Source organism: Kitasatospora sp. NPDC101157, assembly GCF_044768255.1.
Taxonomy (GTDB): domain Bacteria; phylum Actinomycetota; class Actinomycetes; order Streptomycetales; family Streptomycetaceae; genus Kitasatospora.
This window is the reverse complement of record NZ_JBIWPL010000030.1, coordinates 1-100,280: the sequence shown is the minus strand read 5'-3', so window position 1 is coordinate 100,280 and position 100,280 is coordinate 1. Positions and strand designations below refer to the sequence as shown.

Below are 100,280 nucleotides of genomic sequence, written 5' to 3'. Positions count from 1 at the left end.
GCGCAGGATCCACCAAGCAACCGCCCGCCGCAGCCACTACCGGCGACGCCTCGCCGAGCCCTCAACCGGATAGATCACGAAGTCACACTGGAGTACTAGGGTGGGGCGGGTGAGCTTCCATCTCGTCGTCGGACACGGGCCCGCCGGGGCCGCCACCGCCCGCCTGCTGGCCGGACAGGGCCACCGGGTCCGGGTCGTCACCCGCAGCGGGCGCCCCGCCGGACCGCCCGTCGAAGGCGTCGAGCACCTCGCCCTGGACGCGACCGACCCCGCCCGCCTGGCGCAGGCCGCCCGCGGCGCCGACGCGATCCACGGCTGCGCCGCGCCGCCGCTGCCCCAGTGGGCCGCGCGGTGGCCCGCCCTCACCTCCGCGCTGTGCGCGGCCGCCGAGGACAGCGGCGCCGTGCTGGTCATGCTCGGCAATCTGTACGGATACGGCCCGGTCGAGGGGCCGATGACCGAAAGCCTGCCGCTCGCCGCGACCGGCCCCAAGGGCCGGGTGCGCGCCGCCGGCTGGGAGCAGGCGCGGGCCCTGCACGAGGCCGGGCGGATCCGCGCCGTGGAGGTGCGGGCTTCGGACTTCTTCGGCCCCGGCGTCACCGACGGCGGCCACCTGGCCTCCCGCGCGGTGCCGAACCTGCTCAAGGGCCGTCCGGTCGCCGTCCTCGGCGACCCGGACGCCCCGCACAGCTGGACCTACCTGCCCGACGTGGCCCGCGCGATGGCCGAACTCGCCACCGAGGAACGGGCCTGGGGCCGCCCCTGGCACGTCCCCACCGCCCCCGCCCTGCCCGTGCGCACCATGGTCGAACGCCTCGCCGCCGAGGCCGGCACCGCTCCCGTCCCGGTGCGCCGCCTGTCCCCCGCCGTTCTCGCCGTGGCCGGCCTCTTCTCCCCGCTGCTGCGCGAACTGCGCGAGACCCGCTACCAGTTCGACCGCCCCTTCGTCATGGACTCCTCCGCCTACGAGGCGGCCTTCGCCCTGCGCGCGACCGCGCTGGACGAGCAGATCGCGGCCACCGTCGCCTGGTGGCGCGAGCGGCTGCGGGCGGCCTGAGTGGCGACCCTCGGGGCGGCGGGTGACGGGCTGACGCACGGGGAGCCGGTGCCGCACACGGTGAGCGTCACCCCGGTGCCCGGCCTCGGTGACGAGGCCGTCGACCTGGTGAACACCCCGACGGGCCCGTACGCCACCCAGGAGGTGCTGGCCGTGCGGATCGGCGACAAGGTCCTCTTCCTGGACGGCGACGACGTCGTGGACCGGCTGCCGCACATCAAGGACCTCGCGGCGCCGATCGCCGAGCACATCAAGGACGTTGTTCCCTGACGCCGACGGCTCCCGGGGTCCTGTGTCCCTTGAGGCTGTCCGCGCCCCGGTAGCCGGCCGGCACTCCCTCGATCAGGATGATGTCCGCCACCATGTGCCGGGTGCGCAGCGGCAGGATCTCCTGGTAGGCGGGCGAGTCCCACCAGGCGCGGGCCCGCTCCAGGTCGGGGAACTCGATGACGATCGTGCCGCCCGTGCCCCAGCGGCCCTCCACCGTCTCGTACGGGCCGCCGTGGACGATGAAGCGGCCGCCGAAGGGGTCGAGGGTGGCGTCGATGCGCTCCAGGTACTCGACGATGTCGGGGCCGAACTCGACCGAGTGGACCTGGGCGATCGCGTAGGCGGTCATGGGGTGCTCCTGAGGGGCTCGTCGTGGGTGGTTCCCGCTGGCGTCTCCGACGGTACGGGGCGGCGGGGGCCGGGCGAATCCGTCACGTATCGGTAGGGGTGACGTGCCTGCCGGTCCTGACGCCTCGTGTAGCATCCGCGCAGCTCAAGGGCGTGACCATGCGAACGGATGAGGAACGGTGCAGAAGACAGCCGGCGGCGGCCCCGGGGACGGAGCCGAGAACGACAGGATGACGCGGCGTCGGCGAGCCCTCGCCGTGGCGGCCGGGGTGTGCGTGCTGGGCGTGGCCGGGATCGGCGGGACGCTCCTGTTGGCGGGGTCGCCGGCCCCGGCGGCGCCCGATTCCGCGGCCACCTCGTCCCCCTCCCCGTCCACTTCCGCTTCCCCGTCGGCCGAGGCGCCGGCACCTACCGAGACGCCCGCGGCCGCCCCGACGACGGACGGGCCCGGGGACGGACCGGGGGCCGGGGCCGAAGCCACCGCCACACCCGAGGCCCCGGCCACCACCCAGCCGGCCCGCTCCCACCCCACGGCCGCCTCGGCGCCCGCCGCCCCGGCACCGGCACCGCCCACCCGGAAGCAACCGGCCGCCCCCGCTGCCAAACCCTCGCCCGGCTGGACCGTCCCGCCCAGGCCGGTGCCCACCTTGCCGCCCGTCCCCGCCGCCTGTCCGCCCGGGCAGAGCGCCTCCTGGGACGGTTGCCACCCGCTCGGCCCGGCCATCCCCCTCGGCCCGACCAATCCACCCGCCACACCCCGCTGAACCCGCCGCCCCGACCCTGCGCCCCCGCGCTCGGGCACAGCACCGGCCGCACCGCTCGGTCCGCGCCCCGTTACCCGGCCGGGCACGCCCTGCCCGACGCCGGTGCGGCCGAGGGCGGCCGGGCCCCGGGCCGGGGTCCGGCCGCCTCGTCCCAACCGCCGTGGTGGGAGCCGAAGCCGTACCGCTCGGCGTCGCGACGGTAGAGGTCCTTCCAGGTCAGGAACTCGTGGCCGTCACCGTCGAACCTGCGCTGCAGTTTGCCGGGAAGGCCGGTGGTGCAGGCCCTGGCCAGGAACTCCACGATCCCGTACGACAGGACCGTCGGTTCCCCCTCCCGGTAGACGCACACCGGCCACTCGGCGCTCGACTCCCCGTCGGTGCGCCACAGGTAGGAGACGCCGCCGTCGTCCATGCCCCCGTGGAGGTACGCCTCGCCGTCGCGGACAGCCACGGTCGGAAGTGCGCGGCACGGCGCAGCGGGCTGAGCAGCAGCGGTCACAGCCCGCTGCGCGCGTGCGCCCGGTGCAGCTGTGCCCACTGTCCGGCGGGGGCGGGCCCGTCGCTGATCCACAGCAGCGGCTCCGTCCCCTCCCGCTCCTGGCCGACGACGGCACGGCCGGGCGGCAGCGGAACGGGCGGGTCAGCGTCGAAGGGCCAGGTCATGTCCCGTCCGTAGGGCCGGGCCCTGACAAGGGGGCGGGGGGCGGGGTCCGCGCCTCCTGTACAGGAAGTCGGAGCGGCCGACTTCTCGTGCGGGGGCGGGCGTGGCCGTCGAGGCGGCTGCGAGGAGCACCGGCGCCAGGGCTCGTCGGGGTAGTGCGGGTGATCTTCCGGTGAGTAGGGTGAGCCCTCGGATCGTGGGCGGCCGTTCGTGCGCCGCCCTCGTGGATCCGCGCTTGACCGCTGACGCTTGCCATGCCCGTGGCCCGTCTCTGCGGCGGGACGGTGCGCCGCGAAGCGATGTCCCGTTCCCCGGCCGCGAGGTGTTCGCGGTGCCGGGAGAGTGGGGCGACGCGCATGCCGCCGCCGGTGAGCCGCAGGGGGGCCGGAAAGTGAGTCGTAGACAGATGCAACCGACGTTCGTACTGGTTCACGGAGCTTTCGCGAACTCCTTCTCCTTCGCGCCGCTCCAGGCCGAGCTCGGGCTCCTCGGCCACCGTTCGGTCGCCGTCGACCTGCCGGGACACGGGTTCGCCGCGACGTTCCCGCGGGCCTACCAGGCGCCGCAGGACCTCGCGGAGCTCGCCACCGCGCCCGGGGCCGTCAAGGGTGTCACGCTCGCCGACAACGTCGGGCACCTCATCGGGATTCTGGAGCGGGCCAGGCGCAACGGGCCGGTCGTCCTCGTCTCGCACAGCCGCGGCGGCCTGACGGCCACCGTCGCGGCCAACCGGCGCCCCGACCTGATCGACCGCATCGTCTACGTCTCCTCCTGGTGCCCCGTCGACCTCGACGTCAGCGCCTACTACGCCGAGCCCGAGATGGCCACCGTCGACGCCGCGGGGCTGGCCTCGGCGATGGTCGCCAACCCCGCCGAAGTCGGGCTGCTGCGCTGCAACTTCCGCACGGCCGACGCCGGTGTCCTGGCGTCCTTCAAGGCGGCCTTCCTCGCCGACGGGACGGACGAGGAGTTCATGGTCTTCCTCAACACCTTCCAGCCCGACGAGAACCTCGACGCCGGCACCTGCGAGGACCGGGCGCAGGCCGACACCTGGGGCCGGATCCCCCGGACGTACGTGCGGCTGACCGAGGACACCAGCGTGCCGCTGGCCATGCAGGACCGGATGATCCGCGAGGGCGACGCGCTGACGCCCGACAACCCCTACGACGTACGGACACTGACCAGCAGCCACCTGAAGTGGCTGGTCGACCCGGCCCCGGCGGCCCGGGTGCTGGCGGAGGTCGCCGCGCTGCTGCCGTCCGGGGCGTGACCGCAGCGACCGAACGGCCCGGCCCCGCCGCCCCCGGACACCGGGCGCGGCGGGGCCCTCGCCGCGCGAGGTGGAGGATCGAGGCGGCAGCAGCGATTGGTCGAGCGCCAGATGTACGGGCCGCGCGGGCTTCCGCCTGCTACCCGAGAGGGTCGTCCTCGCCCCTTGATCACGTGTCGGTGACAGATGACATGATCCGCAAGGAGGTGACGTCGTGCGGACCGACGTCCTGCAGTTCGCTGCCCTGGCCGGCCTGGCGGCCGAGCCGGTGGGACCGCCGCTGCCGTGGGAGCGGTCGCGTGAAGCGTGCGGAGTCGGGTTCCCTGCGGACTACCGCGAGTTCATCGACCGGTTCGGGCCCGGAGAGGTCCGCAGCTACCTGGGTGTGAACGCTCCGTGGCCGTGGCGGGGCTCAGCGCCCGACGGGGAGATCTTCCGCGTCTTCGCATCGAGGACCATCGAGGACTTCGGTCCGGTGTTCCGGGAAATGCGCGACAAGGACCCGGCCCTGTGCCCGTACCCGCTCCTGCCGGAGTCGGGGGGACTCCTCCACTGGGGCGGCACCGTCCAGGGCGACCAGTTCTTCTGGCTCACCAGCGACCCGGACCCCATGGAGTGGCCGGTGGTGGTGTGGTTCCGGGGGAAGGATCCGAGGGACGCGTGGCGGCGGTACGACATGCGCTTCGTCGCTTTCCTCGTCCATGCCTTGTCGGGCGAGGACCAGGACATGCGTGACCTGCTCGACTGGCCCGACGAGCCGGTCTGGCGACGGGCCGGCTGAATCCCAGCCGCGGAGAACAGGAACCTGCGGAGAAGTGGGACCGGAACCACAACTGACGTAGGAAGCCGACCCGCAGGCCGCGGTAATCCGGGTGACAGGGGCGGCCCGGTCGGCCATCATCGGCCGGTGGCCGAGACCGTGGACGTTCTGGAACTGCGCATCATCTGCCCGCCGGCTGCCGGGGTCGGTCTGGAGGTCCGCCCGGTCATCGGCGGACGGGACGTGTTCGCCGGCTCCCCCTACCGGAGCGTCGGTCCGCGGCACCTGCTGGGGTCGGCCGGGCCTCTGCGGGCCACCGCCACCCCTCGCGAGGTCCGCATCGCCGGGACCGGATGCGTGGAGGAGTGCTGCGGCGCCGTCCACGTGACGATCAGGCGCGAGAGGGAGCACGTGCTGTGGACGGGCTGGCGCAATCCGATGGACGAGGATTTCGGCCTGGCCGACTGCCGGTTCTCCGCCGCCCAGTACGACGCCGAGGTCGCCCGGGCCGAGGCGGACCGCACGTGGCAGTGGCCCGGCACCGTGGTCGCCGACCTGCTCGAAGCGAGGCTGACGGGCGAGGGCAGCGGGCTGGCCGCGTGGGACTGCGAGCTCGAAGCGATCTGGGACAGTTGGAAGGAACCCGACCGGATCGACGTCGTGCTGCGCCATCCCCGCGGCTGCGACGAGCGCGGGGACCACTGGCTCCAGTTCGGGATCAGGCTGCCGGTCTGCGCGGACGACCCGGCCGTCCAGGCGGAGCGGCTCGAAGCGCGGCTGACCGCCGGGGATCCCCGCGCCGCGGCGCAGGTCTGGGGCGGTTCGCAGGCGGCCGCCGAGAAGCTCGGCTACCCCTGGCCGCCGCAGTACCCCTGGGACTCGTGAGCGGGTGACCGTTCTTCCGGTCCGCGGGATGCCCGCGTCGCTCCGTCACGGTTGATCGCTCCCGCGGGCACGGGCCCGCTCGCCACGGGATCGCGGAACAGAGTCCGGGCCGCGGCAACCACGAGCGCGGCAGCCGGGGGCGATCCCGCGCCGACCGCCCCCTCACGCCCAGGGCAGGCAGGAGCGGGTGCGCCAGTAGTCCTCGGCGGGTTCGGCCATCGCGGCCAGCGGGGCGAGGTCCTCGGGGGTGGGGGCGAGGTCGGCGGCGGCGAGGTTGGAGGTGAGCTGGTCGAGGGTGGCGGCGCCGGACAGGACGACGTCGGCCCAGGGCTGGGCGGCGGCCGCGGCCAGGGCCAGGGCGTCGGGGGCGGCACCGGTGCGGGCGGCGAGGGCGCGCAGCGCGGCGGTGTCGGGGCCGGTGGCGTTGCGGCCGGCCAGGCGGCCGTTGGCCATGCCCTCCTTGACGACGACCAGCCGGCCGGCCCGGTGGGCCTCGGCGAGGGCGGGGGCGGCGGAGGTCTCCAGCAGGTTCCAGGTGGCCTGGACGGCGGTGAACAGCGGGCGGCCGTCCACCGTGACGGCCAGTGCCCGGCGGATGGTGTCGCCCTGGGCGGGGCCGCTGGTGGACAGGCCCACCCGGACGCCTTCGGCGGCGAGGCCGGCCAGGCGCCGGTGCAGGGCGGGGTCGGTGAGGGCGGGGCTGTCGGCGGTGACCGAGTGGACGAGGTAGACGTCCAGGTGGGGGCCGAGCAGGGCGCGGCTCTCGCGGATCTGGCGGTCGTACACCGCCGTGGAGTGTTCCTTGACCTCGTGCGCGGCGACGCCGCTGGTGCGCCAGTCGGCCGTGTAGGTGTAGCCCCACTTGCTGCCGACCGTCACCTCGGCCGCGGCCTCGGGGTGTTCGGCGAGCCACTGGGCGAGGAACTCCTCGGCGCGTCCGTAGGAGCGGGCGGTGTCGAGGTAGCGCACGCCGGCCGCGTACGCGGCGTCGAGCAGGGCGTGGGTGCGTTCGCGCAGGGCCTCGACGGTGCGCTCGGCAGGCAGGTCGTGCGCACGGCCGAGGGTGATGTAGCCGGGACGGCCGACCGCCGCGGTGCCCAGTCCCAGGCGCGCGGCGTGCGGACGCCCCGCGTGCGGACGCCCCGCGTGCGGGCCCGCGGCGTGCGGGCCCGCGGCGTCGGCGGCGGGGGCGGCGGGCGTGGTGGCGGCGGGATCGGTCGGCACGACGGGGTCTCCTCGGGCGGGCGCGGGGGCTCACCTGGGACTTTAGCCGCCGCCCGGTTCCGGGCCGGTGGCCGGCTGGTCCACGCGCAGCACCAAGTCCACGCAGTCGCGCGTGTGCCCGGGCCGGGGCGGTCGTTGCCGGCAAGCAACCGGCTGCGTACGCCGTCGCGTTCGGTGAGTGGCCCGGGGGTGGTGCGCAGCTTGGGCTGCCGGTCGCGGCCGACGGGCGGTGTTCCAGGGCGAGCGTCCAGTGCGGCGCCGGTCCGGCCGGGGGGGCGACATCGGCGCGTGGCCGATCGCGGTGGTCCGCCACGCGCCGTGGAACCCGAGCGCGTCCGTCTGCCGTCCGCGCGGCGCGCCGCTTCTGGGGCGCGCCCTCGGACGGGTCAGCGGATGCGGGGCGGACCGGCGGTGGTGAGGCGGTGCGGCCGCCCGGGCCGTACGGGCGGCCCGGGCGGAGAACGGGGTGCGGGGTGCGGGGTGCGACGTGCGGGGTGCGGCGGCAGGGCGTGGGGCGTCGCTCTCCAAGGGCCTTCGCAGCACATTGACCTGATGGGGCGTCAGATATGTCGGCGGCGCCTGCGGGCTGCCCGTCCAGGATGTCAGCCGCCGCTACGAGGGTCAACTGGAGTTGATTGCGGGTATCTTCGGATCCATGCCAGCTGATGCCGTTCGGCTATCGTGACCTGGCCGGCTCTGTCCGTCCGTCGAGGTCGCGGCGCGAAGGGCCCGGGTGTGAGGAAGGTGGGGAATGACGGAGTCGACGGGGGACGGCGGTCAGGTGGAACCGGAGGACGCTCCACCGGAGCTGAACGGCCACCCGGACGAGCACGGGCACGGGCACGAGCACGGGGAAGGGCCCGGGGGCGAACACGGGCACGGATCCGGGGACGGTCCGGCGAGCGTGGAGGCGAGCGGGCTGGCGGCCCGGATCGAGGCGCTGTTCCACACCGTCCGCCGCCCCGACCGCGAGCAGTACACCAACGAGGAAGTGGCCCGGGCCTGCCGCGAGGCGACCGGCGAGTCCTTCTCCACCACCTACCTGTGGCAGTTGCGCACCGGGCGCCGGGACAACCCGACCAAGCGTCACCTGGAGGCGCTGGCCCAGTTCTTCCAGGTCCCGCCCGCGTACTTCTTCGACGAGCGGCAGGGCGCCGAGATCGCCAAGGAGCTGGCGCTGCTCGGCGCGCTGCGCGACGCGGGCGTGCGCAGCCTGGCGCTGCGGGCGGTGGGGCTGTCTCCGGAGGGTCTGGACACCGTCAGCGAGCTGGTGGACGTGATCGCCCGCCGGGACGCGGCGCGCAAACGCCCCTCGTCCTGATACCCGGGACCTGCGCAGGGGTGGAGCCGGAGGGGAGCTGGAGGGGAGCTCGGCTTGTGGGGTGACTTATGGGGTGGCCGGGGCTACCGGTCCACGCTGCGGCGATGTCGCCGGATGGCCGAACAGCTGGAGCTGCCGCGCCCGTTCGACCCGGTTGCGCTGCTGGAGCAGCTCGCCGTGCGGCGCGGACGGCCGATCGAGCTGCTGCCGGTGCCGGCCCGTCCGCACGCCCCCTGCGGGCTGCTGGTCTCCACCCTGGAGGCGGACTACATCCTGTACGCGGCGGACACCGGGGCGCTGCACCAGCGGCACATCCTGGTGCACGAGATCGCGCACCTGCTGCTCGACCACGCCGGGTCCGCGCCGCTGGCCCCCGCCGCCGCCCTGCTGCCCAACCTCTCCCCCGCGCTGGTGCAGCGGGTGCTGGGGCGCACCAGCTACGACGAGCCGCAGGAGCGGGAGGCGGAGCTGCTGGCCTCGCTGATCCTGAACCGGGCGGACCGGGCGGACGCCGCCGACCGGCCGGGACCGGCGCCGGCACGCGGTTCGCTGGACGCGCTGGGCCTCCTGCTGAGCAGCGGCCGCAGCCCGGAGCCGGGGCCCGCTGACGGCGAACGGGCGGACGCAGAACGGGCGGACGCCGAACGGCCGGACGGCGCGCCGAAGGACGGCACACCGGAGGAGGCCTGCCCGTGAGCGACCTCGCCCTCTATCCCGTCGGCCTGTTCTTCGTCCTCAGCGGCGCCCACTTCGCCCGCAGCCGCATCGACTCCCGCGCCGCCGCCCGCTACACCTGCTACGGCACCGCCCTGCTGGGCGCCGCCCTGCTGGTGCTCGCCCCGCCGACCGTACGGGCGGTGCAGGGCACGGGGGTTCCGGTGCTCGCGGTGCTGGTGATCGTGCTGGGCGACGGGCTGCGCGACGGCGCGGCCGCGGCGATCCGGCTGCTCGTACCGGCGCTGCGGGCGGCCGACGCCGCGCATGCCGCCGCACAGTCGGGGCACGCCGGGACCGCCGGGGCCGCCGCTCCGGCGGTGCGCCGGCCCGAGGTGCGGGGCGGGCTGGCCCTGCTGGGCGCGGTGCTGGGGCTGCGGGTGGCGCTGATCACCGCGGCCGCGCCGGGCCTGGCGGGCGAGGACCTGACCGTCGGCCCCGAGCTGTCCGCGCGCCTGGCGCTGGCCGGGTACACCGCCGTGGGCATGCTCCACACCACCGTGTGCCTGGTCGCGCTGCTGCGCGAGCTTCTCCGGCGTTCCCGGGCGGCCGGCCCCGGGCGGCTGGGCACCGGGCTGCGGCTGCTGACCGGCGGGCTGGTGGCCGGGCTGCTGTGGAACGCCTGGAGCATGGACGACGTGCTGCGCGCGGCCGTCACCGGCAGCCAGGACGGCCCCGAGGACACGCTGTGCGCGGTCCTGGGCGGGCTGTGCGCGGCCCTGATCGCCGCGGGCCTGGGCAGCACGCTGTGGCCCGCCGCGGCCGGGGCCGTACGGGGCTGGCTGCGTGCGCACCGCCACTACCGTGCGCTCACCCCGCTCTGGCGCGACCTGCACACCGTGCTGCCGGAGATCGCCCTCGACCCGGCCCGCCGCCTGCCGCTGCCCCCGCGCGACCCGCGGTTCGCGCTCTACCGGCGGATCATCGAGATCCACGACGCCCGCCTGATCCTGCGCCAGCACCGCGACCCGCGCACCGCCCAGTGGCTCGACCAGGCCACCCGCCGCTTCCCGCCGCCCTCCAGCCACGCGGCCGCGACCGCCGAGGCCGCGGCGCTGGCCGCCGCCCTGGAGCTGGCGGCCTCCGGCGCCGCGCCGCAAGCCGCCGCACCCGAAGGCGCCGAACCGCAAGCCGTCCCGTCCGCCGCCGGGACGACCACCATGGACACCATGGACGGCGAGGCCGAGCACCTCGCCCACCTGGCCCGCGTCTACGCCACCTGCCCCGCCGTCGCCGAGGTCCGAACCCGCGCCCGCGCCCGCGCCCGCGCCCGCGCCCGCGCCGAACGGGCCTCCCGTGCCGAGGAGGCGCTGCGGTGAGCCGCCGTACGTGGCCGGCCCTGCCGGTCGTCCTGCTCGTGCCGATCGTGTCCCGCTGGGAGTGACCGGCCCGGGACGGATTCCCGTCAGGTGTCGAGCAGTTCGGTGACCAGCCGGACGGCCTGCGGCCCCTCGACGTGGTGGTCCGGGGGCGGCGCCGAAGCGGCCGCCGGTCGCGGTCGGCACGGCGGTGTGGCGCGAAGGCCCCGCACGGACGGCCCCGGGTGCCCGGCGGGAACGGGCCGGGCGCCTACCGCACCGCCCTACCGCACCGGCCTACCGCACCGCCCTCCCGGCCGCCCACCGGCCCGCAAGCGGCCACGAACCGGCTCCTCGGCCTCGTCTCGTACCGCCTGCTGGCCGGCCACCAGCCGCTGGAACCCGCCCAGGCCCTCGGGCAGTTGCTGGACGGCCTTCGTCACCGGGTCAGCGGCAGCGCGGCCTTCGTCACCGGGCGCCGCGGTCCGTCAGTCCCACCAGAAGGACCAGCAGCCCTCGTCGACCAGTTCCTCGGCGTAGCCGGCCAGGCCCTGGTCGGACCGGAAGAGGTTGTCCGGGCAGAACGCCGCGTGCTCGGCCGCCACCAGCAGCGCCTCCTCCAGGCGCCTCGGCGGCGCCGCGACGCTCAGGTACAGCGAGTCGGCCCCCGCCTGGACGAGGCGGGCGCCGAAGCGCTCCTGCCAGCTGCGCAGCACGGCGGCGATCGCGCCGCTGTCGCCGTGGCCGTTGGTGCCGTTCCAGCCGCAGGCGGCCAGTGCCTGGGCGCCGCCGTCCGCGCGCACCAGTCCGATCCGCAACCCGGGCCGGCTGCCCAGCAGTTGGCGGGCCAGCGCGTCCGCGCGCTCCTGCGGATCCCCGGCCGGCGTCGCAGCGGGGGCAGGCCCCGGCCAGGCGGCGCCGAAGGGCTGCAGCGTCTCCAGCAGTTCCGCCCGATCCTGCGGATCACCGGTCGGGCACCACAGCACCGCGCGCTCCCACCATCCGCGCAGCAGGGCGCCCGGGTCGTACGCCTCCGACGCGGGGACGCCCTGCTGCTCCGCCCCCAGGCCCAGGTCCGCGCCGTCCAGGTCAGGCCCCTCGCCCCGGGGATCCAGCAGCAGCGGCCACAGCCCCGAGCCCGCCCCGTGCTCCCGGTGCAGCCGCTGCCACGCCCCCTGCGGCGGCGCCGTGTCGCTCACCCACAGGGCGGGCGCGAGCTGACGGCCCGGCAGCTGCGGCGGCGTGCGGGCCTCGGCGCTGCGGTCGGGGAAGCGCCGGCGCAGGCCGCTGAGCAGGCGGGAATCGATCATGCGTCCACGGTAGGGGTGCGCACCGACAACGCCGCTGCCGGCCCGGCCGCGGCTCTGTCGGGGCTCTGTCGGGGCTCTGTCGGGGCCGGGCGCCAGCCTCCCGTCGGTCGACGAAGCCGAACCGAAGAAGAAGGAGAAGGAGAAGGAGACCTGGTGAGGACCGTCGGAGACTTCGCGCCGTTGCTCGGAGCGCCCGTGCGGGACGGCGGGGGGCCGCTGGTGGAGGCGGTGGCCGCGTCCTGGTCGGTGGCGCTGCCCGAGGATTACGTGGAGATCGTCGGCGCCTACGGCGACGCGGCCATCGCGGAGCGCCTCTTCCTCCTCGGGGCCCGCAACCTGCGCTCGTACTCCGCGATGACGGGCGGCCTGCTGGAGCGCTCCGGCGCCGTCCCCCACCGCGTCCGGACCGGCTGCCCCGCTGGAGCACGCTGCCGCACCGGGTCGAGGCGCAGGACTGAGCACCCCCAACCACCGCGTCCCTCACGTTCCCGCAGGCCAGGGCCGGTTCGGCGGGCGGGCGAGCGGGTGGTGGTCCTAGGCTGAAGGAGTGCGGCGGGGTCGCCGTGTCCCCGGGGCCTCCACCGCAGGTGCCGGGAGGTGGAGCATGCGTGGTGCATCCGGTTCGCGCCGGGCGGGGGTCCTGGCAGCGGCCGTGCTGCTGGCCGCGGGCGGCCTGTCGGCGCCCGCGGCGGGGGTGGCGTCGGCCGCCGCGGGCGTGCCCGTGCGGGCCTGTCCGGCGGAGGCGACCGGCCCGGGGCTGCCGGCACTGGGCGCCGTCCCGGCCTCGGTGCCCGTACCAAAGGGGGTGGACGTGCCGGCGGCGGCCGCGGTGTACGGGGCCCGCTACCCGGGCGAGACGCACTTCCTGGTGGCGCCCGGCGGCTGGACCTGCGACGTGGTGTTCTTCGCCGCCGACGGCGGCGAGCAGGCGTTCGTCCACCCCGGCGCGCCGGCCGCCGATCCGGTCGACGCCCGTTTCGACGCGGTGGTGCGGGCCGTGTTCGTCAGCGGCGGCGCGCAGACGAACGTCGACCTGGTGTGCGGCCTGGTGCCCCGGGCCGGCGCCGCGCCCAACACCTGCAACGCACCGGCCCGGCTGCCCGTCGACCAGGTGCACCCCGTGCCCACCAGCGCCCCGGGCCTGCTGCTGACCGCCGTCGGCGTCCCGGCGGGCACCCACGAGCCGAACCTGCCCACCAGCGGCGGCCCGAACCGCACGGTCGCCCTGCTCACCTTCCGGTCCCCCGGCGGCCCGGCCCAGGAGATCAGCTGCACCCTGCCCGCCCCGGCCGACCCCGTCCGCACCTGCCAGGCCGCCCTCGGCCACTTCCTCGCCACCGGCGCCGCCTCGAAGCAGCTCACCCGGACCGGCCTGGCCTCGGCCCTGACCGACCTGGACGCCTTCGTCGCCGCCTACCTCAACGCGCCGCGGTAACGGCGCAGTCGGCGGTGTCCGGGGCGGCCGGCAGCTCCTCCACGGCCGGCCAGATCGGTACACCATCGGTGTACCAGCGGTGTACGATCGCGGTATGGCTGATGCGACGATCAAGGTCTCCCCTGATACGCGTGACCGGCTGGCCGCCCTCGCCGCGGCCCGCGGCACCACGATCGGCGCCCAGGTGGCCCTGCTGGTGGAGCAGCAGCCCACCGCCGAGCAGATCGCCGAGCGCGTTGCCGAGGGCCGCCGACTGCTGCGGGACCACTTCGGGATGACCCTCACCGACACCGAGCTGGACGAGGGCCCGAACCTGCTGCAGCGGGTCTACGACATCGCTGCGGCGGACGCCCGCGCCAAGGTCGCCCCGCGGCGCAGCGCGTGATCATTCTGGATTCGAGCGCCCTGTCCGCGCTGGCCGCCGGCCACCCGCGCCTGCACCGGATCGTGGACTCCGCGCTGCACAGCCCGTTCCAGCACCTGCTGGTTCCGGTGCTGTGCCTGGTCGAGGCCGAGATCAAGGACGAGGGTGCCGCGCACGCGGTCCTGGCGCTGCCCTCTGTGGAGTTCGAGCCGCTGGAGGCGAGTGCCGCCGTGGTGGTGGCGACGATGGTCCGCGACGGGTACGGGGGCCAGGACCTGGCGCACGCGATCGCCACGAGTCTGCCCACCCCGGTGCGTCCGCAGCAGCACCTGATCCTGACGGCCCGCCCGGAGCTCTATCCGCCGGGGATCGTCGCCGTCGACATCGACGACCCCCGCCTGGAGCCGTAGGGCCGCTGCCGGCAGAAACCGGGACGAGCTGCGCGCGGGCGACGGCGCACGCATCCTCGCCGTACCTGCCAGGTGCTCACCCAGCCGTAGCCGTCCCGGCCGCAACGCCCCGGCGGCGGCGCTTCGGCGGCGCCTCGCCTCGGTTGTGACGCCTCGGTTGTGACGCCTCAACCGGCCTGCGCGGTCAGTGCCTTGACCAGCGCGACGGCCTCCTTGAGGCCCAGGTCGGGGCGGGCGACGCGCAGTTCGCGGACGGCCTTGACCTCGGCCGTGCGGGGGTCGATGCCGGCCAGCGCCAGGACGTTGCGCGCCCAGTCCACCCCGGCCGCGCCGCCGCTGGGGACGAAGTCCTCCACGATCCGCACGGCGCGGCGCAGGCCCGGGAGTTCGTTCTCGTCGGCGGCGTCCAGGGCGGCCTGCAGGGCGGCCCGGAGGGCTTCGAGGTTGGCCGGCTTGGCGCGGTTGGTCAGCGGGTTGAACACGGTGCTTCCTCTTGTTCCGATCGGATCCGGTCTGCGCTCCTGGGGGTCGGGGCCGGGCCGTGCGAGACGTCCCGGGCTCTCCTGCGGCCCGGGCGGGTGCGAGCGCGTGCGGGCGCGGCGTTCGCGCGGCGCCATGTCCTCGCCCCTCGTGCGCATGCCCGTCACGCTAGTACTTGCCCGGCGGGAAAGTAAATGCCAGGATCGCGGGTGCACCCAACGACGCCCACGTACTCCGGAGTTGGAGACCTGATGGCCGTTCACCACCCCGATCCCGCGGACGCCCTCTCCTCCCTGCGTGCCGCGCACCGGGCCCGGGCGGCGGCCCGGCCCCGCCCGCTGCCGGGCTGGTACCCGGCCACGGCCGCCGGGCTGTTCACGCTGGGGTTCGTCCTGCTCGGCCTGTCGTTCCTGCTGCCGCAGCGGCTGTGGCTGCCGGCCGCGTGCCTGCAACTGGCCGCGGCCGCGGTCCTGATCGGCCACGTCGTGGTCAGCCACCGGGTCGAGCACCGGCCCGGGATCGTCCCGGCCCTGCCGCGCCCGGCCGCCTGGTTCCCGGCCGCGGCGGCCCACCTGCTGGCGCTGGCCGTGTCCGGGGCGCTGGGCCTGGCGTTCGGCCCGGCCGGGTTCCTGCTCACCCTCGGCCCCACCTGCGGCCTCGCCCACCTGCTGCAGCTGCGCCGCAAGCGGGCACGGGCGGACGCCGAGTGAACGCCGAACCGCCCGCCCCGGCCCCGGTCTTCGACGAGCTGATCCACCAGCCCACCCGGCTCACCGTGGTGGCCTTCCTCTCCGGCTGCGCCGAGGCGGAGTTCCGCACCGTACGGGAGAGCTGCGGGGTCTCGGAGTCGGCGCTGAGCAAGGTGGTCAGCACCCTGGAGGCCGCCTCCTACGTCAAGGTCCGCCGCGGCTACGTCGGCAAACGCCCCCGCACCTGGCTGCGCCTGAGCCCCGAGGGCCGCCGCGCCCTGGCCTGCCACCTGGCCGAACTCCAACGCATCGCCGCCACCGCCACCGCCCTCGCCGCCACCCTCGACCACCAGCCGCCCCCGCCCTGACCCATGCACAGGGAGTCGGCCGCCGACCTCCCGCGCGGCGGGTTCCGGGGCCGTGCCGTCGCCACCCGAACGCCGAACGCCCCGCTCGCCCGCCCGCTCCGGGAAACGCAGCAACGGCGGCCCCGGCCAAGGCCGGCCGGGGCCATCGAGCCCGCTGCCACCACGTCGCCCTGGGCAGGAAGCTCCACTGGAGAGGGCGGGACCGTGGACACCACCACGGCCCCGCCCTCCGGCCTATCGGACTCATGCCTCCCCCACGAGCGGCGCGGGCGCGCACTCGCACCACACCACCTTCCCGACCCCACCCGGGCGCGGGAGATGCCCCCACTCGGCAGCCAGGGCCTCCACGAGGAGCAGCCCGCGCCCGCACCCGGCGGTGGGGCCGGGCTGCTGGGGTACGGGCGGCCGGTCGCCGGCGTCGTGGACCTCGATGCGAAGCCGGGTGGCGTTGACGTCGAAGGACACCCAGATCAGCCGCCCCGGCATGCCCGAGTGCAGCACGGCGTTGCCCACCAGCTCCGTGGCGAGCAACTCGCCGACCTCGGAGTAGCGGTCGCCGTCGGGCACCGTGGCGAGCAGTTCGCGCAGCATCCGCCGCGCGAGCATCGGCGATCGGCGGGAGCGCGGGAACCAGCAGCTGCGGATGGCGGTCGGGCCGACGGGCGCGTCGGTTTCGGGCATGGCGGAGCCACCTCCGGTGGGGATGCGGGAGCGGGCAAGGGGATGCCCGGGCAGTCGATTGCAGAGAGTGTTCACCTCATCGACCGTGAGTAGCATGCGCCCCATGGAAGATCGTTAGCAACATTTCTTGTCGGAACATTTTCCGATCTTGAGGTGCGAGTAATCTGGCATCAGTTTCGGGCTCTTGCATGGGGAGTTGATCTCATGGGCCAACCGCGCCCCTCGGTCCGACGTCGCCGCGTGGCGAGCTTGCTCATCCGCCATCGCGAGGCGGCGAACAAGACGCCGGACGAGGCCGCGGCGCGCATCGACTGCCATCGCTCCAAGATCAGCCGGATGGAGAATGCCTGGCTGCCGATCTCCAGCAGCGAGTTGCGGGACCTGCTCACGTTCTACGGTGTGGACGATCCGGCCTACGTGGAGGAAGTGGTCACGCTCAACCGGCAGGGCTCCGAACGCGGTTGGGCGCAGCAGTTCGACATCACACCGCCGTCGTACGTCGACTACATCGACTACGAGGAGAGCGCCAGCCACATCCGCTCGTTCCAGCCGATGATGGTGGCAGGGCTTTTGCAGACGGCGGACTACGCGCGAGCCGTCTACCGGGCATCGCCGTTCGACATCCCTCCGGAACGAATCGACGAGCTCGTGGCGGTTCGCCTGCAGCGGCAGAAGGTGCTGGATCACGCTGAGCCGCCACGGCTCAGCGTGATCCTGGGAGAAGCCGCGCTTCGAGGGCACGTGGGTGGCGTGGACGTTCTGCGGAAACAGCTGGATCATCTGAGGAAGTTGGGCGACCGCCCGCACATCGACCTCCGGGTCCTGCCCTTCAGTGCGGGAGCCCATGCCGGAATCATGGGCTCGTTCGTGCTCTTCAGTTTCTCCACAGCCGCTTTCTCCGATGTGGCGTGCGTGGAGCACCAGGCAGGCATGCTCTATCTGGAGGAGCCCGAGGAGACTTCTGCCTATACGCTCACGTTCGACTCGTTGTGTTCGAGCGCGTTGAGTGCCCCCGAGAGCCTCGACCTGCTCACCCGGGTCATAAGAGAGCTGTAGCGGTGTCGACCGGAGGTACTGAAGGTGTCCACTCCCGATCTCAGCGGTGCGAACTGGCGGAAGAGCTCGTTCAGTGGAGAGACCGGGGCGTGCGTCGAAGTCGCGGACGGGGTCCCGGGGCTGCTTCCCGTCCGCGACTCCAAGGACCCGCACGGGCCCTGCCTCCTCTTCACCGCCGATGCCTGGACCGCCTTCATCACTGCTGTCCGCGCGGGAGAACTCCCCGCCCGGCCCTGACCCCCGGCAGATCGGCGACCCATCTGCCGGCAGCCGCCGACAGTCCGACCCACGCACCGACGCCCCGGATCGCGCGCAGCCGCCAAAACTGCCCTCGCCGCCACCCTCGACCACCAGCCGCCCCCGCCCTGACCCATGCACAGGAAGTCGGCCCGACCGACTTCCCACACAGAAGACGCCCCAAGACGAACGCGGCCGCCGACACGGGCACGAACCTGGGCCGGGGCCGGGCGGTGCTGCGCGCTTGGCTGGAAGGCATCCGGGCGGGCGGGTGCACCGGTGTCGTGCGGGCCGCGCCGCCGGGAGCGGATCGGGGTGGGATGCGTACGGGGGCGGCGGAAAGGAATATCGTCCGTCTTCGTCCACCGTGTCGATCCGGCGTCGCGCCGTTCGACCTTGGGATGGAGAGGGTCGACGGGCGACCCCGTTGGAGGAGGTAGAGATGGCGAAGTACATGCTGATCATGCGGGGCACGGACGAGTCCATGGCGAAGATGATGGAGACGCCGTTCGAGGAGATGCTGGAGACCGTGGGCCGCTTCAACGAGGAGCTGATCCGGGCGGGCGTGCTGGTGGCCGCCGAGGGCCTGGACGACCCCTCGCAGGGTGCGGTCGTCGACTTCGGCGGCGAGGCCCCGGTGGTCACCGACGGCCCGTACGGGGAGACCAAGGAGCTGTTCGGCGGCTTCTACATCCTCGACGTCGCCTCGAAGGAGGAGGCCGTGGAGTGGGCCAAGCGGATGCCCGCCTTCCCGGGCTCGAAGTGCGAGGTGCGCCGGGTGCCGGGCATCGAGGAGTTCCCGCAGGACAACGAGTGGATCGTCAAGGAGCGGGCCTGGCGCGAGCGGACCGGCCAGCTCTGATGCCCGCAGCAGCAACCGGCGGCCTGCCGGGCGGCGAGTGCGCCCGGCGGGCCGTCGAGGCCGTGTGGCGGATCGAGTCCGCCCGGATCGTCGGCGCGCTCACCCGCTACACCGGGGACTTCGCGCTCGCCGAGGACGTCGCCCAGGAGGCGCTGGCGGAGGCCCTGGTCAGCTGGGAGCGCGACGGCCGGCCGGCCAGCCCCGTGGGCTGGCTGCTGGCCACCGCCCGGCGCCGGGCCATCGACGCCTTCCGCCGCGCCTCGGCCCTCGACGAGCGCTACGCCGCGCTCGCGGGCCCGCTCGCCGAGGGCGAGTTCAGCACGGGCGCGGCGGGCGCCCCGCAGCAGCCGGAGGACCTGCCCTGGGACCCGGACCGGGTCGACGACGACGTCCTCGCCCTGATGTTCACCGCCTGCCACCCCGTGCTCTCCCCCGAGGCCCGGGTCGCGCTGACCCTGCGCGTGGTGGGAGGCCTGTCCAGCGAGGAGATCGCCCGCGCGTTCCTGGTGCCGGTGCCCACCGTCCAGGCCCGGATCACCCGGGCGAAGAAGACCGTCGCCGCCGCGCACGTCCCCTTCGAACTGCCCCCGCGCCAGGAATGGCGCGATCGGCTCGGCGCGGTCCTGAGCGTCCTGTACGTGATCTTCACCGAGGGCTCGACGGCGACCGCCGGCGAGGACCTGCTGCGCCCCGACCTCGCCCGCGAGGCCGTACGGCTGGCCCGGATGCTGGCCGCCCTGCTGCCCACCGAACCGGAGGTGCACGGACAGCTCGCCCTGTTCGAACTCACCGCCGCGCGCTTTCCCGCCCGCACCGGGCCGGACGGGGAGCCGGTGCTCCTGGAGGACCAGGACCGGCGCCGCTGGGACCGCTCCGCGATCCGCCGCGGCCTGGCCGCACTCGGCCGCGCCGCGAGCCTGGGACGCGGCCAGGGCCGGGGCCTTGGCCCCTACGGCCTCCAGGCCTCGATCGCCGCCTGCCACGCGATGGCGCCCTCGGTGGCGCAGACCGACTGGGAACGCATCGTGCTGCTCTACGAGGCGCTCGGCCGCGTCGCCCCGTCCCCGGTGGTCGAACTCAACCGGGCGGTCGCCGTCGCGATGGCCGAGGGACCCCGGCAGGCCCTCGCCCTGGTCGACGACCTGGCCGTCTCCGGCAAGCTGTCCGGCTCGCACCTGCTGCCGGGCGTGCGCGGCGAACTGCTGACCCGCCTCGGCCGCACCACCGAGGCCCGGGCCGAACTGGAACTCGCCGCCCGGCTGTGCCGCAACACCCGCGAGCGCACCGTCCTGCTGCGCAAGGCGGCCGCGCTCGACACCGACGGGTGATCACCTAGCCGCGCACGGGAGTTGAGTACGCGTACGGATTGCGGACGGCGACACGGCCGGGCCAGGGTGTGCTGCGGCGACCAGCGCCTCCAAGCACTCCGGAGAGGAACCACCGGCCGGTGAACAGCTTCACGTACGTCCTCGGCTACCTGCTGAGCCTGCCCGGCCGGGGCCTGGAGGCCTCGCGCCGGATCCGGCCCACCGACCGGCGCCTGCGCGCCCTGGCCGACTCCCTGCCCGCCCGGGCGGCCAGGCAGGCCGAACGGGAGCGGATCGAGCGCACGGTGGCGGCGCTGGCGGCGGTGGAGGGCGTGGAACACCTGCTGACCCGGATCAGCGACCACTGCGACCGGCCCGAGTCCTTCGACATCCACGCCCCCGGCCCCGAGGGACGCCTGGCCCTGGTGTGCCGCATGACCGCCAGCGCCTACTTCGCCACCCGCGAGGACATCACCGACCTGCTGCCCCGGATCGAGGCGGCCGGCCTGGCCGACTGGGGCTCCCCCGGCAACCGCACCGGCACCCCCGCCTACGCGCTGCGCTGGCACGGCGCCGAGGCCGCCGACGACGGCTGGCGGCTCAGCCCCGAGGGCCGGCGGATGCAGGCCCCCGACCTCAGCAGCCCCGGCGCCGTCCTGCACTGGGACCTGCGCGACAGCGCCACCCTGCGCCCGGACCCGTACTGGAAACGCGTCGGCAGCCGCGTGCGCTTCAGCAACGAGCAGACCCCGCCCGACGCCGACCCGGCCGAACTGCTGCGCACCGCCCGGGCGGACGGGCACGCGCTGGTCCTGCAGCTGGACCTGCGGACCAACTGGCGCGAGGCCTGCACCTACTACACGGCCAGGCACGGCGGCCCCGCCGCACGCGCACGCCCCTGACCCCACGGGACGACCGATGGCCCCCGCCGGGGTTCGGCAGGAGACTGGCCGTGGGGGCCACGCACGGCGGGAGCACGACGATGAGCGGTGGGCGCACCCTCGCCGAGGTGATCGCCGCCGACGGGCCGCTGGCACCGCGCGAGGCGGCCCGCATCGGCGCGCAGGTCCTGGACGCCCTGGCCCGGGGGCACCGCTCGGGGCTGGTGCACGGGGGCGTCGAACCCGAGCGGGTGGTGCTGGAAGGGGGACGGGCGCGGCTCGCCGCGTTCGGGGCCGGGCCGTTCGACGGCTCCCCCGGGTTCCGGGCACCCGAGCGGGCCGGGGGCCGTGCGCCCGGTCCCGAGGCGGACCTGTGGTCGCTGGGCGCCACGCTCCACGCGGCCGTGGAGGGGCGGGCACCGGAGGCGGGACAAGCCGGCCAGGCGCCTCGTGCCGGACCGCTCGCACCGGTCATCGCCTCGCTGCTGCGCGCGGACCCGGCGCAGCGGCCGGGCGCGGAGTGGACCGGGCACATGCTGGGCCGGGTCGCGGCGGGCTTCACGGTCGGCCCGGCGACGGCCGCGGCGCTGCCGGCCCGGGAGCCCCCCACAGCCACCGCCACCGCGCCGCCCCCGACCAGCGCACCGCCCCCGACCAGCGCACCGCCCCCGGCAGCGGCGCCCGTGGGCGGGCGGACCGCGGCGGCGCACCGGCCCGGGGTGGTGATCACGGCGGTGGTGATCGCGCTGGCGCTGATCGGCGGGCTGGTCTTCCTGCTGGCCGGCCGCGGCGCGCACCACCACACGGCCGTCACGGCCCCGGTCACCCCGCCGTCGGCCACCGCACCCGCGACACCGGGAACGCCCGGCCCCCAAACCCCCACACCCGCAACCCCGGCGCCCGCAACACCGGCGCCTGAAACCCCGGCGCCCGCAACCCCGGCGCCCGCAACACCGGCGCCCGCAACACCGGCGCCCGCAACCCCGGCGCCCGCAACACCGGCGCCCGCAACACCGGCGCCCGCAACACCGGCTCCCCAGACGCCCACCGCCCCGCAGACCCCCGCCCCTGCCGTGCCCTCCGGCTATGTGCGGACCGACGATCCGGCGGGCTTCAGTTTCGCGCTGCCCATCGGCTGGACGCGCACCGACAACGGCATGGGCGCCGGCGACTACTCACCCGACAACGGCGGCCACGTGCTGCGGTTCACCGTGATCGCCAACCCCTCCGGCCAGGCCCCCGTCGACGGCTTCCGCCAGATCGAGCAGTCGCTCACCCAGCAGGGCGGCTACAGCCGGATCGACCTGCGCACCAACACCTTCCAGGGGAACCCGGGCGCCTACTGGGAGTTCACCTTCGGCTCCTCCCACGTGGGCGCGCAGTCCTTCCTCGCCCCGAACGGCAACGAGTACACCGTCTACCTCTCCACCCCGGACGCCGACTGGGCCTCCTACCAGCCGGTCCTCACCACCGCGCTGAACACCCTGACGATCCGTTAGCGCGCCTCCGCCCGCCCGAGTTCCTCGATCCGCCGCCCGTCCACCCAGGCCGACCAGCCGTTGGAGCAGACGATGTGCGCCCAGTCCCCGGCCCGCTCCAGCACCTCCAGCTCCACCCTCGCGTCGATCCTGGTGGCGGCCGGCAGTGCCGGGTCGGGGGCGGTCCAGGCGGACATGCCGCCGGAGGGGACGCGGTGGGTGGGCCGGAAGACGGGCCCGGCGGGCGCGGTGGCGGGCGGCACGGGCGGCGCGGGCGGGCGGCTGAGCGCTTCGCTCCCCGGCGCCGTCACCACCACCGTTTCAGGCCCCGGCTGCGGCTGCGGCCGGCGCTGCGGGCGGTAGAGCGCCTCGGGCAGGTCCACGTCCGGGATCGGCCGCAGGAATTCGGCGGCCAGGTTGCACGCCTGCACGACGCCGAGCGCCCGCAGCCCGAAGCGCACGCCCGACCAGTCCTCGCGGGCCCGGGTCAGGCCCTGGCTGACCAGGGCCCAGACGGTCGGCTCGGTCACCGCGAACAGGACCATGTCCTCCTGCGCGAGGGGCCGGCCCTCCCGGTGGCCGACCACCTGGACGTCGTGCAGGGCGAGCAGGCTGATCCAGGTGAACAGGGTGCCCGCGAAGGTCGCCAGGGTGATCCCGGGCTCGTACGCCGGCGGATCGCCGGCCCCGGCCCGTTCGAGGTATCCGGCCTGCTCGTAGCGGCGCAGCTCCCGTTCGGCGACGGCGGCGGTGACCGGCGGCAGGGTCGTGCCGGAGCGTGCGCCGGGGTGCAGCTGGGAGGCGAACAGCTCGGCGACGGCGTGGCTGATCCAGCGCCGGTCGGCGACCCGCAGGGCGTCCTGCTGGGCTTCCAGGACGTCCGTGGCGCAGAGGGTGACGGGCCGCGGCTGCGAGCGCCGCCCGGCGAAGGAGCGGAAGAAGACGGTCTTGTAGGCGTCCACCAGCACCAGCAGGAAGGCCAGTTGTTCGGCGGTCAGTTCCTCCTGGGGCAGCGGCATCGGCTGGCCGCTGGAGAACTGCACCTGGAGCTGTACCCACCAGGCGAGGTCCTGCGGTGCGAACGGCGCCATCAGCTCGTACCCGCCGTCCGGCCCGGGCCGCAGGCCGACGAAGACGTCCTCGCAGCGGCGGGAGGCGTACAGCCGGCACTGGGTGGGGGCGCTGTTGAACAGGGCGCTGCGGGCGTCCACCACCCGGTCGGGGACGGCGAGCGGGAGCAGCGCGGTGCGCACCACGGCGGTGGGCAGGCCGGTGAACTCCCGGAGCAGTTCGGCGGTTTCGCGGACCGGTCCGGTCGCAGCCGGGGCCGGGGCGCCGAGGTCGGTCAGCGGTGACAGCACGCCGGGTTCGGGAAGGTCGAGGTGGCGTGCCAGCGGGGCGAATTCGGCCCGGCCGAGGCGGATGGTGCGGGCCAGGCCGCCCGGCGTGGGGAGGTCGCGCAGCTCGGTGGCATCGGTGACGTCGGTGGCGCCGGTGGCATCAGTGGCATCAGTGGCGCCGGTGGCGCCGGTGGCGGCGCCGGTGGCTTCGGTGTCCATGGCTCACCTTCCTCCCGCCGGTTCGTCCCGGGGCGCCTGGCCCGTGGCGACGCCCTTGGCGATGTTCCCGGCCTGCCCGGCGGCCGCCTGCGCGACGTGGCCGCCGAGGTCGCCCGGGCCCGGGCCGGGCAGGGCGCGGAACGCCGGGGCCATCGGGCCGGTCTGCTGGATGACGGCCGTCAGGTTCGAGTCGACCTGCTGGGCCAGGCCGTTGATCGAGGTGCCGAACTTCTGCTGGGAGAGCTGTTCCATCTGCGTCGGGGTGTAGATGCCCTTGCCGCAGTCGCCCAGGAAGCCCTTCATGTCCAGGACCCGCTGGTAGGCGGCGGGGTCCGCGCCCTTGTAGTACATGAGCGGTTCGAGTTTGGTGGAGATGTCCTTGGCCACGCCCCGGGCGGTCTCCTGCAGGGCGCTGCCCGGGCTGAGTTCCAGGGGGTTCATGTAGGACTTGTAGGTGGTCACCGAGCCGGTCTGGGCGGCCCACTTGGGGTCGGGCGGGTAGCCGAGGGCGTCGTTCTTGAGTACCGGCAGATCCTGGTAGGCCTCGGGGTGCTTGCTCTGGGTCACGGCCTGCAGCGCCTTGCCGGCGTCCTTGCCGCCGGTGGCCTCGGCGTAGGCCTTGTTGTACGCCGCCTGGAACGGGTCGTTGGCCGTGGAGGAGCTCACCGGCACGCCGTTGTGCTCCAGTTGGGAGGTGCCGTGGAACTGTTTGAGCTCCTCCAGCAGGTCGTCGGCCCGCAGGGAGGTGGGTGAGACCTTCTCCAGGTCGGCGACGGTCTGGCGGTAGGCCATCTGGTTGAGGGCCAGGTCGCGGTCCATGCCGACGGTTCCCATGCTCTTGGCGTTGCGCAGGTCGATCAGGTCGCCGGTGGTCAGCGGCCGTCCGCCCCTGGTCCAGCCCTGGGCGTTGAGGGCGGCGACGGTGTCCTCCTGGGCCTTCGTCAGGACGGGGTTGAGGATCTTGGCGTACTCGCCCTGGATCTCCTTGGGGACGGTCTTCAGGGTGGCCTTGGCCTGGTAGGTGGAGTTGATGTCGATGACCTTCTGCCGCAGTGCCTGCTGGGCGGCGGCGATCTCCTCCGCGCTCGCGCCCTGGGCCTTGAGGGCGTTCAGGTCGGCGGCCATCTGCTGGAACTCCTGCGCGGCCTGGTGTCCGGCGGCCTGTTCGGCGCGGAAGGCGGCGTCGCCGGCGGCGGTGGCGGTGGGGACGGGGCCGGGCGGCGGCTGGCCGCCGTGCAGGGTGCTGAGCGCGGTGGTCTCCTTGAGCGCCTCGTTCGCCGCGGGGCCGATGTTGTTCAGGCCCAGGGAGTGCAGTCCGACGGCGTTGCCGAGGTCCTGGACCATGGCCAGTGCGATGGAGAGCCGGCCGGCCTGGGGGGCGGGGCTGTTGGGGTCGGTGACCTGGCCGACGGTGGCCTGGTAGGCGGCCTGGAGGGTGTTGATCGGCAGTACCGCGTTGGCCGTGCCGAGCAGGGCCTTGCCGAGTCCGCCCTCCTCGTAGCCGACGCCGAAGCCCTGGACGGCGTTGCGTGCGACCGTGAACGCGCCGAGCTGGGCGGCGCCGGCGGCGGTCAGCGGTACCGCGAAGGGGGCCAGCAGCATCTCCCCGGCGATGGCCACGTGCTGCCAGCCGACGGCGGCGGCCTCGTGTTCCTGGGCCGCGATCGATTCCAGTTCGGCGGCGGCGGCCTCGGCGTCGTTGCGGCCCTGGGCCTGGGTGAACAGGGCGGTGGTCATCTGCCGCAGCGCGCCCGCGGTGTCGGCGCCCGGGGCGCCGTTCTCGATCTGCTGCAGCACCCGGTTGGCCGTTTCGAACTGGCCGGGCGGGAGGTGGTCGATCAGGTTGCTGAGGTAGTTCTCGTGGGCCTCGATGCCGTCGAGCTGGTGCAGGTAGTCGGTGTAGTCCCGGTCGCGCTTGGCGTCGGCGGCCTGGAGCGCGTCCATGCCGGACTGGCGGACCGCCTCCCGCTGGGCGTTGCCGGCGGCGTCGGCGGCGGGGACCATCGCCTCCAGGCTGCGCAGGGTCTGCAGCTGGCCGGGGGTGGGGCCCTGAGCGGGGTCGATGCCCTGTTCGAGGGTCTGCAGCTGCTGCCAGTACGAGGGGTCGTACATGTTGGCGCCGTCGAGCGCGGCGAGCCGGTCGCGGATCGCCTGGGCGGGGTCGGGGGCGGGCAGCGGCGCGGCGGGCGGGGGCGGCGCGGCGGGGGGCTGGTCGGGGGGCTGGTCGGGGGGCTGGTCGGGGGGCTGGTCGGGTGCGGCCCGGGTGTCCCCGGCGGGCCCTTCGTCCAGGGGGCCGGGGCCGGGCGGCAGGTCCGGCAGCAGGGGTGCCGGTTCGTCCGGTGGCGGCAGTGCCGGCAGCGCCGCGGCGTCGGCGGGCAGGCCGGCCCCGGTGCCGGGCAGGGTCAGGGCCGGGTCGGCGATTCCCTGGGCGCGGCGCCAGTTGAGGTACTGGTTGAACTCGGCGTCGGTGGGCGGGCCGGTGGAGCCGGGGTGGGTGGCGCGCCAGCGCTGGAAGGCCGGGTCGTCCAGCAGGCCCTGGATCCAGTTGTTGATCGCCTGCCGGTCCCCGGGCGCCATGGCGGGCTGCGGCTGCCAGGGCGGTTCGCCGCCGCCCTCCGGTGCGCCGTCGTTCGGTGCGCCGCCGTACGGGCCGGTGGTGCCCGGCGGGCCCGCGAGGGTGCCGGCGAGGTTGCCCAGGAAGGCGCCCAGGATCCCGCCGGCGCCGGCCGCGGCCGCCGCGGCCGTGGAGTAGCGCAGCACGGTGGTGCTGCCGCCGCAGCTCAGCCAGGCCTGGCCGGTGCATTCGAGCGTGCCGCCGTCGTCGGCGTGGGCCGTCACGGCGTCGGTGAAGCCGTGCAGCGCCAGCACGGCGCCGACGAGCAGCACCACGCAGGCGGTGGCGGGCGGGCGGGCGCCGGTGGCGGAGAGCAGGACGGCGGCCAGGGCGAGGGCGCCGGCCAGGCACCACTTGACGAGGCCGTCGGTGACGAACGTGGCGACGATCAGCGAGAGCGCGGAGCCGAGCAGGCCCACCGTCATGCCGGTGATGCCGGTGACGCGGTGGTGGCGGGTGGGGGCGATCTGCTTGACCAGCGCGGACCAGATCCGGCGCAGGGACGTCGACACGATGCTGCCGAGCACGGTCGGTGCCCCGGCGAGCACGCCCAGGGCGAGCACCGCCCCGGCGGCGGGCGGGACGATCTGGGCGGCCAGCAGTGCGATGGCCGCGCCCCACAGCAGGTGGACGCCGGCCGCGCGGTCGCCGCGCACCAGGGCGGCCAGGGTGTGCGGCAGCGCGCGCAGGTCGGCCAGGAAGCGGGTGGTGCCCACGGCGTGCCAGTAGCCGAACACGCCGAACAGCACGGTGGTCAGCAGCCCCCAGAACAGGGCGCCCTGGAAGAAGTTGCCGTGGGTGGTGGCCGGTGCCCCGGGCGGCACCTTGCGCCAGCCGCCGTAGCGCACGGCGATCAGGAAGACGTTCAGGGCGTAGCCGCTCACTCCGGCGACCACCGCCGCGGTGACGGCGGACCAGAGGTGTTCGCGCAGCCAGCCGGGCAGTTGCCGCACGACGTCGCCGACGCCCGGTACGGTCTGCGGGGCCGTTGTGGTGGTCATCTCAGCGTGCCGTCCGATCCACGATCACGAAGCCGCCCGCGTAGGGCCGCTGGGAGGTGCGCACCCGCAGCACGGCGTTGTCCGCGGAGGCGAAGCAGGCCGTGGTGGTGCGCCCGGGGTCCAGCCGGGGGGAGGCGACGGCGGCGGGCAGGGTGTACGGCACGGGGTCGCCGTTGTACAGGCTCACGCAGCCGTGCGCGGGTACCCGCAGGTACTGCGGGTGGAAGCGTCCGTCCAGTACCAGGGCGCTGGGGCCGGGGGCGACCCGTTCCCCGGCCCGCAGGAGCGCCGGGGTGGTGAAGGGCCGCTGCCAGAGCACCAGGACCAGCAGGACGGCCAGCAGGGCGCAGGCGGTGGGGCGCGGGCCGATCTCGCGCAGCCGGCTCACGGTGCGCGCGGGGTCGGCGACCAGCAGGCCCAGCGGCGCCCCGTAGGCCAGGTGCCCGGCGTAGGCGATGGTGATCAGGCCCGCGCCGCGCAGCGCGTAGACGCCGGCGACGGGTGAGGCCACCACGAGGGTCTCGATCATCAGGCCCCAGGCCAGGCCCCACTGCCAGCGCCGGCCGGAGGCGATGACGGCGTAGCTGATCCCGAAGCCGATGCCGTTGGAGAAGTGGAACGCCCAGCCGAGCAGCCCGGTGCGCGGGCTGGAGGAGTGCGCTGCCAGGGCGAGCACGCCGTAGGTGTCGATCGGGGCGAACAGGCGCAGGCCCGCCAGCGTGAACGGCACCCGGAACAGGTCGTAGCCCAGGGTGCCGATCAGGCCGCCGAGCGTCCCGGCCACGAGGGCGCGGTGGAGCCGGCCCAGGCGCGGGCGGCGGGCGCTCCACAGGCCGAGGGCGGCGAGCAGCGCGAGGGCGGGCACGGTGACGGCCCAGAAGCAGAGGGCGAAGGGTGCCAGGGTGAACGCCCAGGCCAGGACGGGGGTGACCGGCAGGAGGCCGAGAAGCGCGCACAGGGCCCCGACACCTCGCCCGCCGGGCCCGGCCGGGGCCCGCAGGGCTGGGCTGCCCACGGTCGAGGTGTGGTGCTGTCCCTGTGCCCGTTCAGGCATCTTCGGTTCCGTCCGACCTTCTCCTGCCACGATTCCACCGTCTGGTGACCGAGGGCAACCGGTGACGGGGGGTGGTCCGTGACCGTTGGTCACCGGTGACGGGGGGTGACGGGGGCGGCCGGCTACAGCTGCCACAGCCGCAGGGTGCGGTCCGCGCTCGCCGAGAGCGCGCGCCGGCCGTCCGGGGTGAAGGCCACGGCGTTGACGTTGCCGGTGTGGCCCTCGTAGCGGGCCAGTTCGCGGCCGTCGCCCGGGTCGACCAGCCGGATGCGGTTGTCGGTGCCGAGGGTGGCGAGCAGGTCGGCGTCGTAGTGGTCGGTGCCGCTGCCGGTCAGCAGCCGCCGCCCGTGCGGGGCCACTGCCAGGCACAGCAGGTTGCCCGTTCCGATGTCGAAGCGGCCGGTCTGGGCGCCGGTGACCGGGTCCCACACGTGCAGCAGGCCGTCCATGGTGGTGGCGACGAGGAGGGCGCCGCGTACGGCGAATGCGACGGCGGTGACCGCGAACAGTTCCTCGCCGAAGCGGCGCAGTTCCCGGCCGCTCTCCAGGTCCCACAGCCGCACCTGGTCGGCGCCGACGTCGTACTGGGCCGAGCCGGAGAGCAGTTGGCGCCGGTCCGGGGAGAAGGCGACGGCGGTGACGTCCGCGGTGTGTCCGGGCAGGCGCCGCAGTTCCCGGCCGGTGGCCGGGTCCCAGCAGCGCACGGTGTGGTCGCCGCAGCCGGTGGCGACCAGGCTGCCCTCGGGGGAGAACACCGCGGCCAGGCAGCCCTGCTGCTGCCCGTCGAAGCGGCGCAGCTGGGTGCCGGTGGCGGTGTCCCACAGGACGGCCGGGCCCCAGACGCCGCCGGAGAGCGCGGATCGGCCGTCCGGGGACAGGGCCGCGCACTGCACGCCGTCCTCGTGGGCGGTCCAGTGCCGCACGTGCGCGCCGGTTTGAAGGTCCCAGAGCCTGAGGGTGCGGTCCTGGCTGCCGGACAGGGCCAGGCGGCCGTCGCGGGAGAGGGCCAGGCAGGTCACCGGGGCGGTGTGCCCGGTCAGTACGGACGCCTCGGGCGGCGGGCCCGGGCCCGGGCCGGGCGGGGGGCCGGAAGGGGGGCCCGGGGGCGGGCCGGAAGGCGGGCCCGGGGGCGGGCCGGAAGGGGGGCCCGGGGGCGGGCCGGGTGGCGGGGCGGGGGGTGGTGTCTCGGTACCCGGCATGTCGGCACTCCAGCACGAGGAGGGGACCCGCCCGCGACCACTGTCGACGCTACGCCTGCCCGGGCCCGGGGGGTCAGCCGCTCAGCACTGGGGGCGGCGGCCGTGGTTGGCCCCGCGCCTGGCCCGGGCCTTCTTCTTGCGGCGGCGCTTGGACGACATGGCGACTCCTCTCACAGCCGGGAACCCCTGATGTCCCACCGTTGCACACCCGCCGCCCTGCGGCCCGTCGAGCGCCTCCCCGCCCTGGCACACTGGCCCGATGACGACCGACGACGAGCTGCTGCGCCGCCAGGGCGCCCTGCAGGCCGAGGCCGACGCGGTCCACGCGGACCTGGACCTGGACGAGCGGCTCGGCGCCCTCGGCACGCCGGTGCGGGTGGGCAGTTCGGCGCTGGGGCTGATGGTGCGCCGGGACCTGGACGTCACCGTGGTGTGCCCGCGCCTGGACCGGGCCGCCCGCGAGCGGGTGGCCGCGCTGGGCGCCGGCCTGGCCCTGCACGAGCGGGTGCGGCAGGTGCGCTGGCGCAACGACACCGGCGCCTGGAACGAGGACCCCGGCGCCTACCCGGACGGCCTCTACCTGGGCCTGTCCTACCGCGCCCGGGCCGCGGGAGCCCGCGGGCACTGCCCCGAAGGCCCCCGGGAGTGGACCCTGGACCTGTGGTTCGTCGACGACCCCGCCCGCCAGCCCGACCTCGCCCACCTGCGCGAGCTGCCCCCGCGGCTGACCGCGCAGGCCCGCACCGCGATCCTGCGGATCAAGCACGCCGTGGCCGACAGCCCCGAGACCGGGCGTGCCGTGCGCAGTTGGGAGGTCTACCGCGCCGTCCTGGACGAGGGGGTGCGCACCCCCGAGGAGTTCGCGCGCCGCCGCGCCGGCGCCTGATCCCCTCACCCGCCCGCGCGGGCCATCTCCCGCACCACGGCGCGCAGCAGCCGGTTGAAGGCGGCGGGCTGTTCCTCGTGGGGCATGTGGCCGCTGTCCGGGACGACGTGCAGGCTGGCGTGCGGGGCGAGGCCGGCGAGGGTGCGGGAGACGGCCAGGGGGATCTGGGTCTCCTGCTCGCCGTGGAGGAAGGCCAGGGGCAGGTCCAGGCCGGGCAGCAGGGGGCGCGGGTCGTAGAGGGCGGCGTGGGTGAAGATGCTGTCGACGGCCGGGCTGGAGTGGAGGATCTGCGCGATGGTGGCGGCGTGCAGTTCGGGGCCGGCGGTGCTGCCGTACCAGGTGGGCACCCACTCGTGGACGAAGGCGGTGCGGTCGGCGGCGAGGTTGGCGCTCAGTTCGCGCAGTTCGGCGGCCATGCCGGTGCCGGGCCAGTGGCCGGAGCCGTCGACGGAGACGACGCCGCCGACCAGTTCGGGTGCGGCCGCGGCGGCCGCCAGGGCGTAGGTGGCGCCGATGGAGCTGCCGACGAGGACGGGCGCCCGCAGGTCGAGGGCGTCGATCAGGCACAGCAGGTCGGCGACGTTGCCGGCCAGGGTGTGGCCGTCCTTAGGGCGTCCGGAGCGGCCGCAGCCGCGGCAGTCCACGGCGATCAGCCGGTGGTCGGCGGCGAGGTCGGCGAACTGGGCCTGCCAGACCCGGCCGCTGGTGGCCCAGCCGTGGACGAGCACCAGCGGCCGGCCGGTGCCCAGGTCGCGGTAGAAGAGTCGGGTTCCCTGGACGTCGACGTACGGCACGGCGCTGCTCCCTGGTTCGTTGGCGGGTCCTGCGGTCCTGCTGGCGGGGTCCAGTCCACCGCGTGGGCACCGGGCGTCCAAGGCGCATCCGGCTCGTACACTCATCAGGGATCGTGATCAGTCTGGGGGCGGGTGTGGAGCTGCGGCAGGTCCGGTACTTCCTGGCGGTGGCCGAGGAGTTGCACTTCGGGCGGGCGGCCGAGAAGCTGCGCATCGTCCAGCCGACCGTCAGTCAGCAGGTGCGGCGCCTGGAGCGCGAACTGGGCGTGGAGCTGTTCGACCGCAGCACCCGCAGTGTGGCGCTGACGGCGGCGGGCAGCGCGTTCGTGCCGCTCGCCCGGGCGGTGCTGGCGGCCGAGCGGGCGGCGGTGGAGGCGATGGCCGAGCAGCGTGACGACCGGGAGCGGGTGCTGCGCATCGGCACCAACATCGGGCTGGGCGCGCGGCTGGAGGGCCTGCTGGCGGCCTTGGCCGAACGGGCTCCGGGGCTGACGGTGGAGCTGTGCAGCGAGTCGGCGGCGGTGCGTCTGCAGCGGGTGCGCGACGGGGAGTTGGACGCGGCCTTCGTGCGCGGTCTGGAGCGCAGCCCGGGCCTGGACCTGCTGCCGGTGTGGCGCGATGCGCTGGTCGCGGCGCTGCCGGCGGGCCATCCGCTGGCGGCGGGCGGGCCGGTGGAGCTGGCGCGCCTGGCCGTGCTGCCGCTGCGGATCGCGGCGCGCGAGGCGAACCCGCACCTGGTGGACCTGGTCACCGGCGCGTGCCGGGCGGCGGGCGTCGAGCCGGTGCTGGGGCCGGAGTTCACCACCGATCAGGACACGCTGGCCGCGATCGGCACGGGCCGGCCGAGCTGGACGGTCTTCTACGCCTCGCAGGCCGCGGTGCTGCCGGCCGGCCGTACGGTGTTCCGCCCGTTCGCGAAGCCGCTGGCCCTGCAGACCTGTCTGGCGGTGCGTCCCAGCGCGCCGGCCCGCCGGCTGGCGCCGCTGCTGGAGGCCTGCCGCGGCATCGCCGGGCAGGCCGGCCCCGCTGGGGCGGGGGGAGTTCAGGGGCGGCCGGGGTGAGGGCCGCCCGGCCGGTGTTCGGCGCTGTCCGCAACGGCCCCGCGCCGTGGGCCGGTCGGCGCAGCGCTGCGGTGGGGCGGCGGCCGGCCCGGCGGCGCGGCCTGGCCGGGGTCGGGCGGGCGTTGGGCGAGGTGCCGTTCGCAGGCCTCGCGCAGGCGCGGGTGGCGCGCACCGATCGCGGTGAGCGCCACCCGCATCTTCGCGGCCGTGGGCAGCGGGTACGCCTCGTGGTGCAGGGCCAGGTGCAGGCGCACCGGGTCGTGCGAGTGCCGCACCCAGTCGTCCAGGGTGTGTTGCATCGACGTGCCGTTGTCGGTGCCGGACCACACGGCGACGTTCAGGAAGACGGTGCCCTGCCCGAGCGTGGCCTGCCCGGCGTGCACGGCGCGGGCGACGAGGTCGGCGATGTCGTGCGCGCCGTGGGCGTCGATGAGGTCGTCGACCGCTTCGAACAGCTCGTCCGGCAGGTCGTCCGTCTCCTGCCGCGGCAGCGGCACCGCGCACAGCCGCAGCAGGGCGGTGCCGGCATCCGTCACTACTGGCCCACCCGGCCGTCCACGCACTCGCGCAGCAGGTCGGCGTGGCCGCAGTGGCGGGCGTACTCCTCGATGCGGTGCACCTGCAGCTCCCGTACCGCGACGCCCTGCCTGCCCAGCCGCTCCCCCAGGTCCGGGTGGGCGGCCAACTCGGCGTCGAGTGCGGCCTGTTCGCGCTCCAGGTCGCGCCAGGCGGCCTCGACGGCGGCGGGGTCGGCCACCGCCTGGTCGAAGTCCGCGTCCCGCGCGCCGTACAGCTTGGGCAGCGGCTCACCGTCGGTGATCCAGTTGCGCCAGTCGCGCTCCACCGCCGCGAGGTGGCGCACCAGTCCGAGCAGCGACATCGTCGAGGGCGGCACCGAGCGCCGGGCCAGCTGCTCGGCGTCCAGGCCCTCGCACTTCATCCGCAGGGTGAGGCGGTAGTTGTTCAGGAAGTCGGCGAGGGTGGCGAGTTCGCCGTCCGGGGCGGGGCCTTCGCTGTTGCGCGGGTCCTGGTCGGGGTCGGCCCACATGTCGGGGTAGACGCTCGCCCGGGTCCATCGCTGGGGTCGCTCGGTCATGCTGGGCATGCTCGCCCACCACCTCCCCCTGCCGTCAAAGGGTTTACGGCGGGCGGCGGGCGGTCGCGGTTCGTCGCGGGGGGCGTCGAGCCGCTGCGGTGGTGCCCGGCCCGGGCCACCACCCGGGCACCGGGGGGCGTGGGCCTGGGCTGCGGCAGGCCGGGCTCGGTGGCGTGCCGGGGCGGGCCCGGGGGCGTACGGGCAGGTCGTCGTGCCGGCGAGGGACGTGTGGTCCCGCTCGTGTGGGAGCCGCATCCCGGGGCGCCCGGCCGTTGCCGGGGTGGATCCGGGCGCTGTCGGTGGATCCGGCCGTTGTCGGGGTGGATCCGGGCGCTGTCGGTGGATCCGGGCGCTGTCGGGGTGGATCCGGGCGCTGTCGGGGTGGGCGGTGGCCGGGGCCGTTCGCAGGCGGGTGCGGGCCGGGCCGCGGCGGCACCGGCCGTAGGAGCGCGGGCCCCGGCCCGGGGCGGGGCGGGGCGGGTTCGTCCTCGGCGCGTGCAGGGCCGGGTCCGGGAAGGGCACCGGCGCGGGGTGGGGGTGGGCGGGCGCGATCGTGGAGTGGGGGGCGGCCGGGTCCGGGGCGGCCGGGCGGGCTGGTTTGCCGCCGCCGCCCGCAGGAACCCCGTGAAGGCCGCCACGGCGGGGGCGAGCCGCCGTCCGCGGCGGGTGGCGGTGGACACGTGGCGCACGGGGGTGTCGTCCGGGTGCAGGGGGACCAGGGTGATGTCGGGGCGGGCGGCGCGGGCGGCGAGGGAGGGGATGAGGGTGGGGCCCAGTCCGGCGGCGACCAGGCCGAGTTTGGCGCTCCAGGCGCCGACGGCGTACTCGACGCGGGGCTGGAAGCCGCTGCGCAGGCAGGCCGCCAGCAGGGTGGACTCGGGGTGGCGGCTGGCCGCGATCCAGGGTTCACCGGCGAGTTCGGCCAGCCGCAGGCGGCGCCGGGAGGCGAGGCGGTGCGCGGGGGGCAGGGCGACCAGGACCGGGTCCTTGAGGAGCGGACGCACGTCGAACTGCTCGGTGTCGTAGGCGTCTTCGGCGATCTCGCGGTAGGAGGCGACGACGGCGAGGTCGATCGCCGCGTCGGCGAGCCGCTCCAGCAGGTGGGCGGTGAGCCCTTCGGTCAGGGCGATCTCCACCTGCGGATGGGCGGCACGGAAGGCGGCCAGGGCGCTGGGGACGAGTTCGGCGTTGGCACTGTCGAAGGCGCCCACCCGCAGGCGCCCGGCGCCCAGTTCGGTGAGGGCGACCAGGTCGCGCCGGGTGGTGTCCAGGCGCTCCAGCAGGGCCTCGGCGTGCGGGAGCAGGGTGCGCCCGTGCTCGGTCAGCCGGACGCCGCGGGCCAGGCGGTCGAACAGCGGGACGCCCAACTCCGCTTCCAGAGCGGCGATCTGGCGGGAGACCGCGGACTGGGTGAAGCCCAGGCGCTCCCCGGCGGCGGTGAAGGAGCCCAGGTGGGCGACGGTGCGGAAGGCATCCAGCCAAGCCATGTCCATTGCGCATGGATACCATGCCGGACATTCGCTTGTCGCCTGGCTTCGGGCTGCCTAGCGTTGCGGCCATGGAAAAGATCGCCTTTCTGGGCCTGGGCCGGATGGGGCGGCCGATGGCCCGTCGCCTGGCCGCCGCCGGCTACCCGTTGACCGTGTGGAACCGCTCCCCCGGCCGCGCCGGCGGCCTCACCGAGGCCGCGAGCCCGGCCGAGGCCGTCGCCGGGGCCGGCATCGTCGTCACCATGCTGTCCGACCCGCACGCCGTGGCCGCGGTCGCCGCCCGCTTCACACCCCACCTGGCCCCGGGCACGCTGTGGATCGACATGTCCTCGATCGGCCCGCAGGCCGTCGCCGGCCTGCGCGCCCAACTTCCGGACGGCGTCGCCATGGTGGACGCCCCGGTGATCGGCAGCGTCGGCCCGGCGGCCGACGGAGCCCTGGGCGTCCTCGCGGGCGGCGAGGACGCCGACCTGGAGCGCGCCGAACCCGTCCTGGCCCACCTCGGCCGGGTGCGGCGCTGCGGCGGCCCGGGCACGGGAGCGGCACTGAAGGTGGCGGTGATCGGCGGGATCGTGGCCTCGGTCACCGTGCTGCACGAAGTCCTCGCGGTCGCCGGGGAGTTGGGTGTCTCGCAGGACGTGGCACTGGAGGTGCTGGCGGCCGGGCCGCTCGCGGGGGCCCTGGCCCGGGCGCGCAGCACGGAGTCGGACTTCCCGGTACGCCTGGCCGCCAAGGACCTCGCCCTGGCGGGCGGCGGGCACCCGGTGCTGTCGGCGGCCCGGCAGGTCCTGCTGGCCGACCCGTCGATCGCGGACCTGGACCTGTCGGCGGTGGTGGGGGCGCTGCGCGAGGACTAGGGCATTTCCGGGCGGGCCAGTTGTGCGCGCAGGCGGCTGGCGGCCAGGGTCTCGGGGTGGTCGGCGCCGAGCAGGTGCGCGCATTCGAGGACCAGGGCGTCCAGGAGCCGGACGGCCCGGGCCGCGGAGCCGCAACGCCCGAGGGCGTAGGCCCGGTCCCGGCGGGTGGCCAGGGTCTGCGGGTGGCCGGGCCCCAGCAGACGCCGACGCTCGCGCACCAGGGCGCCGAAGAGCTCCGCGGCACGCTCCCAGTCCCCGGCCCGTCCGATGTTGACGGCGTGGTTGTTGCGGGCGGCCAGGGTTTCCGGGTGGCCGGGGCCCAACTGCCGCTCGCAGTCGTCGATCAGCGCCACGAGCAGCGCGGCGGCATCCACGTGGGCGCCGGCGTTCCCGACGTTGAGGGCATGGCCGTTGCGGGCGACCAGGGTCTCGCGGTGACCGGGCCCCAGGACCCGCGTGAACCGGACGACCAGGTCGTCGTAGATCTCGGCCGCCCAGGCGGGATCGCCCCCGGCGCCGACGGTCCTGGCGTGGTTGCCGCACACGGCCAGGGTCTCGGGGTCGTCGGGGCCGAGCACGCGCACGGCGTCCGCGACGAGCAGCTCCCAGCGCCGCATGGCCCGGCCCGCCGCGGCGGCGCCGGCCTCGGCGGCCCGGGCCCGGATCTGCGCCCGGTCCTGAGCCCGGGTCAGGGCCGGGGCGGCTGCGGCGGCTGCGGCGGTGCGCGCCCGCTGCGCCCGCCCGGCGTCCTGCCCGGTGGCGGGGTTGTCCCGGTTGTCCGCAACAGCCGGGACAACCCGCACAGCCGACTGGGCCTGCTCCCCCAGCTGGGCCTGCTCTCCCAGCTGCGCCAGTTCCTCGCTGACCCGCTCGATCGCCTCCCCGTCCGCGTCGTTGACGGCCGCGGCCCTGGCGAGCGCCTGCTCGATGTCGTCGCCCACCGGGTCGGCGCGGGCCGCGCCCGCCACCCCCTCGGCCACCGGGCGCGCAGCGCCGAGCGGGCTGTCCTGCTCGCCCGCCCGCAGCCGGTCGAGTTCGTCGGTCAGCCGCCGTACCTGCTCCTGGACCCGGGCGGCGAGTTCCTCGGCCCGCCGCTGCTTGTCCTCGGCCCGCCGCAGTTCCTCCCGGGCCCGGCGCTCCTGGTCCAGCGCCCGTGCCAACTGCCGCTGGGCCTGCTCCAGTTCGTGGGACCGGCCGTGGCCGCGCAGTTCGTCGCGCTCGGCACACAGGTGGCAGACCCGCTGCTCCAGCCGGTTGATCATGTAGAGCAGGGCCATCACCAGCTGCGCGGAGTTGTGCGCGGTGCGTTCCAGGACGGCCTGCTGCTCCAGCGACCTGGCCAGCCGGTCGTAGGTGTCGATCTGCTGCCTGCGCGCCTCGGCCAGCTCCACCGCCAGGCCCGCCGGAACCGGAACCGGGGCCGGCTGCGGGGCCGGGGCGCGTACGAACGGGGGCGTGAACGCGGCCACGGGGGCGGGTGCGGGGGCCGGGTGCTCGGCCGCGCGCAGGCGGGCGAGGGCCTCGGCCCGCCGGCGCTCGCGCAGCCGGGGCTCGGGCACGGCGGCGGCCACCAGCGCGAGGACGAAGTCCCGCTCGGGCAGCCGGCTGCCGGCCAGCCGCGCACCGACCTGCGTCTTGGAGCGGTTGAGCGCCGCGGCGATCGCGGTCATCGTCAGGCCGCTCGCGTCCACCAGGGCACGCAGGAACATCGCCAGTTCCCGGCCCTCGGCGCTCTGCGCCCGGATCGGCCCCCACGGCCTGCCCATCGCCTCAACCCCCGCCCGCATCCCCGGAGTTGTCCGGGACGTCCCGGGCCAACCCGGCCGTTGTCCGGACCTTACCTGCAGGAACGCCCCGAACAGGGGCGGATCAACCGGACCGGTGCCACATTCCTCCCCGCCACCTTGCCGTGGCGCCACCGTCGCGAGGAGAACCGCCGTGCACCTGCCCCTCCTGCCGCTGTCCGGCCGCACCGCCCAACGAGTGCTGCTGGTCGCCCTGCTGACGCCCGCGCTGCTGGTCACCGTGCTCGCCGCCGTCCCGGCCCTGGTCGTCCTGCCCTTCCTGCCCGGCGGCACCGACCGCGCCGTACGCCTGCTGCACACCCACACCGCGCAGCTGCGCACCCTGCTGAACGCCTCGCGCGCCGCAACGCGCTGAACGGACGCGCACGAGAAGACGCACCGGGAACACGCGGCGGGAACACGCGCCGAAAAGACGTGCCGGGAAGGCGTACTGGGAGGAACGCCTGGGAGGAACCTCCAGCCCCGGGCCCGGGTGCGGCGCACGGCTTGGTGGCCGGCGCCGATGGCCGGGCCCCACGCCCTGCGATGGACTGGGGGGCAGCAGCACCCCTCGACCGGTGAAAGGCGCCCCCGTGTCCGCTCGCAGGCCCGCCCGTGCCCGCGGCGGTGTGGACGCCATCGTCCGCCTCGCCGGGCCGCGGCTGCCCGTCGTCTCCTTCCTCGCGCGCCTGCCCGCCGCCCTGTGCCCGACCGGGACGCTGCTGATGGTCACCGCGCTCGCCGGGGTGGGCCGCGGCGGCGTGGTGGCGGGGGTGCTGTGGGCGGGGCAGGCGGTGGGCGGGCCGCTGGTGGGGCGGCTGGCCGACCGCCGGGGCCACCGTGCGGTGGTCCTGGCCGCGTCGGTGGCCAACGCGCTGGCCACCGCCGCCCTGGTGCTGGCGGCGCTGGCCCGTCTGCCCGTGCCCGTGCAGGCCGGCTGCGCGGTGCTCACCGGTTTCACGGTGCCGCAGATCGGGCCGCTGTCGCGGACCCGCTGGATCGCGCTGGCCGCCCGGCGCCCCGACGGGCCCGAACTGGCCGCCGGCGCGCTCGCCTTCGACACCGTGGTGGACGAGACGAGTTTCGTGGTGGGTCCCGCGCTGGTGGGGGTGCTGGCCTGGGCGGTGCACCCGGCGGCGGGGCCGGTGTGCGCCGCGGTGCTGACGGCGGTCTTCGGCGCGCTGTTCGCGCTGCACCCGACGGCTCCCGCGGCGGCGGCCCGGGAGCCGTCGGCGGGGCGCCCGCGCCGCGGCGCGCTGCTGGTGCTGCTGGCGGTGTCGGTGCTGCAGGGCGTGGTGTTCGGCGCGACCAACACGGGCGTGCAGTACCTGGCCCGGGGTGACGTGGGCGCGGGCGGGCTGGTCTGGTCGGCGATGGGTGTCAGCAGTGCGGCCGCCGGGTTCGTCCTGACGTCCTTCTCGGCGCGTTTCGATCTGACGGCGCGGCTGCGGACGGCCCTGGCGGTGCAGGCGCTGCTGTCGCTCGTGCTCCTGTCGGTCGACACGGTGGCGGGCGCGACGGCGGCGGTGGCCGCGATCGGCCTGGCGGTGGCCCCGACGCTGATCGCGGTGTTCGCACTGGCCGGGCGGATCACGCCGCCCGAGCGGATGGGCGGGGCGATGACGCTGCTGGGCAGCGGGCTGATCGCCGGGCAGGGCCTGGCGGTGACGGCCGCCGGGCCGCTGGCCGGTGCCCGCGGCCACACCGCGGCCTTCGCGCTGGCCTGCACGGCGGGCGCCCTGGCCCTGCTGCTGGCCCTCACCCTCGCCCGCCCGCGGCGCTTCCCACCGCTGCCCACCGCCCCGAACCCCCTCCCCGCCGCCCCGGCCACCTGAGGACCACCCGAGCCCGCCGAGGACCGCCCGACCCGGTGAGCACCGCCCGGGCCCGCTGAGGACCACCCGCCCCGGTGAGCACCGCCCGGGCCCGCTGAGCACCGCCCGGGCCCGCCGAGGACCGCCCGGGTCCGGTGAGGGCCGCCCGGGGAGTCCCGTGCCCGTCAACCACCGCCCCGGGGTTCACCCGATCAGGGTGGCCGGTGTGCAAGCCGGGGCGGCCGCCACGTAGCGTCGTAGCATACGAAGCAAGGCCGGGGAGGGCGACAGGAGTGCAGGTCATGAGGGCTGGACGGGTCACCGCGGCGCTGGCGCTGGCGCTGGCGGTGCTGGTGCTGGTGGCGACGGCCTGCGGGGCGCCCCCCTCCGGCAGCAACGGCGACGCCGCCGCCCGCACGGGCCAGGCGGCCAGGGCCGGCAAGGCCGCCCAGGACCCCGAGGGCCGGCCGCTGGCCCTGGTCTACCGGGGCCCGGCCGCCTGCGAAGGCTGCCCGGAGGCCGCGCACGACATGCTGGAGCACGACGGCTTCGCGGTGCGCTACATCGGACCCGGCGAGGCGGACCGCTTCGGCCCGAACGCGCTGTCCGGCGCGGCGCTGTTCGTGCAGCCGGGCGGCACCAACGGGCAGGAGGTGAGCACCGCGTGGCGCCTGCTGGGGCGCGACCAGGGCTTCTCCCCGGAGCTGGTGCGCTCCTACGTGCGCGGCGGCGGGCACTACCTGGGCCTGTGCATGGGCGGCTACCTGGCGGGCCGGGAACCGGGCTACGGCCTCCTGCCGGGCGACTCCGGCCAGTACATCAGCTCCCAGGGCGCCGTCGTCACCGACGAGCAGGACCACCTGCTCGACGTCCTGTGGCGCGGGCAGCCGCAGAAGATGTACTTCCAGGACGGCCCGTACTTCGACGTGAACGGCCCGGGCGTGGAAGTGCTGGCCCGCTACACCAACGGCCGGGCCGCCGCCCTGGTCGCCTCCTACGGTGCGGGGCGGGTGGCGGTCAGCGGCCCGCACCCGGAGGCCCCCTCGGAGTGGTACCGCGAGTACAACCTGCCCGACCAGTCGCAGACCGGCCTGGGCCTGGGCCGGGACCTGCTGCACACCCTGATGGGCACCGCACCCGCGGGCACCGGCACACCGACGCCCTGACCCCCCGCCCCGCCATCACCCCACGCGCGTCCGTGGACGGACACCGCGAGCCCCCTGCGCCCCGGCGGCCGCACCGGACCGCATCCGCGCCGCCACCGACCGCCTGCTGCGCACCACCGCCCGCCTGAGCGACGCCGACGTCCGGACGCCCTCGCCGCTGCCGGGCCGGTCGCGCGGGCACGTACCGAGGCACCCGGCGCGCAGCGCCGGCGGCGGGCGGCGCGGCGGTCCTGGCCGCGCACGGGTGTGCCGGCCCAGGAGGACCCGGGCCCGGCGCAGCGGGAGGCGCAGACCGAGGCGCAGACCGAGGCGCAGATCGAGGCGGGGGCCGGGCGAGCTGCCAGCCGGCGTGCGCGCGAGCGCGGCCGCTTCCGGGGCCGAGTACCGGTGGGTGCCGGCCGGGGGTGGGCAGCGCCCGGTGCGGTGGACACGCGGCCAGGAGCGGCCCGCCGTGCGGGCGGCGCACGCGCGCCGTTGCGAGGTGCTGGTGCCCCGCGGGGACCTGGACGCCGGGTTCACGCCCGCCCGGTGGCCGCCGGTCTTCACCCGCGCCGTGCTGGCCCGGGTCGCCGCGGCCCTCGCCGCCCGAGCGCAGACCCGGCCGTGCGGCTGCGGGTCACCGGCAGCGGCGGCGCACACCCGCGGCGCGGCGTACGAGCCCGGCGCGGTGCGGGCGCCGGGGTCGCCGGCCCGGGCGCCGCAGTGTGCTGCCAGGCCCGGCTGACGGGACGCGCCCCGGCGCCCGCACCGGGGCTGCCCACTCCGCCGTTCCTGGACGGACCCGCACCCACCCGCACCCACACCCACCCACACCCACCCACGCCCACCCGCACCCACACCCACCCGACCCGGCCGCCCCGACTCGGCCCGGCCCGGCCGCCCCGACCGCCCGACCGCCCGACCGCCCGACCGCACTAGTGCACCCCGCCGGGTGCCGGCACGGCCCCCGCCTGCGCCAACCCCGCCCCCGCTCCCCCGCGCCGCCCCGGAGCCGCTCCAAGGCACCCGGTGCACTAGGGCGCCAATCCCAATCAGCCCCAGAACAAGCCTTGTTGAGGCGGATGCGTACGGCGTACGGTTGCGGGTGTGGAGAACACCGACATCCTCATCTGCGGCGCCGGCATCGCCGGCCCCGCCCTCGCCCACTGGCTGCGCCGCCACGGCTTTCGCCCCACCGTCGTCGAACGGGCCCCCGGCCCGCGCCCCGGCGGGCAGGCCGTCGACCTGCGCGGCGCCGGACGCACCGTCATCGAGCGGATGCACCTGATGGACCGGGCCCGCGCGCTGTGCGTGGAACAGCGCGGCATGGCCCTGGTGGACCGGCGCGGGCGGCACACCGCGCGGATGCCCGTCGAGCTGTTCGGGGGCGAGGGCATCGTCTCCGAGATCGAGATCCTGCGCGGCGACCTCGCCGACCTGCTGCGGGAGGCCACCGAGGGCGTGGAGTACCTGTACGACGACACCGTCACCGCGCTGGCCGAGGACGCCGGCGGTGTCACCGTCCACTTCGAGAACGCCCCCGCCCGCCGCTTCCACCTGGTCGTCGGCGCCGACGGGCTGCACTCGACGGTACGGCGCCTGGCCTTCGGCCCCGAGCGGGACCACTACCGCCCGCTGGGCGGCTACCACTGCTGGTTCACCGTCCACGACCCGGCGCTGGAGCGCGGCCTGGAGGGCTGGTTCCTGATGTACAACGCCCCCGGCGGGCTGGTCGCCGCCGTGCGGCCGGGCCGGCTGCCCGGCGAGGTCAAGGCCTCCCTGGGCTTGCGCTCGCGCCCGCTCGCCGTCGAGCGCCGCGACCCGGACGCCCAGCGGCGCCTGTTCGCCGCGCGTTTCGCCGGCGCGGGCTGGGAGGTGGAGCGCCTGCTCGCCGCGATGGCCACCGCCCAGGACTTCACCTTCGACTCCTTCGGCCAGATCCACCTGGAGCACTACAGCCGCGGCCGCACCGCGCTGCTCGGCGACGCCGGCTACAGCCCCAGCCCGCTCACCGGCCTGGGCACCAGCCTGGCCCTGGTCGGCGCCTACCTGCTGGCCGGTGAACTCGCCGCCGCGAAAGGCGACTTCACCACCGCCTACGCACGCTACGAGGAGCTGATGCGCCCCTACGTGGCCCGCGCCCAGCAGCTGCCGCCCGGCGGCGTGCCGGGCTACGCCCCCCACAGCGCCCTGATGATCCGCCTGCGCGCGGCCTCCATGCGCTGGATGGGCCGCCGGCCACTGCGCACCGTCCTGGCCGCCCAGTTCGCCAAGGCCGGCGACATCGCCCTGCCCGACTACCCCCTGCCCGAGCGCACCGCCTGAAACCGGGTCCGCGCGCCCCGGCACGCCCCGGCTTGCACCTGACGCGGCGTGAGGAGGAACGCTCGTGCCATGCCCTCCCGTGAAGAACAGCCCCGCTCCCAGGAACGGACCTGGAAGGCCGGCCCGCTCGCCGAAGCCGGCGGCCCGACCGTACGCACCCTGTGGCTTCGTTCACTTCCAGCGACAGCACGTGTCGATGACCTCGGGCAGCACGTGTCGGTCAAGGAGGCCGTGAATGTCCACCAGTTCTGGCGGCACTCCCAGGTGATGAGCGCGTGGCTGAACGGTGTTACCGGCCCTGGCCCGATGACGCTTCAAAGCAGGTGATGATCTCCTGGGCGTACTGATCCTCGGGAGCGAGCGTCTCAACGCCTTGGCGGGCCTGCTCGGTCCGGCCTGTGTCGCAGAGCAGCCGGACCGAGCAGTAGAGGGCGTCGCGGTCGCCGTCTTCGGCGCGCTCGTGGAGCTTCGCCTCCATCCCTCGGTCGCGAAGCGATCGGTTGAGCCGCCTGCGTGCGTGGACGTCAGTGCGGGCCAGCTCCGACAGTTCAGTGAGCCGTTGCGCGCAGACGAGCAAGTCCATGTGCCACAGATGGTTGTTGTGGGCGTTGTGGTCGACCGAGCAGCACTCGGCGTGGGCACTCACCAGGGTGATAGCCGTATCCCAGTCATCCGCCTGTTCCGCTTCCCGAGCCCGCTCGAACCACGTCATCGGACGAGTATCTCCGAGTGCGGGCCGACAAGGACCATCCACGTCGGGAGACTCGCAGGGCGGGGCTCGACGGTTCAGCCGGCGGCTTCTCCGCTGCGGGCCCGGGTGGCGGCGAGGCGCCAGGGATCAATGCCGGTCTCAAGGACGGTGCCGTTGAAGGTGAGGCGCTCGACGACGGCCCGCAGAGTCGGAGGGCGGTGAAGGCCTTGGTCCAGCCGCCGAAGGACCCGGTGGAAGCGATGGCGACGCTGTTCTTCTCGTCGCGTGCGGTGAGGACCTGGAAGAGAAGTTCGCCACCATGGCGGTCGAGTTCCGTGCAGCCGGGCTCGTCGATGCAGAGCAGGTCGACGCGGCCGTAGCGGGCGATGGTCTTGTCGAGCTGCTTCTCGTCAGCAGCCTCGACCAGCTCGTTCACACGTTTGGTCGCGAGGGTGGAGCGGACGCGGTAGCCCTTCATGGCGACCCCGGGGCCCCGGGCCGACGCCTGGGCCCCGCTGCGCGCCTTCCTGGACCGGGCCCGGCAGGTGTCGCGATGAGCGCCACGGTGATGCCCCCACACCTGCCGCCGCGCGTCGCCCCGCTGAGCACCCTGCCGGTGCTGGCCGTGGCCGCCGCCGTGCTGCCCGTGCCTGCCGCGGCCGGCCTGCTGCCGTGGCCGCCGCTGCCCGCCGTCGCAGCCGCCCAGGGCGTCCGGGCGTGGCTGGTCCACCGCCGCCTGGGCCGCCCTCGACAGCGGCGGGCCCGCGGCTACCTGCCGCGCGGCTGGTTGAAACGCAGCATGTTGCCCGCCGGGTCGCGGAAGGCGCAGTCACGCACGCCGTAGGGCTGGTCCATCGGCTCCTGGAGGACCTCGGCGCCGGCGGCGCGGATGCGCTCGAAGGTGGCGTCGCAGTCGTCGGTGCGGAAGATGACGCCGCGCAGCAGGCCCTTGGCCAGCAGTTCGGCCGCGGCCCGGCGGTCGTCCTCGGAGGCGTGCGGGTCGGCCAGCGGGGGTTCCAGGACGATCTCCACGCCGGGCTGTTCGGGCGAGCCGACGGTGACCCAGCGCATCCCCTCGAAGCCGACGTCGTTGCGCACCTCGAAGCCGAGCACGTCGCGGTAGAAGGCGAGGGCCTTGTCGTGGTCGTCGACGGCGATGAAGCACTGCGCGAGTTCGATGCTCATACCCGTCACGCTACGGGACCGCACCTCAGGTGCGCCGCACGGGACGGGTGCGGATCTTGGCGATGCAGGCGGGGATCGGCTCGCCGCCGGCGTGGTCACGGGCGCGGTAGGCGCTGGGGCTCTCACCGACCAGTTCGGTGAAGCGGGTGCTGAAGGAACCCAGGGACGTGCAGCCCACGGCCATGCACACCTCGGTGACACTCAGGTCGCCGCGCCGCAGCAGGGCCTTGGCCCGCTCGATCCGGCGGGTCATGAGATAGCTGTACGGGGTCTCGCCGTAGGCGGCGCGGAAGCTGCGCGAGAAGTGGCCGGGCGACATCAGGGCGGTGGCGGCCAGCGCGGGCACGTCCAGCGGCCGGTCGTACTCGCGGTCCATGCGGTCGCGGGCCCGGCGCAGCCGGACGAGGTCGTCGAGGGGCACTCGGGTGGGCACACCGGCAACGGTAGCGGGTGCGCCGCCAGAACTCCCCCGCCCGGCGGCGGCCCGCTCGCCCTCGCCGCGCCGCTGCGGCCACCCTGGAGGGTGGCCGCAGACGACGAACCGCCCTACCCGCGCGCGCCCGGCAACGCGGCGGTGGCCGCCGGGGTGCTGGTGGCCACCGCGCTGGTGCTGCTCGCCCAGGCGGCCAGCGGTCCCAGTTCCCGCCTGGTGCTGCTGCTGGTGTTCCTGCCGGCGCTGCTGGCGGGCCTGGGCACGGTGGCGCAGACGGTGGCCGCCTCGGTGTGGGTCACTGCCGTGGTGGCGGCCCACTCGGCGCTGTACCCGCCCGCGGACCTGCCGGCCCGGCTGGGCACCCTGCTGGGCGTGGTGGCCGCCGAGGCCGCGGTGATCGGCCTGTGCGCGCGGCGGGTGCGGCGCGAGCGCCAGCTGCTGCGGATGCGCCACAGCGCGGTGGCGCTGCAGCGCCAGCTGCTGCGGCCCCTGCCGGTGCGCACGGCGGAACTGGAGCTGTTCGGGCTCTACCGGCCGGTGGAGGAGGACACCCTGATCGGCGGTGACCTGTACGACGTGGCCAAGACCCCGTACGGCACCCGGGTGCTGGTCGGTGACGTGCAGGGCAAGGGCCTGCGGGCGATCGGCACGGGCTTCGCGGTGCTGAGCGCCTTCCGGGAGGCGGCGTTTCGGGAGGAGGAACTGACGGCGGTGGCCGACGCGCTGGAGGCGGCGGTCGAGCGCCACAACGCCTACGCCGTGCAGAGCGGCGAACTGGAGCGCTTCGTGACCGCCACCGTGCTGTGCGTGCGGCGCGGCGGCGACGTACGGGCCGTCAACTGCGGCCACCTCGCGCCGTGCCTGCTGCACCCCGACGGCCGGGTGGAGACGGTACGGCTGCGCTCCGGGGTGCCGCTGGGCCTGGCGGCGCTGAGCGGTGAGCCGCGGACGGCGGAGCGCTTCGCGCTGCCAACGGACACGGTGCTGGTGCTCCTGACCGACGGGATCACCGAGGCCCAGAACGCCCGCGGCGCGTTCTACCCCGCCGAGCAGGGCCTGGCGGAGCTGGCCGGCACCCCGGCCGCCGACCTGCCCGGGGCGCTGGACGAGCGCGCCCGGCACTGGAGCGGCGGACGCTGCCGCGACGACGTCACCGTACTGGCACTGCGCCCGGCCCACTGACCCCCACCACCAGCGCCCCCGGCACGCAGGGCCGCAGGCACACCCGGCACTTCAGCCACAGCCCCTGCCGCAACGACATCACCGCGCGGGCACTGCGCCCGGCCCACTGAAACCCCCACGATCGGGCCCCGGGGCGCGGGGTGTGGGCGACCAGGGGCGCGGTGCCGCCCCGGGGCAGAACGGCCGGGCAGTGCCAGGGGCTGTCCTCGGCACGGGCGATCGACAGGGCCGGTGCGGTGAACGCGGCGGCGTGCGGGACGCGCCCCCCTCGGTCAGGGCATCAAGCCGCGCGTGCTCGGCCAGCACCTCCGGCAACCCGTCGAGCCACACCAACACCAGCGCGCCGCAGCGCAGCGCGGCCAGCAGTTCCGCCACGCGCTGCACCCGCGGCGGCGTGCGGGACGCGCTTGTGCCGGTGTTCCTGGGCGCCGGGGCGCGGCGCGGCGGCGGCGCGGCGGCGGCCGGGTGCGGCTGGGTGCGGGCAGCGTGCGCAGAACCGGGCGTCGATGCGGATCCCGGACAGGTGCCGGCAGGCGGGCGGTGGTGGGCGGGGTGTCGGGGCACAGGGTCCGGTCCTCGCCCACGGCGGCGTGTTCCGGGTCCGGGTCGTCGTGCGTCGTGCAGGCCGCGAAGGTGGCCGGGCGGCGGGCGGCGGCGAAGGACCGGGCGGGGTGGGTGTTCACGGGCGGGAGCCTGCCGCGGCCGGGCCCGGCGGGGCATCCGCAGGTGCGGGGGCGGGCCGTCCGGTTCCCGGGCAGGGGCCCCGGTGCGGGTTCCGTCAGGGGCGTTCTAGGGTGGCTGGCATGATCTCTTCTCCGATGTCCGGCCCGATATCCGACCCCGACGAGGCCCTGCGGGTGCTGCGGGAGGGCAATGCCCGGTTCGTCGCCGGTGCTCCCGAGCACCCCAACCAGGACGCCGGACGGCGTGCGGCGCTCGCGCCGGGACAGAAGCCCTTCGCCGTGCTGTTCGGCTGTTCGGACTCCCGGCTTGCCGCCGAGATCATCTTCGACCAGGGCCTGGGCGACCTGTTCGTGGTGCGCACCGCCGGGCACGTGACCGGTGCGGAGGCACTGGGCAGCATCGAGTACGGGGTGGCGGTGCTGGAGTGCCCGCTGGTGGTGGTGCTCGGACACGACTCGTGCGGTGCGGTGGCGGCGGCAGTGGACTGCCTGGAGGGCCAGATGCCCGGCGGCTTCGTGCGGGACGTGGTGGAACGGGTGACGCCCAGTGTGCTGGCCGCGCGGGCGGCGGGCATCGAGGACCGGGACGCGATCGTGGACGAGCACATCCGCCAGACCGTGGACCTGCTGCTGGAACGTTCCCAGCTGCTGGCCTCGCGGGTGGCCGAGGGACGCCTTGCGGTGGTGGGGCTGTCGTACCGGCTGCACGACGGCCAGGCCCGTACGGTCGCCTCCCGCGGCGTCAGCTGACCGGCCGGCACCGGCAGGCGGCAGGCACCGGCGGGCACCCGCCTGCCGGCCGGGAGGGCCGTCGGGCGGGCGCCTGCCGGCCGGGAGGGCCGTCGGGCGGGCGCCTGCCGGCCGGGAGGGCCGTCGGGCGGGCGCCTGCCGGCCGGCAGGGGCGCGGGAACTGGATGTCCGATCCCCGCCGGTGCCGGTGCGCGGGTGGGGGCAGAGTCGGTGGCCGGCGGCGGATCATCCCCGGTCCCCCGTTTCCCCGATGCGAGGAACGGCTCTTCCCGTGCACAAGGTCACCGATCTCAAGGTCCTCTACTTCGGCACCCCGGTGGTGCTGATCGGCTCGCGCAACGAGGACGGCGGCGCCAATCTGGCGCCGATGTCCTCGGCTTGGTGGCTGGGCCAGTCGTGCGTGCTGGGCCTGGGCAACAGCTCCCAGACGTCGGCGAACCTGCGGCGTGAGGGCGAGTGCGTGCTCAACCTGCCCTGCGCGGCGCAGGTCGACGCCGTCGACGCCCTCGCGCTGCTGACCGCCAACCCGCACATCGCCGAGTACCGGCGCGAGCAGGGCTACCGCCACGAGCGGGACAAGTTCGGCGCCGCCGGGCTGAGTGAACTGCCCGGGCAGCTGGTGCGGGCGCCGCGGGTCGCCGAGTGCCCGGTGCAGCTGGAGTGCCGGGTGGAAGCGGCCACGGCGCTGGCGGGCAATCCGGGGTGCACCGCCTTCGAGGTCACGGTGGTGCGCGCCCACGTGGACGAGCGCCTGATCGTGCCGGGCACCGACCACTACGTGGACCCGGTCGGCTGGGACCCGCTGATCATGAAGTTCTGCGAGTTCTTCGGCGGGGGCCGGCGCCTGGCCCCCTCCCGGCTGGCCGAGGGCTGGCGCATGCCGGGCAGGCTGGCGCCCACGACGCAGCCGCAGCCGCAGCCGCAGCCGGTGAGCAGCCGTCCTACGGTGCGATGACCGCCCCGCAGGAGTCGCACACCCGCGTCGCCGGCAGTTCCAGGAAGCAGGTCGGGCAGATCGCCGGCGGGCGCGGCGCGGGCGCGGCGGTGGCGGTGCCCTTGCGGGTGGCGGTGCCCTTGCCGGTGGCGGTGCTCTTGCGGGTGACGGCGGCCGTCAGCCGTGGGGCCAGCGCCGGGGTGCCGCCGTCGGCGGGCAGGTCGGCGCCGAAGTGGCGGTAGCAGGCCAGCCGGGCGGCGGCGGCGTGCTGCTCGCGGTCCATCTCTTCCAGGATCGGCGGCTGTCCGGCCACCGCGAGCACGTCCTGGTAGGCGGCGCCGACCATGCCGTCGCCCGCGTGCACCACCAGGGCGGTCAGCGGCGGGTCACCGCGCCGGTGGGCCTCGCGCGCCACCAGCGCCAGCACCTTGCCGATCCAGTGCCGCTGGCTGATGCTGGTGCGCACCCCGGAGGCCTGCTGGACGGCCTCGGCCAGCTCGGCGTGGGTGATCACCGCGTGGTAGCGGCGTGCCACGTCCTCCAGGGCGGGGTAGGCCGCCCTGGTCCACACGATGTGCGCCTGGCTGACGGCGACGGCCGAGCCGTCCGAGTCCCGCCAGTAGCCGCGCTGCTGCTGCGTCATCCGTCCGCCCCTGCTTCTTCCGTTACGCCTGCCGGCCCCGCCGGGAGCGAGGCTACCGGGCACGGGTGTCCTTCTTCCTGCCGGGGCGGGCGGCCCTGACCTCACGCGCGGCTGAAGTCCTTCCACGGGCACCGGCCCCCACCGTACGCGCCTGCGCGGCCGGCGCCCCCGCCCGTACCGGAACACCCCCGGGCCGCGACCGCCTGTTGCCGGTCGCCCCGCCGACCGCCTCGGACCCCGGTCACCCCGGCCGGTGCCCACCGCTGATGGCGGTCCCTGAAAACGGCCGTTCCGGACGCAGGGGGTTGGCCAGACCTGCTCACCGTGATTCCCCGCCTGCTGCGGGTCGATCCGGGGCAACGGCCCCAGTTGCGGGCCGCCCGTTGTAGCCCGCTACAGGCAGAGCGGCAGCGGGGCCGGCCTGGCCGGTCCAGGGGGAACGAAGCCCGTATTGTCAGCGGCGCCGAAGGCGCCCCCTACTCAGGTTCTTCCTCTGCGGGGATCGTCCAACGCAGCACGGTGGTGTTGCCGCGCTGCTCCAGAGTGAGCGCGTAGACCTGGTTCCAGGCCCGTTCGCCGTGGTGGCGCACGGAGTGGTCGCCGGGATCCCAGCCCAGGCCCAGGACCTGGCATCCGTCGATCTCGATCTGTCCGGCGAGCAGGGGGTGAGTGCGGCCGGCCCGGTCGAGGAGGTGAAAGTGGGTGTGCGCGTCCACGGAGACCACCAAGCCGGTTCGGGGCCCGTGCGCCAACCAGCTCTGGAGCCGGCCGGCGAACTCCTGGGCCTCGTGCACGGGCAGGTCGAGGCGCCCGTAGGGGCCCTGGGCCTCGTACCGGGGTGTCCGTTCGCCGCCGAAGCGGGCGTGGGCGTCGTCCTCGTGCTTTCCCCAGTAGGTGACGTCGGCGAGCCCGTCGATCGACTCGCCCGGTGGCCCGACGAACGAGTCGAGGGCGCGGGCGTCCCCGAGGACCATGCCGCACTGGTCGATCGGCAGGTCACCGAGTCGGATCGGCTCTCCGTCATGGTGGCCCGGCCAGGGCAGGCCGAGGTCGACCTCCAGGACCGTGAGGACCGGTCCGTCGTACGTTTCCCCGGTTTCGGCGCGCACCTTCAGCGGCCGGTCGGCTGCGGCCGGCACCGCGACCGCCTCGCAGGACCAATCCCGGCTCGGGCCCTCTTCGGGCTCGTGCAGATGGCCACCACCGTGCTTCACGGCGGCCAGTGCCCGCACGGACAACGGGTCGCCGAGCTCGGACCAGTGATCGATCCAGCCGGCCATGCCCAGGACCAGCACACCGGACGGCGCGGTGACGACTCCCAGGTCGACAGAGGTCTCACTCATCCGCTGATTCAACCAAGGCGGACTGTCATCGACAGCAACGGGCACCCATCGCCAACCCGCGCCAACCCTCGCTGACCGTCGCTGGCGGTCACAGCGCACCCGGGCCGCGGCCGCCTGTTGCCGGTCGCGCCGTCGGCGGCCCGGGGCCGCGCCCTGCCCGGGCCGTGTTCCCCCGCGGCTGCCGGCGCGGGGGGCGTCCCCGGGGGGTCTTCGCCGGTGGTCGCTCGGGCGGGGTGTCGTGCCAAAGGGGGGGCGGCACAGCCGGGAAACAAAGGGGGGGTGGTGCGGTCACGGTGGGGACCGTGACCGCACCACCCCCCTTCCGGGGCTGCCCGGGGGGCTTATGGCACGGCGCTGCGGCGCCGGGCGGCGCGGGCGGCGCGGCGGCCGGGGGGCGGGGTGGGGTCGGCGTTCCAGGCGGCGACGGGATTGCCGAGCCAGCGGGTGTCGCCGGGGACGTTCTCGCCGCGCATGACCAGGGACGCGGGGCCGACCGTGGTGTTCGCGCCGAGGGAGGAGTTGAGCAGCACGATGGAGTGCGGGCCGGTGGTGGAGCCGGCGCCCAGGTGGACGGGGCCCAGGCGCATCACCCGGTCGTGGAACAGGTGGGTCTGCAGCACGGTGCCGCGGTTGACGCTGGCGCCCGCCTCGACGGTGACCAGGTCGCTCTCGGGCAGCCAGTGGGTCTCGCACCACACGCCGCGCCCGATCCTGGCGCCGAGGCTGCGCAGCCACAGGTTCAGGTAGGGGGTGCCGGTCATGGCGCCGCCGCCGAAGGGCATGGCGAGTTCCTCGACGAAGGTGTCGTAGAGCTCGTTGCGCCACACGAAGGACGACCACAGCGGGTACTCGGCGACGCGGAAGCGGCCGACCAGCAGCCACTTGGCGCCGGTGGCGATGGTGCAGGCGGCGATCGCCGCGGCGACCAGGACCGGGCCGGCGGCGCCGAGGGCCGCGCCCAGCCCGTAGTCGTTGCGCACGGCCTGCAGGGCGGCGAAGACCAGGTCGGCGAGCAGGGCGGCGATGATCACCGGCAGGAGCCGGCAGACCTCCACGCCGGCACGCGCCCACACCAGGCGCCTGGGCGGGTCGTAGGTGCGGGCCTCGCCGCCGCCCTCGGCCACCCGGGGCAGGGCGAAGGCGGGCCGGCCCAGCCAGGAGGAGCCCTGGGGGGCGTGGGCGGGGGCGTCGCAGAGCACACCGACCAGGCAGTTGTCGGGCAGCGAGCGGCCGGGGCCCACGATGCCGGAGTTGCCGACGAAGGAACGCCGCCCCACGTGGGCGCGGCCCAGGTGCAGCCAGCCGCCGCGCAGCTCGTAGGGGGCGAGGAGGGTGTCGTCGGCGAGGAAGGCGCCGTCGTCGACCCGCATCAGACCGGGCAGGGCCAGCACGGTGGAGGCCTCCACCCGGCGCCCGATCCGCGCGCCGAGCAGACGCAGCCACACCGGGGTGAAGAGGCTGGCGTACAGGGGGAACAGGGTGCGCCGGGCGCTGTCACTGAGGCCGCACACGGCCCAGGCGCAGAACGCGACACCTCCGGTGGCCGGGTGGAAGCCGGGGCGCAGCGGCAGGGAGAGCAGGCGGATCAGCAGGGCTATGAGGGTGGCGTGGCAGATGACGGTGAGCGCGGCGAGCGGCACGGTCAGGGGCAGGAGTTGGAGCAGGGCGGCGCCCAGGGTGTGCTGGGTGGCGACCATCGGGTAGGCGATGAACAGGGCGGGCAGGGCGGACAGCAGGGGCAGGAGGCCGAACAGGAGCAGGCCCGGGGCGTAGGCGGCGTTCCAGATGCGGTGGGCGCGGGCGGGGCCGGTGGGCCAGGGGGTGGGGGTCTGGGTGCTGGGGCGGGCCGGGGAGCCGTGCCAGTGTTCGCCGGGCGGGACGGTGGCGCTCACGCAGCTGCCGGGGGCGATCTCGGCTCGGGCGCCGACGCGGGCGCCGGGCATCAAGGTGGCGCGGTGGCCGACGCGGGCGCCTTCGCCGACCTCGATACGGCCGAGGTGGAGGGTGTCGCCGTCCAGCCACCAGCCGGCGATGTCGACCTCGGGTTCGAGGCAGGCGCCGCTACCGATGCGGGCCAGCCCGGTGACCGGAGGCGCGGTGTGCAGCTGGACACCGCGCCCGATGCGGCAGCCGAGCATACGGGCGTAGCGCGGGGCCCACGGGGTGCCGGACAGGGAAGCGGTGGCGAACAGGGCGGTGTAGCGTTCCGCGGCCCACAGCCGCAGGTGGACGTGGCCGCCGCGGGGGTGGCTGCCCGGGCGGATACCGGCGGTGATCAGGCGGGCTCCGGCGGCGGCGAGCAGGGTACGGCCGGGAGCGCTGTAGAAGAGGACGGCGCCGGCGGCCACGGGCCACCAGGAGCTGTGGGGAGCCCAGGGCAGGTGAGCGGCGAGGAGGTTGTCGACGGCGATCAGGGCGATCACCCAGCGCAGACCGGTCAGGGCGAACAGCGCCAGCAGCATCAGGCTCTGCCACAGGGCGGCACTGCGCGGAGTGGGACGCACCGGCCGCGCAGAGCGGGCCCCCGCCGCCGCGTGCGCCCCGGCGGCACCCGCACCCGCCCCCGCACCCGCCCCCGCCCCCGCCCCCGCACCTGCTGCGGCACCTGCCGCGGCACCCGCCGCGGTCTGGGGGGTGGGGGTGAGGGAGTCGAGGTAGCGGGCGAGGTCGCCCAGGACCGGGTAGGCGTAGAGATCGGCCACGGAGACACCGCCGTGGCGGATACGCAGGTCGGAGACCAGCCGGGCCGCGGTGAGACTGGAACCGCCCAGAGCGAAGAAATCGTCACCGGGACCCGGGGCCGTGCCGAGCAGGCGTTCCCAGTGACCGGCCAGCCAGCCGGCGGTACCCCCCACAACCCCCGCCACACCCTGCCCGCCCGCACCCTGCCCGCCCGCGCCCTGCCCCACAGCACCCTGCCCGGCCGTGCCCTGCCCGGCGGTGCCGGTGCCGGTGGTGGCCAGGGGCCAGGGCAGGGCAGCACGGTCGACCTTGCCGGAGGTCTTGGTGGGCAGCGACTCCACCAGGACCAGCAGCGGCACCAGCGGCTGGGGCAGGCGTTCGAGCAGCTGGCGGCGGGCGGCGGCCAGATCCGGGCCGGGCCCGGACTCGGCCACCAGGTAACCGACCAGCAGATCGGCACCGGCCGGGGCCTTGCGCACGGCCGCGGCCGCGGCCCGCACCCCCGCCAGCGCCTGCAGCGCCGCGTCGATCTCCCCCAGCTCGATACGCCGCCCGCCGAGCTTGACCTGATCGTCCGCGCGGCCGAGGAAGATCAGCCCCTCCGGGTCGTTACGGACCAGGTCACCACTGCGGTAGACACGCGGCGAAGCCAGAGCCGGATGGGCACTGAACTTCTCGGCGTCCTTGACCGGATCGAGGTAGCGGGCGGTACCGACACCACTGATCAGCAGCTCACCGCTCTCGTACCAGGGCACCGGGTTACCGCCCTGGTCGACCACGGCGATCTCCCAGCCGTCCAACGGCGCGCCGATCCGCACGGGCTCACCGGGCAGCATCCGCGCGGCGGTGGCCACCACCGTCGTCTCCGTGGGCCCGTAGGTGTTCCAGAACTCACGCCCGGCAACGGCCAGACGCTCCACCAGCTCAGCCGGGCAGGCCTCACCCCCCACGATGATCAGACGCACCCGCTCCAGGCATTCCAGCGGCCACAGAGCCAGCAGCGTCGGAACCGTGGAAATCACCGTGATACCCCGCTCGACCAGCCAGGGCCCCAGATCACTACCCGCCTTGACCAGCGAACGGGGAGCGGGCACCAGACAGGCACCATGACGCCAGGCCAGCCACATCTCCTCCACCGAAGCGTCGAACGCCACCGACAGACCCGCCAGAACCCGGTCACCCGGGCCCAGCGGGTGCTGACGCAGGAAAAGACGCGCCTCCGCATCCACGAACGCCGCGGCACTGCGATGCGTGACCGCCACACCCTTGGGACGCCCCGTGGTACCGGAGGTGAAGATGACCCACGCGTCGTCATCCGGCCCCGGCCAGGCCGCACCACCCGAAGGCCGAACCCCCGAAACCCCCACCAGCCGGCCCCCGGCCCCCACCACCGCACACACCCCGGCGTCACCCCAGATCATCTCGGCACGTTCGTCCGGATCATCCGCATCCACCGGCACATACGCCGCACCACAACGCAACACCGCCAACACCGCGACATACAGATCCGCCGTCCCCGACGCGATCCGTACCCCCACCCGGTCACCCCGACCGACACCATGCGCGGCCAACACCGCGGCAAGCGCATCGACCTCACCCATCAGCGAGCGGTAATCCAACACCACCTCACCGGTATCCAACGCCAGGGCCTGCGGAAACGCCTGCGCCGTAGCGGCGATGACATCGAGCAGACTACGAGCCGCCGCGGGCCGGGCCACCGGCCACAACGCGGCCAGCCCCGGATCAGGGCGGTGCAGCATGCCTGGGCCGGCCATGTCATGGCGTGCGTCCATAGGGGTAAATTTCCTCGACTCCGTCAACAAAAGGGGGGCGCGCAAACATCACTCACCACGGTCAGTGACCCGGCCAACACCGAGACCACCTGGCGGACGCGCCCACACACCATGACGCCACCAGACACCGACCAGATGCAGCGAAGGTACAGTCAAAGAAAATTCTCATCATCGATGCCGTACACATCCACCACCACAACATTCGAAAGTCATTTCGGTGACACTCGAACGATTCACAACCACCACCAACCCCGACCCCACCCCGGCCAGAGCCCGCTCACAGAAGCCCGGCTCACGGAACCAACCTGCACGCCCCACGCCCGCCCTGCTACCCGTACCAGGGCCGTCCGGATGGCTTCACCCCCTCCCACGCCACCCCAACCCCACCCACAACCCCCCAACCACACCACCCCAACCCCACCCGACACCCCCACCCCCACTCAACCGAACGAGTGACCCACACCACCCCAACCCCACAACAGCACCCCCCATGGCGGCGAGAACGGCCCCGGCAACGATCCGCACAAGGATCCGCACGGCGGGCCGGACAGGGATCCGGACAGCGAGCCGAACGACGAGCCACACGGCGATCCGCACAGCAGGCCGCACGACCGGTCGTCACCGCCCTCCACCACCACCCCGGCCCCACCGGAAAAGACCGCCAAAAGGACCTTGCCCGCCAGACCGACCAAAGCCACAGGTCAGGCCGCCGAGCAGGCCACAACAGATACTCAAACCCCCGCAGACCGCACCACGCGCCGCCACCGCAGCCACACCACCGTCACGCGGCAGCCGCAACACTCGCCCCTGCCGAGCACAAGCCGACACCGAGCAACTGTCCTCGCGCACACCAGACCTGGACAAAACCTCCACGATCCACTGCGCCGACCCCCGAAGCTCGGACGGCACCACCCCCCAAACCAGCAACAGCCCTACTCTGGCCGACGCCCCGTCCCCGACCCCGCCGTCTTGCCCCGTGCGGCCCCCGCCCCGTCCCCGACCCCGCCGTCTTGCCCCGTGCGGCCCCCGGGCGGCAACAGCCCTCCACCCAGCGGGCGTCGACGCGTCGGGGCGCCGGTGGTGGCGGCCCCGCGCGGTCAGTGGAGGTAGGACTCCGGGCCCAGGCGCCCCCAGAGCACGAACGCAGCCAGCACGATGTAGAGCGCGTCGACCGCCACCAGGCCGTACTCCCGGCGCCGGATGCGCACCACAGCCGCGCCGGCCATCAGCAGCACCAGCCCCAGCGCGGCCAGCGGCACGAGCACCCGCGCGATACCGAGTACGGCGGGCAGCACGAGAGCGACGGCGGCCAGCACCTCCACCGCGCCGATCGCCTTCACCCCGCCGGCGCCGAAATCCTCCACCCAGCGACCGCTGCGCCCGGCGGCGGCGATCCTCTCCCTGGGCACGAGCACCTTGAAGGCACCGCCGAGCAGGTAGGCGGCAGCCAGCAGGGCGGTGACGATCCACAATGCAATGTTCACGGCGTTTCTCCTTGGGGTCAGGGCGAGTTCACAGGATTGGAGCTCGAAGAGCAGGGCTCGACAGACGGGGCTCGAAAGGCGGGGCTCGAAGGACGGCGTGCTGTCCCGCCCGGTAGCCTCCGACGGGCCGGCGGGTGAGGACGTTGCCCCGGCTGAAGGCTTTGATCACCGCGATCAGGCCCACCAGGGCGGCGAGTTGCTCCTCGTCGTAGTACTTCGCCGGAGTTCCCCACGTCGCGTCGCTCACCCCGCTCGTCGCGTCCGCGAGGCGGGAGCCCTCCTCGGTCAGGGCGAGGGCCGCCCGCCCGGCGTCGGGGAAGACGGTGGCCCCGCGCCAGGCCGCCACCAGGTCCAGCCCGCTCGCCTCCTCACCGGCGTGCCCGGCGTCCTCGACGTGCACGCCGACGCAGTAGCCGCAGCCGTTGACCGGGGCGGCGCAGGGGTTCCGGCGGGCTTGCATCGTGTTCTCCTCGGTACCTTGTCCGCTGGTGCCCTCTGAGACAGGGCAGCCCGGCCGCTCGTGACAGGTGCGCCGGTGTGACGCGCGCCACCCGCCGCGGTGGCGCCGGAAGGGACGGGGCTGCATGACGGGATCGGCGGACGTGGCCAACGCGGCGGACGTGAGCAACGCGGCGGAGGCGGCCGGGTACCGGCCGCTGCTGTTCTCCATCGCCTACGGCATGACGGGGTCGGTCGGCGACGCCGAGGACCTCGTCCAGGACACCTTCCTCAACCTGACCCGCGCCCAGCAGGCGGGCACCACCGTCACCAACCTCAAGGCGTACCTGACCACCTCGGTCACCCGCCTGGGCATCAACCACCTCAGCTCGGCACGGGCGCGGCGCGAGACCTACGCCGGCGAGTGGCTGCCCGAACCCGTCGTCGCCTTCGCCGAGCGCCCCGGCGACGCCCCCGCCGAGCACGCCGAACTCGCCGACTGCCTGTCAATGGCGTTTCTGGTGATGCTGGAGGCCCTCTCCCCCGTGGAACGCGCGGTGTTCCTGCTGCGCGAGGCCTTCGGCTACGGCTACCCGGAAATCGCGCAGCTGACCGGAAAGTCGGAGGCGAACTGCCGTCAGATCCTCACCCGGGCCAGGAAACACCTTGCGGCCTGTGCCACCGAGGCCCCGACCCCGCCCCCGGCCCAGCGCGCGCAGGGCGACGAACTGGCCCGCCGCTTCTTCGAGGCCGCCGCCGGCGGGGACCTGGACGAACTGCTGCGCATGCTCGCCCCCGACGTGGTCCTGCACGGCGACGGCGGCGGCAAGGCCCGCGCGATCGGCCGCCCGGTCACCACCTCCCTTCCGGTCGCCAAGCTCATCGCCAAGGCCGTCCACCGGATCACCGAACTCGGCGCCCGCCTGGTACCCGCCCGCGTCAACGGCCGCCCGGGCGTTGTGGCCTACGACGCCGAGGGGCGCGTCCTCAACGTCCTCGCCCTCGACTTCACCGAGAACGGCACCGTGCGCGAGATCCACGCCGTCGCCAACCCGGACAAACTCGGCCACCTCGGCCCGGTCTCCCACCACGGCCTGCGCACGCCCCGGAAACCCCGGACGCGGTAGCCACACGAAGCCCTTTCCCGCCCTGCGGCCCGCGTGCCGCAGGGCGGGCGCGGGCCCTCGGCCAGTACCTGGACGTGCTGAAGCCCGTCGCGGGCAACTCGACGGACGCCGGGGCGATCGATCACGCCGAAACGATCCTGCGCCACAGATCCGTTGAGGTACACCATCGAACGCCCGCTCCAGACGGCGCCTTGCCGGCCGGCGCGACTCCCGACCTGATCGAGGCGAACTCGGTGTAACGGCCTGCCACTCGGCGAGGCCTTCCCACTGCGCGATGACCTGCTCGGCCTGTTCGGTGACCCGGCCGTCACCGGCAGACCGACCGGCGACGACCTCCGCGAGGGCAACCGCACCCTGCTGATCGCCCACACCCTGGGCGGTCTGTCCCCCGCCGAAGCCCGTTACCTGGACGACCGCCTGGACGCGCCCGATCTGACCGCCGACGAGATCCTGGCCCTGCGCACCCCGGTCGAGCGCAGCGGCGCGGCCGACCTGGTCGAACGGCGGATCACCGAACTCCTGAGCGCCGCCCACGCGGCCCTCGACGCCGCTTCGCTGGCCGACGGGTCGGCCCGTGAGATGCTGCCGGCCCTCGCCGAGGCCGCTACGGTCCGCACGTACTGAGTACGCATCAGTAGCAACACTGGCCCCGCACCGCTACTTTGGTCCCAACGAACAGAACAGCACTCTGGGGAGGACGAGATGGTGCGGTTGGCGGATAATCCGAAGGTCGAGGTGGACGTGCAGGTGGCCGCTCCGCCGACGCGGGTGTGGGCCCTGGTCAGCAACATCACCACGCCGACCAGGTTCGGCGGCGAGCTGTACGAGGCGGAGTGGCTGGACGGCGCCACCGGGCCGGAGGTCGGCGCGACCTTCGTAGGACGCAACCGGGCCGAGCAGCTGGGGAGTTGGGAGACCGTCTCGCGAATCTCGGACTGCCGGCCGGACCAGGCGTTCGGCTGGGAGGTCCGGGGGCGCGATGGCGACTTCAGCCGGCCCGTGGCCCTCTGGCGGTTCGACCTGGAGCCCGCCGAAAACGGCACCCGGCTGCGCCAGTCGTTCGCCCTCGGACCAGGCTCCTCGTACCTGCACGATCTCATAGCGTCGCACCCCGACCGTGAGGAGGAGATCGTGGACATGCGGCTCGCCATGCTGGAGGAGGCCATGAAGGCCACCCTGGACGGCATCCGCGAGCTCGCGGAGTCCTGACACGCGAGCGGGGCGCGAGGTGATCCCTCGCGCCCCGCTCCTTGGTCAGCCCCTCAGCCCCTCAGCCGCTCGCGGGCCGGGCCCCAGCGGCGAATTACGCGGAGCTTGATGATCCGGCGCCCGGTGCGGGCCGGGGTGCGGCGCGGGCTGTGGTGGGGCCGGCTGGACCGGTCGTTCATGCCGGCCTCGCCGAGCGCGCGGCAGCGGTGCACCCAGCGCTTGGCCGTGGTGGGCGAGACCGGGAAGCCCTCGGCAGCTCGACGCAGCGGCCAGCCGTCCCCGACCACGCAGCGGGCCAGACGCAGGCGTCCGGTCTCGGTCAGCGGTGCGTTACCGTGTGGCCTGAGGGCCTTTCTGGTTGCCGGTGCAGATGTCGCGATCCACGCCGGGCCAGAAGGCCCTCACTCATTTCGAGATCACCCGCCCGTGAACCCCGTCACCAACCTCCGTGTTCAGTACAGCTGGTCCTTCTTGACGGGCAGGAGCGCCCAGGCATTCCGGAGGTCGGAGTTGGGAGACGCCAGCGCGAGCTGAGGCGGAAAGATCGGCTTCGGCGACATCACCAACTGCAGCTCCCTGTCGGGAACACGGATGAAGTAGGGTGCCGGCTGCTGCGGAGCTGGCTCGATCCTCCACTCACGGGTGGGGAAGTCACTCAGCGGCCCCAGGATCACCCTCTCGCCTGCCTCCGGCTCCTTGTAACTCAGGGAACAAGACGGGAAGAGGCGGGCTGGAATCTGAATGGCGATGATGGTGCCATCTTCGCGGACCTCCACCGACCACTCTTGCTCTCGTTCCGGCGCAGCCCCCGGAGCCGTAACGGTCAGATCCTGTTCGGTGCTCGTGAGGACCCGCGCCTCGGGCCTTCGGCGCCGGGCCAGCTGACGATGCGATGGACGCCAGATTTCAAGGTTTCCATGGTGACTCCTTCACCTGGTGATCGCCGCGCCCCGCGACTGACTCCGGTCGACAGCCTCCTGCGGCGACATGCGGGCCGGACCGCAGATCGGCCGGGCAACCGGGCAACGCTGCAGAGGCCCTGAAGATGCGCCACGAGACGGCAAACCACCTGGACGCGTGAAAACCTCAAGAAGACAGGCCCTAGACTCCCCGTCTTGATCAACTGCACGTCGAACCAGGAGTCCAGTATGAGCATCCGTCACCTCAATGCCACGGCACGGGTCATAGGGCGCCGCAACGCCCTCCGCTACCTGGCGATCGGCGCCGGGTCGGCGCTGGTCGCCGCCTGCTCAGGCAGCAGCGGTGCCGGCGGGGGGAACGACCAGGCCGCTCCCCCGGCCGGCACCGCCACGGCCGCCACCGCTTCCGCTTCCGCTTCCGCCACGGCCACGGCCACCGCCACGACCACGGCCACCGCCACCGCGCCGCCCGGCGACACCGCGAAGCCCACCGTCGCCGACCGTGCCTTCGACGCCTTCGCGCGCGGCAGTTGGAACCTGCGCTCCACCACCTCCCGCGGCGAGGCCATGACCGGCAAGGTCACCGTCCAGACCGACGGCGGCGGCAACGGCGGCTGGACGATCGCCTGGGACGGCCCGGGTGACAAGGCCGCCACCTGGAACGGCAACTTCCTGCTGCGCGGCGGCCACCTGTCGCTGAACATCGTCGACGGCCCCGAGAAGATGACCCACGAACGCGCCCCCGAGGCCCTCAACGTCCCCGCCACGGTGGGCGGCAGCGTCCGGCTCACCCTGCCCTGGCAGCCGCCCGGCTCTGCCGACAGCAAGAGCGAGAACCTCGCGGTCACCTACGACGGCACCACGCTGACCATCGTCCACACCGCCGGCAGCAGCCGCACCACCCACACCTGCACCCGCGCCTGAGGCCCGCTGCGCCGCCCGTGCTCACCCCACGGTGCGGGCAGCGCTGCCCAGCGCTTCCAGGTTCCAGGTGATCACCCGTCGGGGGTGAACGCGGATGATGTCGTTACTGAAGCGCCCGGGCGCCACCGGCGGGACGTCGACGCTCAGCACCTCGGCCCGGCCCCTGACCTCCACCCCACGCCCCCACCCGGCCGCGACCGGGTCATCGGCCGGGGCCATGTCGTCCACCAGCACGCAGACGTCCGGACGGGCCTGGGCGTTGCGGTACTTCTGGCTACGGGCCATCGCAGGCCCGCCGATGTCGATGGTGCCGTCGTCGTTGAGCCGAAAACCCACCGGACGCACCTGCGGCCCGCCGTCGGGTCCGATGGTGGCCAGCCGGGCCAGCAGCTGACCGGCGAGGTACTGGCGTTCCTTGTCAGTGAAGATCACGCTCTTGACGCTAGGAGCTCAAGCCCCCTTGAGGTCAAGTCCGCTGAGGCCACGCCGGGAACGCAGCCGTGGACGGCATCGCCCCACGAGTTCAGCAGCGGAGGACGCCACAGCCGGGTTCCCGGTCCGCCGCCTGTCCATGAGGTGGCGGGTGGCCGTCGACCGGGCGGTCGCGCCGTCCGGCCCGGCTCACGCCCAGTACGCGCTGATGGCCTCGCTGTACGAGCCGGCGCAGGCCGGCTGGCCCCGTCGTCGTCCCCGAGCAGGACGGCCGGCTCGCGGGCGCACTCCCCTGCGCGCGGGCCCGCCTGGCCGCCGAGCGGTGCCAGCAGCCGGTCCAGCACCTCGTGTCCCGGCCTGGTGAGCGTGAGCTGCATGGCGTGCGGGTCGTGCGGGTCGTGCGGGTTGTCCGGGTGCCTGGTGCGGGCGAGCGGACCGGCGGCCTTCAGGGTGTGGGCCGACTTGGAGGCGCAGAAGGCTTCGAGGCCGTCGCGCACGGCCTGCCGGGGAGCGCGCGGGGCGCTGTCACTGCCCTTGATCACTCCAGGTAGTGGTGCCAGGACGTCGTCACCTTCAGAAGGCGCCTGCCGACCAGGTCCTCAGCGTTGATCATCCGTCGATGCTGCCATGACGCTCCACGATTCGGCACCGGTTTCCAGGAGGTGCCGCGCCGGGTCCGCGTAACGCATGGCGGTCCTCTCGTCGAGCCCGAAGACCTCGGCAAGGTGGAGCGGTCGGGGAAATGGACCATGGCCTCTTCGAGTTGTCGATCGACGCGGAGCCCTCAGGAGACCTCGCGGAATGTCGCACATTCGGGGGCCGCCGGGACGGCGTCGTCGGGCAGGGCGGCCAGGATCACCGCGACGGCGGCCGCCGCGCCGTCCACCTCCCGCACCCGGCGGTCGGCCAAGGTCACCTCGTAGCGGCCCTCGCCCAGCGGTCTGGTCCTCGGCAGGTCGTGGCAGATCGGCGGCTCGGCACGGCGGCTGAGGGTGAACCACCACATCGACCGCCCGGGCGACAGGGCCCGCAGGCGTGGCTCGGCGTGGGCGGCTTCGACGAGGTCCCGGAAGTCGGAGTCCTGCCGGCGGGCGGGGCCGCGAAGCATCATCCGCCACCGGGCCGGGACGGCCTCGCCGCGCTCGTGCGCCTCGGCCAGCTCCCAGGTCCGAAGGAAGGGCCACCGCTCGGTGAGTTCGCGCACCCCGGCACCCGCCCGTACCCAGGCGTGCATCGCGCCGGCGATCTCGGCGAGGCCCTGGGCCGAGCCGCTGGCCATGTGGATCCCGTTGGTCCAGCAGTTGAGCGCGAATGTGCGTTCGCGGGCTCGCAGCATGCTGACGGTCGCCAGGCGGGCGCCGGTTTCCGCCTTCGCGGCCACGTGGCGCCAGCCCGGTGAGGACGTCAGCTCGACCGTGAGCTCGTGGCCCGCGCGGTCGGCCGCCGCCTGGAGGGCGTCGCGCACCGAACCGGCCCGCGCCACCTCGGGGTAGAGCTGCGCGTACTCGTGCAGCGGATGAGTGTCGTCGCCCGGCGCCGTGCCGGGGAGCCGTTCGGGTTCGGACATGCGGTCGAGTGTGCCAGAACGGCCCGCGCCCCGTCGGGACCCGCGGCCGTCAACCGGCCGTCACCGGCAGGCATTCGGCGAGCAGGGCGAGGACGTCGCGCCAGGCGCGCTCGGCGTGCCGCGGGTGGTGGGCGACGCCGGGCACCACGGCCTGATCGACGGGCGGGTGATGGAAGGCGTGCCGGGCACCGCCGTAGATGGTCAGGCGCCAGTCGACGCCGGCGGCCTGCATCTCGGCGGCGAAGGCGTCCCGCTGGGCGGCGGGCATGATCGGGTCCTCGGATCCGACCCCCGCCCACACCGGGCAGCGGATGTTCGCGGCTTCGCCGGGCCGGCCGGTGGTCAGGGCGTTGACGGTGCCGATCGCCTTCAGGTCGGCACCGTCGCGCCCGAGTTCGAGGACGACGGCGCCGCCGGTGCCGTAGCCGATGGCGGCGATGCGCCCGGGGTCGGTGCGCGGCTGGGCCCGCAGCACGTCGAGCGCGGCGTGGCCGATGCCGCGCAGCCGGTCGGGGTCGGCGAGCAGGGGCAGGCAGCGTTCCAGCATGTCCTGGGGGTCGGTGAACCAGCGTCCGCCGTGGAGGTCGAAGGCCAGGGCCGTGTAGCCGAGTTCGGCGAGGGCGTCGGCCCGGCGGCGCTGGAAGTCGTTCAGGCCGGTGCCCTCGGGTCCGATCAGGACGGCGGGTCGGCGGCCGGTGCCGGCGGGCAGGGCGAGGTGTCCGACCATGGTGAGGCCGTCGGCGGGGTATTCGACGGTGCGGGTGGTGACGGTGTCCATGGGTTCCGACGGTAGTGGCAGCCGAACCCGGCGAGGGCCGGGCTTAGCCGTCGGCAGAAGCAGGAGCCGCGCGGCTGGGCGGGAATGCCCGGCCGCTCACAGCACGAAGTAGCTGGCCCCGAAGGTCCTGGCGGACTGGCCGGGTTCCACCTGGGCGATCACCGGGCCCCGGCAGTTCGCCTCGGCGTGCACCGCTGCGGGCCGGGGCGGGTGGTGGTTCGTTTCCTGACTGCGCGTCGATCGTTGAGCGTTGCACAAACGGATTACGCGCAGCATCAACGGAGAGCCACCCCATGCCCGTTCGTTCCCGGCGCGTGGCGACGACGCCCGCCCTCGCCGTCCTGCTCCTCCTGCCGGCCACCACGAGCGCCACCGCGAGCGCCACCGCACACGCGGCCATCCACGCGGCCGCCGGCCCGGCTTCCACCTACTCGCTGCGCAACGCCCGTACCAGCACCTGCCTGCACCACACCTTCGGCACCGAGCAGGTGCGGCTGGAGCCGTGCGGGGCGGTGCCCGAACAGCGGTGGGAGCTGCGGCCGGAGGGCGCCTGGGTCAACCTCGCGGCGTTCGACCCGGACAAGGACGCCGTGGGCTGCGTGGCCATCGGCGACAACTGGAGCGTGCGCTACGGGCAGTGCCGCGCCACCGAGTCCGCGTGGAGCATCACGGGCGCCGGCCGCAGCCGGGTGCGGTCGGGATCAGACCTCAACGACAACGACCTCTACCTGACCGAGACCCTGGCCGGATCCCTCGGCGCCCAGCCCGGCGGCACCACGCCCTCCGCGGACTGGTTCGTCATCGAGAATCCCTGAGCTTCCCGTACGGGTGAACTTCCGTATCGGCGGGGCCCGGGGAGGGAAGCGACCCGGTCATGGGATCCCTTTCACCGCCATCCTTCCACATGCCGTTCGAGCCCCGCCTCAACCCCCACCTCGACCGGGCCCGGGCCCACGCCGCGCGGTGGGCCCGCCGGATGGGCATGTTCGACGAGGAGTACGTGCAGTGGCCGCAGCGCTGGAGCGAGGAGAAGTTCACCCGCGCCGACTTCCCCCTGTTCATCGCCCTGACCCACCCCGACGCCGACGCCCGCGAGCTGGAGCTGGTGACCGACTGGCACCTCGCCCTGTGGTTCGTCGACGACCTCTTCCTGCCGCTCCACCGCCGCGACCACGACCACGCGTCGGCCGCCGCCCAGGTGGATCGGCTGATGCGCTTCCTGCCACTGGACGGCTTACCCAGGCCGCTCACACCCCGCAACCCCGTCGAACGGGCCTTCGCCGACCTGTGGACCGGCACGGCCGCCACCATGAGCCCGCGGTGGCGCGCACGGTTCACCGCCAGCGTGCGGCGCTTCCTGGACGGGGTGCTGTGGGAGCTCGACCACGTCGAGCACGCCGTCACCGACCTGATCGAATACCTCGGCGCCCGCCGCGACTTCGGCGGCCTGCAGTTCACCGCCGTCCTCATGGAGCACGCGGCGGGCGAGCTGCCCGCGGACGTGCTGCGCGACCGGGAGTTGCGCACCGCCGTCGACGCGTTCGTGGACGCCGTCAGCCTGCACAACGACATCGTGTCCTACGACCGGGAGGTCGAGGAGGGCACGGTGGGCAACAACGGCGTGGAGGTCGCCCGCCAGGCGTTCCGCCTGAACCGGCGCGAGGCCACCGCGCTGGTCGACGGCCTGCTCACCGCCCGGGTCGACACCCTCGCCCACGCCCCGGCGGCCGTCCCCGCCCCCGGCGGTGCGCTTCACCGAGTCGCTGGCGGGCTCCTACCGGTGGCACCAACTGACCGGCCGCTTCGAGCGGGCCGGCGCCGCGGCCGTCGAAAAGCCCCGGGGGCTGGGCACGTCCGCGGCCTACGTCTTCTCCTGAGCACCCGCCCGAATTCTCCTGAGCACCCGCCCGAAACCGATCCTCCCAACTCTCGCCCGGAGCACACCACATGAAGATCTCCGTCCGCCGCACCTGGTCGGCCGCCGCCGCCTCGCTGCTGGCCGCACTCCCCCTGCTCACCGGCGCCGCCGCCCCGGCCCGCCCGGTGCCCGTCGCGCCCGTCACCGACGCCACCTGCGTCCTGAACGCCCACGGCGTCTTCGCCAACGCGGTCGGTGCCGGCGCCACCAACCTGCCGGTGCCCGACACCCTGGCCATGACCGGCACCCTCTCGTGCGTGGACGCCTCCGGCGCGCCCTCGGCCACCGGCACGTTCGAGCGCACCGTCACCATGCCGGCCACCGAGTGCACCGGCGACGAACACGGCGACACCTCCACCACCACCGTCCACTGGGCCGACCTGACCACCTCCACCCTCCAGTTCACGCACACCGACGTCGTGAAGGTCAACGGCACCGCCTCACTCGTCGTCACCGGCGCCGTCACCGCAGACAGCGCCCGCTTCGCGGGCGACGCCCTCACCGCGGTCGGCACCAGTTCCGGCGCCGGCTGTGGCACCCCGGCCGGCGAGACCACCCTCGACTCCACCCTCGTGCTGCGCCTGACCCACTGACCGGCCCGACTGCCCGCCCCCGCTCACGAAGGAAGACCCGACATGCCACAGCCCCAGGCCGCACCCCGGCCGGCCCCGGCCGATGCCCTCACCGCCACCCCGAAGGGCCGCGTCTACGCGATGCTCGACACCGACGGGGACGGCATCGCCTCCCGGCACGACTACTTCGTGCGCATCGAACGGGCCCGGCAGGCCACCGGCCGCACCCACGACGACCCCCTGGTGATCGCCGCGCAGGCCACCGGAGAGCGGGCCTGGGCCGCGATGGACGCCAACGGCGACGGCGTGATGACCTACGAGGAGTACGTCGCCTGGGTGGACGCCGACAAGTTCGACAACGTCTGCCGCTACGCGCTGGGCGCCCTGTTCGACCTCGCCGACGCCGACCAGGACGGCGCCCTGGACCGCTCCCAGTTCACGGCGCTGCGCCGAGCCCTGAACAACCGGGCGGACAACGCCGACGCGGCGTTCGACGCCCTGGACACCGACGGCGACGGGCGCGTCAGCCGCACCGAGTACCTCGCCTCCATCCGCGCCTTCGTCACGGGCGACGGCTCGCCGATGGGCGATGCCCTGTACTGATCCCCGGCGGGCCGTGGCATCCCCTCGTACACCAACCACCCGCCGGGAGACGCGTGTCCAAGCGCCTCCCCACTCGTTGGCAGCCAATGACCCCTCGCCGGGCGCTGACCGCCCTCGCCCTCGCCGCCACCACCACCGGCGGTGTCCTGGCCGCCGCTCCCGCCTCCGCCGGAGGCGCCGGGGACCTCCTCTCCCCCGCCTTCGGCACCGACTGCGCCAACCACGGCGCCGGCGCCCACGCCGCCGGGGCCACCACCGCGGGCCCGGGGTCGGTGACCGGCAACCTCCTCGGCCTGCCCGTCGACAACCCGCTCGACCAGTGCGGAGGCGCGGACCTCTCCCCGCCTCATCGGCATGGACCTGCGCGTCAACATGCTCTCGGGGCAGTAGACGATCCCCGGCGCCGCACGACCGACCCCGAGGACGGGCGGGCCTGGTGGATCCAGCTGCGTGCCCTTGGTGCTGCCCTCGGCCGGGCGAGGGGCCGGCCCGTGTCTCACGGACGGGGTGTCGTGCGCCCGTGGACGGTCAGGCGCGCAGCAGACCGGTCGAGACCTCCCACAGGCGCTCGGCGGCGGCGGGATCGAGTGCCCACTCCTTGACGCCGTGCGGGTGTTGCGCGAGGTCGGCGTCGTTGGGCACGGTGTAGGCCTCCTGCGTGTCGTCGAGGTAGTGGCCTCCGGAGTGGGCGAACTGCGGGGCCACGGCCGCGACCAGGGTGGTGGCGGCCCCCTGTTGGAGCGTCTTGTAGGTGAACACTCCGGCGGCCTCGGCCGCGTCGAGCGAGCGCCTCTGCTGCGCGGTGAAGTTGCGCTGCAGGCCCGTCGCGACGCCGCCGGGGTTGACCGCGTTGGCGACGATGCCCTCGCCCGCCCACCGACGCGTCGCCTCGACGGCGAACAGGGAGTTCGCCGTTTTCGACTGGGCGTAGGCGATCTGCGGGTCGTAACCGCGCTGCTCGAAGTGGAGGTCCTCGAAGTCGATGCCGGAACGCATGTGCGCCGTCGAACTGACCGAGACGATCCGCGCCCCGTCACGCTCGCCCGCGCCCAGGGCCAGTGCGTCGTGCAGGCCGACGGCGAGCGCGAGGTGACCCAGGTGGTTCGTCGCGAACTGCAACTCCCATCCCTCGCGGGTCCGTTCGAGGCCGCCGGTGACCACACCCGCGTTGTTGACCAGCAGGTGGAGCGGGCCGCTCCACGCATCGACGAACGCCGCGACGGCGGCCCGGTCGGCGAGGTCCACCCGGGCGACCCGGGGGCGGATCCCTCCGGTCGAGGCCTCGATCGTCGCGGCGACGGCAGCCCCCGCGGCCGTGTTGCGCACCGCGAGCGTCACCTCGGCCCCGGCCGCGGTCAGCGCGCGGGCCGTCTCGACGCCGATCCCGGAGGACGCCCCCGTCACGATCGCGCGCACGCCGGTGAGGTCGACACCGCGCACCACCTCCTGTGCGGTGCTGGACGCGGTGAAGGGCGTGGAGAGGAGTTCGCGAGCCGTCATGCAGCGAAGCTATACGCAGTCGACAAGATTTGTATAGCTGGTGGCCCCGCTCCTATGCTCGCCCCATGAGCAGCCCCGAGGCCGGCCCCCCGTCGCCGCCGGCCACCGACACCGACCGCCGCAGCGCGGTGCTGGACTCCGCCCTGGCCACCTTCGCCCGGTTCGGCTACCGCAAGTCCTCGATGGAGGAGGTGGCTCGGGCCGCGCGGATCTCCCGCCCCGGGCTCTACTTCCTCTTCTCCTCGAAGCAGGACCTGTTCCGCGCCGCGGCGGCCCAGGCGCTGGAACGCGACATCGCCGCGGCCGAACGCGCCCTGGCCGATGCCGGCCGCCCCCTTCCCGAGCGCCTGGTCGAGGCCTTCGACCACTGGGCGGGCCGCTACGTCGGCCCGCTGGCACGCGATGTCGCCGCGGTCATCGAGGACAACCCCGACCTCCTCGGAGAGATCGCACGAACCGCCCCCCGGCGTTTCGAGGAACTGATCACGGATGCGATCGCCGCCGGATCGGGGCGGGAGAAGGCCGCCGCCGTCGCCCAGACGCTGATCAGCGCATCGACCGGCCTCAAGCACCAGGCCGCGACCCGGGAGTCCTACCTCGAACGCCTCGGGGTCGCCGTCCAACTCCTGGTGCCCTGACGGAGCGCGGCGTGCCGCTCGGGCGTCCGGCACCACGGGCCGAAGTCGGGCCGGGCCGAGGCCGGAATCCGCCATCCCCTGCTTCCGACCGTCCGTCAGGTACAGTCGCCGTTCACCGCATTGGACCGCGGGGCCGGTCCGGGCCCGCGAGAAGAGCCCAGGGGGACACAGCACATGGTGAACCAGCCGCGACTCGTCCTGCTCACCGGCGCCGCCGGCCGGATCGGCTCCAGCCTGCGGGAGTCGCTGCCCGCCTACGGGTACCGGCTGCGCTGCTTCGACCGCCTGCCGGTGCCCGGCGAACCGCAGGCGCTCACCGCCGACCTCCAGGACGCCGGCGCCCTGGCGGAGGCGATGGAGGGCGTGGACGCGGTGGTGCACCTGGCCGGGCTCCCGGGCGAGGCACCGTTCGCCGACATCCTGGCCGCCAACATCGACGGCACCCACCGGCTGTACGAGGCCGCCCGGGCGGCGGGGGTGCGCCGGATCGTCTACGCCAGCAGCAACCACGCGGTGGGCTTCACCGAGCGACCCGCCGGCGGTGCGATCGTGCCGGTGGACACCCCGCAGCGCCCCGACACCTTCTACGGGCTGTCCAAGTGCTTCGGCGAGAACCTGGCCTCGCTGTACGCCGACCGGCACGGGATGGAGAGCGTCTCGCTGCGGATCGGCTCCTTCGCCGACCGGCCGCGCAGCATCCGGGCCCTGGGCACCTGGCTCAGCCCCGGCGACTGCGCCCGCCTGGTGCACGCCGCCCTCACCGGTCCGGTGAGCGGACACACCGTCGTCTACGGCATCTCCGCCAACACCCGCGCCTGGTGGGACCTTTCGACCGCCCGGGCACTCGGCTACCAGCCGCAGGACGACGCCGAGAAGTACGCGGAGGAGCTGATCGCCGAGCTCGGCGAACTGCCCGCCGACGACCCCGAGTACCGCTACCTGGGCGGGCGCTTCACCCGCTGAGCCCTCCGTGGCCGGTTCCTCGACACTGTCGTCGGGCGGTCCGTGCGGATCTCTTCGAGGAGGCCGGGCCGCCCTCGACGAGGACGGGAACATCACGCGCCCGACTTCCCTGCGGCGGCACCCGGCAGCTCACCACAAGATCCAGGGACCGGCTCAACGCGCCTGGACACCGAACGGTTTCACCAGCGTGTGAGTGGCACCTCCTCTACTGTGTCGCGCCATGACCATCCTGATCGTCGGCGGCAGTGGATTCCTGGGCACGGAGCTGGTTCGCCAGGCGGTAGCGGCGGGCCATGCGACGGCCGCGACCTTCGCCACCCGGCCCGGCACCACTCCGGAGGTCCCGTGGCACGCCCTCGACCTGCGCGACTTCGATCGCGTCGAAGCGGTGATGGCCACGGTGCAGCCTCGCGTGGTCGTCAACGCGACGAGCGGCGGCCCAGATTGGGCGGTCACGGCCGAGGGGCCGGTCCGCCTGGCGATGACCGCGGCGAAGCACGGCACCCGCCTGGTCCACGTATCCAGCGACGCCGTGTTCTCCGGCACTCGCATCCACTACGACGAATCCTGTCTCCCCGATCCGCTCACCCCCTACGGTGCCGCGAAGGCCGCGGCAGAGACCGGCGTCCGCCTCGTGAACCCGGGCGCCGTCGTCGCCCGGACCTCCCTGATCATCGGCGACCGGCGGTCGGAACACGTGCGCGCGGTGCACGACCTCGCGGCCGGCACCCGTACCGGTGTCCTGTTCACCGACGACATCCGCTGTCCCGTACACGTCGCCGACCTGGCCGCGGCCCTGCTGGAACTCGCCTCCAGCGACCTGTCCGGAGTCCACCACCTGGCGGGGACCGATGCCGTGAGCCGCTACGAACTCGGCACCCTCATCGCCCGGCGTGACGGTCTCGACGCCTCCCGGCTCCCCGCCGGCCGGCGGGCCGAGAGCGCCCTTCCCGGAGCACTCGACGTCCGCCTCGACAGCCGTAGCACCCAGGAACGGCTCCGCACCGGACTCCGCGGCGCCCGCCGGTTCCTCGCCACCGGGGCGTGAACTCCACGTCGTGGGACGGCGGGAAGCGGCTCAGCGCCTCGTCTCGTACCTGGTCAGGACCACGCCGCCCGGGAACGTCCGCGTCTCGACCAGGTTCAGGTTCACCCAGCTGTCCAGCGCGGTGAAGAACGGCGTGCCGCCGCCCACCAGGACCGGATGGGCGGCGATCACGTACTCGTCGATCAGCCCGGCACGCATGGCCGCCCCGGCGAGCGTTGCGCCGCCGATGTTCATCGGGGCGCCGTCCTCGGCCTTGAGCCGGGTGATCTCGGCGATCGCGTCGCCGGTGACCAGGCGGGCGTTCCAGTCGACCTCGTCGATCGTCGAGGAGAACACCACCTTCGGCGTGTCCCGCCAGGTCCGCGCGAACTCGATCTCCGCCGCGGTGGCGTCGGGCTGCCGGTCGCCGGTCGGCCAGTAGGAGCTCATCGTCTCCCACAGCTTGCGCCCGTACAGCGACAGGCCGCTCGCCTTCTCCTGGTCGAGCCACCACTGGAACAGCTCGGGGCTCGGCGGTCCGCTCCAGCCGATGTCGTCGCCGGGCGCGGCGATGTAGCCGTCCAGGGTCAGGTTCATGCCGTAGACCAGTTTCCGCATGGCGCCAGCCTTCCGTCCGTGGGTGTCCGGCCCCCGACCTCGCCCCCCGTGAGGAAATACCACGGGTTCAGGACCGAACACGAGCGACAGGGCCGTGGAACGGCCGAGGACCCCCGCGGTCCCGCCCTCGTCCTCTCCGCCACCGCCCGGCAGTCCTTCCTCACCGCCGTCGGCACCGACGAGTTCGACGCCCGCTGACCGCGGTTGACGGCCCCGCTGGCCCTCCCACGGGGTCGGCGGGACCGCGCCGCCACCACCCGGGCAACTTCCGCCGCCGAACGGGTCCGCTCCGATCGTTTGCGGCCAGTACCGGTCCGCGTCTGGTGCGGTAAGTAGTCGAACCACTACGGTCGGGCACGAATCGACCCCGACCGAGGCGGTAAGTCATGACTGCGGCACCCCGTATCGACGTCTCCACCTCCCTGCGCACCAGCGCGGCGGAACCGACACCGGCCGAACTCTCCGAGCTGGCGGCGGGCATCTCCTCCGACGTCCTGTTCACCACCGAGATCGGCGCCCCCGGCAGCCGCGTGCCCGACACGACCTGGCCGCTGCCCGGTGGCGAGGCAGCGGTCTACTACGGCAACGGCCGCACCCACCTGGAGAAGCCGTTCCTGTTCGCCGACGGCTTCAACTACGGCAAGAGCGACCTGCCCGCCCTCTTCGCCCACTTCAACACCCCGTACGAGGACGACCGTCCGGGCTTCTTCGACCAGCTCCTCGCCCGCGGCCACGACATCGTCCTGATCGGCTTCGACGAGCGCCACGCCCGCATCCAGCACAACGCCCGGGCCGCGATCACCGCGATCCAGCAGGCCTGCGCCGAGCGGGTCGGCTCCGCGCCCCTGACCGTCGGCGGCGTCAGCATGGGCGGCATCGTCACCCGCTACGCGCTCGCCAAGCTGGAGAACGAGGGCATCGACCACGAGACCGGCACCTACCTGTCCTGGGACTCCCCGCACAACGGCGCCTGGATCCCCCTGATCCTCCAGCAGATGGCGTACTTCTTCGAGAAGCTCGCCCCCGCCAAGCCCGGCCAGCCCTCCCAGGCCGACCTGATCCGCAGCCCCGCCGCCCAGCAGCTGCTGTGGGCGTGGGTGCCGGACGCCAAGTACTCCGGCGAGGTCGCCACCGCCAGCGAACTGCGCACCGAGTTCGTGCGCGAGCTCGCCGACCTCGGCGACTTCCCGCAGCGCCCCCGCCTGCTCGGTGTCTCCAACGGCACCGGCCACGGCATCGGCCGCCCGCTGCCCGCCGGCGAGGTCGCCTTCGACTGGCAGGCCCTGATCGCCAGCGCCACCGCCCGCTTCCAGCCCGACCGGGGCACCGAGCAGCGCATCGGCGGCATGCACGTCGGCCTGGAGCTGCGCCGCTCCACCACCAGCGAGGTCCGGGCGCTGGACGGGGTGCCCGGCGGCACCCTGGACTCCTTCGGCAAGGTCGCGGACGCGATCAAGGCGAAGATCAGCGAGGAGTACCGCAGCGGCGCCTTCGTCCCGGCGGTCAGCGCCTCGGCCCTCAAGTACGACCCCATCACCTGGGACGTCGACCCGAACCTGAACCTCGAATCCCAGGCCCCCGACCGCTTCCACCTGCACGAGGTCGCCTTCGACATCGAGAACACCGAGCACAGCCACGTCTCAGGCGTCCTCGTCGAGTGGATCCTCGACCGCCTGTCCTGAACCTTCCGTGCCGGGAGTGAGAGGCCGCCGGTCCGGCCTCCCACTCCCGGCGCCGTGTTCAAGGGGGCCCTCCGAACTGCCCGTACGGGCACGGACCGCTGCCCCCACGGCCCTTCCGTCCCACCACCCCGCCGGATGACCATGGAACGTCGGCAGGAACCCGGGGGGACACACCCATGCGCACACACGACGGCGAGCGCGGGCACGGCAGCCGGGACACGGTCACCGACCGCACCGGGCGCACCGAGCGCACCGGGCGGCCACCCACCCGCCAACTGCTCGCCCTGCAGACCAGCGTGGGCAACGCGGCCGTCGTCCGGATGCTGCAGCGATCCGCCGGGTCGGCCGCCGCCGTGCAGCGCTCCACCGTCCACGACGTCCTGCGCACCGCGGGCCGCCCCCTGGTGCAGGCGACCCGCACCGAGATGGAGGCCCGCCTGGGCGCCGACTTCTCCGACGTCCGGGTCCACGACGGCCCCGCCGCCCGCGCCTCCGCGGCCGAGGTCGGCGCCCGCGCCTACACCTCCGGCAACCACGTCGTCATCGGCGAGGGCGGCGGCGACAAGCACACCCTCGCCCACGAGCTGACCCACGTCATCCAGCAGCGGCACGGCCCCGTGGCCGGTACCGACCACGGCGACGGCCTGCGGGTCAGCGACCCCTCCGACCGGTTCGAGCGCGAGGCGGAGGCCACCGCGCGCCGGGTCATGTCCGGGCCCGTACGCCCGGCCGGGGCGGACGTGCGGCAGGAGCGGACGGCCGGCTTCGGCGGGGCGGTGCAGCGCAGCGCCTCCGACGACCTGCCCCAGGCCGACGAGCCGTCAGCAGTCGTGCCCGAGCTGCCCGTCGCCCTGGTCACGCAGCTGGAGCAGGCGAAGGCCGCCACCGGGACGAGCGCGAAGGCCGTACGCCAGGCGGCGCTGGACGCGCTGCTGCGCTACGTCCTCGACCGGCTGCCGGGGGCCGTGGAGGAGGAGAACCTCGTCCTCGGCTACAAGCACTCCCGCCAGGGCGCGGGCAAGCCCATGGCCCTCACCAGCACGGGGACCTCGGGCGACAAGGTCACCATGGCGCTGTACCGGAACCTGTTCGACGACTACGGCCCCGCCGAGATCCACAGCACGCTGCGCCACGAGCTCATCCACGCGGCCCAGGCCATGCTGATGCCCGACGAGGACGCCGCCGACGGCGCGGACCCCCACGTCTACATGGACGTGCTGACCGACACCGGCCACGAGACCTTCGCCACGCTCCAGCAGCCGATGCGGGAGATCGAGACCCACGTCTGGGAGTTGGAACACGCGGGCCGCACCGGGATCAGCAGCGGCTACCTGGGCGAGACCGTCGGCTATCTCGTGCAGTACGCGGACGAGTTGGCCGCCAACCTCGGCCGGCCCGCCACCACCGACCAGCACCTCGACTACTGGCGCGCGTACCTGGAGAACTCGGTCGCCGCGCTGGGTCGGGCCGCTGCCACGCCCGCCGTCGCCGGCCACACCGACCAGGCCCTGGCCGGGCAGATCACCGGGGCGCAGCAGCGGCTGCGGGGCGCCATCGACGCCAGGGACCGGGCGAGCGCGCCGGCCGGGAAGCGGTCGGGGGGTACGGGCCGGGGCTCCACGGCCTCGCGCAAGCGGGGGAAGACCGATCAGTGACCGCGACCAGGTCCTGATGCCCGGTCGGCCGGGTCAGTGCCCGGCGGGCCGGGTGGTCCCGGTCCCCGGTCGGCGGGGTCAGTGCCCGGCGGGCGGGGTGGTGGTGCGCCGGCCGGGCAGCCAGCGGCGGGGGCGGCGTACGAGGAGGCGGCCGAAGCTCTTCCTGCCGACCAACGCGATGCGCAGCCTGATCGGAGCCTGTGGATCCGGGGTGTGGCGGTTCTTCACCTGGCTGAAGCCCAGGGTCAGGCCGTCGGGGTCGACGGTGATGCCCGGGCCGACGATCAGCGTCAGGTCGCCGCCCTGCATGTCGACGTCGATCTCCAGGGTGTCCCGGGTGATCACGGCCTGGGTGAAGTCGAGCGTCACACTGCACCACTCGGCGGCGATCTCCAGGCGCCGGGGCAGCACCCAGGGGCCGGTGCGCTCGGTCTTGCTGAACCTCTGCTCGATCCGCAGGACGTCCTTGGGCTCGACCGCCGTCCCGCCGATCCCGCCCGCCGGGGCCGGCAGGGGCGGCAGGTCGGCGGTGAGGTCGGTCAGTTCGTCGAGCGTGCGGGCCGACAGTGCGGCCTCCACCCGCTCGTCCAGCTCCTGCGCGGTCAGGCGGCCGTCGCCCGCCGCGACGCTCAGTGCCGCGACCACCTGGTCGCGGTCCGCGTGCGAGGCCCTCAGCGCGGGCTGCGCGCTGAGGGCGGAGCGGCTTCCGGCGGTCGCGATCTTTCCCGGCATGCTTCCCGTCCCCCAAGTCCGACGAATCGTCCGCGCGCCGTGGGCCCGAGGTTCAGGGGTCAGGGCTCAGCGACGCGCGGACGGCAACTTACGCTATATCGCGATAGGGTATATCGCGATACGCGTTCCCGCCAGGCCCGGGCGCCCGGGCACCCGTCACCCGGAGCGCCGGGCGGACCCGGCCGCTCCCGTACGGGCGTGCAGCTGGGCCATGTCGTGACGGTCCTTGTCGCGCGGCGGATAGCCGAGGTGGCACCGCACCTGGGTGGCGGCGTCGACGCAGGGGACGGTGCGGCCGCCGATGGTGCCGGTCACCGGGGCCGGATAGCGGAACTTCCCGCCGTCCGGGAGGAGTTGGTGGCCGCCGTGGCGGGCGGATCCGGTCACCGGGTGGAGGTCGACGGAGCGGCCGGCGCCGTCGGCCAGGGCGAGGGCGGAGGGCAGCAGGCCCCGCAGGAGGGGGGTGAACCCGGCGGCGGCCAATGCCCGACGGGCCGCGTCGAGCTGGTCGTGCGGCAGGACCAGGTCGAGGTCGTCATGGGGACGGGTGGTGTGCCCGACCAGGGCGTCCACGCCCCAGCCGCCGTCCACCCAGGCGCTCACGCCCGCGTCCGTCAGGAGGTCCAGGACGCGGAGGACGTCGGTCTCGTTCACGAGGTGCCGTTCTTGCGGAAGCGCTTGGCCAGAGCCGGGTCCGACTCCCACCACAGGCCGGTGCCGCCCTGTTCCTCCCCGGCGGGCTCGGCCGGTCCAGCGGCCCGCGCGGCCGGGAGAGCGGAGTCGCCGACGGCCCTCAGGCGGAACAGCAGGCCGGGGACGGCCCAGAAGACGGCGCCCATCAGCAGCAGCAGCGCGAAGACGTAGTACGCGGGAACCATCGCGACCGGGGCCAGCGGCGGTACCAGGAGGGCGTACACAAGGCCGGTGCTCCGGCTCGTGACCAGGAACTCCCGGTCCTCACCGACCTCGACGCTCACCGTGTTGGAGCGGCTCCGGTCCCGGGCGGCGATCCGGACGGTGCGGGTCCCGGCGGGCACCGGGAAGCGTGCGGTGGCGCCCCGCCTGACCGTGCCGACCCGCACGCCGTCGATCACCACCCAGTAGCAGCCCCTCCTCAGGGCCACCACCGGCGATTCGGCGTGTACGACGACGGTTCCGGTCTTCAACGGTCCCCCTGGTTTCCGGTGATCATGCCGCGAGAGCGCGCCCATGATAGGGGACGGCGGCGTCGGCCCGGCTGCCGCGCGACAGGGTTCTCCGGGTTCCGACTGCCGGGGGGCGCGGGTGGTGGCGGGGGCTGCGCCCAGCCTGGTCGGCCACCGGCGCGCCCGCCAGGGCCCAGCGGGAGCATCCCGGGCGCACGGTGTACCGCCGGGTGCGCCGCGATGCGCCGCTGCCGCCCGTACGGGTGGAGCCCTCCGCGCACCTCGGGGGTGCGGGGAGGGCTCCGGTGAACCCGACCGGCAGAGGGGGCCGTTGGGCTCTGGTGGGGGCTCGGGACCGGCGGGCCGCGCCCGCGCAGGAGGTCAGCCCCGTCGGCCTCCTGCGCGGGCGGGCGGTTCCGGTCGGCGCCGTGGGCGGGGTGACGGCCCCGCCGACGGCGGCCTCGGTGCACTCGGCCGTCAGGGGCCTGGCGCACCAAGTCGGGGGCCGCTCAGTCGGGCAGGTTCCCGTCGCCGCCAAGGTTGGCGGTGATGCGGCGCAGGACGTTGACGGCGGTCACGAACTCGGCCTCGTCCACGCCCTCGTGGGCACGGCGGTGCACGTTCAGGTTGCGTTCGCGGGCCCGCAGGCGTGCGGCCTCCCCCGCCTCGGTGAGCGACATCCCGCCCGTCGCCGCGTCCTCCAGCAGCCAGCCTCGGGAGGTGAGGTCGTCGAAGACCTCACCGAAGTCGATGCCGAGGTCCTCGTAGCGGGCCAGGCGCTCGGTCAGCGTGGTGCGGGTCCAGGTGCCCGGGGCTCCGGCGGCGTGGTTGAGCGTCCACCAGTGCGGCTGGGTGAGCCCCTCCACCGCCAGCTGTTCGCGCAGCGCTCCCACCACCCGCCGGTACACCTCACCGGTCCACGCGCCGATGGGCTGGGCGGCCAGGGCCTCGTGCGGGTACTCCTTGAGCGTCACGGCGACGCGCCTCCTTCTCCGTCGGAATCACCAGAACGCGATCACCGTAGAAGCTCAAGTCGGCTTGAGGTCAAGACGCTTCATGCTCGGCGCTCCGGTGTCCCTGCCGCGCGGGCAGGGCCACCGGAGACGACGGATCGGGCACCTGCTCCGGCCACAAGGGCGTGCGCGTCCGGTTCAAGTAGGACGCTTCACCCGTCGGCGCCACGGGCTCTGCACCGTCGGGCCGGGCGCGCACGGTCCGGCGGTCACGGAGGCGGACACACACCGCCGCGGCGGTCCCCTTCGCCGCCGGGCGGGCGCCCGGGTCCTTCGGCGCTGTCAGAGCCCCGCGCTAGCGTTCGGGCATGACGACCTCCCTGACTCTCGCGCCGTGGTCCGGGCTGGGCCTGGACCTGCTGCACCGCCAGAACACCTCCGAACTGACCGAGCACCTGGGCGGGGTGGAGAGCGCCGAGCAGGTCAGGCGCCGGCACGAGCGCTACCTGGCGATGACCGACGGGCAGATGTTCCTGCTCCTGCTCGACGGCGAGATCGCCGGGTCGGTCGGGTACTGGCCGCACCTCTGGCAGGGGCAGGACGTGTACGAGACGGGGTACGCCGTGCTGCCCGAGTACCAGGGCCGGGGTCTGGCGGTCCGGGCGCTGCTGCTGTGCGCGCAGCGGGCCGAGCGCGAGGGCGTGCTGCCGTGGCTGCACGCCTTCCCCTCGGTACGGCACGAGGCGTCCAATGCGGTCTGCCGCAGGGCGGGCTTCGAGCTGGTCGGCGAGGTGGCCTTCGAGTACCCGCCGGGCCACCACATCCGCTCCAACAACTGGCGCCTGGCACTGACCGGTTGACCGCACGCCGGCCCGCGCTGCCCGGCCCGCGCCCCGCTACGCGGCGAGCGGCGGGCCGAGTCCGGCGGTCCATGGCGGGCGGAGTGCGACCTCCTCCTCGTGCCGGTCGAGGATGCGGGCGGCGAGGGGCAGCGGGGCTCGGGGCGGCCTTGCGGTCATGCGGTTCACGCTGGGCTGCCGGGGGTGGGGCCCGCCATGAGGCCGTCCGCCCGGTCGTCCTGCGGCTTTCCGCACGGCACCGTCGGGGCGGGGGCGGGGCCTTCGGCGAGGGTGGTGTGAAGGACCACGGGCAGTTCCTTGTCGGCCTGGCCGACGCTCAGGCCGATCCAGCGCCGACCGCCGGGCAACGGCCACACGTGGAGGGTGACGGCCTGCTGGCAGAGCAGGGCGACCGGTTCCGGGGCCTGGTGGTCACGGTCGGAGCTCGCGCGCAGGTAGGAGAACAGGTCGACGGCCTGCGGGCTGCCCCAGCGCGTGGTGAACTCGCGCGCCAGGGCGTCGAGTCGGGCTTGGGCCAGGTGGTGTTCGCGGTCGCAGGCCTGCCCGTCCTCGTCGTCGTCGCCGTCCTCACCGTCGAAGAAGGCGCGGCTGACGTACAGCTCCTCGACCCGGTAGCCGGGGCCGGCGCGGCCGGTGGCGTGGTCGGTGTCCTCGGGCGGGAAGGGGTGGGGGTCGGCGAGGAGGCCGTCGATGCGGGCGAGGTCGGCGGGGGTGGTCACGTCCGCAAGGGTAGGGCCCGGCACCGACAGCGGCGCCGGGTTGGCGGTTTCGAAGGAGGCGGCCGGTCCCGGCGGGGGCGGGCGTCCCGGCGGGGGCGGGCGTCCCGGCGGCGGCGGTCCCGGCGGCGGCGGTCTCGACGCGCGGGGCCGAGTGGGCCATCCTCGTGGCTGGCCCTGCGCCGTACGGACCCGACCCGCCCCCCGTGAAGGAGCCCCGATGCGCGACGAGTCGACCGAGGCCGCGCGTTGCCCGATGGAGCAGCGCCTCGTCCTTGACCCCACGGGGCGCTCCCGCGACGCCGAGAGCGCCGAGCTGTGCGCGCGCGGCCCGGCCACCCCCGTGGACATCCTCGGCGTTCCCGCCTGGGCGGTGGCCGACCCGGAGCTGCTGGAGGGACTGCTGCGGGACCCGCGGGTGTCCAAGGACGGGCACCGGCACTGGCCGGATTTCGAGGAGCTGGTGCCGACCTGGCCGCTGGCGCTGTGGGTGAGCGCGCGCAACATGTTCACCGCCCACGGCGCCGACCACCGCCGGCTGCGCCGCCTGGTGGGCGCGGCCTTCACCACCCGTCAGGTCGCCGCCCTGGCCGGACGGATCGAGGCGCTGACCGCCGCCCTGCTGGACGACATCGCCCTGACCCCCGCGGGGACCGTGGTGGACCTGCGCGAACGCCTGGCCCACCCGCTGCCGATCCAGGTGATCGCCCAGCTCCTGGGCCTGCCGGACGCGCTGCGCGACAGCTTCCGCCAGACCGTCGACCGGGTCTTCTCCACCACCCTGACCCCGGAGGAGTCCGCGGCCAACGCGGCGGCCTTCTACGGCATGCTCGACGAACTCATCGCGGCCAAGCGCGAACGGCCCGGCGGGGACATGACCTCCCGGCTGATCGCCGTACGCGACACCGAGGGCGACGGCGGCGCGCTGACCGAGGAGGAGCTGCGCGACACCCTGCTGCTGGTCGTCTCGGCCGGCTACGAGACCACCGTCAACCTCATCGACAACGCGATCACCCTGCTGCTCACCCATCCCGACCAGCTGGACCTGGTGCGCGCGGGCAAGGCCGGCTGGGACGACGTCGTGGAGGAGGTGCTGCGCCGCGAGGCCCCGGTGGCGCACCTGCCGCTGCGCTACGCCGTCGAGGACATCACGCTGCCCGGCGGGGTGACGATCCGCCGGGGCGAGGCGATCCTGGCCGCCTACGCGGCCGCCGGGCGCCACCCGGTGCGCTACGGCGAGGACGGCGCCCTCTTCGACGTCACCCGCCCGGTCAAGGACCACCTCGCGTTCGGGCACGGTCCGCACTTCTGCCTCGGCGCGCCACTGGGCCGCCTGGAGGCGCGTACCGCGCTGCGGGCGCTGTTCGAGCGCTTCCCGCGGCTGGCACTGCTGCCGGGAGCGGAGCTGGAGCCGGTGGAGTCGCTGATCTCCAACGGGCACCGCTCGCTGCCGGTGCTGCTCACCCAGGACGACTAGGACGCGTATTCGGTCGTGATCAATGGGTTCGGGTGAGGTCCTTGATCCAGATCATTGCGCCGCGGAGGTGAAGGCCGGCGAGGTAGCTTTCCGGGCTCTTGTCATACCGGGTCGCGATGCCTCGCCAGGCCTTCAGCTTGTTGATCAGGCGCTCGACGGTGTTCCGCTCCTTGTAGAGCTCGGCGTCGTGGCTGACAGGCCGGCCGCCCCGGCTGCCCTTCTTCTTCCGGTTGGCGGCCTGGTCCTTCTTCTCCGGGATGACCGCCTTGATACGGCGTTTGCGCAGGTGGGCACGGTTGCCGCGGGACGAGTAGGCCCTGTCCCCGGCGACCGCGTCGGGCCGGGTGCGAGGACGGCCGACCGGCACCCGGACCCGGACCTTCTTCGGCACGGGGATGAACTGCGGGCTGTCCGCGGCCTGGCCCTCGGTCAGGATGAACACCAGCGGGCGGCACTTGCGCTCACCGGCAACGTGGATCTTGCTGGTCTGCCCACCCCTGGAGCGCCCGAGCAGGGCTTCCTTCAGCCGGAGCTTGCGCCGGCGCCGGATGCGTCGCCGTTCTTCCCGTTTCGGGTCATCTGAGGCGTCCTGCCTGTCTTGTTCCTCCGGGCCTCCCCCTTTTGTCTGGCCTTCTCCGCCTCCTCGGCGGCCTTCTCCAGGGCGGCCATGGTGTCGGAGTCGAGGTGCATCCCGGCGGCGTCGTGGTGAGCGCGCACGGTGGTGGAGTCCACGCTGACCAGGGACAAGTCCACCTCGCCGCGCTTCGCGGCTTCCGCGATCAGGCCCTCCATCAGGGATTCGAAGACACCGGCGTCCCTCCACTGCCGGAACCGGTTGGAGACGGTCGACCAAGCACCGAACTCCTTCGGCATCTCCCGCCACTGCCCGCCCGTCCGGAATCGCCAGATCACGCCCTCGAACTGCTGCCGCAGCCGATCCGGGTACGGGCCGTACTCGCCGATCGGCAAGTACGGCTCGATCAACACCCACTCCGCATCCGTCAGTTGCGCTCGCGTCACACACCACGGTCTATCGCATCAGGACCCACCGCGAAGGTAAATCACACAGATTGATCACGACCGAATACGTGCCCTAGGACGGTTCCCAGCGGCGTTCGACGGCGTTCGGGGCGGCGTTCGGCGGTCCTCGGGCCTTCGGCGGTCCTCGGGGCGTTCGGCGGGGTTCGCCTTCAGGGGGCGTTCAGCGGTCTTCGGGGGCGGCCGCGGTGGCCTGGCCGAAGCCGTCGACGAACGCGGTGATCAGACGGGCGAACTCGGCGCGGTCGTGCTCGCTCCAGGTGGCCATCGCGCGGGCGAAGACGGCGCGGCGGAAGCGGTGGGCGGTCTCCAGCTGCCCGCGTCCGGCGGCGGTGCGGGAGAGGAGGGTGCGGCGGGCGTCGCGCGGGTCGCTGCCGCGCTCCGGCCGGCCCTCCTCGACGGTGCGCAGCACCAGGCGGCTGGCGACCCTGCTCACTCGCCCGGCCGGCCGTCTCGACACCCTCGCCGAGACCGGCTGACCCACGGCGGCGCAGGCCTCCCGGAGCCCCGAACGGCCGATCCTGCCGGACCACGCGCGGCGCCGGGCGCGGCACGCTGCCGCGTGCCCGGGTCGGGCCCGCACCGCGCGGCACGCTGCCGCCGTGACCGAGCTGGGCGCCGGGCGACCAGGTCCGCAGCCTGCCCGGGTGAGCGGCGAGTTGGACAGCCGTCGGCTGCGGCACGCTCGCCCACCGGTACCGGCCGTGCCCGCCGGCAGCGCCCGGACGCCCGGACGCCCGGCCGGCCGGCCACCTGGCGCCGGCCGGCCGAACGGTCACCTCGCGGGGCTCACTTGCCGGCCGTCGCCGCGGAAGCGACCGCCTCCGCGACGCTCGCCCGGTACAGGCCCATCCGGGGGTTCAGCACCCGCACCTCGCCGGGCAGCGGGAAGTTGCGGATGTTCGCCAGAGGCATGTTGGTGCCGTCCTGGTCGACCAGCACATTGATCTCGTTGACCCCCTGGGCGGTTCCGGCGGTGGCGCCGCTGGGGTCGAGGTCGATCACCACGTAGGCCTTCTGCCCGGCCTGGACGGTGTAGCGCGCGGTGCCGCTGGCCAGGACCGGCTTGATGTTCTTGCTGCGGTCCTGCGCGGCGGAATCGCCCAGGTCCACCGCCGGCAGCGAACTCAGACTGCAGGCGCCGCCACCGGTGTTGCGCACCTCGATCACCCACTGGTTCGGCGCACCCGAGCGCGCCGAGGCGCTGATCGACAGGTTCCGGATGTCACACGGACGCCCCTCCGCGGAACCGCCGCCCGACCCGCCCGAGCCGGCCTGGCCGGCCTGGCCGGAGGTGGTGTGCGGGGCCGGGCGCGAGGGCGACGTGGTCGCCGGGGCGCCGCCCGCCGGGGCGCCCGCCGTGACCGGAGCGGAGGCGGGCGCGGAGGCCGCCGGGGCGGCCGAATCGGTGTTGTCGGGCCCGCAGGCGGTCAACGCCAGGCCCGCCCCGGCGACGAGGACGACGGAGGCGAGCAGCGGGCGGCGGCGAAGGACGGACATGACAGCTCCCGATCGGTACGTGTCGACTGCTGTGGACACAGAACAGGACGGCCGCTCGACCGCTTCCGGTGGCATGCACAGCGTCACAATCACGCGGACACGACCGGGACGGGACCGTGACATTACGTCACGCCCCACGCCGCCCAGTACCAGGCACCGGCGCCCGCCGCACGCCGACGCGCCCCTGTCGGATGTCAGGGACCACAGCGGCGCCCGCATTCCTACGCTGACAAGCACCGGGTCCGGCCCTCGCGGCCGGACCGCCGCGAACAGCAAGGGAGAACCAACCATGCGCAGGATCACCCGTGCCCTGGCCGCCCTCGGGGTGGCGGCCGCCGCGATGACCGCCGTGGGCACCGGCAGCGCTGGCGCCGCCGACGGCTCGTGGGCGGGCTGCCCGTACGGCGCCGTGTGCCTCTACCCGCAGGACCAGAACCCGGCCTCCTCCCCCAGCGCCGTGTACTGGAGCTACGGCGCCCACAACCTGAGCGGCCAGTACGGCAACCACTGGGTGCTCAACAACCAGTCCGGCGGCGCCCACGCCCACCTGTGCCAGAGCTCGGGCGGCGGCAACTGCGTGTACGACATCCCCGCCCAGAAGGGCGTCTACTACGACCTGGGGCCCATCAACTCCATCACGCTCGACCGCCCCTGACCGCAGGTCACCAGTCCGGGGGTGCCCGCCGTCACAGGGGAACGGCGGGCACCCTCGCCCGCGTCTCCGGTCGCAGCCGGTCGAAGAAGCCGAGGTCGACGTAGGCCCTCCGGCCACCTGGGCAGCAGAACAGGCCCACCACCGACGTCTTCGGACCAGACGCCGTCACAGCCCCGGCCGGGGATCAGATCTTCCCGGAGAAGGTGTCGCACTGGGCGAGGTCGCCGCTGCGGTAGCCGGTGGTGAACCAGGCCTTGCGCTGATCGGCGGAGCCGTGGGTCCAGGCCTCCGGGTTGACCCTGCCGGTGGCCTGCTTCTGGATCCGGTCGTCGCCGACGGCCGCGGCCGCGTCCAGGCCCTGGGCGATGTCCTGGTCGGTCAGCGCGGCGATCAGGGGACGGCCGGTGGAGGCCTGCGGGGTCGTGGTGGCGTGGTGGGCCCACACTCCGGCGTAGCAGTCGGCTTGCAGCTCCAGGCGCACCGAGGCACTGTTGGCGCCCTGGCGGTCGCTGCCGACCTTCTGCATGGTGCCCAGCAGGGTCTGCAGGTGGTGGCCGTACTCGTGGGCGACGACGTAGGACTCGGCGAACGGGCCGCCCTTGGCGCCGAAGCGGGTGGACAGCTCGTCGAAGAAGCCGAGGTCGAAGTAGGCCTTCTGGTCGCCGGGGCAGTAGAACGGGCCCACCGCCGAGGTCGCCGGGCCGCAGGCGGTCGAGACCCGGTCGGCGAACAGGACCGTCTGGGCGGGCCGGTAGGCCGTCTTCGTGTGGCGCGGCAGCTCCGCGCTCCAGAACTCCTGGAGGCTGTTGGTGACGGCGGTGATCCGGCAGTCCTGGCGCTTGTTGGCATCGGCGCCCGTCTTGCAGGACTGCTGCACCTGCCCGTCGGTACGCGCCCCGGAGGACGTGCCGCCGCCGGAGGACAGGCCCAGCAGCTGGGGGTCGACCCCGAGGACGACCGCCAGCAGCACCGCGAGCAGGCCCACCGCCCCGCCCCCGATGGCCACCTTCCCGCCCGGGATGCCACGCCGGTCGTCCACCTGCGAGGTGTCCAGGTCTCCCTGGTCGTCGAACTGCATGCCCCTGCCCTGCCCGTTTCCCGTCGTCCCGCCGACGCGCCGGATCGTCGATGCGCCGAGTTGTCGATATGTCGGAGTTGTCGATGTGTCGTTTCACCGCTTTGGTGGCGTTTCATGCCGCCTGCGACCCGCCCAGCCTACGGGCAGCGGGCCCTGACGCGCCGCATCCGCCGCGTCACACCGGGCAGCCCCCGGGGCCCGCCGCGCATGCCCTACGCGCCGACACCGACCACCCTCAGCAACTCCAGACGGAAGGCAACACCAGCCCTCGTCATCAGGCAGAACGGCCGCATCCACCCGCCACGTCGTAGCGCCACCTCGTACCGCCCCCGAACACACCGCGAACTCCTCTCCCGTGGCGAGGAGTTCGGCTGGCAGCTCGGCGGCGCGCCGGTCCCCGGAAAGGCCGGATGGCCGGCACGCCGACCCGCCACATGGGCGCGGCGCAGCGTCCGGTGACCCCGGGGGCAACAACGCGTGGCCCGCCGGGTCGGCGAACCAGCCCGGCAGCAGGACCTCGCCGCCCACGCGGCAGGGGCCCCGACGCCCGACCAGCCGGTCCAGGATCGGCAGCAGCCGGGGCTGACCGGGGTCAGCGAGCCGCGCGGCACGGCGCCTTCTCATGCCCGGCCAGGTGAAACAGGTGGTCCCGCTGGCCCTCGCACAGCCCGCGGTGCCCCGGCCGGCGCCGCCGGCAACTCCGCCTCCTCCCGGCGCCGGGGTGCAACGCCAGACCCCGGGGGTAAAGCCGACGTCGGGGCGGGCGTCAGGCAGGCGCCGGAGCGAATGAGGAAGTAGGCAGGGGCCTCACGGCCGATCACGGCGCGCAGCATGGCGCGCAGCATGGCGCGGACCCGGGTGCGGACCCGGGTGCAACCGGGGCGCGGCAGCCCGGGACCGGCGGTGCCTGGCGGTCGGTCGTGCTCTAGGGTCGTCATCCGTGCCTGATACCTCGTCACCCTCCTCGCCCGCGTCCTCCCCGTCCTCCCCGTCCCACCTGGCCGCCACCGCCGAGGCCTACAACGCCGTCGCCGAGCTCTACGCCGACTTCGTCAAGGACAGCCTGGCCCAACTGCCGTTGGACCGCTCCTTCGTCACCGCCTTCGCCGACCTGGTACGCGCCGCCGGCCCCGCCCCCGTGGCCGACCTGGGCTGCGGCCCCGGCTACCTGACCGCCGCCCTGCGGGAGGCGGGCCTGGACGCCTTCGGCATCGACCTGTCGCCCGCGCTCATCGCCATCGCGCGCCGCACCTACCCGGGCGTGCGCTTCGAGGTCGGTCCGATGGCCGCCCTGCAGACGGCCGACGGCACGCTGGGCGGCGTGGTGTCCTGGTACTCGCTCATCCACACCCCGCCCGAGCAAGTGCCCGCCCACCTCGCCGAGTTCCGCCGTGTCCTGGCGCCTGGCGGTTACGCGCTGCTGGGCTTCTTCGAGTCCGAGGGCGATCCGGTCACCCCCTTCGACCACAAGGTGACCACCGCCCACCGCTGGCCCGTGGACACCCTCGCCGCCCTCGCCACCGAAGCCGGCTTCACCGAAACCGCCCGTATGCTGCGCCAACCCGGCGACAACGAACGCTTCCGCCGCGGCCACCTCCTCCTGCGCGCCGCCTAGGAACAGCTGTGCGCTGCGCTGCTCGGCGGGGGGATGTCCACCCCGGTGTGGTGAACGTGGTCGCCAAGGTCCCGGCGCGTCTCTGACCGACCTTCGCGACGGTTTCCGTGACGAAGAGCAGCTCCGGCGTGTCCAGGCGGTCGTTCATGACCGCCTGGCGGACGACCGTGCCCCCTACTGGAGTGCCGCTGTCTCATGCGCTTCTGGTGGCAGCTGCGGATGACGTACCAAGCCGTTGAGGTTGTCGGACGCCTCACCAGCAAGCTCCGCGCCTGCCCGCGGCCGAGCGTCCTCGTGGTTGATGAGGTCCTCGCCACCGCCATCCTCGACCGGCTCCTGCACCATGGCGACGTCATCTCGATCAACGGCAACAGTTACCGCCTCAAGAACCGTCTCCCGGGCCGCCGACCGGGAACCGACGTAGCCTGAGCGGTTGACCGTCTCGCCGGAAATTGACCGGTGCCTGAGCTGCCAAGCGGCGTCAGACTGTTACTGGAGCACGGAGGCCGCGTCGTCGCTCTGGGCTTGGTAGACGGTCACGATCGAGGCGACAGCGTCGACTTCGATCGGTCCGGTGATCCTCAGCCAGACCAGTTCGGGCAGGTCAGAGGAGCGGTCGAGCCGGTCGACGGCGTCGGCAGGCCAGGGCGACGGCAGCTTCGGCAGGTGGGTCAGGGAGATACCGTCGATGAAGCCGGGGGCCGGTCCAGGTTCCCACGGGCGGACCGAGTAGAGATGGGACAGCGAGATCACTACGTCGGGTTTCCGCGGACCCTCACGCAGCCAGACGTCCAGCGTGTTCTCCTTGCGGTCCTCGTTGGATTCGTTCAACGAGATGCGCTCGACAAAGTAGCTGGTGCAGGATTCCAGCCTCCGTGCCGCATTCGTGCATCGGTTCTTGAAGGCGTCGGGTGCCGCATGCTCGTCGACCACGGCACGAGACTACGGTGAGTTGAACGGTCCGCGGGAGCACTCTCCATATCGGACCGGTGAACGGCCAGCCCAGGCTGGCTGCGTAGGTGAGAGAGGTGACAGCACCCGGGCCGGGGGGGTGTGTCGGTGGCCTCCGAAATGATGCCCCTTGTTCGAGGCCGACGAGAGGGACTGTGATGGATGATGACCTTGGCGACCTGATTCACCTCGCTGATCCGCCCGGAACGAGCGGTCACGTGGTCTCTCTCCGGGTACTGAAGCGGGTCCCGGGCACTGGCTACCTCGACTGCGAGTTCGTTGTGGAGACCGGAACCGTCAACGGCAGCTTCCCCGTCGGCATCACGTCCGATGACCTCGACGAGTGGGAGGAGGCCCTCGACAGTCTCGCTGGTAATCGGAGGGTCTCGTGGCTGAACTCCGGCCGGTCGGTCCAGCTCGGGATCAAGCCGTGGCAGCCTGGTGTGATCGCAGTGTCGATCCATGACGGTCCGTCGTCGCAGGTGACAGTCAGCCTTCCTCTCTCGCCGCCGACCGGCTGGATCGAGGCTCACCGTGCGCGCCTTGAGAACGTGCGGCGGGTGCTCGCGGGCTGACCTCCCGGCGCCGTGTTCGGGTTCCCGCCCAACGATCTCCCCCGAGCACCGCACTCCTTCCGCGGCTCCGGGGGCTGCCGTTTGCGGCGCCGGCCGACTCGGGGGAAGGTACGTAAGCCGACGCCGAGTTCCTGCGGCAGGTGTTCCCAGGCGATCCCTGCAGGCAGCACGAACAGGATGACTTGGAGCACCAGCCGGTCCGGATGTCCGGCCGGGAGCCGAGGTCGACGCTCGACCTCAGGCAGCAGCGGCTTGATCACCGCCCATAGCCCGTTGTCGGCCTCCCAGCGCTTCGGCTGCGTCGCTCCCACCCTCAGATCACCGGCTTTGGAGTGATCCAACCATGTCGAAGATCATTCGTTGGGAATTCCCAAGGGGGGCTTGTTGAGGCCCCGCTGGTCCGGCCCGGTCAGTCGCTCAGGAGGACCTCGTGCCAAAGGCAGCGCCGTTGCGCGACGCCGGGATCGCGGTCGGCAATGAAGCCGAAGAAGTCCCGCAGACATGACCAGCGTTCGACGCTGTCCTCGGAGTTCACGATCCCGAGGACCCAGTACCAGCGCCAGGCCGCATCGACATAGACACTGATCGACGAGTTGATGAACCGGGCGCTCGGACGCCAGCTGGTCAGCGGGACTCCCCAGACCTGCCCCGACGGGATCGCCGCCGCCACTTCGACGTCGAGCCAGAGGCCGAGCCCGTAGTAACGGCGCCCGTCCGCCAACTCCTCCGGCCTCTCACCCTCGTGGATGTTCGAGACCAGGCCGCACTCCTCGGCCACCGGCAGCCCCCACCGCTCCAGGGCCTCACGGTCATGGGCCGCGACGGCCCACCGCCGGAGGGCCGACGGGTCCTCGGCCGCCGCCCGGTCGCCCGGGACCACGAGCTCCGACAACGGGCGGCCGAGGACCTCGCGAATCCGCTCACGCATGGATCCCAAACCCCGGTCAACTCCTTACCCGTCACACAGCTACCCCCGGAGCGTAGCCGCCGCCCGACCGTACCGGGCTCCGGTGTCGCGCAGAACGTCCAGCGGGTGCCGGGGCGGCCCGGCCGGCCAGGCCGTCGGGGCGACCGGAGGTCCCGGCCCTCCCCGGGCGGAGAGGGCCGGGCCGGGAGCGCGGCTCAGCCGGCCGACGCCGGTGCCGGTCCCGACGCCGGTCCCGACGCAGAGGCCGACGCCGGGGCGTAGCCGGCGAGGCTGGTGGTGAAGGTGCCGCGGCCCTGGGTGCGGCTGCGCAGGCGGCCCGCGTAGCCGAACAGTTCGGCCAGCGGCACCAGCGCGCTGACCCGAGCCGTACCGCCGGGGCCGCCGTGGCTGCCGGGGCTACCGGGGCCGTCGTGGTCGCGGTGGCCGGTCGTGCTGGTGGCCTGGACGGTGGCGCGGCGGGCGGCCAGGTCCCCCAGGACGGCGCCGAGGGCATCCTCGGGCACGGTGACGGTCACCTCCGCGAGCGGTTCCAGCAGGTGCAGCCGGCAGGCGCGCAGCGCTTCGCGCAGGCCCAGGCGGGCGGCGGTGCGGAAGGCGAGTTCGGAGGAGTCCTTGGGGTGGGTGGCACCGTCGGTGAGGGTGACGGCGAGGCCGGTGACGGGGTGGCCGCCGAGCGGGCCCTCGGTGAGGGCGTCGCGGCAGCCGGCTTCGACGGCCTGGACGTATTCGCGCGGTACGCGGCCGCCGGTGACGGTGGAGGTGAAGGTGAAGCCGTCGGCGGCGGGCGCCAGGTCGAGGACGAGGTGGGCGAACTGGCCGGCGCCGCCGTCCTGTTTGGCGTGGCGGTAGGTGAAGCCGATGACGCCTTCGAGGAGGGCTTCGCGCAGGGCAACCTGGGGCCGTCCGACCACGGCCTCGACGCCGGTGTCGCGGCGCACCTTCTCCACGGCGACCTCCAGGTGGAGTTCGCCCAGTCCGGACAGGGTGCGCTGGCCGGTGTCGGGGTCGGTGGCCAGGCGCAGCGAGGGGTCCTCCTCGGCGAGGCGGGTGAGAGCGGTGGTGAGTTTGTCGGTGTCGGCGGCGCGGCGGGCTTCGACGGCGACGGTGACGACGGGTTCGGCGCTCACGGGTGCCTCCAGCAGGACGGGGTGGTCGGGGTCGCACAGGGTGGCGCCGACGCGGGCGGTCTTGGGGCCGATGACGGCGACGATGTCGCCGGCCAGGGCGTGGTCGATCTCGGTGTGGCGCTCGGCCATCACGCGCAGGATGCGGGCGATGCGCTCGGTGCGGCCGGTGGCGGTGTCGAGGACGGTGTCGCCCTTGCGCAGGGTGCCGGTGTACAGGCGCAGGTAGGTGAGGCGGCCGGTGGGGGCGGCGGTGACCTTGAACGCCAGTGCGGTCAGGGGTCGTTGGGGGTCGGCGCCGTGCTGCCCGTCGCGGTCGGCGCCGCGCTGCCGGTCCCGGTCGCCGGAGGGCGCGGGCGCGGTGTCCAGGGGTGAGGGCAGGTAGGCGACGGCGGCGTCGAGCAGTGGTTCGATGCCGCGGTTGCGGTAGGCGGAGCCGCCCAGGACGACCACGGCCTCTCCGCTGTGGGTGAGGCGGCGCAGGGCGGCCGTGAGGGTGGCGTGGCTGAGGGCGCCGTGGGTGCAGTACTCCTCCAGGGCAGGGGGGTCGAGTTCGGCCACCGCCTCGTCCAGGGCGTGGCGGCGGGCGGCGGCGCGCTCGGCGAGGTGGGCGGGGACGGGGCCCTCGGTGAGGGTGCCGCTCTCGTCCCAGGTGAGGGCGCGGTGGCCGACGAGGTCGACGACGCCGGTGAAGGCCTCCTCGGCGCCGATGGGAAGGTGGACGGCCAGCGGGTGGGGGTGCAGGTGTTCCCGGATGGAGTTGACGGCGGAGTCGAGGTCGGCGCCGGGGCGGTCGAGCTTGTTGACGAAGGCGATGCGGGGGACGCCGTGGCGTTCGGCCTGGCGCCACACCGACTCGCTCTGCGGCTCGACGCCGGCGACGGCGTCGAACACGGCGACGGCGCCGTCCAGGACCCGCAGGGACCGTTCGACCTCGTCGGCGAAGTCGACGTGACCGGGGGTGTCGATGAGGTTGATCCGGTGTCCGGCCCAGGCGCAGCTGACGGCGGCGGCGAAGATGGTGATGCCGCGGTCGCGTTCCTGGGGGTCGAAATCGGTCACGGTGGTGCCGGTGTGGACTTCGCCGCGCTTGTGGGTGGCGCCGGTGAGGTAGAGGATCCGTTCGGTGACGGTGGTCTTGCCGGCGTCGACGTGGGCGAGGATGCCGAGGTTGCGGACCGCGGCGATGCTGCTGGTCGTCGTCGTGCCGGCGAGGGTGGTGCTGATGGTGGTGGTGTCGGTGCGCATGGCCCGGCTGCCTTTCAAGGCGGTGTCTGCGGGATTGGGCGCGCGATTGACTCAGCACCGTTCGTGTTCTGACTTGCCGTCAGAAGACTTGCCGGAAAGGGACCGTGCCGTGTGAAGGAACGCACCCGGACGCACATGGACGCACCGACGCGCGTAGGGACACGCACGGCGGCACGGGGGCGCGGGTGGGGCGGACGGTCAGGCGGTGGCGGCGCTGCTCCGGTGCCGGCCGCGCAGCGGGCACCGGAAGGACGGGGACACCAGGATCACCTCGTACCGCGACGCGGGAGAGGGGGCGGCGGCGCTGTGCTTGGGCATGGCCGCTGCACCCCCTCTCTCTGTGTGTGCTCTCGCGTGCCGGTACGGTCGTTGGTGCGTCCGCACCCCCTGGGGCTGCGGCCGCGTGGCGAGTGTAGGCGGCCCCGAACCGGCGGAGCGAGGGGTTTTACGGCTCCTGCGCGCCCTTGGGGCCGTACGGCGGGCGCAAGCGCAGCACGGGCCGCGTCCAGCCGTCGTCAGCGCGCAGCGCGCCGCCCGGAGCGGCATCCAGGGCCGTATCCAGGGCGGCGCCGACAGCGCGTTCCTCGTAAATGAAGTGGGACTCCATGACGGCCGCCAACCCGTCGAGTTCGCGACCGATCGACTCCAGGGCGGCGCCGTTCTGCCCGGCGGCTTGGTCGGCGAGGTCGCGCACCCGGGTGAGGATGGCGGCGATGAGACCGTGGTCCTCGACGAGTTTGGCGACGGTGGGTTCGAGATCGGGGCGTTCGCGCAGCAGGGCGGTGAACATCCCTTCGTCCTCGCCCTGGTGATGGATCGTCATGGCGGCGCAGAAGGCGAGGCAGTGGGCGGTCAGGGAGTCGCCGCCGGCGCCCGGGCTGCGGCCCAGGGCGGAGCGGACGCCCGCCAGGCGGCGGCGCAGTTCGTTGTGCGCTTGGGAGAGTTGGAGACTGAGGGCGGCCGTACGGCCGGTGTAGGGGGAGGCCACGTGCGGGCGGTCCCTTCGTTCGGGCACCTCCATGCCTGGCGCGGTCCGCCACCGACACGCGATGCCGGCGCCCATCCGATCACGGCACGCGCCGACCGGGCAAGCCCACACCCCGACCCCGGCTCCGGCCCCGGCCCCGGCCCGCGACCGGGGCGCCGGCTGCGGCGTCGGCGGCGGTTCCCGTTCCGGTGCGGGTGCCGGCGTCGGCGGCGGTTCCGGTGCACCTGTCGGCGGCGGTGTCGGTCCTGCTGTCGGCGGCGGTTCCTGTGCAGCTGTCGGCGCCGGTTCGGGTGCGGGGCCGTCCGAGCAGGATCCCGGCGGCCACCAGGGCCAGTCCCAGCCCCTGGCGCGGCCCCAGTTCGTCGCCGTCCAGCGCGGTGCCCAGCAGCACGCCGGTGAGCGGATTGAGCAGTCCGAGCAGGCCGACGGTGCCGGCCGGCAGATGCCGCAGTCCGGTGAACCAGCAGGCGAAGGCGAGGGCGGTCGCGGCCAGGGTGACGTACCCGAAGGCGAGCAGGGTGGGGCCGTGCAGCGGCGGCGGCGCGCCCTCGGCGCCGGCGGCCAGCGGCAGCAGCACCAGGCCCCCGGCGGTCAGCTGCCAGGCGGTGGCGGCCAGCGGGTCGGCGCCCTCGCGCCAACGGGCGGCGAGCACGTAGCCGACCGAAGAGACCAGCATCGCGCCCGCCGAGGCCGCCAGCCCGGCTCCGTCGGGGGCGCCGCCCGCCCCGAGGACGGTCAGCGCCACCCCGGCCAGGCCCACCACCGCCCCCACCAGGTGGGCGCGGTGCGGGTGCTGCCCGGCCAGCGCCCAGGCGGTCAGCAGCATGGCCAGCGGGGAGGCGGCCATGACGGTGGCGGCGGTACTGGTGGGCAGCAGCTGGGAGGCGAGGTAGAGCAGGACGAAGAACACGGCGGTGTTGAGCACTCCGAGCAGGGCGCTGCGCCACCACCAGGGGCCGCGGGGGCGGCGGCGGGCGAGGGCGAGCAGGAGCAGTCCGGCAGGCAGGGCACGCAGGGCGGCGCCCCACAGAGGGTGGTCGGCGGGCAGATAGGAGTGAGTCACCCAGTAGTTGGCGCCCCAGGCGATCGGGGCGAGGGCGGTCAGCAGCACCCACCGCACATTGGCTTCCATGGAAGACATTATAGCTTCCCTGGAAGCTACCAGGGGTAGGATGGCTCCCATGGAGCACCAGCAGCACCCGGACGACGACGGGGACCACGTCGCGCTCATCCAGGCCGCGTGGCACCGAGAGCGTCCCGACCTCGACGTCTCCCCCCAGGCCGTGATCGGGCGCCTGCACCGCCTCGCGGCCCGCCTGACCGCCGAGCTCACCCTCGTCTACCAGCAGTACGGGCTGAGCGAGGGCGAGTTCGACGTGCTCGCCGCCCTGCGCCGCGCGGGCGCCCCCTACGAACGCGCCCCCGGGGAACTCGCCGCGCACACCATGGTCACCACCGGCGCGATGACCAAGCGGATCGACCGCCTGGAACACGCCGGCCTGGTCACCCGCCGCACCGCCGAGGACGACCGACGCGGGCGCGTGGTCGCCCTCACCGACGCCGGACTGCGCCTGATCGACGAGGCGTTCACCGCCCACATGCGCAACGAGCACCGCCTGCTCTCCCACCTGGACCCCGGCGAGGCCGCCGCCCTGGAGGAGTTGCTCACCGCCTGGCACCGGCGCCTGGAGGGGGCCGGGCCCAGCACAGTGTGACGCTTGAACACCCCTCCCCGACCCGGCCCCGCCACGGTTCCGGCCCCGGCCCCGGCCCCGGCCCCGAGCGTCCCGACGAGCCCGCCTTCCCAGGGTGGGAGAACCCGGCGGTGCGGGGCCGACCGGCTCCTGATGGAACTGCTGCAGAGGCTGCGGGTGCTGCAGACCGGCGTGCAGATCGTCCTCGCGTTCCTGCTCGGCATCGCCTTCAGCCCGCCCTGCGCCGAACCCTGCGACGCTCAGCAGCACATCTACGTCGCCATGCTGCTGCCGGCCGTCCTCGGCGCAACGGCGGCCGTCGCGATCAGCACCGCCATCGCCCTGGTCTCCGCGACCCTCTGGTTCGTCCCGCCCCGGGCCCCTGCGCCGAACCACCCGCGACCGGCCGTCACCGCAGCCGCCCCGCCCCGCCGCACCCCCTGTCACCGCCGCCCGTCCGCGAGGGCTCGCGGGCGGGCGGCGGTGGCGGGGACCGGGCCTTGGGCCGGCTGCGGGGCGCCGGGGGCCGGGCCAGGAGGCCGCCGACCGCGGGCGCCTCCCCCACTCCTTCCGACGCCGCCGGCGCCCCGGACGGATGACCGCCCCGCATTAATGTGACCGTATGCACACCAGCCACCGTCCCTGGGACGTCCTGCTGATCGGCGGCGCCTCCGGCGTCGGCAAGAGCCGCGCCGCCGCCCGCCTGGCCGCCGTGCACGGCGCGTTCACCGTGGAGTTCGACGACGTCGTCGGCGCCCTGCAGGCCGCCACCACCCCGGCCACCCACCCCGGCCTGCACCACTTCACCACCGCCCACGCCCAGGACCTGGACACCGAACGGGTGCTGGAACTGCAGATCGCCACCGCCCACGCCCTCGACGAGGCCCTGCTCGGCGTCGTGCGCAACCGCCTCAGCGTCGACGTGCCCGCCGTCGTCGAGGGCGACTACCTCACCCCTCGCGCCGCCGCCCGCGCCGCCGCCGAGGCCACCGCACACGGCCGGCGCCTGGCCGCGGTGTTCCTCCACGAAGGCGAGGCGGCCCGCATCAGCGCCAACTACGCCCGGCGCGAACCGCAGGCCGGCGTGCAGAGCGAGCGCGCCGCCGTCAGCGCCCGCTACTCCCACTGGCTCGCCGCCCAGGCCCGCGCCCACCGCCTGCCGGTGGTCGACTGCCTGCCCTACGACACCCTGTCGCAGCGCCTGGCCGCCACCTGGGCCTGAACCGCCGCCCGGGCGGCGGCAGGCCGTGCAGAACGCCCGGCCGGTCGTCGGTGCCGTCGCGGACGGCGCCGACGCAGGCGAGTGGAAGTCGGCGACCAGGTCCGGCGCGGACTCCGGGCTGCCGCCGAGGGTCACGGTGCCGCCCCGGAATGTCGGTCCTGACCGTCCCTGCGTCCGCGCCCGGGGCGGCGTGGGTTTCGGGTACAAAGGGCCCGACAAGCGGCGCGCGCGGGCGGGTCGGACGGGAGACGAGCGGTGCTGATCGTGGTGAGCGGCGGGCCGGGCAGCGGGAAGACGACACTGGCGCACGCGCTCGCCGACGCCGTCGGCTGCCCCGCCGTGTGCCGCGACGAGATCAAGGAGGGCCTGCTGCACGCCGGCACCCGCTCCCCCGCCCCCGACGAGGCGGTGCGCGACGCCTTCTTCGAAGTACTGGACGTGCTGGTGCGTGCCGGGGTGAGCGTGGTCGCCGAGGCCGCCTACCAGGACCGGGTCTGGCGCCCGCGTCTGGAGCCGCTGGCCGCCCGCACCGAACTACGGGTGGTGCACTGCCGGGTGGACCCGGCCCTGGCCCGGCGCCGCGTCGCCGAGCGCCTGGCCACCGGCCGCCACCGCGCCGCCCACGCCGACAGCACCCTGCTCGCCGCCCCGCCCGGCGCGGGCAACCTGCTGGACGACTTCACCCCGCCGACCGTGGCGGGCGCACCGCGGTTGTGCGTGGACACCACCGACGGCTACGACCCCCCGCTGACGGACATCGCCGCCTTCGCCCGCCGCTGAACGTCGCTTCACGTCGCTGAACACCGCTCGGCACCGATCGACGCCGCGAACCCGGTCGCGGCGTGCGCCGCCGGCGTGGGACGATCCCGGCCTGCAACTGGTCACCGACGGCATCACCCCGGTCCCGCGGTTCGTGATGGTCGACGAACTCGGGGCGGAATTCGGCTACTTCTGCGAACTGGCCGAGCCGCTGTTCCTCGCACCGGGCGACCGGATCCTGTTCGACGGCATGCGAGCGACCCTCACGGTCACCCGCGCCGGCGGCGCGACATCCTCCCCGTCCGCCCGCTGGGGGGTGCGCTGCGGCCGCGACATCCGGATCTGATCCGACCCGGATGTCGCGCGAGTGCGCGCGGTGCGGAGGTGTCAGCGGCGCACCCAGGGCATGGCCAGCGCGGCCGTCCGGTCGTCCCACTGCTCGGCCGTCCATCCTCCGACGCCCCACTGCCCACCCCACTTCGTGCCGTCCCAGTCGTAGCCCGGCGTCCACAGCGGGCGCGGCGGCTGTGGCCCCCGTTCCCGCTCGTCCGGTATCACCCGCAGCTCGTTCCCGTCGGCGTAGCCGCCAGTCAGGACGGTCACCACGAACCGGGCGAAACCGCCTTCGTGGACGTCGAGTTCGCCGTCATTGGGGCCGTTGAAGACCGCGACCGGCCACTGGTCCGGATCCGGGCCGGTGGTCAGCCAGCAGCAGTACATGTGGTCGCTGCTCAGGCCCCAGGGCAGCAGTCCGCCCGGGTCGGGGAAGACCGGGGTGCTGTCCTGCTCCCAGAACCCGTCCTCGCACTCGACCTGTTCGCGGAACTCGCCGTCGGTGTCGGCGCGCCAGTACGCAAAGCCGCTCAGGCCCTCCCCGGTACGGCGCAGCGGGCTGGTGACTCCCCACTCGCCGTTGAAGTTCACCGCACCGTACAGGTCGATGAACGCCCGGTAGTCCGACGGAAGTTGGACGCCGAGCTCGGCAGGGGCGAGCTCCCATGGCACCCGGGCCGGGGTGTAGGCCGGCTCCCCCATGATCGCGCGCAGCCGCTCGAACTCCGCCGTGGCCATGTGTCACCCCTCTGTCGTTCCGTTTCCGCCTGCCGGACGGGCCCAACCGTAGACGAACCCACCGACAGACGCGTCGCCCGGGCCACCGAAGGCGGCAACCGGTGGCACGCCCGCGGCCGCAGGCTCGCCGTGCGGCGCGGTCGTGTCGCGGCCGGTGCCGCTGGCTGCCTCCCGGCAGAATCAGTGGCCGTCGGCGTGGCGGTGGTCGTAGTCGGCGCGGGCGGCCAGCACGTGGGGCATGTGGGCTTCCGCCCAGGTCTTGATCGAGCGCACGAGTGGCAGGAGGTCGTGGCCGAGCGGGGTGAGGGCGTAGTCGACGCGGACGGGGACGGTGGGGGTGACGGTGCGGTGCAGCAGGCCGTCGCGTTCCAGGGTGCGCAGGGTCTGGGTGAGCATCTTCTCGCTGACCCCGGCCAGGCGCTTTCGCAGGTCGCTGTAGCGCTGGGGTCCGTCGGCGAGGGCGTTGACGACGAGGGTGACCCACTTGTCGCCGATGCGGTCGAGGAGTTGACGGGCCGGGCACTGGGCGAGGTAGGCGTCGTAGCCCGCCCGTTCGGCGGCGCGGCGCTGGGCGGCGGTCATGGTGGGCATCGGCCTGCTCCTCTCCTCGGGGTCGGTTACGCACCTTGGGGTGCGTCCTTCCCGTGGGAGAGCAACTCTCCCTAGGTTGGGCGGTGTTCGCAAGGGTTGCTGTTGGCGAAGGAGTGGGGTGCGATGCGCGCGGTGGTGGTGCGGGACTTCGGCGGGCCCGAGGCGCTGGAGCTGGTGGAGGTGGAGCGGCCGGTGGCGGGCCCGGGACGGGTGCGGGTGCGGGTGGAGGCGGCGGGGGTGAACCCGGTGGACGCCCTGACCCGCTCGGGTGCGCTGGCCGGGGCGGGGCTGATGGGCCGGCGGGAGGTGACGGGCATCGGCTGGGACGTGGCCGGGATGGTGGACGCCGTCGGGCCGGGGGTCGCGGACTTCACGCCGGGCCAGCGGGTGGTGGGACTGCGGGACCGCCTGGAGGTGGACCTGGGCGGGTACGCGGAGTACGTGGTGCTGGACGCTCAGGCGCTGGCTCCGGCCCCGGCGGGCGTGGACCCGGCTCGGGCGGCGACGCTGCCCCTGAACGGCCTGACCGCGCTGCAGGCCCTGGACCTTCTGGAACTGCCCGCCGGTGCCACCGTGCTGGTGACGGGCGCGGCGGGGGCGGTGGGCGGCTTCGCGGTCGAGCTGGCGGCACTGCGTGGGCTGCGGGTGGTGGCGCTGGCCGCCGAGGAGGACGAGGAGCTGGTGCGGGGACTGGGCGCGCACTGGTTCGTGCCGCGTACGGTGCCCGATGTGGCCGAGGCCGTCCGGGAGTTGGTGCCCGGTGGGGTGGACGGCGCGGTGGACGCGGCCCGGCTGGGGGTGGCGGCGCTCGGTGCGGTGCGCGGGCGCGGGGCGTTCGCGGCGCTGGCCGGCGGCAGCGAGCCGGTGGGGCTGCGCGGCATCCGGGTGGTGAACGTGTGGGTGAGCGCCGACGGGCCGGCGCTGGCACGGCTGTCGGCGCTGGCGGCCGACGGCCGGCTGACCCTGCGCGTGGCCGACACCCTGCCGCTCCAGGACGCGGCGCGGGCGCACGAGCACCTGGCGCGCGGCGGGTTGCGGGGGCGGCTGGTGCTGGTGCCCTGAGCGGGCCGCCCCCGCGCGCGCCGTCGCGTACAGCCGCCGTCGCGTTCAGCCGGCCGTCGCCGCCTCGCGCAGGCGCTTCTTGTCCGGCTTGCCGACGGACGTCAGCGGGATGGCGTCCACCAGGTGCAGCGCCTCGGGGGCGTAGATGCGGCCCTTGTTGGCGGTGACGAAGGCGCGGACCTCCTCCAGCTCGGGCTGCTGTCCCTGGGCGGGGACGACGGCGACGTGGACGTGCTCGGACTCCTGGGTGTCGCGCACGCCGAAGACGGCGCACTGGGCGATCGCCGGGTGGGTGAGCAGCAGGTCCTCGACCTCGGTGGGGTAGACGTGGCCGCCGACGACGATGATCAGGTCCTTGAGGCGGTCGGCGAGGTAGAGGTAGCCGTCCGCGTCGAAGTAGCCGATGTCACCGGTGTTCAGCCAACCGCCCTGCAGCACCTCGGCGGTGAGTTCAGGCTGCTTCCAGTACCCGGCCATCAGCGTGGCCGAGCGGACGTGGATGTGTCCCTGTTCACCGGCCGGCAGTACGGTGCCGTCGGCGGCGCGGATCTCCACCTCGACGCCGGGAAGCGGGCGGCCCACGGGGAGCCGGCCGCCGTGGCCGATGCGGTCGTGCTCGCTCGGGCCGAGGATCGCGATGTTCTGCGCCTCCGACATGCCGTAGCCGCTCACCAGCACCGGGCCGAACACCTTGAGGGCCTCGCGGATGCGGGTCGGGGAGGCCGCGCAGCCGCCGTAGGAGACGCGGCGCAGGCTGGACAGGTCGGTGCGGCCGATGGCCGGATGGTCGAGGAGTTGGTAGAGCAGCGGGGGCAGCACCCACAGGTCCGTGATGCGCTCGCGTTCGACGGTGGCGAGGACGTGAGTGGGGTCGAAGGTGCGGTGCAGGACCACGGACCCGCCGTGGTGGAGGGTCAGGTCGGACAGGACGCCGGCAAGGTGGGCGAGGGAGGTCGCGGCGAGGAGTCGGGGCGGCTCGGCGTCGGGGCGGGGGTCGCCGTAGGGGACGTCGAAGGCGCTGCGGTAGGGGCCGTGCAGGCTCAGGATGCCCTTGGGGATGCCGGTGGTGCCGCCGGTGTGGCGGATGCCGAGGTCGTCGTCGGGCCCGATGCGGA

103 protein-coding genes and 5 pseudogenes are annotated in these 100,280 nt (G+C 74.4%); 57 read left to right on the top strand and 51 right to left on the bottom strand.

Translation table 11 applies throughout. The annotated features are described in order from the left end of the window. Window positions 1-109 precede the first annotated feature (109 nt). A complete protein-coding gene (locus ACIRVF_RS37170; protein ID WP_402828318.1) occupies window positions 110-1,057 on the top strand; it encodes an NAD-dependent epimerase/dehydratase family protein in 948 nt (315 codons plus the stop codon). Window positions 1,058-1,105: 48 nt separating this feature from the next. Then, on the top strand, window positions 1,106-1,327 hold the full coding sequence (locus tag ACIRVF_RS37165; protein ID WP_402828316.1) for a hypothetical protein: 222 nt from the start codon (window positions 1,106-1,108) through the stop codon (window positions 1,325-1,327). Here ACIRVF_RS37165 and ACIRVF_RS37160 read toward each other — a convergent pair. From ACIRVF_RS37160 to ACIRVF_RS37150, 3 genes are all read right to left on the bottom strand, one after another. Continuing rightward, a complete protein-coding gene (locus ACIRVF_RS37160) occupies window positions 1,308-1,676 on the bottom strand; it encodes a DUF1330 domain-containing protein (protein ID WP_402828313.1) in 369 nt (122 codons plus the stop codon). The two genes, ACIRVF_RS37165 and ACIRVF_RS37160, sit on opposite strands and share 20 nt — an antisense overlap. Window positions 1,677-2,509: 833 nt before the next feature. Further along, window positions 2,510-2,890, bottom strand: a complete 381-nt coding sequence (locus ACIRVF_RS37155) for a hypothetical protein (RefSeq protein WP_402828310.1) — start codon at window positions 2,888-2,890, stop codon at window positions 2,510-2,512. A 44-nt stretch (window positions 2,891-2,934) separates the two neighbouring features. Next, window positions 2,935-3,102 carry a hypothetical protein gene (locus ACIRVF_RS37150; RefSeq protein WP_402828307.1) on the bottom strand — a complete coding sequence of 56 codons (168 nt, stop codon included), beginning with the start codon at window positions 3,100-3,102 and terminating at the stop codon, window positions 2,935-2,937. 404 nt (window positions 3,103-3,506) lie between these two features. Here ACIRVF_RS37150 and ACIRVF_RS37145 point away from each other — a divergent pair, with 404 nt between their 5' ends. The 3 genes from ACIRVF_RS37145 (at window position 3,507) to ACIRVF_RS37135 (ending at window position 6,015) form a co-directional block, all read left to right on the top strand. After that, a complete protein-coding gene (locus tag ACIRVF_RS37145) occupies window positions 3,507-4,370 on the top strand; it encodes an alpha/beta fold hydrolase (RefSeq protein ID WP_402828304.1) in 864 nt (287 codons plus the stop codon). 214 nt (window positions 4,371-4,584) lie between these two features. Continuing rightward, window positions 4,585-5,151, top strand: coding sequence for a hypothetical protein (locus tag ACIRVF_RS37140; RefSeq protein ID WP_402828302.1), 567 nt, complete (start codon window positions 4,585-4,587; stop codon window positions 5,149-5,151). 126 nt (window positions 5,152-5,277) lie between these two features. Next, window positions 5,278-6,015: a hypothetical protein gene (locus tag ACIRVF_RS37135; RefSeq protein WP_402828299.1), complete on the top strand. Its 738-nt coding sequence runs from the start codon at window positions 5,278-5,280 to the stop codon at window positions 6,013-6,015. A 162-nt stretch (window positions 6,016-6,177) separates the two neighbouring features. Here ACIRVF_RS37135 and ACIRVF_RS37130 read toward each other — a convergent pair whose 3' ends face one another. After that, the gene (locus tag ACIRVF_RS37130; protein ID WP_402828341.1) at window positions 6,178-7,122 is read right to left on the bottom strand and encodes an aldo/keto reductase; all 945 of its coding nucleotides are present in this window, start codon (window positions 7,120-7,122) and stop codon (window positions 6,178-6,180) included. An 868-nt stretch (window positions 7,123-7,990) separates the two neighbouring features. Here ACIRVF_RS37130 and ACIRVF_RS37125 point away from each other — a divergent pair. The 3 genes from ACIRVF_RS37125 (at window position 7,991) to ACIRVF_RS37115 (ending at window position 10,593) form a co-directional block, all read left to right on the top strand. Next, the gene (locus tag ACIRVF_RS37125) at window positions 7,991-8,560 is read left to right on the top strand and encodes an XRE family transcriptional regulator (protein ID WP_402828296.1); all 570 of its coding nucleotides are present in this window, start codon (window positions 7,991-7,993) and stop codon (window positions 8,558-8,560) included. 114 nt (window positions 8,561-8,674) lie between these two features. Further along, window positions 8,675-9,256: a ParH-like protein gene (locus tag ACIRVF_RS37120; protein WP_402828293.1), complete on the top strand. Its 582-nt coding sequence runs from the start codon at window positions 8,675-8,677 to the stop codon at window positions 9,254-9,256. Next, on the top strand, window positions 9,253-10,593 hold the full coding sequence (locus tag ACIRVF_RS37115; protein WP_402828290.1) for an MAB_1171c family putative transporter: 1,341 nt from the start codon (window positions 9,253-9,255) through the stop codon (window positions 10,591-10,593). The genes ACIRVF_RS37120 and ACIRVF_RS37115 overlap by 4 nt, the downstream gene beginning before the upstream one ends. A 467-nt stretch (window positions 10,594-11,060) precedes the next feature. Here ACIRVF_RS37115 and ACIRVF_RS37110 read toward each other — a convergent pair whose 3' ends face one another. Further along, window positions 11,061-11,882: a DUF4253 domain-containing protein gene (locus ACIRVF_RS37110; protein WP_402828287.1), complete on the bottom strand. Its 822-nt coding sequence runs from the start codon at window positions 11,880-11,882 to the stop codon at window positions 11,061-11,063. A 153-nt stretch (window positions 11,883-12,035) separates the two neighbouring features. Here ACIRVF_RS37110 and ACIRVF_RS37105 point away from each other — a divergent pair, with 153 nt between their 5' ends. The 4 genes from ACIRVF_RS37105 to ACIRVF_RS37090 all read left to right on the top strand — a co-directional run bounded on the left by ACIRVF_RS37105 (window position 12,036) and on the right by ACIRVF_RS37090 (window position 14,091). Beyond that, a complete protein-coding gene (locus ACIRVF_RS37105) occupies window positions 12,036-12,425 on the top strand; it encodes a hypothetical protein (RefSeq protein WP_402828285.1) in 390 nt (129 codons plus the stop codon). 61 nt (window positions 12,426-12,486) lie between these two features. Further along, window positions 12,487-13,317, top strand: coding sequence for a hypothetical protein (locus tag ACIRVF_RS37100; protein ID WP_402828282.1), 831 nt, complete (start codon window positions 12,487-12,489; stop codon window positions 13,315-13,317). 94 nt (window positions 13,318-13,411) lie between these two features. Continuing rightward, window positions 13,412-13,702, top strand: a complete 291-nt coding sequence (locus ACIRVF_RS37095) for a hypothetical protein (protein ID WP_402828280.1) — start codon at window positions 13,412-13,414, stop codon at window positions 13,700-13,702. After that, window positions 13,699-14,091 carry a hypothetical protein gene (locus tag ACIRVF_RS37090; protein ID WP_402828278.1) on the top strand — a complete coding sequence of 131 codons (393 nt, stop codon included), beginning with the start codon at window positions 13,699-13,701 and terminating at the stop codon, window positions 14,089-14,091. Before ACIRVF_RS37095 ends, ACIRVF_RS37090 begins: the two co-directional genes overlap by 4 nt. Before the next feature lie 167 nt (window positions 14,092-14,258). Here the strand turns inward: ACIRVF_RS37090 and ACIRVF_RS37085 are convergent, their stop codons facing one another. Then, window positions 14,259-14,573, bottom strand: coding sequence for a hypothetical protein (locus ACIRVF_RS37085; protein ID WP_402828275.1), 315 nt, complete (start codon window positions 14,571-14,573; stop codon window positions 14,259-14,261). Between the two features lie 249 nt (window positions 14,574-14,822). Between ACIRVF_RS37085 and ACIRVF_RS37080 the strand changes: the two genes are divergently transcribed. Then, window positions 14,823-15,281, top strand: coding sequence for a hypothetical protein (locus ACIRVF_RS37080; protein ID WP_402828272.1), 459 nt, complete (start codon window positions 14,823-14,825; stop codon window positions 15,279-15,281). Beyond that, window positions 15,278-15,628 (top strand): transcriptional regulator, encoded by a 351-nt coding sequence (locus ACIRVF_RS37075; protein ID WP_402828269.1) that lies wholly within the window; start codon window positions 15,278-15,280, stop codon window positions 15,626-15,628. The genes ACIRVF_RS37080 and ACIRVF_RS37075 overlap by 4 nt, the downstream gene beginning before the upstream one ends. Before the next feature lie 243 nt (window positions 15,629-15,871). Here ACIRVF_RS37075 and ACIRVF_RS37070 read toward each other — a convergent pair whose 3' ends face one another. Continuing rightward, entirely contained in the window at window positions 15,872-16,309 is a 438-nt protein-coding gene (locus ACIRVF_RS37070; RefSeq protein ID WP_402828266.1) for an ATP-binding protein, read from the bottom strand. A gap of 240 nt (window positions 16,310-16,549) precedes the next feature. On the opposite strand from ACIRVF_RS37070, the gene ACIRVF_RS37065 reads away from it, so the two are divergent. From ACIRVF_RS37065 to ACIRVF_RS37040, 6 genes and pseudogenes are all read left to right on the top strand, one after another. Next, window positions 16,550-17,365 carry a helix-turn-helix domain-containing protein gene (locus ACIRVF_RS37065; protein WP_402828263.1) on the top strand — a complete coding sequence of 272 codons (816 nt, stop codon included), beginning with the start codon at window positions 16,550-16,552 and terminating at the stop codon, window positions 17,363-17,365. Window positions 17,366-17,389: 24 nt separating this feature from the next. After that, window positions 17,390-17,602 carry a DUF397 domain-containing protein gene (locus ACIRVF_RS37060; RefSeq protein ID WP_402828260.1) on the top strand — a complete coding sequence of 71 codons (213 nt, stop codon included), beginning with the start codon at window positions 17,390-17,392 and terminating at the stop codon, window positions 17,600-17,602. Between the two features lie 442 nt (window positions 17,603-18,044). After that, window positions 18,045-18,464 (top strand): YciI family protein, encoded by a 420-nt coding sequence (locus ACIRVF_RS37055; RefSeq protein ID WP_033355117.1) that lies wholly within the window; start codon window positions 18,045-18,047, stop codon window positions 18,462-18,464. Further along, the gene (locus tag ACIRVF_RS37050; protein WP_402828257.1) at window positions 18,464-19,792 is read left to right on the top strand and encodes an RNA polymerase sigma factor; all 1,329 of its coding nucleotides are present in this window, start codon (window positions 18,464-18,466) and stop codon (window positions 19,790-19,792) included. The genes ACIRVF_RS37055 and ACIRVF_RS37050 overlap by 1 nt, the downstream gene beginning before the upstream one ends. A 119-nt stretch (window positions 19,793-19,911) precedes the next feature. Beyond that, window positions 19,912-20,673, top strand: coding sequence for a hypothetical protein (locus ACIRVF_RS37045; protein ID WP_402828254.1), 762 nt, complete (start codon window positions 19,912-19,914; stop codon window positions 20,671-20,673). Between the two features lie 80 nt (window positions 20,674-20,753). Beyond that, window positions 20,754-21,080: pseudogene (locus ACIRVF_RS37040) on the top strand (serine/threonine protein phosphatase); the annotation flags it as partial. Between the two features lie 1,067 nt (window positions 21,081-22,147). Here the strand turns inward: ACIRVF_RS37040 and ACIRVF_RS37035 are convergent. From ACIRVF_RS37035 to ACIRVF_RS37020, 4 genes are all read right to left on the bottom strand, one after another. Then, on the bottom strand, window positions 22,148-23,689 hold the full coding sequence (locus ACIRVF_RS37035; RefSeq protein ID WP_402828252.1) for a hypothetical protein: 1,542 nt from the start codon (window positions 23,687-23,689) through the stop codon (window positions 22,148-22,150). A 3-nt stretch (window positions 23,690-23,692) separates the two neighbouring features. After that, a complete protein-coding gene (locus ACIRVF_RS37030) occupies window positions 23,693-27,304 on the bottom strand; it encodes a hypothetical protein (protein ID WP_402828249.1) in 3,612 nt (1,203 codons plus the stop codon). Between the two features lies 1 nt (window position 27,305). Next, window positions 27,306-28,358, bottom strand: a complete 1,053-nt coding sequence (locus tag ACIRVF_RS37025; protein ID WP_402828246.1) for a hypothetical protein — start codon at window positions 28,356-28,358, stop codon at window positions 27,306-27,308. 122 nt (window positions 28,359-28,480) lie between these two features. Beyond that, on the bottom strand, window positions 28,481-29,557 hold the full coding sequence (locus ACIRVF_RS37020; protein ID WP_402828243.1) for a WD40 repeat domain-containing protein: 1,077 nt from the start codon (window positions 29,555-29,557) through the stop codon (window positions 28,481-28,483). Between the two features lie 259 nt (window positions 29,558-29,816). Between ACIRVF_RS37020 and ACIRVF_RS37015 the strand changes: the two genes are divergently transcribed. Further along, the gene (locus ACIRVF_RS37015) at window positions 29,817-30,443 is read left to right on the top strand and encodes a hypothetical protein (RefSeq protein ID WP_402828240.1); all 627 of its coding nucleotides are present in this window, start codon (window positions 29,817-29,819) and stop codon (window positions 30,441-30,443) included. A gap of 5 nt (window positions 30,444-30,448) precedes the next feature. Here ACIRVF_RS37015 and ACIRVF_RS37010 read toward each other — a convergent pair whose 3' ends face one another. Further along, window positions 30,449-31,237, bottom strand: a complete 789-nt coding sequence (locus ACIRVF_RS37010; RefSeq protein ID WP_402828237.1) for an alpha/beta fold hydrolase — start codon at window positions 31,235-31,237, stop codon at window positions 30,449-30,451. A 134-nt stretch (window positions 31,238-31,371) separates the two neighbouring features. On the opposite strand from ACIRVF_RS37010, the gene ACIRVF_RS37005 reads away from it, so the two are divergent. Next, window positions 31,372-32,298 (top strand): LysR family transcriptional regulator, encoded by a 927-nt coding sequence (locus tag ACIRVF_RS37005; protein ID WP_402828338.1) that lies wholly within the window; start codon window positions 31,372-31,374, stop codon window positions 32,296-32,298. Here the strand turns inward: ACIRVF_RS37005 and ACIRVF_RS37000 are convergent. The 3 genes from ACIRVF_RS37000 to ACIRVF_RS36990 are packed head-to-tail and all read right to left on the bottom strand — an operon-like array spanning window position 32,280 to window position 34,887. Next, window positions 32,280-32,834: a hypothetical protein gene (locus tag ACIRVF_RS37000; protein WP_402828234.1), complete on the bottom strand. Its 555-nt coding sequence runs from the start codon at window positions 32,832-32,834 to the stop codon at window positions 32,280-32,282. The two genes, ACIRVF_RS37005 and ACIRVF_RS37000, sit on opposite strands and share 19 nt — an antisense overlap. Then, on the bottom strand, window positions 32,834-33,394 hold the full coding sequence (locus ACIRVF_RS36995; RefSeq protein ID WP_402828231.1) for a DinB family protein: 561 nt from the start codon (window positions 33,392-33,394) through the stop codon (window positions 32,834-32,836). Before ACIRVF_RS36995 ends, ACIRVF_RS37000 begins: the two co-directional genes overlap by 1 nt. After that, a complete protein-coding gene (locus tag ACIRVF_RS36990; protein WP_402828228.1) occupies window positions 33,391-34,887 on the bottom strand; it encodes a LysR family transcriptional regulator in 1,497 nt (498 codons plus the stop codon). Before ACIRVF_RS36990 ends, ACIRVF_RS36995 begins: the two co-directional genes overlap by 4 nt. A 65-nt stretch (window positions 34,888-34,952) precedes the next feature. Between ACIRVF_RS36990 and ACIRVF_RS36985 the strand changes: the two genes are divergently transcribed. Then, a complete protein-coding gene (locus tag ACIRVF_RS36985; RefSeq protein WP_402828225.1) occupies window positions 34,953-35,741 on the top strand; it encodes an NAD(P)-dependent oxidoreductase in 789 nt (262 codons plus the stop codon). Here ACIRVF_RS36985 and ACIRVF_RS36980 read toward each other — a convergent pair. Next, window positions 35,738-37,507, bottom strand: a complete 1,770-nt coding sequence (locus ACIRVF_RS36980) for a hypothetical protein (protein WP_402828223.1) — start codon at window positions 37,505-37,507, stop codon at window positions 35,738-35,740. The genes ACIRVF_RS36985 and ACIRVF_RS36980 overlap by 4 nt on opposite strands. Before the next feature lie 172 nt (window positions 37,508-37,679). Between ACIRVF_RS36980 and ACIRVF_RS36975 the strand changes: the two genes are divergently transcribed. The 5 genes from ACIRVF_RS36975 to ACIRVF_RS36955 all read left to right on the top strand — a co-directional run bounded on the left by ACIRVF_RS36975 (window position 37,680) and on the right by ACIRVF_RS36955 (window position 42,809). Then, window positions 37,680-37,901: a dTMP kinase gene (locus ACIRVF_RS36975; RefSeq protein ID WP_402828220.1), complete on the top strand. Its 222-nt coding sequence runs from the start codon at window positions 37,680-37,682 to the stop codon at window positions 37,899-37,901. A 217-nt stretch (window positions 37,902-38,118) separates the two neighbouring features. Continuing rightward, window positions 38,119-39,360, top strand: coding sequence for an MFS transporter (locus ACIRVF_RS36970; RefSeq protein WP_402828217.1), 1,242 nt, complete (start codon window positions 38,119-38,121; stop codon window positions 39,358-39,360). 281 nt (window positions 39,361-39,641) lie between these two features. Next, window positions 39,642-40,505: a BPL-N domain-containing protein gene (locus tag ACIRVF_RS36965; protein WP_402828214.1), complete on the top strand. Its 864-nt coding sequence runs from the start codon at window positions 39,642-39,644 to the stop codon at window positions 40,503-40,505. Between the two features lie 82 nt (window positions 40,506-40,587). Beyond that, window positions 40,588-41,229, top strand: a complete 642-nt coding sequence (locus ACIRVF_RS36960) for a maleylpyruvate isomerase N-terminal domain-containing protein (protein WP_402828336.1) — start codon at window positions 40,588-40,590, stop codon at window positions 41,227-41,229. A gap of 362 nt (window positions 41,230-41,591) precedes the next feature. Further along, window positions 41,592-42,809: an FAD-dependent monooxygenase gene (locus ACIRVF_RS36955; RefSeq protein ID WP_402828211.1), complete on the top strand. Its 1,218-nt coding sequence runs from the start codon at window positions 41,592-41,594 to the stop codon at window positions 42,807-42,809. A gap of 289 nt (window positions 42,810-43,098) precedes the next feature. Here the strand turns inward: ACIRVF_RS36955 and ACIRVF_RS36950 are convergent, their stop codons facing one another. The 4 genes and pseudogenes from ACIRVF_RS36950 to ACIRVF_RS36935 all read right to left on the bottom strand — a co-directional run bounded on the left by ACIRVF_RS36950 (window position 43,099) and on the right by ACIRVF_RS36935 (window position 45,061). Continuing rightward, the gene (locus tag ACIRVF_RS36950; protein WP_402828208.1) at window positions 43,099-43,521 is read right to left on the bottom strand and encodes a hypothetical protein; all 423 of its coding nucleotides are present in this window, start codon (window positions 43,519-43,521) and stop codon (window positions 43,099-43,101) included. 74 nt (window positions 43,522-43,595) lie between these two features. Then, window positions 43,596-43,999: pseudogene (locus tag ACIRVF_RS36945) on the bottom strand (ATP-binding protein); the annotation flags it as partial. A 269-nt stretch (window positions 44,000-44,268) separates the two neighbouring features. Then, window positions 44,269-44,685, bottom strand: a complete 417-nt coding sequence (locus tag ACIRVF_RS36940) for a VOC family protein (RefSeq protein ID WP_402828205.1) — start codon at window positions 44,683-44,685, stop codon at window positions 44,269-44,271. 25 nt (window positions 44,686-44,710) lie between these two features. Continuing rightward, a complete protein-coding gene (locus tag ACIRVF_RS36935) occupies window positions 44,711-45,061 on the bottom strand; it encodes a helix-turn-helix transcriptional regulator (protein ID WP_402828333.1) in 351 nt (116 codons plus the stop codon). 147 nt (window positions 45,062-45,208) lie between these two features. Here ACIRVF_RS36935 and ACIRVF_RS36930 point away from each other — a divergent pair, with 147 nt between their 5' ends. From ACIRVF_RS36930 to ACIRVF_RS36920, 3 genes are all read left to right on the top strand, one after another. Beyond that, entirely contained in the window at window positions 45,209-46,300 is a 1,092-nt protein-coding gene (locus ACIRVF_RS36930) for a PP2C family protein-serine/threonine phosphatase (RefSeq protein ID WP_402828203.1), read from the top strand. Between the two features lie 803 nt (window positions 46,301-47,103). Further along, on the top strand, window positions 47,104-47,733 hold the full coding sequence (locus ACIRVF_RS36925; protein ID WP_402828200.1) for a carbonic anhydrase: 630 nt from the start codon (window positions 47,104-47,106) through the stop codon (window positions 47,731-47,733). 271 nt (window positions 47,734-48,004) lie between these two features. Then, a complete protein-coding gene (locus ACIRVF_RS36920) occupies window positions 48,005-48,688 on the top strand; it encodes a flavin reductase family protein (protein ID WP_402828197.1) in 684 nt (227 codons plus the stop codon). On the opposite strand, the gene ACIRVF_RS36915 is transcribed toward ACIRVF_RS36920, so the two are convergent. The 5 genes from ACIRVF_RS36915 to ACIRVF_RS36895 all read right to left on the bottom strand — a co-directional run bounded on the left by ACIRVF_RS36915 (window position 48,675) and on the right by ACIRVF_RS36895 (window position 57,072). Then, complete coding sequence (locus ACIRVF_RS36915) at window positions 48,675-49,310, bottom strand: hypothetical protein (protein ID WP_402828194.1); 636 nt, start codon at window positions 49,308-49,310, stop codon at window positions 48,675-48,677. The two genes, ACIRVF_RS36920 and ACIRVF_RS36915, sit on opposite strands and share 14 nt — an antisense overlap. A gap of 476 nt (window positions 49,311-49,786) precedes the next feature. Further along, a complete protein-coding gene (locus ACIRVF_RS36910; protein ID WP_402828191.1) occupies window positions 49,787-50,653 on the bottom strand; it encodes a hypothetical protein in 867 nt (288 codons plus the stop codon). A 341-nt stretch (window positions 50,654-50,994) separates the two neighbouring features. Then, the gene (locus tag ACIRVF_RS36905; protein WP_402828330.1) at window positions 50,995-55,110 is read right to left on the bottom strand and encodes a Pls/PosA family non-ribosomal peptide synthetase; all 4,116 of its coding nucleotides are present in this window, start codon (window positions 55,108-55,110) and stop codon (window positions 50,995-50,997) included. Window positions 55,111-56,225: 1,115 nt separating this feature from the next. Then, window positions 56,226-56,612, bottom strand: coding sequence for a DoxX family protein (locus ACIRVF_RS36900; protein WP_402828188.1), 387 nt, complete (start codon window positions 56,610-56,612; stop codon window positions 56,226-56,228). Between the two features lie 28 nt (window positions 56,613-56,640). Beyond that, window positions 56,641-57,072, bottom strand: a complete 432-nt coding sequence (locus ACIRVF_RS36895) for a carboxymuconolactone decarboxylase family protein (protein ID WP_402828185.1) — start codon at window positions 57,070-57,072, stop codon at window positions 56,641-56,643. Window positions 57,073-57,196: 124 nt separating this feature from the next. Between ACIRVF_RS36895 and sigJ the strand changes: the two genes are divergently transcribed. From sigJ to ACIRVF_RS36880, 3 genes are all read left to right on the top strand, one after another. Continuing rightward, the gene (gene sigJ, locus ACIRVF_RS36890; RefSeq protein WP_402828182.1) at window positions 57,197-58,177 is read left to right on the top strand and encodes an RNA polymerase sigma factor SigJ; all 981 of its coding nucleotides are present in this window, start codon (window positions 57,197-57,199) and stop codon (window positions 58,175-58,177) included. Window positions 58,178-58,420: 243 nt separating this feature from the next. Continuing rightward, a complete protein-coding gene (locus tag ACIRVF_RS36885; RefSeq protein ID WP_402828327.1) occupies window positions 58,421-58,801 on the top strand; it encodes a polyprenyl synthetase family protein in 381 nt (126 codons plus the stop codon). A gap of 87 nt (window positions 58,802-58,888) precedes the next feature. Continuing rightward, window positions 58,889-59,386 carry an SRPBCC family protein gene (locus ACIRVF_RS36880; protein WP_402828180.1) on the top strand — a complete coding sequence of 166 codons (498 nt, stop codon included), beginning with the start codon at window positions 58,889-58,891 and terminating at the stop codon, window positions 59,384-59,386. Between the two features lie 71 nt (window positions 59,387-59,457). Here ACIRVF_RS36880 and ACIRVF_RS36875 read toward each other — a convergent pair. Together ACIRVF_RS36875 and ACIRVF_RS36870 are read right to left on the bottom strand one after the other, a co-directional pair. Continuing rightward, a pseudogene (locus tag ACIRVF_RS36875) lies at window positions 59,458-59,766 on the bottom strand (leucine zipper domain-containing protein); the annotation flags it as partial. Between the two features lie 72 nt (window positions 59,767-59,838). Beyond that, window positions 59,839-60,162, bottom strand: coding sequence for a hypothetical protein (locus ACIRVF_RS36870; protein ID WP_402828177.1), 324 nt, complete (start codon window positions 60,160-60,162; stop codon window positions 59,839-59,841). A 372-nt stretch (window positions 60,163-60,534) separates the two neighbouring features. Between ACIRVF_RS36870 and ACIRVF_RS36865 the strand changes: the two genes are divergently transcribed. Beyond that, a complete protein-coding gene (locus tag ACIRVF_RS36865; RefSeq protein WP_402828175.1) occupies window positions 60,535-61,230 on the top strand; it encodes a hypothetical protein in 696 nt (231 codons plus the stop codon). Window positions 61,231-61,251: 21 nt separating this feature from the next. On the opposite strand, the gene ACIRVF_RS36860 is transcribed toward ACIRVF_RS36865, so the two are convergent. The 3 genes from ACIRVF_RS36860 to ACIRVF_RS36850 form a co-directional block, all read right to left on the bottom strand. Continuing rightward, window positions 61,252-61,662, bottom strand: a complete 411-nt coding sequence (locus ACIRVF_RS36860) for a PPOX class F420-dependent oxidoreductase (RefSeq protein ID WP_402828173.1) — start codon at window positions 61,660-61,662, stop codon at window positions 61,252-61,254. Window positions 61,663-62,446: 784 nt separating this feature from the next. After that, a complete protein-coding gene (locus ACIRVF_RS36855; RefSeq protein ID WP_402828170.1) occupies window positions 62,447-63,229 on the bottom strand; it encodes a DUF6193 family natural product biosynthesis protein in 783 nt (260 codons plus the stop codon). 49 nt (window positions 63,230-63,278) lie between these two features. Then, window positions 63,279-64,007, bottom strand: coding sequence for a dienelactone hydrolase family protein (locus ACIRVF_RS36850; RefSeq protein ID WP_402828168.1), 729 nt, complete (start codon window positions 64,005-64,007; stop codon window positions 63,279-63,281). Window positions 64,008-64,300: 293 nt separating this feature from the next. On the opposite strand from ACIRVF_RS36850, the gene ACIRVF_RS36845 reads away from it, so the two are divergent. The 4 genes from ACIRVF_RS36845 (at window position 64,301) to ACIRVF_RS36830 (ending at window position 67,100) form a co-directional block, all read left to right on the top strand. Beyond that, window positions 64,301-64,822 carry a hypothetical protein gene (locus ACIRVF_RS36845; RefSeq protein ID WP_402828165.1) on the top strand — a complete coding sequence of 174 codons (522 nt, stop codon included), beginning with the start codon at window positions 64,301-64,303 and terminating at the stop codon, window positions 64,820-64,822. An 89-nt stretch (window positions 64,823-64,911) separates the two neighbouring features. Further along, window positions 64,912-65,958 (top strand): terpene synthase, encoded by a 1,047-nt coding sequence (locus ACIRVF_RS36840; RefSeq protein WP_402828162.1) that lies wholly within the window; start codon window positions 64,912-64,914, stop codon window positions 65,956-65,958. After that, window positions 65,955-66,518, top strand: a complete 564-nt coding sequence (locus ACIRVF_RS36835; RefSeq protein ID WP_402828160.1) for a hypothetical protein — start codon at window positions 65,955-65,957, stop codon at window positions 66,516-66,518. Before ACIRVF_RS36840 ends, ACIRVF_RS36835 begins: the two co-directional genes overlap by 4 nt. Window positions 66,519-66,560: 42 nt before the next feature. Beyond that, the gene (locus ACIRVF_RS36830) at window positions 66,561-67,100 is read left to right on the top strand and encodes an EF-hand domain-containing protein (protein WP_402828157.1); all 540 of its coding nucleotides are present in this window, start codon (window positions 66,561-66,563) and stop codon (window positions 67,098-67,100) included. Between the two features lie 528 nt (window positions 67,101-67,628). Here ACIRVF_RS36830 and ACIRVF_RS36825 read toward each other — a convergent pair. Beyond that, complete coding sequence (locus ACIRVF_RS36825) at window positions 67,629-68,600, bottom strand: SDR family NAD(P)-dependent oxidoreductase (RefSeq protein WP_402828154.1); 972 nt, start codon at window positions 68,598-68,600, stop codon at window positions 67,629-67,631. A 65-nt stretch (window positions 68,601-68,665) separates the two neighbouring features. Between ACIRVF_RS36825 and ACIRVF_RS36820 the strand changes: the two genes are divergently transcribed. The 3 genes from ACIRVF_RS36820 (at window position 68,666) to ACIRVF_RS36810 (ending at window position 71,249) form a co-directional block, all read left to right on the top strand. Then, window positions 68,666-69,238, top strand: a complete 573-nt coding sequence (locus tag ACIRVF_RS36820; protein ID WP_402828151.1) for a TetR/AcrR family transcriptional regulator — start codon at window positions 68,666-68,668, stop codon at window positions 69,236-69,238. A 177-nt stretch (window positions 69,239-69,415) separates the two neighbouring features. Beyond that, on the top strand, window positions 69,416-70,201 hold the full coding sequence (locus ACIRVF_RS36815) for an NAD-dependent epimerase/dehydratase family protein (protein ID WP_402828324.1): 786 nt from the start codon (window positions 69,416-69,418) through the stop codon (window positions 70,199-70,201). A 220-nt stretch (window positions 70,202-70,421) separates the two neighbouring features. Further along, window positions 70,422-71,249 carry an SDR family oxidoreductase gene (locus ACIRVF_RS36810; protein ID WP_402828148.1) on the top strand — a complete coding sequence of 276 codons (828 nt, stop codon included), beginning with the start codon at window positions 70,422-70,424 and terminating at the stop codon, window positions 71,247-71,249. A gap of 30 nt (window positions 71,250-71,279) precedes the next feature. On the opposite strand, the gene ACIRVF_RS36805 is transcribed toward ACIRVF_RS36810, so the two are convergent. After that, entirely contained in the window at window positions 71,280-71,846 is a 567-nt protein-coding gene (locus ACIRVF_RS36805) for a dihydrofolate reductase family protein (protein ID WP_402828145.1), read from the bottom strand. Between the two features lie 48 nt (window positions 71,847-71,894). On the opposite strand from ACIRVF_RS36805, the gene ACIRVF_RS36800 reads away from it, so the two are divergent. The 3 genes from ACIRVF_RS36800 (at window position 71,895) to ACIRVF_RS36790 (ending at window position 75,183) form a co-directional block, all read left to right on the top strand. Further along, window positions 71,895-72,044 (top strand): hypothetical protein, encoded by a 150-nt coding sequence (locus ACIRVF_RS36800; RefSeq protein WP_402828142.1) that lies wholly within the window; start codon window positions 71,895-71,897, stop codon window positions 72,042-72,044. Between the two features lie 188 nt (window positions 72,045-72,232). Beyond that, entirely contained in the window at window positions 72,233-73,528 is a 1,296-nt protein-coding gene (locus ACIRVF_RS36795) for a hypothetical protein (protein ID WP_402828139.1), read from the top strand. A 176-nt stretch (window positions 73,529-73,704) separates the two neighbouring features. Beyond that, window positions 73,705-75,183 (top strand): DUF4157 domain-containing protein, encoded by a 1,479-nt coding sequence (locus tag ACIRVF_RS36790; protein ID WP_402828137.1) that lies wholly within the window; start codon window positions 73,705-73,707, stop codon window positions 75,181-75,183. Between the two features lie 78 nt (window positions 75,184-75,261). On the opposite strand, the gene ACIRVF_RS36785 is transcribed toward ACIRVF_RS36790, so the two are convergent. The 4 genes from ACIRVF_RS36785 to ACIRVF_RS36770 form a co-directional block, all read right to left on the bottom strand. Further along, window positions 75,262-75,915 (bottom strand): DUF1707 domain-containing protein, encoded by a 654-nt coding sequence (locus ACIRVF_RS36785; RefSeq protein ID WP_402828134.1) that lies wholly within the window; start codon window positions 75,913-75,915, stop codon window positions 75,262-75,264. A gap of 156 nt (window positions 75,916-76,071) precedes the next feature. Further along, complete coding sequence (locus tag ACIRVF_RS36780) at window positions 76,072-76,569, bottom strand: nucleotidyltransferase domain-containing protein (RefSeq protein WP_402828131.1); 498 nt, start codon at window positions 76,567-76,569, stop codon at window positions 76,072-76,074. Beyond that, a complete protein-coding gene (locus tag ACIRVF_RS36775) occupies window positions 76,566-77,081 on the bottom strand; it encodes a hypothetical protein (protein WP_402828128.1) in 516 nt (171 codons plus the stop codon). Before ACIRVF_RS36775 ends, ACIRVF_RS36780 begins: the two co-directional genes overlap by 4 nt. A 488-nt stretch (window positions 77,082-77,569) precedes the next feature. Then, on the bottom strand, window positions 77,570-78,034 hold the full coding sequence (locus tag ACIRVF_RS36770) for a MarR family transcriptional regulator (protein WP_402828126.1): 465 nt from the start codon (window positions 78,032-78,034) through the stop codon (window positions 77,570-77,572). 347 nt (window positions 78,035-78,381) lie between these two features. On the opposite strand from ACIRVF_RS36770, the gene ACIRVF_RS36765 reads away from it, so the two are divergent. Beyond that, window positions 78,382-78,873: a GNAT family N-acetyltransferase gene (locus ACIRVF_RS36765; RefSeq protein ID WP_402828123.1), complete on the top strand. Its 492-nt coding sequence runs from the start codon at window positions 78,382-78,384 to the stop codon at window positions 78,871-78,873. Between the two features lie 36 nt (window positions 78,874-78,909). On the opposite strand, the gene ACIRVF_RS36760 is transcribed toward ACIRVF_RS36765, so the two are convergent. Further along, window positions 78,910-79,032: a hypothetical protein gene (locus ACIRVF_RS36760; RefSeq protein ID WP_402828120.1), complete on the bottom strand. Its 123-nt coding sequence runs from the start codon at window positions 79,030-79,032 to the stop codon at window positions 78,910-78,912. A 5-nt stretch (window positions 79,033-79,037) separates the two neighbouring features. After that, complete coding sequence (locus tag ACIRVF_RS36755; protein WP_402828117.1) at window positions 79,038-79,592, bottom strand: hypothetical protein; 555 nt, start codon at window positions 79,590-79,592, stop codon at window positions 79,038-79,040. Between the two features lie 217 nt (window positions 79,593-79,809). On the opposite strand from ACIRVF_RS36755, the gene ACIRVF_RS36750 reads away from it, so the two are divergent. Beyond that, window positions 79,810-81,066, top strand: a complete 1,257-nt coding sequence (locus tag ACIRVF_RS36750) for a cytochrome P450 (protein WP_402828114.1) — start codon at window positions 79,810-79,812, stop codon at window positions 81,064-81,066. 19 nt (window positions 81,067-81,085) lie between these two features. Here ACIRVF_RS36750 and ACIRVF_RS36745 read toward each other — a convergent pair. The 3 genes and pseudogenes from ACIRVF_RS36745 to ACIRVF_RS36735 all read right to left on the bottom strand — a co-directional run bounded on the left by ACIRVF_RS36745 (window position 81,086) and on the right by ACIRVF_RS36735 (window position 83,604). Continuing rightward, window positions 81,086-82,086: pseudogene (locus ACIRVF_RS36745) on the bottom strand (IS5 family transposase). Window positions 82,087-82,267: 181 nt separating this feature from the next. After that, entirely contained in the window at window positions 82,268-82,540 is a 273-nt protein-coding gene (locus ACIRVF_RS36740) for a hypothetical protein (protein ID WP_402828111.1), read from the bottom strand. Window positions 82,541-82,893: 353 nt separating this feature from the next. Next, window positions 82,894-83,604, bottom strand: coding sequence for a DUF4232 domain-containing protein (locus ACIRVF_RS36735; RefSeq protein WP_402828108.1), 711 nt, complete (start codon window positions 83,602-83,604; stop codon window positions 82,894-82,896). Between the two features lie 289 nt (window positions 83,605-83,893). Between ACIRVF_RS36735 and ACIRVF_RS36730 the strand changes: the two genes are divergently transcribed. Beyond that, a complete protein-coding gene (locus tag ACIRVF_RS36730; RefSeq protein ID WP_402828105.1) occupies window positions 83,894-84,259 on the top strand; it encodes a hypothetical protein in 366 nt (121 codons plus the stop codon). Between the two features lie 184 nt (window positions 84,260-84,443). Here ACIRVF_RS36730 and ACIRVF_RS36725 read toward each other — a convergent pair whose 3' ends face one another. After that, entirely contained in the window at window positions 84,444-85,337 is an 894-nt protein-coding gene (locus ACIRVF_RS36725; protein ID WP_402828103.1) for a neutral zinc metallopeptidase, read from the bottom strand. 940 nt (window positions 85,338-86,277) lie between these two features. Between ACIRVF_RS36725 and ACIRVF_RS36720 the strand changes: the two genes are divergently transcribed. Together ACIRVF_RS36720 and ACIRVF_RS36715 are read left to right on the top strand one after the other, a co-directional pair. Continuing rightward, a complete protein-coding gene (locus ACIRVF_RS36720) occupies window positions 86,278-86,952 on the top strand; it encodes a class I SAM-dependent methyltransferase (protein WP_402828100.1) in 675 nt (224 codons plus the stop codon). A 291-nt stretch (window positions 86,953-87,243) separates the two neighbouring features. After that, window positions 87,244-87,381: pseudogene (locus ACIRVF_RS36715) on the top strand (ATP-binding protein); the annotation flags it as partial. A 60-nt stretch (window positions 87,382-87,441) separates the two neighbouring features. Here ACIRVF_RS36715 and ACIRVF_RS36710 read toward each other — a convergent pair. Beyond that, on the bottom strand, window positions 87,442-87,885 hold the full coding sequence (locus tag ACIRVF_RS36710) for a hypothetical protein (RefSeq protein ID WP_402828097.1): 444 nt from the start codon (window positions 87,883-87,885) through the stop codon (window positions 87,442-87,444). A 176-nt stretch (window positions 87,886-88,061) separates the two neighbouring features. On the opposite strand from ACIRVF_RS36710, the gene ACIRVF_RS36705 reads away from it, so the two are divergent. Continuing rightward, window positions 88,062-88,478 carry a DUF5959 family protein gene (locus ACIRVF_RS36705; RefSeq protein ID WP_402828095.1) on the top strand — a complete coding sequence of 139 codons (417 nt, stop codon included), beginning with the start codon at window positions 88,062-88,064 and terminating at the stop codon, window positions 88,476-88,478. On the opposite strand, the gene ACIRVF_RS36700 is transcribed toward ACIRVF_RS36705, so the two are convergent. The 5 genes from ACIRVF_RS36700 to ACIRVF_RS36680 form a co-directional block, all read right to left on the bottom strand. Beyond that, entirely contained in the window at window positions 88,433-88,789 is a 357-nt protein-coding gene (locus ACIRVF_RS36700; protein ID WP_402828321.1) for a transposase, read from the bottom strand. The two genes, ACIRVF_RS36705 and ACIRVF_RS36700, sit on opposite strands and share 46 nt — an antisense overlap. A 98-nt stretch (window positions 88,790-88,887) precedes the next feature. Further along, window positions 88,888-89,406 (bottom strand): SUKH-4 family immunity protein, encoded by a 519-nt coding sequence (locus ACIRVF_RS36695; protein ID WP_402828092.1) that lies wholly within the window; start codon window positions 89,404-89,406, stop codon window positions 88,888-88,890. Between the two features lie 194 nt (window positions 89,407-89,600). Continuing rightward, on the bottom strand, window positions 89,601-91,778 hold the full coding sequence (fusA, locus tag ACIRVF_RS36690; RefSeq protein WP_402828089.1) for an elongation factor G: 2,178 nt from the start codon (window positions 91,776-91,778) through the stop codon (window positions 89,601-89,603). Between the two features lie 445 nt (window positions 91,779-92,223). After that, window positions 92,224-92,766: a hemerythrin domain-containing protein gene (locus ACIRVF_RS36685; RefSeq protein ID WP_402828086.1), complete on the bottom strand. Its 543-nt coding sequence runs from the start codon at window positions 92,764-92,766 to the stop codon at window positions 92,224-92,226. Between the two features lie 79 nt (window positions 92,767-92,845). After that, window positions 92,846-93,898 (bottom strand): DMT family transporter, encoded by a 1,053-nt coding sequence (locus ACIRVF_RS36680; protein WP_402828083.1) that lies wholly within the window; start codon window positions 93,896-93,898, stop codon window positions 92,846-92,848. A gap of 49 nt (window positions 93,899-93,947) precedes the next feature. Here ACIRVF_RS36680 and ACIRVF_RS36675 point away from each other — a divergent pair, with 49 nt between their 5' ends. The 5 genes from ACIRVF_RS36675 to ACIRVF_RS36655 all read left to right on the top strand — a co-directional run bounded on the left by ACIRVF_RS36675 (window position 93,948) and on the right by ACIRVF_RS36655 (window position 96,787). After that, entirely contained in the window at window positions 93,948-94,481 is a 534-nt protein-coding gene (locus ACIRVF_RS36675; protein WP_402828080.1) for a MarR family winged helix-turn-helix transcriptional regulator, read from the top strand. A gap of 3 nt (window positions 94,482-94,484) precedes the next feature. Further along, window positions 94,485-95,078, top strand: coding sequence for a DUF6328 family protein (locus ACIRVF_RS36670; RefSeq protein WP_402828077.1), 594 nt, complete (start codon window positions 94,485-94,487; stop codon window positions 95,076-95,078). A 4-nt stretch (window positions 95,079-95,082) separates the two neighbouring features. Continuing rightward, complete coding sequence (locus ACIRVF_RS36665) at window positions 95,083-95,682, top strand: AAA family ATPase (RefSeq protein ID WP_402828074.1); 600 nt, start codon at window positions 95,083-95,085, stop codon at window positions 95,680-95,682. A 255-nt stretch (window positions 95,683-95,937) separates the two neighbouring features. Then, entirely contained in the window at window positions 95,938-96,462 is a 525-nt protein-coding gene (locus ACIRVF_RS36660) for an AAA family ATPase (RefSeq protein WP_402828071.1), read from the top strand. Window positions 96,463-96,598: 136 nt separating this feature from the next. Further along, complete coding sequence (locus tag ACIRVF_RS36655; RefSeq protein ID WP_402828068.1) at window positions 96,599-96,787, top strand: hypothetical protein; 189 nt, start codon at window positions 96,599-96,601, stop codon at window positions 96,785-96,787. Window positions 96,788-96,828: 41 nt separating this feature from the next. Here the strand turns inward: ACIRVF_RS36655 and ACIRVF_RS36650 are convergent, their stop codons facing one another. After that, window positions 96,829-97,512 carry an SMI1/KNR4 family protein gene (locus tag ACIRVF_RS36650; RefSeq protein WP_402828065.1) on the bottom strand — a complete coding sequence of 228 codons (684 nt, stop codon included), beginning with the start codon at window positions 97,510-97,512 and terminating at the stop codon, window positions 96,829-96,831. 180 nt (window positions 97,513-97,692) lie between these two features. After that, window positions 97,693-98,103: a winged helix-turn-helix transcriptional regulator gene (locus tag ACIRVF_RS36645; RefSeq protein WP_402828062.1), complete on the bottom strand. Its 411-nt coding sequence runs from the start codon at window positions 98,101-98,103 to the stop codon at window positions 97,693-97,695. 123 nt (window positions 98,104-98,226) lie between these two features. Here ACIRVF_RS36645 and ACIRVF_RS36640 point away from each other — a divergent pair, with 123 nt between their 5' ends. After that, window positions 98,227-99,165, top strand: a complete 939-nt coding sequence (locus tag ACIRVF_RS36640; RefSeq protein WP_402828059.1) for an NADP-dependent oxidoreductase — start codon at window positions 98,227-98,229, stop codon at window positions 99,163-99,165. Window positions 99,166-99,210: 45 nt separating this feature from the next. Here the strand turns inward: ACIRVF_RS36640 and ACIRVF_RS36635 are convergent. Then, window positions 99,211-100,280: AMP-binding protein (locus tag ACIRVF_RS36635; RefSeq protein ID WP_402828056.1), on the bottom strand; the 1,070-nt coding region annotated here is incomplete at its 5' end.

Bases quoted from the DNA above. Each gene is read 5' to 3' on its own strand.
- ACIRVF_RS36665 (WP_402828074.1), top strand. From the start codon at position 95,083: ATGCACACCAGCCACCGTCCCTGGGACGTCCTGCTGATCGGCGGCGCC.
- ACIRVF_RS36830 (WP_402828157.1), top strand. From the start codon at position 66,561: ATGCCACAGCCCCAGGCCGCACCCCGGCCGGCCCCGGCCGATGCCCTC.
- ACIRVF_RS36795 (WP_402828139.1), top strand. From the start codon at position 72,233: ATGACTGCGGCACCCCGTATCGACGTCTCCACCTCCCTGCGCACCAGC.
- ACIRVF_RS36915 (WP_402828194.1), bottom strand. From the start codon at position 49,310: ATGACGCAGCAGCAGCGCGGCTACTGGCGGGACTCGGACGGCTCGGCC.
- ACIRVF_RS36735 (WP_402828108.1), bottom strand. From the start codon at position 83,604: ATGTCCGTCCTTCGCCGCCGCCCGCTGCTCGCCTCCGTCGTCCTCGTC.
- ACIRVF_RS37050 (WP_402828257.1), top strand. From the start codon at position 18,464: ATGCCCGCAGCAGCAACCGGCGGCCTGCCGGGCGGCGAGTGCGCCCGG.
- ACIRVF_RS36925 (WP_402828200.1), top strand. From the start codon at position 47,104: ATGATCTCTTCTCCGATGTCCGGCCCGATATCCGACCCCGACGAGGCC.
- ACIRVF_RS36640 (WP_402828059.1), top strand. From the start codon at position 98,227: ATGCGCGCGGTGGTGGTGCGGGACTTCGGCGGGCCCGAGGCGCTGGAG.
- ACIRVF_RS37035 (WP_402828252.1), bottom strand. From the start codon at position 23,689: ATGGACACCGAAGCCACCGGCGCCGCCACCGGCGCCACCGGCGCCACT.
- ACIRVF_RS37025 (WP_402828246.1), bottom strand. From the start codon at position 28,358: ATGCCTGAACGGGCACAGGGACAGCACCACACCTCGACCGTGGGCAGC.
- ACIRVF_RS37070 (WP_402828266.1), bottom strand. From the start codon at position 16,309: ATGCCCGAAACCGACGCGCCCGTCGGCCCGACCGCCATCCGCAGCTGC.
- ACIRVF_RS37030 (WP_402828249.1), bottom strand. From the start codon at position 27,304: ATGACCACCACAACGGCCCCGCAGACCGTACCGGGCGTCGGCGACGTC.
- ACIRVF_RS37120 (WP_402828293.1), top strand. From the start codon at position 8,675: ATGGCCGAACAGCTGGAGCTGCCGCGCCCGTTCGACCCGGTTGCGCTG.
- ACIRVF_RS36935 (WP_402828333.1), bottom strand. From the start codon at position 45,061: ATGGACCGCGAGTACGACCGGCCGCTGGACGTGCCCGCGCTGGCCGCC.
- ACIRVF_RS36675 (WP_402828080.1), top strand. From the start codon at position 93,948: ATGGAGCACCAGCAGCACCCGGACGACGACGGGGACCACGTCGCGCTC.
- ACIRVF_RS36765 (WP_402828123.1), top strand. From the start codon at position 78,382: ATGACGACCTCCCTGACTCTCGCGCCGTGGTCCGGGCTGGGCCTGGAC.
- ACIRVF_RS36750 (WP_402828114.1), top strand. From the start codon at position 79,810: ATGCGCGACGAGTCGACCGAGGCCGCGCGTTGCCCGATGGAGCAGCGC.
- ACIRVF_RS36680 (WP_402828083.1), bottom strand. From the start codon at position 93,898: ATGGAAGCCAATGTGCGGTGGGTGCTGCTGACCGCCCTCGCCCCGATC.
- ACIRVF_RS37145 (WP_402828304.1), top strand. From the start codon at position 3,507: ATGCAACCGACGTTCGTACTGGTTCACGGAGCTTTCGCGAACTCCTTC.
- ACIRVF_RS36910 (WP_402828191.1), bottom strand. From the start codon at position 50,653: ATGAGTGAGACCTCTGTCGACCTGGGAGTCGTCACCGCGCCGTCCGGT.
- ACIRVF_RS37125 (WP_402828296.1), top strand. From the start codon at position 7,991: ATGACGGAGTCGACGGGGGACGGCGGTCAGGTGGAACCGGAGGACGCT.
- ACIRVF_RS36865 (WP_402828175.1), top strand. From the start codon at position 60,535: ATGAGCATCCGTCACCTCAATGCCACGGCACGGGTCATAGGGCGCCGC.
- ACIRVF_RS36645 (WP_402828062.1), bottom strand. From the start codon at position 98,103: ATGCCCACCATGACCGCCGCCCAGCGCCGCGCCGCCGAACGGGCGGGC.
- ACIRVF_RS36730 (WP_402828105.1), top strand. From the start codon at position 83,894: ATGCGCAGGATCACCCGTGCCCTGGCCGCCCTCGGGGTGGCGGCCGCC.
- ACIRVF_RS36820 (WP_402828151.1), top strand. From the start codon at position 68,666: ATGAGCAGCCCCGAGGCCGGCCCCCCGTCGCCGCCGGCCACCGACACC.
- ACIRVF_RS37055 (WP_033355117.1), top strand. From the start codon at position 18,045: ATGGCGAAGTACATGCTGATCATGCGGGGCACGGACGAGTCCATGGCG.
- ACIRVF_RS36995 (WP_402828231.1), bottom strand. From the start codon at position 33,394: ATGACCGAGCGACCCCAGCGATGGACCCGGGCGAGCGTCTACCCCGAC.
- ACIRVF_RS36725 (WP_402828103.1), bottom strand. From the start codon at position 85,337: ATGCAGTTCGACGACCAGGGAGACCTGGACACCTCGCAGGTGGACGAC.
- ACIRVF_RS36760 (WP_402828120.1), bottom strand. From the start codon at position 79,032: ATGACCGCAAGGCCGCCCCGAGCCCCGCTGCCCCTCGCCGCCCGCATC.
- ACIRVF_RS37150 (WP_402828307.1), bottom strand. From the start codon at position 3,102: ATGACCTGGCCCTTCGACGCTGACCCGCCCGTTCCGCTGCCGCCCGGC.
- ACIRVF_RS37100 (WP_402828282.1), top strand. From the start codon at position 12,487: ATGCGTGGTGCATCCGGTTCGCGCCGGGCGGGGGTCCTGGCAGCGGCC.
- ACIRVF_RS36985 (WP_402828225.1), top strand. From the start codon at position 34,953: ATGGAAAAGATCGCCTTTCTGGGCCTGGGCCGGATGGGGCGGCCGATG.
- ACIRVF_RS36990 (WP_402828228.1), bottom strand. From the start codon at position 34,887: ATGGACATGGCTTGGCTGGATGCCTTCCGCACCGTCGCCCACCTGGGC.
- ACIRVF_RS36785 (WP_402828134.1), bottom strand. From the start codon at position 75,915: ATGCCGGGAAAGATCGCGACCGCCGGAAGCCGCTCCGCCCTCAGCGCG.
- ACIRVF_RS37080 (WP_402828272.1), top strand. From the start codon at position 14,823: ATGGCCGTTCACCACCCCGATCCCGCGGACGCCCTCTCCTCCCTGCGT.
- ACIRVF_RS36835 (WP_402828160.1), top strand. From the start codon at position 65,955: ATGAAGATCTCCGTCCGCCGCACCTGGTCGGCCGCCGCCGCCTCGCTG.
- ACIRVF_RS36705 (WP_402828095.1), top strand. From the start codon at position 88,062: ATGGATGATGACCTTGGCGACCTGATTCACCTCGCTGATCCGCCCGGA.
- fusA (WP_402828089.1), bottom strand. From the start codon at position 91,778: ATGCGCACCGACACCACCACCATCAGCACCACCCTCGCCGGCACGACG.
- sigJ (WP_402828182.1), top strand. From the start codon at position 57,197: ATGACGGGATCGGCGGACGTGGCCAACGCGGCGGACGTGAGCAACGCG.
- ACIRVF_RS36825 (WP_402828154.1), bottom strand. From the start codon at position 68,600: ATGACGGCTCGCGAACTCCTCTCCACGCCCTTCACCGCGTCCAGCACC.
- ACIRVF_RS36650 (WP_402828065.1), bottom strand. From the start codon at position 97,512: ATGGCCACGGCGGAGTTCGAGCGGCTGCGCGCGATCATGGGGGAGCCG.
- ACIRVF_RS37020 (WP_402828243.1), bottom strand. From the start codon at position 29,557: ATGCCGGGTACCGAGACACCACCCCCCGCCCCGCCACCCGGCCCGCCC.
- ACIRVF_RS36940 (WP_402828205.1), bottom strand. From the start codon at position 44,685: ATGAGCATCGAACTCGCGCAGTGCTTCATCGCCGTCGACGACCACGAC.
- ACIRVF_RS36980 (WP_402828223.1), bottom strand. From the start codon at position 37,507: ATGGGCAGGCCGTGGGGGCCGATCCGGGCGCAGAGCGCCGAGGGCCGG.
- ACIRVF_RS36695 (WP_402828092.1), bottom strand. From the start codon at position 89,406: ATGCGTGAGCGGATTCGCGAGGTCCTCGGCCGCCCGTTGTCGGAGCTC.
- ACIRVF_RS36905 (WP_402828330.1), bottom strand. From the start codon at position 55,110: ATGGCCGGCCCAGGCATGCTGCACCGCCCTGATCCGGGGCTGGCCGCG.
- ACIRVF_RS36840 (WP_402828162.1), top strand. From the start codon at position 64,912: ATGCCGTTCGAGCCCCGCCTCAACCCCCACCTCGACCGGGCCCGGGCC.
- ACIRVF_RS36805 (WP_402828145.1), bottom strand. From the start codon at position 71,846: ATGCGGAAACTGGTCTACGGCATGAACCTGACCCTGGACGGCTACATC.
- ACIRVF_RS36895 (WP_402828185.1), bottom strand. From the start codon at position 57,072: ATGCAAGCCCGCCGGAACCCCTGCGCCGCCCCGGTCAACGGCTGCGGC.
- ACIRVF_RS36850 (WP_402828168.1), bottom strand. From the start codon at position 64,007: ATGGACACCGTCACCACCCGCACCGTCGAATACCCCGCCGACGGCCTC.
- ACIRVF_RS37015 (WP_402828240.1), top strand. From the start codon at position 29,817: ATGACGACCGACGACGAGCTGCTGCGCCGCCAGGGCGCCCTGCAGGCC.
- ACIRVF_RS36790 (WP_402828137.1), top strand. From the start codon at position 73,705: ATGCGCACACACGACGGCGAGCGCGGGCACGGCAGCCGGGACACGGTC.
- ACIRVF_RS37095 (WP_402828280.1), top strand. From the start codon at position 13,412: ATGGCTGATGCGACGATCAAGGTCTCCCCTGATACGCGTGACCGGCTG.
- ACIRVF_RS36810 (WP_402828148.1), top strand. From the start codon at position 70,422: ATGACCATCCTGATCGTCGGCGGCAGTGGATTCCTGGGCACGGAGCTG.
- ACIRVF_RS36655 (WP_402828068.1), top strand. From the start codon at position 96,599: ATGGTCGACGAACTCGGGGCGGAATTCGGCTACTTCTGCGAACTGGCC.
- ACIRVF_RS36950 (WP_402828208.1), bottom strand. From the start codon at position 43,521: ATGACGTGGTTCGAGCGGGCTCGGGAAGCGGAACAGGCGGATGACTGG.
- ACIRVF_RS36855 (WP_402828170.1), bottom strand. From the start codon at position 63,229: ATGTCCGAACCCGAACGGCTCCCCGGCACGGCGCCGGGCGACGACACT.
- ACIRVF_RS36965 (WP_402828214.1), top strand. From the start codon at position 39,642: ATGAGGGCTGGACGGGTCACCGCGGCGCTGGCGCTGGCGCTGGCGGTG.
- ACIRVF_RS37160 (WP_402828313.1), bottom strand. From the start codon at position 1,676: ATGACCGCCTACGCGATCGCCCAGGTCCACTCGGTCGAGTTCGGCCCC.
- ACIRVF_RS36845 (WP_402828165.1), top strand. From the start codon at position 64,301: ATGCCCGTTCGTTCCCGGCGCGTGGCGACGACGCCCGCCCTCGCCGTC.
- ACIRVF_RS37110 (WP_402828287.1), bottom strand. From the start codon at position 11,882: ATGATCGATTCCCGCCTGCTCAGCGGCCTGCGCCGGCGCTTCCCCGAC.